The sequence below is a fragment of the Halorubrum sp. GN11_10-6_MGM genome (assembly GCF_005435165.1).
Taxonomy (GTDB): domain Archaea; phylum Halobacteriota; class Halobacteria; order Halobacteriales; family Haloferacaceae; genus Halorubrum.
In genome coordinates this window covers 1-109,212 of record NZ_SGUC01000005.1, presented here as the reverse complement: position 1 = coordinate 109,212, position 109,212 = coordinate 1, and the positions used below count along the sequence as shown (strand labels likewise).

Genomic DNA, 109,212 nt, shown 5'->3' with positions numbered 1-109,212 from the left:
GGCCTCCCCGTCGCCGCGCGCCGGCGGGCCGCCGACCCAGTCGGTGAGCTTCCCGCCGTCGCCCCCGCGGTCGGTTCGGCCCGAGCGTCGTTCCCCGTCCTCGCGGTCGTTCTCTCCGGCTTCGAACCCGCCGAGCGTCGCCTGGTCGGTCTCGGCGAAGTCGAGCTTGGAGACGCGCACGCCGAGCTTGCGGACGCGGGTCTCGTCGAACTCCCCGAGGAGATCCAGCGCGACCTCCTCGACGAGGTCGGGGTCGTCGACGGGGCCGGGCAGGCTCCGGGCGCGGGTGTTGACGTCGAACGGCGGCTCGACCGCCTTGATCCCGATGGTGCGGTAGAGGCAGCCGCGCTCGCGGGCGCGGCGGGCGACGTCCGCGGCGAGCGCCGAGACGGTCTCGCGCTTCGTCGCCTCGTCGGCGGTCGTCGGCAGCGCGGACTCCCGCGAGAGGCTCTTCGGGAGGCCGGTCGGCGTCACCTCGCGGTCGTCGTCGCCCGCGGCGCGCCGGGAGAGCTCCGGCCCCCGCTCGCCGAGCGCGTCGGCGAGGCGATCGCGGTCGGCCGCGGCGAGGTCGCCCGCGGTCTCGATCCCCATCTCGGCGAGCGTCCGCTCGGTCACCGGGCCGACGCCGTGGACGTCGGCGGTCGGCAGCGGCGCGAGGAACTCGGCGACCGACCCCGGCGGGACGACGACGAGGCCGTCCGGCTTGTCGGCGTCGCTGGCGACCTTCGCGGCCGACATGTTCGGCGCGACGCCGACGCTCGCCGGCACCCCGGCCTCCCGCTCGATCCGGTCTTTGACGTACCGAGCGTACCCCTCGGCGAGCGTCCGCACGTCGGCGGGGCCGGCGGCGCCGCTCGGCGGCGGGTCTGCGGGGTCGGAGTCTGTCCCGTCGCCTCCGCCGTCGTCGTCCCCGCCGCCCCCCGCCACCGCCCACGAGGTCCGATCGGTGACGTCGAGGTACGCCTCGTCGATGCTCACCTCGCGGCGGGTGTCGGCGCAGTCTCGGAGCACCGACTTCACCTCGTCCGCGACCTCCTCGTAGAAGTCGAGGTCGACGGAGAGGTACCGACCGGTCTCCCCGGGGTCGGGCGCGTCCGGGTCGTCCGGGTCCGCGGCCTCGCGGCGCGGGAGCAGCTCCAGCGCCTCCGAGATCGGCATGGCGCTGTCGACGCCGAACGCGCGGGCCTCGTAGCTCGCGGTCGCGACCGCGCCGATCGACTCCCCCGGCTCGTACCCCATCCCGACCACGACGGGCTCGCCGGCGAGGTCGGGGCGGCGCAGCCGCTCGCAGGAGGCGTAAAAGCAGTCCATGTCGACGTGACAGACCACGCGGTCGGGCGCGTCGTCCCCCTCGTCGTGAGCGAATGTGTCCAGCGCCATCGTTTCCCCCGCTCGTCGCGTTCGGCTCCGCGCTCCGCGGCCTTAAGAATCCGCCACGCGCGCCGGAAGTGAAACGAGTCGCCGAATTCTGGCTCCCGGCTCGCCGCCGCTCACTCTCTGCCGCCTCTCGCCCTCACCGTCGACGCCGCAGATCCAGATCCGATAGCCGGGTCGGTAGTCGTTTATTCCGCGCGCCCGTTCACGTGCCTATGCCCGCAGCGATCGACGTGCTACACGTCGACGACGACCCGTCCGTCCTCGACCTCGCCGAGGCGTACTTCGAGCGGGAGCTCGACGCGGTGGCGGTGACGAGCGTGACCGACCCGGAGACCGCGCTCGACCGGCTCGACGAGAGGCAGTTCGACTGTATCGTCAGCGACTACGACATGCCCCCGATGGACGGACTGGAGTTCTTCGAAGCGCTGCGCGAGCGCCACCAGAAGGTGCCGTTCGTGCTGTACACCGGGAAGGGATCGGAGGAGATCGCGAGTCAGGCGCTCAACGCCGGCGTCACCGGCTACTTCCAGAAGGGCGGTCCCGAGCAGCTCCGTCGGCTCGCGAACCGCGTCGATCAGGCGGTCGACGAGTACCGGACGAAGGAGATCGCCGAGCGCTACTCGACGGTCATCGAGGCGCTCGGCTACCCCGTCTACGTCGTCGACGGAACCGGCGTCTTCCGGTTCGTCAACGAGCCGTTCGCCGAACTCACCGGCTACGACCGCGAGGAGATAATCGGGAGCAAGCCGGAGCTGATCAAAGACGACGCGGCCGTCAAAGAGGCCGAGGACCGGCTCGGCACGATCCTCTCCGACGACGGGCCGGACGTCCAGCACTTCGGCGTCGACATCGTTCCGAAGGAGGGCGAGCCCGTGCCCTGTCGGGACCACATGGCGGCGCTGCCGTACGACGGGGAGTGTTTCGAGGGCAGCGTCGGTATCCTCCGCGACGTCTCCGACGAGCGCGAGCGCCGCGAGGAGCTGGAGACGAAGACCCGCGCGCTCGACGAGGCGCCGGTCGGGATCACCATCACGGACCCCGAACAGGAGGACAACCCGATGGTGTACGTCAACGATCGGTTCGTCGAGATGACCGGCTACGATCGCGAGGAGTCGATCGGCGTCAACTGCCGGTTCCTCCAGGGACCGGACACCGAGGAGGCGTCGGTCCAGCAGCTCCACGACGCGATCGACGCCGAAGAGCCGACGAGCGTCGAGCTGTTGAACTACCGGAAAGACGGGACCGAGTTCTGGAACCGGGTGAGCATCGCCCCGATCAGCGACGCCGACGGGACCGTCACGCACTGGGTCGGATTCCAAGAGGATATCACGGCGTTCAAGGACCGCGAGGCGGCCCTCGAACGCCAGAACGACCGGCTCGACTCCTTCGCGAGCATCGTCTCGCACGACCTGCGGAACCCCCTCAACGTCGCGCAGGGACGCGTCCAACTGGCGCGCGAGGCGTCGGGCGACGCGGAGAACCTCGACGCCGCGCTCGCCGCGCTCGACCGGATGGAGTCGATCGTCGAGCGCACGCTCGCGCTCGCCCGCGAGGGCGAGACGGTCGGCGACCCGAAACACGTCGACCTCGCCGACGTCGTCGTCGACAGCTGGTCGACCGTCGACACGGGGGAGGCGACGCTCTCGGTCGAGACCGACCGCGAGGTGCTCGCCGACCCGGACCGCCTCCGAAACCTCTTCGAGAACCTGATGCGTAACGCCGTCGACCACGTCGGCGAGGACGTCTCGATCCGCGTCGGCGACCTCCCGGACGGCTTCTTCGTCGAGGACGACGGACCGGGGATCGACCCCGAGATCGCCGGTTCGATCTTCGACCCCGGCGAGAGCGGCGCCGCGGGCAACACCGGGTTCGGCCTCGCGATCGTCAAAGAGATCGCCACCGCGCACGGGTGGACGGTCGAGGCGACGACGGCCGAGAACGGCGGTGCGCGGTTCGAGGTTCGCGGCGTCGACAAGCGGACGCCGGCGACCACCTGACCCCCCGACGCCGCCGGCGACCTCTCCCCCGCCCGGCTTAGTCTCGCCGGCGACCTCCCGACTCGGTCGGTCTCGCGGGCGACCCGGGATCCGTCCGGAACCGGATCGACTCCCGCCGTTCACAAGCGCCTTTATTCTCCGCTCCGAACCCGTAGTGAATGGGGTCGCTCACCGATATCGCCGAGACCGACCGGCGCGTGATCGTGCTGGCGCTCGCGCGGATGGTCGGCGCGGCCGGGAACTCCTTTCTCATCGTCGTCCTCCCGCTGTACATCACCAGCGACCTCGTCGATATCGAGTCGCTGCTCGGCGCCGAGGTCGGCGTCGGCGCGGCCGCGGTCACGCTGACCGAACCCCTGCTCATCGGGATCGTCCTCTCGCTGTTCGGCTTCCTCAACAGCCTCTCGCAGCCGTTCACCGGACGCCTCTCCGACCGCGTCGGCAGGAGACGACCCTTCGTCCTCGCCGGCATCCTCCTCCTCGGCACCGCGAGCGGCCTGTACACGGTCGCGACGAGCTACCCGGCGCTCGTCGCGCTGCGGGCGATACAGGGGCTCGGGGCGGCGCTCATCATCCCCGCGACGGTCGCGCTGGTGAACGAGTACGCCGCGGGCGACGCCGACCGCGGCGGGAACTTCGGCGTGTACAACACCTTCCGGCTCATCGGATTCGGCTTCGGTCCGGTCCTCGCGGGCGCCGTCGTCGAGGCCGGCCCGTACGACCTCTCGCCGGTCGGGCTCCCGGTCCTCGACGGTTTCGACGCCGCCTTCGTCGCAGCCTGCGCGGGGGCGTACCTCAGCTTCGCCCTCGTGTTCCTGCTCGTCCGCGACGCCGACGACACCGCCGAGGCGGGCGACGACGTCTCGATCCGGGTCCGCGGCGAGGACCGCCTGCTCGACCCCGTGTTCACGCTCGGGCTCGCCACCGTCGCGATGGGCGCGTGCATCGCGTTGTTCGCGACGCTCCAGAACCAGGTGAACGTCCGGCTGGACCAGCCGCCCGTGTGGTTCGGCGCGCAGTTCGCGGCCGTGACGATCGCCAACGTGATCTTCCAAGTCCCGGTGGGACGCGCCAGCGACCGGATCGGTCGCCGTCCGTTCCTCGTCGCCGGGTTCCTCCTGTTGATCCCGACGACGCTCTTTCAGGGGATCGTGACGGAGCCCGCGCTGATGATGCTCGTCCGGCTCGGGCAGGGGGTCGCGGTCGCGTGCGTGTTCGCCCCGTCGCTCGCGCTCGCCGGCGACCTCGCCCGCGAGGGCGAGTCCGGGACCACGCTCTCGGTGCTCACGATGGGGTTCGGCTTCGGGGTCGCCCTCGGCCCGCTGGCGTCCGGGTGGCTCTACGGCTTCGGCTTCGTCGTCCCCTTCGCGGTCGGCGCCGCGGCCGCCGCGCTCGCGCTGTTCGCGGTGGTCACGCAGGTGGAGGAGACGCTGGACGTGGAAGACGAGCCGGCCGCGGCGGCGGGCGCGGACTGAGCGAGGGAGACGGCGAAAATCCGCCCCCTGCGCTCGTTTCGCGAGCCGTCAGCACTCAATTTCAGCGTAGTACACGCCGACGCCGTTCTCGTCGACGGTACTGAATACAGAGACACACTCGTCGTCCTCACGGTCTTGCGCCAAACTCTCCGTGGACAGACTGGCTTCGTCGATCGAATCAGCAGCTATCGTGACTTCCAGGTCTCCCTCACCACTCATCCAATCCTCCTCTAAATGTACCCCATCGGTCGATCCGCCTTGCTTCGGGCTAAATTCGAACGTATCTTCGTATACCGTCTCGTCGACTCGCTCCGCAACCACCGTAACCTCCACACTTTCCTCCCGCAGATTCACCACGTCTATCTCGCGAATTTCCACCCGCGGTTCGTCGTCCGAAACACAGCCGGCAGTGAGGGCCACCGCGAGGGCTCCGAGGACCTCACGGCGTCTTCGTTTCGACATTTTAGTTTGTATTTTGCGATGGTCATATAAATATGCGGCCAGCCGAAAATCATCCGTTCCGGCGAGCACTGTATGACACACCAGTCCGATTAGCAGACACGTCCTACCGGCTCCCGCGCAGTCAACAGAGCCAAACCGGTCGCGGCCGAACCGCCCCACGTGTCCGGCGACCGCGTCCGCTGCGTCGACTGCCGCGAGCCGATCCCGACCGACGCGCGGATCTGTCCGCACTGCCGCGCGATCCAGCCGTCCCCGCTGCTGGATGTCGGCGTGGTCGTCGCCGGCGTCTTCGCGCTACTGTTCGGGGTCGTCCTCGCGGTGATGACCGTCGGGACGAGCCGCTTCCTCGGGTTCGTCCTGCTCGTCGTCGGCTTCGGCCTCGCCGTCGGCGGGTACACGCGCTACCTCGACCGGCAGGCGGCGAGCCGGGCGCGGTGAGGCGGTCGCCACGCGTCCGGGAGCCATCCCGTCGCCTCTCTCTCGACAATTTAAGTACCAGCGACCGCCACGGTAGCGTATGCTCACCCCACTCAACGGCGGTCTGGTCCTCGCGGGGCTCGCGCTCGCGTTCGTCGGCGCGGCGGTCTCCGTCTACGCGGTGACGCTGACGGGGCTGCTCGTCGGCGCCGGCGCCGGCTACCTCCTCGCGCCGAACGTCGTCGGCCTGATCGCGGTCGACGGCGCGGTCCTGACCGCCGGCGCGGTCGGCGTCGGCGGCCTCCTCGGCGGCTTCCTCGCGTACGCCGGGCTCTCGTTCGCGGTGCTGGGGATCGGCGCGGTCGTCGGCGGGTTCGCCGGGCGGTTCGCGGTCGGCCCCTTCTACGCGGCCGACGCGGCGGGGATCGAGGGGACCGCGCTGCTCGTCGGCGCGACGCTCGCGGGCGTCGCGGTCGGCGCGCTGTTCGGGTTCGTCCTCACGCGCACGACGCTCGTGGTCTCGACCGCGCTCATCGGCGCGGCGTTCGCCTCGCGGTCGCTCACGCCCGCGGCCTTCGAGACGGCCGCGGCGGAGACGACGGTGGAGCCCCTCCTCTTCGACCTCTCCGCGCCCGCGTTCCTCGCGGTGTTCGTCCTCGGGGCGCTCTCGCAGCTCGGCCTGTTCCGGTTCGGCTACGTGACGAAGCTGGTCGGACTGCTACCCGGCGCGCGTCGGTGGACCGCGGGCGACGACCGCGACGGCGACGCGAAGGGCGCGTGATCCCTTCGTAGGGCCGATTTCGGCTACTCGTACTCGTAGAACCCGCGCCCGGTCTTCTTCCCGAGGTCGCCGGCCTCGACCTTGCGCTTGAGGAGGTAGGCGGGCTTGTAGCGGTCGCCGAGCTCCTCGTGGAGCGTCTCGCTCGCGTCGAGCGCAACGTCGAGACCGATGTGGTCGGCGAGTTCGAGCGGCCCCATCGGAACGTTCGTACCGAGCTTCATTCCGCGGTCGATGTCGGCCTTCGAGGCGACGCCCTCGTCGTACGCGCGGACCCCCTCGTTTATCCACGGCATCAGGATCCGGTTGGTGACGAAGCCGGGCTTGTCGTCGGCCTCCCACGTCTCCTTGCCGAGGTCCTCGGCGAACGCGTGCGCGAAGTCGACGACCGCGGGGTCGGTGCGCTCGCCCACCACGACCTCGACGCCGTCCATGATCGGGACGGGGTTCATGAAGTGGAGGCCGACCACGTCGCTCGCGCGGTCGGTCGCGCTCGCGATCGTCGTGATAGAGAGCGTGGAGGTGTTCGTCGCGAGGACGACGTCGTCGTCGGTGACGCGGTCGAGGTCGGCGAACACGTCCCGCTTCACGTCGAGGTCCTCGATCACGGCCTCGACCGCGACGTCGACGTCCGCGAGGTCGTCGAGGGCGGTCGTCCCCGCGATCCGGTCGCGGATCGCCGCAGGCTCCTCGTCGAGCGCGTCCTTTCCGGCCAGCCGGTCGAGGCTGTCCTCGACGCTGTCGAGGCCGCGTTCGACGTACTCGCGCTCGACGTCGCGCATCACCACGTCGTAGCCCGCCGTCGCTGCGGCCTGTGCGATCCCGTTGCCCATCGTGCCGGCCCCGACGACGCCGACGACTTCGATCTCGGAGAGCGTTCGCATGAGGACCGGTGTCGCGTCGCGGGAAGTAAGTATTGCGCCTTCGAGAACGACGGCCTTGATTCGTTGCGGAATACTGATAATTAACTATCTGAGTAGTAATCATTGGGAGAAGTTATTTCACGCCTAACTCACTTCAACGGCGCTGAGACGCGCGAACGCGTTTCTTTACGGCCGCTAAAACGACCATAGTACTTTTTACCGATGTGATTGAACTACGAACTGATGCTTCCTCACGCCGCCGACTCCATCTCGCGCGACGGCAAGTCGCTCATCCTCGCGTACGACCACGGGATCGAACACGGCCCGGTCGACTTCGAGCCGAACCCCGACACCGCCGACCCCGAGCGGATCTTCGAGCTCGCCACCCACGAGGCGGTCACCTCGCTGGCCGTCCAGAAGGGGCTCGCCGAGGCGTACTACCCCGACTACGACGAGGAGGTGAACCTCCTGTTGAAGCTCAACGGGACCTCGAACCTCTGGCGGGGCGAGCCCGACAGCGCGGTCAACTGTACCCCCGAGTACGCGGCGGAGCTGGGCGCCGACGCGGTCGGGTTCACCGTCTACGGCGGGTCGAACCACGAGGTCGAGATGGCCGAGGAGTTCCGCGAGGCGCAGGAGGGCGCCCGCGAGCACGACATGGCGGTCGTCATGTGGTCGTACCCGCGCGGACAGGGGCTCCGCAACGACGGGAGCCCGGACGTGATCTCGTACGGCGCGCGGCTGGGCTTAGAGCTCGGCGCCGACGTGGTGAAAGTGAAGTACCCCGGCTCCGCCGAGGCGATGGGCCACGCCGTCGAGATGGCCGGCCCCGCCGACGTGGTGATGTCCGGCGGGACGATGCGCGACGACGAGGAGTTCCTCCGGAACGTCTCGAACGCCATCGACGCGGGGGCGACCGGCATCGCCGTCGGCCGAAACGTCTTCCAGCGCGACGACCCCGAGCGCATCCTCGACGCCCTCGAAGCCGTGATCTTCGAGGAGGCCGATCCCGGCGAGGCGCTCGCCGTCGCCGAGAGCGCCGACTGATGGCCGACCCGCACGCCCCCCGCGCCGACGGCGGCGACCCCGACGTCGACGCGACCGTCGAGGCGGTGTTCGACGCGGTGGCGGCGACGGCTCCCGAGATCCGCGCCGCGCTCCCCGGCCGCCGCGTGGAGGCCGGGACGGAGAACGCCTCCGGCGAGTCGGTGCTGGCGGGCGACCTGTACGCCGACGAGCTGCTCGGCGAGGCGATCACCGCGATCGACGGCGTCGGCTCGTTCGTCAGCGAGGAGCGCGAGGAGGCGGTCGACGCGGGCGGCGCGGTCGGGAGCGACGACGCGGGAGGCACCGACGCGGCCGACGGCGGCGCCTACGCGGTCGCGATCGACCCGCTCGACGGCTCCTCGAACCTCCGGTCGAACAACGCGATGGGGACCGTCGTCGGGATCTACGACGCCCCGCTGCCGGCGAGCGGCCGCGACCTCGTCGCCGCCGGATACGTCCTCTACGGCCCGATCACGACGATGATCGTCGCCGACGAGTCGGGCGTCCGCGAGGAGGTCGTCGAGCGCGACGGCGGCGACGAGGACGGGTCGGCGGTTTCGCGCTCGGTCGTCGAGGCCGACCTGACGCTTCCGGAGACGCCGACCGTCTACGGCTTCGGCGGGCGCGTCCCCGACTGGCCGAGCGACTTCCGCGCGTTCGCCCGCTCTATCGAGGACGACCTGAAGCTCCGGTACGGCGGGGCGATGGTCGGCGACGTGAACCAAGTGCTCACCTACGGCGGGGTGTTCGCGTACCCCGCGCTGCGCAGCGCGCCGGAAGGGAAGCTGCGGCTCCAGTTCGAGGCGAACCCGATCGCGTACATCGTCGAGCGCGCGGGCGGCGCTTCCTCCGACGGCGCCGGGTCGATCCTCGACGTCGAGCCTGAGGCGGTCCATCAGCGCGTCCCGCTGTACGTCGGCAACGAGGCGCTGATCGAGCGGTTGGAAGCGGCCGTCGGCGACGACTGAGCGCCGTCGCGGCCGGCGGGACGCGCCCGTCGGAGCGCGGTCGGTCGCCCGGTCCGGGCCGAATCCCGCATGGAAAACTGTTTAGGACTCTCCGCAAATCTTGCGTCCATGAAAGTCCACGTCGGCGCGTCGGCGACCCCCGAGGAGGCCGAGGCGATAGCGGTGTCGCTCGCGGAACACCTCGGCGTCGACGTCGACGTCCACGTCGGCGACGGCGAGACGCCGGTCGCCAGCGCCGAACCGCCCGAGACGAGCTATCCGCTCGACGACGACCTCGGCCCCACGGACCGCGAGCGCGACCTGCGCGACGAGATAGCCGACATCCGCGAGGGCGGCCCGGAGAAGTACCGCGACCGGCTCTCCGAGCAGGGGAAGCTGTTCGTCCGCGACCGCCTCGACCTCTGGTTCGGCGGCGAGGGCGGGACTCGGGGGACCGGCGACGCGGACGCGGCGGACGGCGACCCCGCGGGCGTGAAATTCGAGGACGGGAAGTTCGCCGCGTTCGACGACTGGCACCCGAGCGCGCCCGCCGGCGACGACGGGGAACGGAACGAGGCGGGCGGCGACCGACTGCCGGGCGACGGCCTCCTGACGGGCGCGGCGGAGTTCGAGGGGCGCGACGTCCACTTCATGGCCAACGACTTCACCGTGAAGGCGGGGTCGATGGCGTCGAAGGGCGTCGAGAAGTTCCTCCGGATGCAACAGCGCGCGCTGAAGACGGGGAACCCCGTCCTCTACCTGATGGACTCCTCCGGCGGCCGTATCGACCAGCAGACCGGTTTCTTCGCCAACCGCGAGGGGATCGGGAAGTACTACTACAACCACTCGATGCTCTCTGGCGCCGTGCCGCAGATCTGCGTCCTCTACGGCCCCTGTATCGCCGGCGCCGCCTACACGCCCGTCTTCGCCGACTTCACCGTCATGGTGGAGGAGATGTCCGCGATGGCGATCGCCTCGCCCCGGATGGTCGAGATGGTCACCGGCGAGGAGATCGACCTGGAGGAGCTGGGCGGCCCCCGCGTCCACGCCGAGGAGTCCGGCTCCGCGGACCTGATCGCGCGCGACGAGGAGCACGCCCGCGAGCTGGTCGCGGACCTGATCGGCTACCTCCCCGACCGGGCCGGCGAGAAGCCCCCGAAACGCGAGACGAAGCCGCCGAAGTTCTCGCCGGCGGGGATCGACGAGCTGATCCCCGAGGCGCCGAACCGGCCGTACGACGCCCACGACCTGCTCGACCGGATCGCGGACGCCGAGTCGGTGTTCGAGCTGAAGGAGGGGTACGGACCGGAGATCGTCACGGCGTTCTGTCGGATCGACGGGCGCCCGGTCGGCGTCGTCGCCAACCAGCCGACCGAGCGGTCGGGCGCGATCTTCCCGGACGCGGCGGAGAAGGCCGCGGAGTTCATCTGGACCTGCGACGCCTACGAGATCCCCCTCCTGTACCTCTGTGACACGCCCGGCTTCATGGCCGGCTCGCAGGTGGAGAAGGACGCCATCTTGGAGAAGGGGAAGAAGATGATCTACGCCACCTCCTCGGCGACGGTCCCGAAACAGACCGTCGTCGTCCGGAAGGCGTACGGCGCGGGCATCTACGCGATGGGCGGTCCCGCCTACGACCCCGAGAGCGTGATCGGGCTCCCCTCCGGCGAGATCGGGATCATGGGCCCGGAGGCCGCGATCAACGCCGTCTACGCCCGGAAGCTCGCCGAGATCGACGACCCTGAGGAGCGCGCCGCCGAGGAGGAGCGCCTGCGCGAGGAGTACCGCGAGGGGATCGACGTCCACCGGATGGCGAGCGAGGTCGTCATCGACGAGATCGTACCCCCCTCCGACCTCCGCGCCGAACTGGCCGCGCGGTTCGACTTCTACGAGGACGTTCGGAAGGACCTGCCGGACAAGAAACACGGGACGGTGCTGTGACGTGATCGACGCCGGGGTCAAGGCGCCCGACTTCATCGCGCCCGCCGTGGTCGGGGCCGAGGCGGCGGAGATCGCGCTGTTCGACCTAGTGGAGGCGCACGACGCGGTCGCGCTCTGTTTCGCGCCCGCGACGTTCGTGCCGACCTGTACCGCCGCGTTCGCCGCGGTCCGCGACGCCGGGTGGCACGGCCGCGACGACCTCGCCGTCGTCGCGCTCACGGGCGACTCGCTGTACGCGGCGTTCGCGTACGCCGACCGGTTCGCCCTCCCGTTCCCGGTCGTCGCGGACTTTCACGGCGGCGTCGCCGAGTCGTACGACCTCCTCGCTGACTCGTGGGAGGGTCACTCCGACATCCCGCGGCACGCGACGGTCGTGATCGACGGCGAGTGGACGGTCCGGTTCACCGCGGCGACCAAGGACGCCCTCGACCGCGCCGACCCCGCGCCCGTCGAGCGCGCGACCGAGACGCTCCGCGAGATCGGGATCGACGTCGAGCGACCCCGGGTGGAGTACGACGGGGAGTGGGCGCGGTGACGTCGTCGGGGGCGACGCTCAATTCCGGCCGTCCGCCCGGCCGCGTCGCCGTGGTTATTTGACGCCCGCCCGCCCAGACCCGGGCATGGACGCCGCCTTCGCGGAGTACCTCGACGAGTTCGCGCGCCGGGACTGGGAGACGCTCGACCCCGACGCGGTCACCGATCCCGTCCGAGTCGCGGTCGTCGGTCTCGGCTGGTTCGCCCGCGAGTGGGCGCTGCCCGGGATCGAGCGGTCGGCGTACACCGAGGCGACCGTCGTCACCGACGTCGACGCCGACGCGGTCGAGGCCGTCGCGGCCGAGCGCGGCCTGACCGGCGTCACGCCCGAGGCGTTCCGGTCCGGCGCGGCCGCCGACGAGTACGACGCCGTCTACGTCGCGACGCCGAACGCGACGCACTTGGAGTACGTCGAGGCCGCCGCGGAGCAGGGGAAGGCGGTCCTCTGTGAGAAACCCCTCGAAGCGACGCTCGACCGCGCGCGCCGGCTCGTGGCCGCGTGCCGCGACGCCGGCGTCCCGCTGATGGTCGGCTACCGGATGCAGACCGACCCGGCCGTCCGGCGGCTGCGCGACCTGCTCGACGCGGGCGTCGCCGGCGAGGTGATCCACGTCCACGCGACGATGTCGCAGACGATGCTCGGCGAGCTCGGCGGCGACGCCGACCAGTGGCGGCTCGACCCCGAGCTCTCCGGCGGCTGTGCCGTCATGGATCTGGGGGTGTACCCGCTCAACACGACGCGGTTCGTCCTCGGCGCGGACCCGGTACGGGTGTCCGGGCGGACCCGGTCGGAGCACGAGGCGTTCGCCGGCGTCGACGAACACGCCACGTTCCGGCTGGAGTTCCCGGGCGACGTCGACGCCCAGTGCTCGGTGAGCCAGAACGCTCAGCACGCGAGCCGGCTGGAGGTCACCGGCACGGAGGCGCGGCTGATCTTAGACCCGGCGTTCTACGAGCGCGAGGACCGCGGGTTCGCCGTCGTCCGCGACGGCACTCGGGTCGACCTCGACTTCGAGCAGGTCCACCAGATCGAAGCGGAGTTCGCATACTTCGGCCACCAGCTGCTTGCGGACGAGCCGTTCCACGCCGACGGCGAGCACGCGCTCACCGACGCCCGCGCGCTCGACGCCGTCTACGAGTCGGCCGAGACGGGAGCGCCGGTGGCGCTCGGCGACGAGGCGTAACCTCGCCTCGCTACTGCTCGATCCCGTACACGTCGCTCGTCCAGTCGCGGGCGGGCGTGTCGTACACCGGCGCGTCGCGGTCGCGCTCGTCGAGGCGTCGCCGGTCGGCCTCGTCCAACTCCCAGTCCGTCTCGGCGTTCGCCCGGACGTGGTCCGGCGTCGACGAGCGCGGGAGCGGGACCACGCCGCTGTCGATCGCCCACCGCACGACGACCTGCGCCGGGTGTACCTCGTACTTCTCCGCGAGCTCGGCGACGACCTCGTCGCCGAACACGTCCGTCCGCGCGAGCGGGGCCGCGGCCTCGATCACGGTGTCCGACTCGCGGCAGTAGTCGACCAGATCCGGTCGCTGGAACCACGGGTGGAACTCGATCTGGTTCACGGCGATCGGCACGTCCGAAATATGGTGCGCGCAGCTCAGCTGATACGCGCTGAAGTTCGAGACGCCGACGTCGCGGACGAGTCCCCGGTCGCGAAGCTCCGCCATCGCCCGGAGCGTCTCGCGCAGCGAGATCGCGGGGTTCGGCCAGTGGATCAGGTAGAGGTCGAGGTAGCCGGTGCCGAGGCGGTCGAGCGACGCCTCGCACGACTCGATCACCGACTCGTAGTTGAGGTTCTTCGCGAGCACCTTCGAGGTGAGAAACACGTCGTCGCGGTCGACGCCGCTCGCCGCGAGGGCGTCGCCGATCGCTCGCTCGTTGTGGTACCCCTCGGCCGTGTCGATGTGCGCGTAGCCCGCGTCGAGCGCCGCGCGGACGCTCGCCTTCGTCTCGTCGTCGTCGAGGTCGTACGTGCCCAGTCCGAGCGCCGGCATCTCGGCGCCGCTCGGGAGCGTCTTCGTTGGTACGGTCACGCGAACGCCTTCGCCGGATCGCCGATTGAAAGTACCGGTCGGGGAACGATTTCCCGACGAAAGGGGTGAAGCGGTGCGGTGGCGCGCGCCCGTGAGCGCCCGCCGGGCGCGAACGGCGATCGTGCGAGGGAGTCGGCCGACCGCAGGGAGGCCGACGAGGCTGGGGAGGCGTGAGGTGCTGTGCGGTGCCGCGAGAGGACCGATCCGTGCCGGCCGCGACCGACAAGAATCCCTCTCAGATTCGACTCAAGTAATTAGGAACGGCACCGGCCGAGACTCCCGCGAGCGCAGCGAGCGGGAGTCAGGCCGGGGCGCGACTGAAAGGAGTGCACCGGCCGAGATTTGAACTCAGAATCAGACGTGCTCGCTCGCGGCTCCGCCGCTCGCTGCGCGCGACTGATAGCGTTCAAATCTCTCTCGGTGATTTTGCTCACTTCGTTCGCAAAATGCACCGGCCGAGATTTGAACTCGGGTTGCAACCATGGCAAGGTTGCGTGATACCACTACACTACCGGTGCGTGCTTCGCATCCGATCGTAGCCCGGGTCGGAGATATAAGGGTTCCGAACGCCGGTCGGCGGAAGGGTCATCGGCGTCGCGCCCCGACCTCGATCCGAACCCGAACGATGGCCGACCCCTCCGACCGCATCGACAGACGCACCGCCCTCCGCGCGACCGGCGGCCTCGCCGGGGTCGCCGCGCTCCCGACGCTCTCCGGCTGTCTCGGCGGCGAGACCGGGAGCGACCCCGACGCCGGCGACGATCCCGACGGCGACGACCCCTCGCCGGACGACGGCGCTGAGGTGGAGTACGCCGTCGAGACCGTCGCGGACGGGTTCGAGAACCCGTGGGGGCTCGCCTTTTTGCCCGGCGACGGCCGCCTGCTGGTCACCGAGCGCCCGGGTCGGCTCTCGCTCGTCGACCCCGAGTCGGGAGAAACCGAACCGGTCGCGGGCGCGCCCGAGGTGGTCGCGGAGGGGCAGGGCGGCCTGCTCGACGTCGCGGTCCACCCCGACTACCCGGAGGACCCGCGCGTGTACCTCACGTATTCGGCGAGCGCCGCCGACAGCCCGGCGGGCGACGGGGCGGACGGCGCGACGACCCACGTCGGCGCCGGCCGGCTCTCGCTCGACGGCGACGGCGCGCCCGCGCTCGACGGATTCGAGGCGATCTTCGTCGCCGAGCCCTTCCGCGACACGGCCCTCCACTTCGGCTCGCGCGCGACGTTCGGCCCCGACGACGCGCTGTTCGTCACGGTCGGCGACCGGCGCGACACCGACTTCGGCCCCGACCACGTCTCGCAGGACCGGTCGAACGAGCTGGGGGCGACCCTGCGGCTGACGCCGGACGGCGACCCTCACCCCGAGAATCCGTTCGCGGACGAGTCGGCCGCGTCAGACGCCGTTTACAGCTACGGCCACCGGAACCCGCAGGCGATGACCGTGCGACCCGAGACCGGCGCGGTCTGGCAGTGCGAGCACGGCGAGCGCGACGGCGACGAGATCAACGTCGTCGACGCCGGCGGCAACTACGGTTGGCCGGTCGCGAGCGAGGCCTGCCGCTACGGGACCGACGAGCCCCTCGCTCCGGGCCACGACGAGCGCGACGGCGTGGTCGCGCCGGTCCACTACTGGCCCTGCGGCTCCGGCGGCTTCCCGCCGAGCGGCGCCGTCTTCTACGACGGCGACGCGTTCCCGGAGTGGCGCGGCGACCTCTTCGCGGGCACGCTCGCGGCGCGGTACCTCGGGCGGTTCACGGTCGACGGCGACGGTCAGGACGCGACCGTCACCGAGCGCGGCCCGCTGCTCGACGACCGGGAGTGGCGGATGCGCGCGGTCGCGGTCGAACCCGCCACCGGCCACCTCTTCGTCGCGGTCGACGCCGGCGACGCGCCGGTCGCACGGATCGTCCCGGTCTGAACGCCGCCACCGGTCCGGCGTGCCTCCGACCACCGCGGTGACGGTTGTCACGATCGAGCGGCCAGATCCCCCGTCACACCCCGTGTGAACGCGGCACAGCCCGAAATCGGGACCGCTATCCTTTTACGGTGCCGTCCGGAATCGAGGTGTACAGTCTCGCCACGATGCGTACCGAAGACGGGCTCACGATCTGTGTTCCGTCTTCGCTCGTCCGGGAGGCCGAGGACGACCGCGAGGCGACTCGCAAACTCGGCTACGTCGCCCGTGCGGCGGCGGTGTTCCGGGCGGATCGGCTCGTCGTCTTCCCCGACAGGGAAGGCGAGGGTCGACGGGGTGGGGAGTACGTCCGCACCGTGCTGGGGTACGCCGCGACGCCGCCGGAGCTCCGGAAGGACCTCTGGGGGCAGCGCGACGAACTCCGGTACGTCGGCGTCTTACCCCCGCTCCGCGTGCCGTGGCGGACCGGCTCGACCCCTAGCGGGGAAGAGTCGAAAACACAGGGACTCGTGACCGAGGTCGGACCTGAAGGCCGCGTCCGGGTCAATTCCCCGCTGCGGGAACACCCGATCTCCCTGCTCGTTCCCTCCGGAATGGAGGTCGAGCAGGGGGAGCGCGTCACCATCAGGGTCTCTTCGAGAGAACCGGTCCGCGCCCGCATCACCGGGAAGCCGGAGGTCGGCTTCCAGGTCGTGGCCGCGGACCTGTCGGAAGCGCTCGCCCGCGACGGCTTGGCCGTCGCGACGTCGCGACACGGGGAAGAACTCTCCGTCTCGCGGCTCGGCGACCTCGTCTCGGACGCGCGGACGGCCGGCGGCTACACCGTCGCCTTCGGCGCGCCCGAGCGGGGGCTTCCGGAGATGCTCGGGCTTTCGCCCGACCGCATTCGGGCGGCCGTCGCCGACGGCCGCTCGGTCGAACCCGATCCGGGGTTCGACCTCTGGCTGAACACGATCCCGGCACAGGCGAGCGAGGTCGTCCGGACGGAGGAGGCTCTGTTCGCGACCCTCGGCTCGCTCACACTCACGGAGTAAACACATGCCACAACCAAGCCGACCACGAAAAGGCTCGCTGGGCTACGGCCCACGCACCCGCGCAGACAGCGAGGTGCCGCGCATCCGTTCGTGGCCAGATGACGATGGGGCCCCTGCGCTGCAGGGATTCGCCGGCTACAAGGCCGGGATGACCCACGTCATGATGGTCAACGACGAGGCGAACTCGCCGCGTGAAGGGATGGAGGAGGCCGTCCCCGTCACCGTCGTCGAGACGCCGCCGATGTACGCCGTCGCCGTCCGAGCCTACGAGGACACGCCGTACGGACAGAAGCCGGTCGAAGAGGTCTGGGCGACCGAGTTCCACGAGGAGCTCGACCGCGCGCTCGACCTCCCGGCGGAGGACACCTTCGAGGAGGACGCCGACGAGCTCCGCGCGCTGCTCGACGACGACGTCGTCGACGACCTGCGCGTCATCACGCACACGGCGCCCTCGGACCTCTCGAACGTTCCCAAGAAGAAGCCCGACGTCATGGAGACGCGCGTCGGCGGCGGCTCCCTCGAGGAGCGCGCCGACTTCGCGCTGGACCTGGTCGCCGAGGGCGGCGCCCACGAGTTCGGCGACGTCTTCCGCGCCGGCCAGTACACCGACGTCTCCGGCATCACGAAGGGGAAGGGGACGCAGGGTCCCGTCAAGCGCTGGGGCGTCCAGAAGCGGAAGGGCAAACACGCCCGTCAGGGATGGCGGCGCCGGATCGGCAACCTCGGTCCGTGGAACCCCTCCCGCGTCCGCTCCACCGTGCCCCAGCAGGGCCAGACCGGGTACCACCAGCGCACCGAGCTCAACAAGCGCCTCATCGACTTCGGCGAGGGCGACGACGCCTCCGTCGACGGCGGCTTCGTCAACTACGGCGAGGTCGACGGCGAGTACGCGCTCATCAAGGGCTCGCTGCCCGGTCCGGACCAGCGTCTGCTACGACTCCGCCCGGCCATCCGGCCGAACGACCAGCCGCGCCTCGACCCCGAGGTCCGGTACGTTTCCACCGAATCCAACCAGGGATAACCAATGAACGCAACAGTACACGACCTGGACGGCGACGAGGCCGGCACGATCGATCTGCCGGCCGTCTTCGACACCGCGTTCCGACCGGACCTCATCGGTCGCGCGGTCGGCGCCGCTCAGGCAAACCGGAAGCAGGCCTACGGGGCCGACGAGTTCGCCGGGCTGCGGACGCCCGCCGAGTCGTTCGGCTCCGGCCGCGGGCTCGCGCACGTGCCGCGACAGGAGAACGTCGCTCGCCGCGTCCCGCACGCCGTGTCGGGGCGCGCCGCGCACCCGCCGAAGGCCGAGAAGGACCAGTCGAAACAGCTGAACGATAAGGAGCGACAGCTCGCGATCCGGTCGGCCATCGCGGCCACGACCGACGCCGAGCTCGTCGCCGAGCGCGGCCACGCGTTCGACGAGGACCTCGACCTCCCGCTCGTCGTGAGCGACGAGTTCGAGGACCTCACCAAGACCCAGGAGGCCCTGGGCGTGCTCGAAGCGGTCGGCGTCGACGCCGACATCGCTCGCGCCGAGGAGGGCCGCTCCGTCCGCGCCGGACAGGGGAAGGCCCGCGGCCGCAAGTACCGCCAGCCGAAGTCCGTCCTCGTCGTCACCAGCGAGGAGCCGTCCCGCGCCGCCCGCAACCTCGCGGGCGTCGACGTCGCGACCGCGCGCGAGGTCAACGCAGAAGACCTCGCGCCGGGCGCGCACCCGGGCCGACTCACGCTGTGGACCGAAAGCGCCGTCGCGGAGGTGGCCGACCGATGAACTCGATCATCGAGCATCCGATCGTCACCGAGCAGGCGATGAACGAGATGGACTTCAACAACAAGCTGCTGTTCCTCGTCGACGTGGACGCGACCAAACCGGAGATCAGCTCCGAGGTCGCCGAGCGCTACGACGTGGGCGTCGTCAACGTGAACACGCAGGTGACGCCGCAGGGCGAGAAGAAGGCGGTCGTCACCCTGTCCGCGGACGACGACGCGACCGAAATCGCCTCGCGCATCGGGGTGTTCTGAGATGGGACGACGAATCCAAGGACAACGGCGCGGACGCGGCGGCCCGACGTTCCGGGCCCCCTCCCACCGTTACAAGGCGGAACTGTCGCACAAGAAGCTCGAAGACGTGGACACGGTCACCGGCGAGATCGTCGGGATCGAACACGACCCGGCCCGCTCGGCCCCCCTCGCGGAGGTCGAGTTCGAGGACGACGACCGTCGGCTCGTGCTCGCGCCGGAAGGCGTGCGCGTGGGCGAGACGATCCAGGTCGGCGTCTCGGCGGAGATCAAGCCGGGCAACACGCTCCCGCTGGCGGAGATCCCGGAGGGCGTGCCCGTCTGTAACGTCGAGAGTAACCGCGGGGACGGCGGGAAGTTCGCGCGCGCCTCCGGCGTGTCGGCGACGCTTCTCACCCACGACCGCGACGTCGCGGTCGTCCAGCTTCCCAGCGGGGAAGTGAAGCGGCTCGACCCCCAGTGCCGCGCCACGATCGGCGTGGTCGCGGGCGGCGGCCGGACGGAGAAACCCTTCGTCAAGGCCGGCAACAAGCACCACAAGATGAAGGCGCGCGGCACCAAATACCCGCGCGTCCGCGGCGTCGCGATGAACGCCGTCGACCACCCCTTCGGTGGCGGTGGTCGCCAACACCCCGGTCAGCCGAAGTCCGTCTCGCGGAACGCTCCGCCCGGACGCAAGGTCGGTGACATCGCATCCAAGCGCACCGGACGAGGTGGCAACAAATGAGTTCAGACTACCGAACCGGCCGCGAGGGCAAGGAGTTCGCCTACCGCGGTCACTCGCTCGACGAGCTGCAGGAGATGGACGTAGACGAGGTCGCGGAACTGCTCCCCGCACGCCAGCGGCGAAGCATCGTTCGCGGTCTCAGCACCGAACAGCAGAAGCTGCTGGAGACGGTCCGAGGCCGCGACAAGGAGACGACGGCGGACGACCCGATCCGGACGCACCTGCGCGACATGCCGGTCCTGCCGGAGTTCGTCGGCGTCACCTTCGCCGTGTACAACGGACACAGCTTCGAGCGCGTGCAGGTCGAGCCCGAGATGATCGGGCACTACCTCGGTGAGTTCCACCTCACCCGAAGCACCGTCGAACACGGTCAGGCCGGCATCGGCGCGACCCGGTCCTCGAAGTTCGTGCCCCTCAAGTAACCCATGGGAATCAACTACAGCGTCGAGGCCGACCCGGAGACCACCGCCAAGGGGATGCTCCGCGACCGGCCCATCAGCGTGAAGGACAGCAAGGAGATCTCCCGAGAGATCAAAGGCGAGACGGTCGCCGACGCGGAACAGTTCCTCCGGGAGGTCATCGACGAGGAGTCGTCGGTCCCCATGCGCCAGCACAACGCCGGCGCCGGGCACCGCTCCGACATCGACGGCTGGGACGCGGGACGGTACCCCGAGAAGGCCGCCAAGGACTTTCTCAAGCTCTTGGAGAACGTCAAGAACAACGCCGATGAACAGGGGTTCGACGGCGAGGCGATGGTGATCAAACACGTCGCTCCTCACAAGGTCGGCGAGCGGCCCGGCCGGAACCCCCGCGCCGCGGGCGCGACGGAGTGGAACACCACGCTCGCGGACGTCGAACTGATCATCGAGGAGCCGGAGGCTGACAACTAATGGCTGACGAACACCAATTCATCGAGGACGGCCTTCGCCGTTCCCAGATCAACGAGTTCTTCGCGGACGAGCTCGGCCGCGCCGGCTACGGCGGGATGGACGTCGCCCAGACGCCGATGGGCACCCAGATCGTCCTGAAGGCCGAAAAGCCCGGCATGGTGATCGGGAAGGGCGGGAAGAACATCCGCAAGATCACCACCGAGCTGGAGGAGCGCTTCGACATGGACGACCCGCAGATCGACGTTCAGGAGGTCGACGAGCCCGACCTGAACGCGCAGATCGTCGCGGACCGTCTCGCGAACGCCCTCGAACGCGGCTGGTACTTCCGGAAGGCCGGTCACACGACGATCGACCGCATCATGGACGCGGGCGCGCTGGGCGCCGAGATCGTCCTGTCCGGGAAGGTCACCGGCGCGCGCTCGCGCGTCGAGAAGTTCAACCGCGGCTACATCAAGCACAACGGCGAGCCCGCCGAGGAGGTCGTCGACCACGGCCAGGGCGTCGCGGTGATGAAGCTCGGGACGATCGGCGTCAACGTGAAGATCATCCCGCCGGGCGCGACCCTTCCCGACGACTTCGACGTCCGCGAGGACGCCGAGGTCCCGGAGGTCGAGCAGGCGGCGGTCGACGCCGGCGACGAGGAGGGCGTCGAGGCGCTCCTCGAAGAGGAGCCCGAGGAGGTCCCCGACGTGGGTGCCGACGACGACGTCGACGTGCCCGACGAGGACCCGACGGAGGTCATCGACGAGGAGGTCGTCGAGGAAGTCGTCGAGGAGACCCAAGACACGGCCGCCGAGGCGACGGACGTCGCCGCGGAGGAGCCGGTCGGCGACGCGGAGGCCGACGAGCTCGACGAGCTCGACGAAGAGATCGAGTCCGAGGCGGCCGACCTCGTCGCGGAGATGGAGGCGGCCGACGAGGAAGACGAGGAGGACGAGTAAGATGGCGATCCTCTACACCGACGAGATCCGCGACATGACCGCGGCGGAGCGAGAGGTCGAACTGGAGGAGCTCGAGACCGAGCTGCTCAACTCGAAGGCGCAGCGGGCGGCCGGCGGCATGCCGGAGAGCCCGGGCCGCGTCAACGAGCTGAAAAAGACGATCGCGCGGATCAAGACGATCCAGGCGGAAGAAGGCGACTCCGACGAGGAACAGTAAGATGATCTCCCCCGACACCCTCGTTCGACACGAGCTCGTCGGCCTCCCGGTTCGGGTGGTCGACGCCGACAGCGACGCCCACGTGGGTATCGCCGGTCGCGTGCTCGACGAGACGTTCGGCACCCTCGTGGTCCGGACGGGGTCGGGGGACAAACGCGTGCCCAAGTCGGGCGCGACGTTCGAGTTCGGCGTCGTCGAGACGCCGACCGCTCGCACAGATGAAGCCGCCGGCGACGGACAGTCGCCGGGGTCCGCGTCCCAACTCGGGTCGGATACTACGGGGGTCCGCCCCCGTCAGTCTGGCCCGTCCGGGTCCACAAGCGTCGTCACCGGTGACGGCGCGGGTCCGGCGAGCCGACGAGGCGAGTGCAAAGACGCGGTCTACGCGACGGTGGATGGCGATCGGTTGCGATATCGACCCGCCGAACGCACCGAACGAGGTGCCACACAATGGCGATAGGAATCGACGTACCCACGCCTCCGGAGCCAGACAACCCGGAGGATTACGACTACGAGAAGTGCCCGTTCTACGGGCAGCTCTCCGTCCGCGGCCAGACTCGCGAGGGAACGGTCGTGTCGACGGATATGGAAAAGACCGTCATCGTCGAGCGAGAGTACGACGTGTTCGTACCGAAATACGACCGGTACATGAAGCGTCGCTCGCGCATCCCGGCCCACGTGCCGGGCGTGCTCGACTCGCTCGAAGTCGGTGACGAAGTGACGATCGCGGAGACGCGACCGCTCTCGAAGACGAAGTCCCACGTCGTCGTCGAGATCCTGGGTGATCAGTGATGGAGGCGCTCAAGGCCGACGTCACGCAGGGGCTCTCGAAGGGCTCGCTGATCACGTGCGCCGACAACACCGGCGCCCGTGAGCTGAAGGTGATCTCCGTGTCGGGCTACTCCGGCACGAAGAACCGCCACCCGAAGGCAGGAATCGGCGACAAGGTGACCGTCTCGGTCACGAAAGGGACCCCGGAGATGCGGCGGCAGGTGCTGGAGGCGGTCGTCGTCCGCCAGCGCAAGCCGATCCGCCGTCCGGACGGCACGCGCGTGAAGTTCGAGGACAACGCGGCCGTCATCATCGACGACCTCGAGGAGCCGCGGGGCACGGAGATCAAAGGCCCCGTCGCTCGCGAGGTCGCCGAACGATTCGGGAGCATCGCCTCGACCGCGACGATGATCGTCTAACTATGACGAAACAGCCACGCAAACAACGAAAACGGTCGGAGACCGCGCCGCTCCACGAGCGGCAGAATCAGGTCCGGGCCACCCTCACCGAGGATCTCCGCGCGGAGTACGGACAGCGGAACGTCCGCGTCAACGCCGGCGACACCGTCGAGGTGCTTCGCGGCGACGCGGCCGGGACGGAGGCGGAGGTCGTCTCCGTCGACCTGTCCGCCGAGCGGATCACGGTCGAGGACGTCACCGTCGAGAAGGCGGACGGGGAGGAGGTTCCCCGCCCCATCCCGGCGAGCAACGTCCGGGTGACGGAACTGGACCTCGAAGACGAGCGCCGCGAGGCGCGGCTCCAGGAGGACAACGAATGACGCGACACCAGAAGCGACTGTCGGTACCGAACTCCTGGCCGGTCGAGCGCAAGACGAACACGTTCACCGTGAAGGCGGGCGCGGGCCCGCACGGCGAGGCGGGCGTTCCGCTCGTCGTCCTGCTGCGGGACGTGCTCGGCTACGTCGACTCGACGAAGGAGGCGCGCTACGCGCTGAACAACGACTCCATCCTCGTCAACGGGGACGCGATCTCGGACGAGCAGCGTCCGATCGGGATGTTCGACATCCTGGCGTTCCCCGAGCGCGGGGAGTTCTTCCGCGTCTTCCCCGACGAGGGCGGTCGGCTCGCGCTGACCCCCGTCGACGAGGAGGCCGCGGGCAGCCGGCTCGGGAAGATCGCGAACAAGACCGTCGTCCCCGGCGGAGCCGTCCAGCTGACGCTCCACGACGGGACGAACGTTCGCGTCGACGACGACGCGGACTACGAGACGAACGACTCGATCGTCGTCGACAATGAGACGAAAGAGATCGTCGCCCACTTCGAGTACGAGGAGGGCGCCCTGGTCACCGCCGTCGCCGGCCAGCACGCCGGCCAGATCGGCGAGATCGACGACATCGACGTGACGCTCGGCTCCGGAGACAACACGGTCACCGTCGACAGCGACGACGGCGGCTACGAGACGGTCGAGGAGTACGTCGTCGTCATCGACGAGAACTTCACCGACGACGACGAGGCGGGTGATTCGGATGAGTGAAGCCGAGAGCGCCGACCACGAGATGCGCGAGCCGTCCCTCGAGAAGGTCGTCGTCCACATGGGCGTCGGGCAGGGCGGTGAACCCCTCGCCGACGCCGAGGAGATCATCGAGGAGGTCACGGGCCAGCAGTCGGTCCGGACCACCTCGAAGCGCACCATCGCCGAGTTCGGGATCCGCAAGGGCGACCCGATCGGCGTCAAGGTGACGCTGCGGGGCGAGGACGCACACGCGTTCCTCGAGACCGCGCTGGATCTGGTCGATATCGGCCGGAGCCAGTTCGACGACACGGGCAACCTCAGCTTCGGAGTCGAGGACCACACCGACTTCCCGAGCCAGGAGTACGACCCCAACACCGGTATCTACGGCCTCGACGTGACGACGACGATCGTCCGTCCCGGCTACCGCGTCTCGAAACGCGACAAGGCGACGGGGACCATCCCCGCTCGCCACCGGATGACAGCCGAGGACGCGGCCGCGTTCCTCGAAACGAACTTCGACGTCGAGGTATCCGAATGAGCGAAGCGAACAACGACACGGGCGAGCACGCCGCGAAGCGCACCGACTCCCGGCACACGTGCCGGCGGTGCGACCGCGAGCAGGGGCTCGTCGGCAAGTACGACATCAACCTCTGCCGGCAGTGCTTCCGCGAGGTCGCCCGAGACATGGGATTCGAGAAGTACAGCTGATCATGACGGGAAACGATCCATTCACCAACGCGCTCGCCGGCATGGACAACGCCGAGAGCGTTGGCCACCTGTCGTACACGGTAGAGCCCGCTTCGAACATCATCGGCTCCGTCCTCGAGGTCCTCTACGACCGCGGGTACGTCGACGGCTTCGAGTTCGTCGACGACGGGAAAGCCGGGAAGTTCGAGGTCGAACTGAAAGGCGCGATCAACGAGTGTGGCGCCGTCAAGCCCCGCTACTCCGCGGGCGCCGACGAGTTCGAGAAGTGGGAGAAGCGATACCTCCCCGCCCGTGACTACGGGACGCTCATCGTCACGACGAGCCACGGCGTCATGAGCCACTACGAGGCCCGCGAAGAGGGCATCGGCGGCCAAGTGATCGCATACGTCTACTAACAATGAACAGAGTCGAAATCGAGATTCCGGACGACGTCTCCGCCGAGACCGATCACCTCGAACTCACCGTCGAGGGGCCCAACGGGAGCGTCACGCGACGCCTCTGGTACCCCGACGTCGACGTTGCGGTCGAGGACGGCGCGGTGGTCATCACCTCCGAGAACGAGGACGCGAAGACCAACGCGACGGTCGGCACCTTCGAGAGCCACGTCGCCAACATGATCCACGGCGTCACCGAGGGCTGGGAGTACGCGATGGAAGTGTACTACGCCCACTTCCCGATGCAGGTGAACGTGGAGGGCGACGAGGTCGTCATCGAGAACTTCCTCGGAGAGAGCGCCGCGCGGCGCACCCCGATCCGCGGAGACACGGACGTACAGGTCGACGGCGAGACGGTCACGCTGACGGGCTCCGACAAGGAGGCCGTCGGGCAGACCGCCGCCGACATCGAACAGCTGACGAAGGTGACCGACAAGGACACGCGCGTCTTCCAGGACGGCGTGTACATCGTCGAGAAGCCCACCGGAGGTGCCTGATCAATGGCAGACGAACTGGAAGACATCAGCGGCGTCGGTCCCTCGAAGGCGGACGCCCTTCGCGAGGCCGGCTACGAGACGGTCGAGGACGTGAAGGCCGCCTCCCAGTCGGAACTCTCCGAGGTCGACGGCATCGGCAACGCGCTCGCCGCGCGTATCAAGGCCGACGTCGGCGGGCTGGAGGTCGACGAGGAGGCGGACGCGGAGATCGAAGACGAGACGGACGAGGAGGAGGCGGCCGACGAGGCCGACGCCGACGAGGACGTCGAGACGGAGCTTCGTCCCCGCGGACACGCCGACAAGACGCCGGAGCTGGACGACGAGACCGCTCGCGCGCTCGCACAGAAGCACCGCGAGGGGAAACCGCAGTTCAACCGGCAGGACTACCACAAGAAGAAGCGCATCCCGACGTCGTGGCGCAAGCCGCGCGGCGGGCTCTCCAAGCAGCGCCGTCGCATGAAGTCGAAGGGCCCGGTCGTCGAGGCCGGGTTCCGTTCGCCCAAGGCGTCGCGCGACCTCCACCCGAGCGGCTTCGAGGAGGTCCGCGTCCACAACACGGACGACCTCGAAGGCGTCGACGGCGACACGCAGGCGGTGCGTATCGCCTCGAAGGTCGGCGGTCGCAAGCGCGAACTGATCGAAGACGAGGCGGAGGAGCGCGACATTCGCGTGCTGAACCCGACCTACGTCGAAGTGGAGGTCGACGATGAGTGATCTGAAGGCGCAGAAACGGCTCGCAGCGGACGAGCTCGACGTCGGCAAGGGCCGCGTCTGGCTCGACCCCGAGGCACAGGAAGAGATCGCGGACGCGATCACCCGAGAGGACGTCCGCGAACTCATCGACCAAGGAACGATCCGCGCGAAGGACGCGAAGACGAACTCCCGCGGTCGAGCCCGCGAGCGCGCCGACAAGCGCTCGTACGGACACCAGTCGGGCGCCGGCTCCCGCAAGGGTCGCTCCGGTGCGCGACAGAACACGAAAGACGACTGGAAGGCGCGCATCCGCGCACAGCGGGCACGCCTGAAGGAGCTTCGCGACGAGGAAGACGTGCTCGACGCCTCCGAGTACCGCACGCTTTACAACAAAGCAAGCGGGGGAGACTTCGAGGACGTCGCCCGTCTCGAGGCGTACATTCGGACGCAGTACGGCTACGAGGTGACGGACTAATGGCGACAGGACCACGATACAAGGTGCCGATGCGGCGCCGCCGCGAGGTCCGGACGGATTACCATCAGAGGTTGCGCCTGCTGAAATCGGGCAAGCCTCGCCTGGTCGCCCGGGTGAGCAACGCTCACGTCAGGGCGCAGCTGGTGACCCCCGGACCGGACGGCGACGAGACCCACGCGGCCGCCTCCAGCGAGGAGCTCGGCGAGTACGGCTGGGACGCCCCCACGGGCAACCTCCCCAGCGCGTATCTCACCGGCTACCTCGCGGGCGCCCGCGCCGTCGACGCCGGCCTCGAAGAGGCCGTCCTCGACATCGGGCTCAACACGGCGACCCCCGGCAACAAGACGTTCGCGGTACAGGAAGGAGCGATCGACGCGGGCCTCGAGATCCCGCACAACGACGACGTGCTGGCCGACTGGTCGCGCACGCGCGGCGAGCACATCGCCGACTACGCCGAGCAGCTCGACGAGCCGCTGTACAGCGGAGCGTTCGACGCCAGCGAGCTACCCGAGCACTTCGACGACGTGCTCGCGACAATCCAGGAGGACCATGAGTAGACACAACGACGGCTGGGAACCGCGGACGCGACTCGGCCGCAAGGTACAGGACGGCGACATCACGTCGATGGAACAGGCGCTCGACTCCGGCCTCCCGCTGAAGGAGGCGGAGATCGTCGACCAGCTCCTCCCGGGGCTGGAAGACGAGGTGCTGGACATCAACATGGTCCAGCGCATGACCGACTCCGGCCGTCGCGTGAAGTTCCGCTGCGTGGTCGCCGTGGGTAACCGCGACGGCTACCTCGGCTACGCGCAGGCCCGCGACGATCAGGTCGGCGGCGCGATCCAGAAGGCGATCGACGTCGCGAAGCTGAACATCATCTCGGTCGACCGCGGCTCCGGGTCCTGGGAGGACCAGCCCGGCGGCACCAACTCCCTGACCCGAACGGCGAAAGGGAAGGCCGGTTCCGTCACCGTCGAGATCAAGCCCGCTCCGCAGGGGCTCGGCCTCGCGGCCGCGGAGACGGTCCGCAACATCTTGGAGCTCGCCGGCGTCGAGGACGCCTGGACGAACTCCGACGGCAACACGCGCACCACGGTGAACCTCGCGAAGGCGACGTTCAACGCGCTGGAGAACGCGGCGCAGTCTCGCACGCCCCAGCACGCCCGCGAAGTCCACTACGACGAGGTGAGCGAGTGATGCAGGCTATCGTCCAGCTCCGCGGCGACGTCAACCTCGACTACGGCGTCGAGGACACCCTCGACATGCTGAACGTCGGGCGCGTCAACCACGCGACGTTCGTCCCCGAGACGGACTCGTACCGCGGCATGATCACCAAGGTCAACGACGTCGTCGCGTTCGGGGAACCGAGCGTCGAGGCCGTCGCGCGAACGATCGCGCGGCGCGGCGAGCCCCTCGAGGGCTCGGCCGACGTCGACGACGAGTGGATCGACGACAACACCGAGTACGCCGACCTGGAGGCGCTGGCCGAGGCGCTCGTCGACGAGGAGACGACCCTGCGCGAGCAGGGCCTCTCGCCGACGCTACGGCTCCACGCCCCCCGCGGCGGTCACGAGGGCATCAAACACCCCGTGATCGAGGGCGGCGAGCTCGGGAAACACACCACCGAGGAGATCGACGGTCTCCTGGAGGCGATGCGATGACGAGTAAGAAACGACGACAGCGCGGCTCTCGCACGCACGGCGGCGGCACGCACAAGAACCGGCGCGGCGCCGGTCACCGCGGCGGCCGCGGCGCGGCCGGTCGCGCGAAACACGAGTACCACAACTACGGTCCGCTCGGTAAGCACGGCTTCAAGCGACCCGAGGACGCTCAGACGGAGGTCCTCGAAGTGAAGGTCCAGAAGCTCGACGAGGACGCGGCGCTGTACGCCGCGGACGGCCTCGCCGAGGAGGACGGCGACGCGTACGTCTTCGACGCGCGCGACGTCGTCGAGGACGGCCACGAGGCGGACGTTGTGAAGGTGCTCGGCGGCGGGCAGGTCCGCCGCGAGCTCCGCGTCACGGCGGACGCGTTCACGGCCGGCGCGGTCGAGCTCATCGAGGAGGCCGGCGGCGAGGCGACGCTCTCCGAGCGCGCCGAAGAGGCCGCTGACGAACCGGAAAACACTTCCGACGACGAGAACGACGAGGCGTAACATGAGCTGGAAGGAGGCCGCCGAACCGGTGCTCTCGCGGATGCCCGTCGTGGAGCGGCCCGCGGGACACGTCCCGTTCAAACGGAAGCTCACGTGGACGGCCGGGATCCTGATCGTCTACTTCTTCCTGACCAACATCAACCCGTTCGGGTTGGCGGTCGGGCAGGGGTCGGACTTCTTCGGGCAGTTCCGGTCCGTTCTCGCCGGCTCATCCGGGTCGCTGCTACAGGTCGGTATCGGACCGATCGTCACGGCGTCCATCGTCCTCCAGCTGTTGGGCGGTGCGAACCTCCTCGGACTCGACACGGAGAACGACCCGCGCGACCAGGTCCTCTATCAGGGCCTTCAGAAGCTGCTGGTGGTCATCGTCACCGCCCTCACGGCGGCGCCGATGGTGTTCACCGGCGGCTTCCTTCCGGCCGACGACGCGGTCGCGAGCGCGCTCGGTATCGGCACGTTCGGCGTCCAGGTGTTGATCTTCGCACAGATCTTCGTCGGCGGTATCCTCATCCTGTTCATGGACGAGATCGTGAGCAAATGGGGAGTCGGCTCCGGCGTCGGGCTGTTCATCATCGCGTCGGTGAGCCAGCAGATCGTCGGCGGCTTCTTCAGCTTCTCCGCGCTCGGCGCGTCCGGCTTCTTCGCGAGCTGGTACGGCGTCATCTTCGGTAACGTGCCGGTGTCGATGTCGCCGTTCACGGCCGAGGGGCTCCAGAACCTCCTCTTCGATCCGGGGAACATTCTGGCGCTTTTCACCACGGTGTTCATCTTCGGGATCGTCGTGTACGCGGAGTCCGTTCGCGTCGAGATCCCGCTGTCGCACGCCCGCGTGAAGGGCGCTCGCGGACGCTTCCCGGTGAAGCTCATCTACGCGTCCGTCCTGCCGATGATCCTCGTCCGTGCGCTGCAGGCGAACATCCAGTTCCTCGGGCAGATCCTCTCCTCACAGTGGGCGGGGATGCCCGCGGTGCTCGGCACCTACAGCGAACAGGGCCAGCCCATCGGCGGGCTGTTCTACTACCTGAACCCGATCCAGAGCCGCGGACAGTGGATGTGGTTCTTGGGTGAGATCCCGGCGTCCGTCGAGCCGTGGATGATCGCGATCCGGCTCGCCGTCGACCTCACGTTCATGATCGTCGGCGGCGCCATCTTCGCGATCTTCTGGGTCGAGACCACCGGCATGGGGCCGGAGGCGACCGCGAAACAGATCCAGAACTCCGGGATGCAGATCCCCGGATTCCGCCGGAACCCGCAGGTCGTCGAGAAGGTCATGGAGCGGTACATCCCGCAGGTGACCGTCATCGGCGGCGCCCTCGTCGGGCTGCTCGCCGTGATGGCGAACCTGCTCGGTACCATCGGACAGGTCTCCGGAACCGGGCTGCTGCTCGCGGTCTCTATCACGTACAAGCTGTACGAGGAGATCGCCGAGGAGCAGCTGATGGAGATGCATCCGATGATGCGCCAGATGTTCGGTTCGGACTAACCGTAATCTGCGAATCGGGGCCTCGACGGCCCCGAAAACATCTGTATTTTCTACATCTCACCGTTCCATGAGCGGCCGCGCCGGGGTGGTTCGCGGTGAGCGCGGCGTGTCAGCCGACCGGATTCGAGCGGGCCTCGCCTCGTTCGTGACGCGACGACCCGCGAGCGGACGCGGAAGACGCGCTCTTACACGCGGTCGACCACCGAGAGGGTAGCACGGTCACCACGGCGGCGAGTGACGTCCTCTAGACTGTGTGGCCGAGAGGTCACTCAATTAGATCCGCTACACTCACCTCTGACACCTGTCGTATCTGTGTGTACATTTTCAAACGCGTACTGGACGTGTGGTTCGTCGATGGAGGGGATATCGACGACTCTCACTTGCTCTTGTCGTCGCGGATCTCGTAGAAGGCGGTGTGGCTCCGCCCGGCGTGAAGACGGTACCTCTCCTCACCGTTGACGTTTAGCTTCTCACGATCGCCCGCTCCCGGTTTCGGATACGGCTCTGACTCCAGTTCTCGGAGGTCTCCTTTGACGATGCGCTGACTTTTGTCGTCGAGCGCCTAGTGGTACCCCTGAGCTTCTTCGGAAAGAGGGATGCCATAGCCTATCGAGCGACGTCAGCCGTCGCCTCGATCGATTGTTACACGAGTTCCCGGTCGTCGTCGAGATCAACTGCGCGCCCGAGCTCGTGTGAATGTAGCTCCACGTCGGCGGCATCGAGGGTCAGGAGGAGCCGGAGACGTTCCTTCCGATCGCCCGTGAGGGATTCGGCACGACGACCGCTGCGACGTCGCTGACCGCGGTCGCTCCGATTACGAGTCGTCGCGCCGCTCGGTCCCTTCGCCGTCTCCCTGTTCGTCCGTCTCGTCGCTCTCCTCTGTGTTCGCCTCGTTGCCCTCGACGGTCTCCTCCACCTTCTCGCCGACAGTCTCCTCGACGGTTTTCTCCACGGTTTCTTCGACCGTCTCCTCCACCTTCTCGCCGACGGTCTCCTCGACGGTTTTCTCCACGGTTTCTTCGACCTTCTCGCCGACCGTCTCTTCGACGGTTCGCTCTACGGTTTCTTCGACCTTCTCGCCGACGGTCTCCTCCACCTTCTCGCCGACCGTCTCTTCGACGGTTTCGCCAACCTTCTCTTCGACGGTTTTCTCGACCGTCTCGCCGACGGTCTCCTCGACTTTCCCCGTGACTTCCTCGCTGACAGTGTCGCTCACGTCGTCGGCGACCTCGCTGACCTCCTTGTTGACGGTCTCGCCGACGCTCTTTTCGACCTCCTTGCTCACCGTCTCCTCGACTTTCTCGCCGACAGTCTCCTCGACGGTCTTCTCGACCTCCTTGCTCACCGTCTCGCCGACGGTCTTTTCCACGGTCTCTCCCACCGTCTTCTCAACCTCCTTGTCGACGGTCTCGCCGACGGTCTTTTCCACGGTCTCTCCCACCGTCTTCTCAACCTCCTTGTCGACGGTCTCGCCGACGCTCTCTTCGACCTGTTTCCCGACCTGGTCCGCCACCTCGCGGGTCATCCAGTCCGGGTCGAACCGGGCCATCTTCCAGACGACGTGGACCACGTACGAGGCGAACACCCCGATCCCGAACGCGATCGCGATGTCGTTCTGCTGGGTGGTCGCGATGAGGACGATCGACAGTGCGATCAGCGCGCCGTACGCGATGTCGGTTATCGCGTCGACCCGCGCCGGACTTACCATCCTCGCCCTCCCGTGTCGCCGCCGCCTTCGCCCGAGCGTTCTCCCGTGACTCCGTTCATACGTTTCAGTTCCGCACCCACGGCGTAAAAGCCTCCCATTGTCGTTGCCGCCGACCGGCCCGCTCGCCGCCGAGGCGTTCCCGGCCCCGGAGCGCGGTCCTTTTAGTCCGGATGACCGAACCGGTCGTATGGACATCGAAGAGGGCGGACTCACCGTCTCCGTCCCGGAGGCCCGCGACGGCGCCAGCGAGGGCACCGGCGGCGGCGTCTTCTTCAACCCGACCCAAGAGCTGAACCGCGACGTGACGGTCGCGACGCTGCGCGCCTACCGCGACCGCGAACCCCGCGCGGCCTCGTACCTCGACGCGATGGCCGCCTCGGGGATCCGCGGCGTCCGCGCCGCGGCGGAGGGGTACGACGCCACCTGCGCCGACGTCGACGCGGACGCGGTCGACCTCGCCGCCGCGAACCTCGACGCGAACGGCCTCGACGGCGAGGCCGTACACCGCGACGTCAACGCCCTGCTGTACGACGAGGGCCCGTTCGACGTCGTCGACCTCGACCCGTACGGCACGCCGATCCCCTTCGCGGACGCGGCGTTCGCCAACGGCCGCAACCTCGTCTGCGTCACCGCCACCGACACCGCGCCGCTCTGTGGCGCCCACCTCAACAGCGGCATCCGCAAGTACGGGGCGGTGCCGCGAAACACCGACTACCACCCGGAGATGGGACTCCGGACGCTGATCTCCGCGCTGGTCCGGACCGCCGCGCGCTACGACAAGGCGGCGACGCCGATCCTCTCGCACGTCTCCCGGCACTACGCACGGACCTACCTCGAACTGGAGTCGGGCGCCCGCGCGGCCGACGACCGCCTCGAAGCCCTCGGCCACGTCGATCACTGCGAGGACTGCCTCTGGCGTGCCGCGACGCGCGGGCGCATCGCCGATCCGGTCGACGCCTGCCCGGAGTGCGGGAGCGACCGCGTCCTCACGGCCGGTCCGATCTGGCTCGGGCCGGTCGCGGACGCCGACTTCGCGCGCGCCGTCCGCCGCGAGGTGACCGACGACATGGGCGAGGCGAAACGCGCGCGGAAGCTGCTCGGGACCGTCTCGCGAGAGCTCGACACCCCCACGCACTACGACCAGCACCGGCTGTACAAGGAGTGGGGCGAGCCCGCGATCGGGATGGACGAGTTCGTCGAGCGCGTCCGCGGGGCCGGCCACGAGGCGAGCCGGGCGCACTACCGCGGCACGGCGGTGAAGAGCACGGCCTCGATCCCGGAGATGCGCGCGGCGGTGCTCGGCGAGGACGCGGACTGACGGGATCACACCCGCCTGTTTTTGTCGCCATCGACCGAAACGCGGCACGTGTCCAGACACTCGCGCACCGCGTTCGGCACGGCTCGGCGCGTCGCCGACCTCGCGGTCGACCGGCAGGTGACGTTCCTCGCCGCCGCGATCGCCTACTACGCGTTCGTCTCGCTCGTCCCCGCGCTCCTGCTCCTCGTCGTCGTCGCCACCGCCGTCTTCGGCGAGACCATCGCCGCGGAGCTGGTCGCGTCGACCGGCGACTTCCTCACCCCCGCCGGCGAGGAGGCGGTCGTCGCCGCCGTCTCCTCGGCCGGCGGGCGGACCGGCGCGGGCCTGCTGGGGCTCGGCGTGCTGCTCTGGTCGACGCTGAAGGTGTTCCGCGGGCTCGACACGGCGTTCGTCTCCCTGTACGGCGGCGACGAGACGCCGGGGTTCCTCAAGCAGGTCGTCGACGCCGCCTCGGTCGTCGCCGCCGTCGGCGTCGGCATCGGCGTGATGGTCGCCGTCGGCGCGTTCGTCGCGGCCGCGGACGCGGTCCCGCTGGTCGAGGCGGCGAGCGTCCTCGCGCTGCCGGTGTTCCTCGCGGTCGTCTTCCTCCCGATGTACTACCTCCTCCCGCAGCCGCGGATCGGCGTCCGCGAGGCGCTGCCGGGCGCGGCGTTCACGGCGGTCTGCTGGACGCTGCTCCAGGCCGGGTTTCAGGTGTACGCCGCGGGCGCCGCCCAGTATCAGGTGTACGGCGTGATAGGCGGAGTTCTCCTCCTCGTCACCTGGCTGTACCTCGCCGCCGCCGTCGTCGTCCTCGGCGGCGCGGTCAACGTGGTGCTCGCGGGCCGGAGCGCGGACGGCGAGACCCTCGGGAGCGAGCGCGACGCCGGACCCGTCGCCGCCGGGCCGGACCACGCCGCGGACCGGCAGTTACAACACGACCGCGGCCGACCCACGGGTATGAACGGCGAGTCGGATCCCGAGGGGGACGACGACGAGCGGCCGCGCGGCGCGCCGGACGTCGCCGCCCTCGAAGCGGAGGTCCGGGAGCTGCGGTCGCAGCTCGACGAGTTCGAAGACGACGTGGAACGCCGCACGGTCGACAAGCCCGAGGTCGAGTCGGAGCTGAAGCGGTACGTCCGCTCGCGGATGCGCCGCGGCCACGCGCGCGGCTGGGGTCCGTACCTCGTGTTGCTGTACGGGACGGTGCTCACCCTCGCCGCGCTGTCGAACCTCGACGGGCTGTACGCGGTCGGCGCCATCGTCGTCCTCGGGCTGTCGACGCTCGGCCTGTACACGATCTTCGTCGTCGTCGGCATCGGCCTCAACCTGATCGAGACGCCCGGGAAGGCGCTCGACTACGCCCGCCGTCGCGGCGATGACTGATCGAGTGATCGACGCGTGACCGGTCTCGTCCCGGCGGACCGAGCCGTCGGCGGCACCGCGCTCGCCGAGGAGCTTCCCGAGGCGGTCACCGTCCTCTTCGCGGCCGTCACCCACCTCGCGGACCCGTGGTTCCTCTTCGCGCTGCTCGCGGTCGGCTACTGGTTCGCGAGCGACGGCGTCGCGGGCTCCCCTCGCCGCGCCGGCGCGACCGCGATCGCGGCCGTCACCTGCGCGTACGCCGCGACGGCGCTCGGCAAGGCGTGGTTCGCGGTCCCCCGACCGCCCGGCGCGATGCCCCCCGCGGACGTCCCGACGTGGCTCCCCGCGCTGCTGTCGGGGTGGTACGAGGCGCAGGTGCTCTCGGACGGGTTCGGCTTCCCGAGCGGTCACGCCACCGGCGGCGCGGCCGCGTACCTCGCGATCGCGCTCCTGTACGACCGTCTCTGGACCGACCGCGCACGCTACCTCGCGGCCGTCGCGGTCGCCGTCGCGGTCGCGGCCTCCCGGGTCGTCATCGAGGTCCACTACCTCGTCGACGTGCTCGCCGGGCTGGTCGTCGGCGCGGGGACGGTCGCCCTCGCGCTGTGGCTCGCCGGCGACCCGCGGCTACGGCGCTCCGCGGGCACTGAGACGGCTGGCGCGGCGAGCGATCCGACCGCCGAACTCAACCCCGCCCCGGCGTTCCTGCTCGCGGCCGTCGTCTCGGCCGGCGCGCTGGCCGTCGCGGTCGCGGGCGGGTACCCCGGAGAGGTCGTCGAGGCCGGGATCGGGGTCGCCACCGGCGCCGGCGGCGCGATCGGCTGGCGGCTCGTCGACGGCGACGACCCGGCGGTTCCGGTCCGGATCGCGGTCCCCGCGCTCGCCGTCACCGGCGGGCTCTGGGTCGGCGCGTACTCGCTCGCCGGGACGCTTCCCGTGACGCTGGTCGCGACGACCGCCGCCGTGGTCGCCGTCGTCGCGCTCCCGGCGCTGCCCGACCGGATCGACGCGCTGTCCGCCGTCCGGAACTGAGCGCTCTCGCGGGCGTTCCCCGCGTCAGCGAGACGGTATCCAACTATCTGCGAGCGCGTGCGACGATCGGTTATAAAAAGCAGTGCGGTCGGCGCGTGCCCGCGAGCGGCCGGAGCTTCGACGGTTGACTCTCGGGCGCGCAACGAATACGCGAAAAGTGGAAATCGGCAGCGCCGACGAGCCGTGAAAGTTCGCCGCGCCGTCGCCTCAGAACGTCTCCAGGTAGCGGTCCTCCTCCCACTGCGACACCTGGGTGAGGTACTCGCTGAACTCCTGCGACTTCGCCTCGGCGAACTTCTCGGAGGTGTGGGGGCCGAGCGCCTCCTGAAGCACCTCGTCCGCTTCGAGCTCCTCGACGGCGGCGCCGAGGTTCGGCGGCAGCGTCTCGATGCCGTACTCCTCGCGCTTCTCGTCGTCGAACTCGTAGATGTCCTCGCGGACCGGGTCGCCCGGGTCGGCGCCGGTCTTGATCCCGTCGAGGCCGGCCGCGATGAGCGAGGCCATGCCGAGGTAGGGGTTACAGGACGGGTCGGGGCTGCGCACCTCGAAGCGCGCGGAGACGCCCGCGGCGTCCGGCACGCGGACGAGCGCCGAGCGGTTCGTGTCGGACCACGCGACGTAGATGGGCGCCTCGTAGCCGGGCACCAGCCGCTTGTAGGAGTTCACGGTCGGGTTCGTGACGGCCGTGAACGCGGGGGCGTGGTTCAGGATGCCGCCCATGAACTGGTAGGCCGTCTCGCTCAGGTTGAACTCGTCGTCGTCGTCGGCGAAGGCGTTGCCGTCCTCGTCGAACAGCGAGATGTGGCTGTGCATGCCCGAGCCGTTGATGTCGGCGATCGGCTTGGGCATGAACGTCGCGTGGAGGTCGTGCTGCTCGGCGACGGCGCGGACGACGGCGCGGAACGTCGCGATGTTGTCCGCGGTCGTGAGCGCGTCGTCGTACTTGAAGTTGATCTCGTGTTGGCCCTCGGCGACCTCGTGGTGCGAGGCCTCGATCTCGAAGCCCATATCTTCGAGGGTGAAGATGATCTCCTTGCGCACGTCGGACGCGAGGTCCTTCGGGGCCAGATCGAAGTAGCCGCCGTTGTCGTGCGGGATGGTGGTCGCGTTACCGTCCTCGTCCTTCTCGAACAGGAAGAACTCCGGCTCGGGGCCGATCGAGACGGAGTAGCCCATCTCCTCGGCCTCCGCGAGGACGCTCTTCAGGACCTGCCGCGGGCCGCCGGCGAACGGCTCGCCGTCGGTGTCGACGATGTCGCAGATGAGCCGCGCGGCACCGCTGTCGCCGTCGCCGTCGCTGCGCCACGGGAGGACCGCGAACGTGTCGGGGTCGGGAACGAGCCGCATGTCCGACTCCTGGATGCGCACGAACCCCTCGATGGAGGAGCCGTCGAAGTAGATGCCCTCGGTGAACGCCTTCTCCGCTTGGTGGGCGGGGACGGAGACGTTCTTCACGACGCCGAGGATGTCGGTGAACTGGAGCCGCAGGAAGTCGACGTTTTCCTCTTCGATCTCGTCGAGTACCGCCTGTTCCTCGGCCGTGAGGCCGCCGTCCGGTTTCGCGTGTTCGTCCGTCATGTTCTGGACGTTTCCTTCGTTATCTGCCAGTATAAAGGCCTTATCGCTTGGCGCATGAACCGCCGGACAGGCAAAACTGCTGGACGTTCGTAAAATTCTAAACCCCCGAAAGCGTGGTTGGGTGTGATGACGTACGAAAACCTCGACGCGAAGCTTATTAACTCGCTGCTCAGCAACGGCCGCGCGAGCCTCCGGAGCCTGGGCGACGAGCTCGACGTGTCTGTGACGACCGTTTCGAACCACCTCCGTGACCTCGAAGAAGAGGGCGTCATTCGAGGCTACACGCCCGTCGTCGACTACGACAAGCTCGGCTACGACGTGACGGCCGTCCTCCAGCTCAAAGTCGAGGGGAGCGCGCTGCCGGACGTGACGGAGAAGCTCCGGCAGGAGAAACAGATGGTGAGCGTCTACGAGGTCACCGGTGACTACGACGTGATCGCCATCGGGAAGTTCACCGACACGGACGGGATGAACGACCAGATCAAGTCGATCCTCACGGACGCGGACATCCGCGAGTCGAACACGAGCGTCGTCCTGAACGCGGTCACCGAAAACGAGCAGTTCGACCTCGACGTCGAGGAGTAGTTCGCTCGGGCGCCGTACTGTTCTCCCTCTCAGCTCTCCGCTCGCCGCCGCGCCGCCGCCTCCAAGACCTCCACCGCCGGGAGCGGCTCGCCCGTCAGGGCCCGAATGTACGCGCCCCCGGCGATTGAGACGTGCGAGAAGTCGTCTTCGTCCATGCCGTACATCTCGATGGCCCGCGAGGTGTCGCCGCCGCCGACGACCGAGAAGCAGTCCGTCTCCGCGATCGCTTCGAGGACGCCGACGGTGCCGTCGGCGAACCGCTCGTCTTCGAAGACGCCGAGTGCGCCCTTCACGAAGACGGCGTCGGACTCGCGGATCGCCGGCTCGTAGTCGGCGACCGTCGCCGCGCCCACGTCGAGGTACCCCGTCGTTTTCTCGTCGATGTCGTCGACGGCGACCTCGGCGCGGTCGCCGTCTTCTCCCTCGTACGCGAGGTCGCTCGCGAGCCGGATCGCGTCGCCGCGCTCGTCGAGGACCGACTCGATCAGCTCGCGGTTCCGATCCCACTGCTCGTCGAACAGGTCCATGTCGCCCACATCGTGACCGACCGGGTGGCCCGCGGCGCGTAAGAACAGCTCGCCAGCGACGCCACCGAGGAGGAAGCGATCGACGCGGTCGTCTAAGGCGTCCATCACGCCGATCACGTCGGTCGCCTTCGTCCCGCCGACGACCATCGTGACGGGGCCGTCGAACTCGCGGGTCGCGATCGCGGTGTTGGCCTCGTACTCCGTCTCCATCACGCGGCCCGCGTACGCGGGGAGGACGAGCGGGAATCCCACGAGCGAGGCGTGTTTCCGATGCGCCGCCGAGTACGCGTCGTTGACGTACGCGTCGAACCGCGGCGCGAGCGTTTCGACGAACTCCGTCTCGGCCTTCTCCTCGGGCGATTCCTCCGGCAGTTCGTCCTCGCACATCCGGGTGTTTTCGAGGAGGAGGACCTCGCCCGCCTCGAGCGCGTCGATGGCGTCGAGCGCGTCGTCGCCGTACGTGTCCGCCACGAACCCCACCTCGCGGCCGACGTGGTCGGCGAGGATCTCGGCGTGACCGGCGAGCGACGTGAAGTCGTCGCGGCCGGGCCGGCCCTGGTGGGCCATGAGGACCACGCGGTGGCCGGCGTCGGCCAGTTCGCGGACGGTCTCGGCGTGTCGCTCGAAGCGGCGGTTGTCCTGTGGTTCGCCGTCCTCGATAGGCGAGTTGAGGTCGAGTCGGACGAGGACGCGCGAGTCTGCCGGGAGGTCGTCGATGGTGTCGAAGGTGGCCATGGGTGAACGGTCGTCGATGAGATATTTAACAGGTGGTTCTCCGGGAGAACGTTGCCGCCCGGGCGTCGGGTCCCGCTCGCCGGCCGCGGCCGGGTGTTTAGGCTTCGTCCTGAACGTACGCGGCCATGTCGAGCATCCGGTTCGAGAAGCCGTACTCGTTGTCGTACCAGGTGAGGATCTTCAGCAGCTTCCCGCCGGCGATGACGTTCGTCGACCCGAGGTCGACGTAGCTGGAGAAGGGGAGCCCGACGATATCCGAGGAGACGACCTCGTCGTCGGTGTAGCCGAGCACGCCCGCGAGCGGCCCGGAGTCGGCGGCGTCGCGGAAGGCGGCGTTGACCTCCTCCGCGGTGACGGTCTCGTCGAGGCTGACGACGAACTCCGTGATCGAGCCGGTCGGGACGGGGACGCGCATCGCCATCCCGTCGATCTTCCCCTCCAGCTGCGGGAGGACCTCTTGGGCGGCGCCCGCGGCGCCCGTCGAGGTGGGAACGATGTTCTCGGCGGCCGCGCGGCCGCGGCGGCGCTTGCTCATCGGGCCGTCGATGAGCGCCTGCGAGCCGGTGTACGCGTGGACGGTGGTGAGGGTGCCGGCGTCGATCCCGAACTCCGCGTCGAGCACCTTCGCGACCGGCGTGATGGAGTTCGTGGTACAGGAGGCGTTCGAGACCACGTCGTCGCCGTCGTACTCGTCGTGGTTGACGCCGTAGACGAGCTGTTTGACCGGCTTCTCGCCTTTCGGCGGCGCGGAGATGATCACGGTGTCCGCGCCGCCGTCGAGGTGCGCGCTCGCGTCGTCGCGGGTGCGGAAGATGCCCGTACACTCCAAGGCGACGTCGACGTCGAGCTCGTCCCACGGGAGGTCCGCGGGGTCCTGAACGTTGAACAGCGGGACCGACGTGCCGCCGACCGTCAGCTCGTCGCCGTCGCGCTCGACGCCGTCGAGCCGGCCCATGACGGTGTCGTACTTCGCGAGGTACCCCATGTCGTCGAAGTCCATCACGTCGTTGACCCCGACGAGCTCGATCCGGGGGTGCTCCAACACCGCGCGGAACACGTTGCGCCCGATGCGACCGAAGCCGTTGAGTCCCACCCGCACGACCTCGTCGTCGCTCACGTCGTCGCCGGCAGACAGATACGATTTACTCATGTTCGAAAAAAGCGAGCCGCAACTACTTAAATCCGGCCCAGTCGCTCCGAGACCGTCATAATCGATAGAATTTGTTACGACCGGTACGGGCGTCGCGGCCGGCGGCGAGCGACCGCCGCGGTCCGTTCCCGCCCGGTTTCCTCCCGGTACCGGGCGGATACCGGCCGATACGGTGACCGACAGAAGGCTTATCGGGGTCACCGACCTCACGGGGGATATGGACAGAGACGACCGCGACGATCCGTTCGGAGACTTCTTCGAGGAGATCGAGCGGATGATGAACGAGATGGCCAATGCGGACGCCCCGTCGGCCGACGACGCGGGATTCGGATCCGACACCCACGTCGACGCGTACACGACGGAGGAGTCGGTGCGTCTCGTCGCCGACCTCCCCGCCGTCTCGAAAGAGGACCTCTCGCTGCGCTGCGACGGCGACGCGCTCACCATCTCCGCGGTCACCGACCGGCGCGAGTACGACGAGACGGTCGAGCTCCCCGCCCCCGTCGACGAGCACACCGCGGACGCGACGTTCAACAACGGCGTCCTCGAGGTCGCGTTCGACCGCGACGACGACAGCGCGTCGATCGACCTCGTCTGAGCCGCCGGCCGCTTCGGTTTTTCCAGCCGCCACTTTGCTTTTCCTCCGCCGGTTTTTCCTCCGCCGCTTTCATTCCGCGTTCGCCGTTCGTCGGATCAGCGTCGTGAGCCGGTCGTAGAAGTCGTCCTCGTACTTCGTCGCGGCGTCGACGGTCGGCCGCGCGTTCGTCTCGTTGACGACCAGCCGGTCGTCCGTCGCGAGCAGGTCGACGCCGAGGTAGTCGATCCCGAGCGCCGCGGCCGCGCGCTCGGCGAGGTCGCGGGCCTCGCTACCGAGGTCGACCCCGCGAGCGGTCGCGCCGCGGTGGACGTTGTGTTTCCACCGACCGGCCGCGAGCGCGTCGTCGTCGAGGACGCGCTCCACCGCACCGGCGTACGCGCCGTCGACGACCATCGCGCGGTAGTCGCGCGCGTCCGGGAGGAACTCCTGAATCAGGAACGACTTGTCGCCGGTGGCGCGGTAGTCGTGAACGAGGTTCAGATAGTCGACGACGCCGAGAAGCGAGTCGAGGTCGGTCGCGGTCGCGACGCCGACGCCCCGGGTCGCGGAGTTCGGCTTCACCACGACGGGGTAGGAAAACCCCTCGACGGCGTCGACGACGACGGACTCGTCGACGGGGTTCGAGACGAGCGTCGTCCTCGGCGTCGGGAGGCCGGCGTCGTCGAGCGCGGCGAGGACGCCCGCCTTGTTCCGCGAGGTCACGACCGCGTCGCGGCCGTTCACCCACGGGACGCCCAGCCGCTCGTCGACCACCGCGCCCTCCATCAGTCGGGTGGGGTAGACGAGGCCGACGTCGAAGCCGTCGAACTCGGCGGGATCGGCCGCGGGCGAGTCCTCTCCGCCCGACACCCGGAGCGACCGCTCTTTCGCCTGTACGTGCCCCACGTCGATGCCGCGGTCCGCGAGCGGCCCGCGCACGCGCTCGAACGTCTCCGCGTCGGTAGTCATCGCGAGCCGAAGCATAGCCGTGTTCCGGCTCGATCGGACTTAAAAACGGCGCGAGCGACCGAACCCCTCGGCGATGGCGCGTGCCGGCGAGCGGCCGACAGGCCGCGAGCCGCACGCGCGAGGGAGTCGCTGGCGGCCGGAGCGGAGCGATGGCCGCCAGCGACGAGGTTGGGGAGGCGTGAGGTGCGGTGCGGAGCCGGGCGGGACTCGAAGGGGCAGTCGCCGGCGCTACGCGCCGGCTGCCAGAGAATCTCCGATTCTCGCGACTGGGGCTTCGGCGGTGTTCGTGTTGACCTACTTCGGGTATTTATAAACGAGGGAGTGGAGATTTAGCGGCATTCTCCGCCGATCAAGGCGAAGCGACTTACTGTAGGTGGCCTTCCTCGCGGAGCTGTTCCGCCTCGCTCTTCTCGTAGCGCCACGAGATGTCGGCCTTCTCGTCCTGCCAGTCCCACGGCTCGACGAGGACGATGTCGTCTTCGCGGATCCACACGCGCTTTTGCATCCGGCCGGGGATGCGCGCGGTTCGCTCGTTTCCGTCCGCACAGCGAACCTTGACGCGGTTCGCGCCGAGCATCTCGACGACCTCCGCGAACACCTCGTCGTCGTCGGGCATCCGGAGGTCGTTCCGACCGTCGCCGTCTCCGTTGCTCATGCGTACGCGGCCATACGCGTTCGCGGAAATAAAAGGGCCGTTCTCCGTCGGGACCGAAACGGCCCTTTTACCTCCCGGGACCGCGGAGGCGACGGCATGCGCGACACGCTCGGACTCGAAGGCATCGCCGGCGTCCTCGTCGTCTTCGTCGGGGTCGGCATCATCACCGTTCGCGACCCCGTCATCGCCGGCGCCCTGATGGTCGTGCTCGCCGGTCTCGCGCTGATCGCGAAGGGGCTCGTCGACACGGCCATGCGGTCGTTCGGACTGAAGTAAGCCGAACGCCGTTTCACCGTCCTCCCGAAAGAGTCATAATCACCGGCCGTTCTCCTCCGGTATGGTCGAACTACCCGCCGTCGCGGTCGAGCTCGTCGAACTCCTCGCCGTCACCGTCGGTGCCGGCGCGGCCGCCGCGGTCGGCGTCGTCCTCGAACAGTTCGGACTCTCGGCGGTCTCGGGCGGCGAGCTCGTCCTCGGCGCTTGGGCCGTCGGCATGGGGCTGCTCGCGCTGTACGTGGGGCTCGTCGGACTCGGCTACGAGCAGGCGCTCCCGCGGCTGCGCCGGCTCGCGAGCGGCGAGTAGACACGCCCCTGTTGCGTCCGACAGCGACTCACAGCTCTCCGTCGGCCGCCAGCTCTCGGACCCGCGCCGCGCGCTCGCGGATCGACGCCCACTCCTCGTCACCCTTGTCGTCGACGTGCGAGTACATCAGCCCCATCCGGCCGGTGCCGCGCAGCGTCTCCTCGTTCTCCTTCAGGAAGTCCCAGTAGAGCGCGTTGAACGGACAGGCGCCCTCGCCCGTCGTCCGCGAGACGGCGTACCGGCAGTCGGCGCAGTGGTCGCTCATCCGGTTGACGTAGCTCCCCGAGGAGGCGTACGGCTTCGAGGAGAGCGCGTCGGTGCCGAACGACCCCATCGCGACGACGTTCGGCGTCGTTACCCAGTGGTAGGCGTCGACGAAGCCGAGGTGGAACCACTCGTTCAGCTCCACGGGGTCGGCGCCGTAGACGAGCGCGAAGTTCGACAGCACCATCAGCCGCTCGATGTGGTGAGCGTAGCCGAACTCGCGGACGTGACCGACCGCCTCCGAGAGACACCGCATGTCCGTCTCGCCGTCCCAGTACGCGGGCGGGAGCTCCCGCTCCTGTTCCAGTTGGTTCGCGTCGGCCAGCTCGGGCATCGCCTCGCGGTAGACGTGGCGCACGAACTCCCGCCAGCCGATCACCTGCCGGACGAACCCCTCCGCGGCGTTGAGCGGGACGGGAGCGAGCTCGTCGTCTCTCGCCGCCGCTCCCGGCGCCGCCCCGTCCGGGCTGTCTACGTCGGTTACGTCGCCGAAGTCGTCGAGAGACGTCGCCGTCTCTCCCTGCGACGCGCCGCGTTCGGCCGGGTCGTACCCGCCCGGCTCGACGCCCCGCGCCTCGTAGGCGCGCTCGACCGCCCGCACCGGCTCGCGCGGGTCGAGCAGTCCGAGGTTGATCGCGGGCGAGAGCAGCGAGTGCGAGAGGAACGGCTCGCCGCCGACCATCGCGTCCTCGTACCGGCCGAACGCGGGGAGCCCGTCGCGGACGAACCGGTCGAGCGCCTCCCGGGCTTCGTCGCGCGTGACCGGCCACGCGAACCCGTCCAGCGAGTCGTTCCCCCACGTGTCGAACCGCTGCCGGACCCACGCGTGGGTCTCGCGGGTCAGATCGTCCGGCTCGAACGCCGACCGCGCCGGCGGCTCCCAGTCGTCCGGCGGCGTCTCCTGATTCAAGTCATCGTAGTTCCACTCCCCGCCGACCGGGTCGCCGTCGTCCATCAGCACCCCCGTCTCCCGGCGGACGCGCCGGTACCAGTTCTCCTGTCGGAAGGTGCGCGCCGCGGTCCCGTCCTCGTCGAGGAGCGGCTCGCCGTCGCCGCCCCCCTCGTCCCCCGTCCACGCCCGCCAGTCGGCCGGGGTCGTCCAGAACAGCTCGTTGTCGACGAGTTCGAGGGTCCCCCCGCGCTCGGCCACCAGCTTACGGAGCCGCTCGCCCGCGCCGTGGCTCGCGGGACGCATGAGCCGCAGGGTCGGGGCATCGTCGCCGTCGCGGTCGACGCCGTCACGGTCGGCCCCGTCGCGGTCGCTCGCTTTCCCCCTTCTCGCGAGGAACTCGTCGAGTCCCTCGCCGAACGAGTCCGCCCGCACGTAGGTCACGTCGTGCCCGCGCTCGCGGAGCTCGTCGCGGAAGTGCCGCATCGCCGAGAACACGAGCGTTAGCTTGTGGGCGTGGTACGGCTTCCGGTCGGCGAACCCGTGGGCCTCGATCAGCAGGACGTCGTCGGCCGCGTCGAGGACGTCGAGGTCGTGGTTGAGCTGGTCGCCGAGCAGCCAGCACGTCGTCCGATCGCTCACGACGGAACCCACGGGCGCCAGCGTCATAGCTCCGCCGCCGCACGCGCCGGCCGCGGTCCCTCGACGGCGCGTCCCGCCGCCCCATCCGCGGCTTTTTGTCGTCCCGACGTGTCGGGCGACCCATGGACGACATCCTCACGAACTGGCTGCTCGGACTGATCGCCGCCCTCCTCGCCGTCCTCGTGCTCGACTCGACCGGCCAGTCCTTCCTCGATCCTCTCGCACCGATCGCGAACGTGCTCGCGCTCGTCACGTTCCTCGCGTTCGTCATCCTCACGGGCGCGTTCCTCGTGTACACCGCGTCGTTCCGCGACCTCTGATCGAGCTCGACGCCGAACCGTCCGTCCCGACCGCGCGCGTAGCTTTTTGTCCCGCCTCGGACTGATCGACCCATGGAGTACACGACGCTCGGGTCCACCGGCACCACCGTCTCGAAGATCTGTCTCGGCTGTATGAGCTTCGGCGACTCCGACTGGCGCGAGTGGGTCCTCGACGAGGAAGCGGGGAAAGAGCTGGTGGAGTGCGCGATCGACCTCGGGGTGAACTTCTTCGACACCGCCAACATGTACTCGGACGGAGAGAGCGAGCGCGTCCTCGGCGAGGCGCTCGACGGGTACGACCGCGACGAGTTCGTCGTGGCCACGAAGGGGTACTTCCAGATGGACGAGTCGAACCCGAACTCCGGCGGGCTCTCGCGGAAGGCGATCGAACAGGAACTTCAAAACTCCCTCGACCGCCTCGGTACCGACACGATCGACCTCTACCAGATCCACCGCTGGGATTACGACACGCCGATCGAGGAGACGCTCGCCGCGCTCGACGACGCGGTGCGGCGCGGCGACGTGCGGTACGTCGGCGCCTCGTCGATGTGGGCCCACCAGTTCGCGGAGTCGCTTCACACGAGCGATCGCGAGGGGTACGAGCGGTTCGCCACGATGCAGAACCACTACAACCTCGCGTACCGCGAGGAGGAACGCGAGACCCTCCCGCTGTGCGAGAAAGAGGGGATCGGCGTGATGCCGTGGAGCCCGCTCGCCCGCGGGTATCTGGCGCGCCCCCACGAGGAGGTCGACGCGACGCTCCGCGGCGAGACGGAAGAGCACCTCTACGCGCACCCGTACCGCGAGGGCGGCGGCCGGGCGGTCAACGAACGCGTCGAGGAGCTCGCCGCGGAGAAGGGCGTGAAGATGGCGCAGATCGCCCTGTCGTGGCTGTTCCACAAGGAGTGGGTCGACACCCCGATCGTCGGGACGACGAGTGTCGAACACCTCGAAGACGCGGTCGAAGCGCTCGACGTCGACCTCTCCGACTCGGACGTCGAGTGGCTCGAGGAGCCGTACGAGCCCGTCCGCGTCTCCGGCCACGAGTAGGGACGGTACCCGCTGACCGCCGGCGTTCGCGTCCTAAATCGTGTTTTAGGGATATGTCGGCAAGCTATTTGTGTGGTAGCTAATAACACACGCATATGAGCGACGACACCGATCGCTCCGCGGTCCGGTCGAGCACGGAGTACGCCCGCGCCCGGACGCGGTGTCCGAACTGCGGCGATCGCGTGCCCGCGGCCGGCCGGAACACGGAGGCGACGGAGTGTCCGAACTGCCACCGCATGGTTCGGACCTGACACCGGCGGGCGAAGACCGCACGCGGCCGCTCGCCGCCGACTTATAAAAACACCGTCGCGGACGCCACGACAACCCTTTTCGGCGGCGCCGCCGAACCGTGGCGCATGGCAGACGACGACGCCACCGACCCCGAGAACGGCGAGGCCGGCGAACAGGGCGACGGCGACGGCGAAGAGAAATCCTTCCGCGAGCGCGTCGAGGAGATCCGCGAGCGACGCGAGCAGGAGCGCGAGGAGGGCGACCGGCCCGAGCCCGAGGAGATGATGGGCGGCGGCGGCCCGCCGGGGATGGGCGGTGGCGGCGGCGGCAACCCCTTCGCGCAGATGATGTCCGGTATGATGGGCGGCGGCGGCCCCGGCGGCGCCGGCGGCCCGCCCGGCATGGGCGGCGGTCCCGGCGCGGGAGCCGAGCAGGGCGGCCGCGGCGACGACGCCGGCAACGAGGAACTCGTCCGCGAGGTGCGCCAGCTCCGCGACGAGGTCCGCGACGCCACCCGCCAGCTCCAGCGTATCGCGCAGGCGCTCGAAGACGACTGAAAAGCTGCCCGCTGCGTTTCTTTTAATCGGTACAGCCGTCGGCTCTCAGATTGTAAACTCTACGACACGATAGGGAACAAACTATTTATCTGAGGCGGCGTACGTCAGAATACGAGAGCTATGCCCGCCCACGAAACGAAATCCGCAGATTCCGTTCTCGCCGAAAAGACGGGTGAAACCGCTGAAAAATTCGCCGCGGATGAGAAGCCCATCCCGGAACTCGACGAACTCGAATCGGTCCCGGAAGAGGAGCGGTAGGCCGTTACTTGTTCTGCTGGCCGTACGTTTCGAGCAACTCCGAGGCGCGCTGTTTTAGAAACCGTTCGCAGTACGCTGGCGCATTTTCAACTGTTACTGCCGGGAAGCCGCGTTGAACATCCACTTTCTTTCCGTTCCGATACAGATCGAGGTGGAGCCGCTCAGACTCGATGTCGTGTCCCCACTCCGAGCCCGGATGGTGATCGAACCGCGCCACCTGACGCCAGTCGCGTTCCCCGTACCGATGCCCGACATTCTGCTCCAACTGAACGACGAACCAGCCGACGGTCCCGTCGGAAACACCTATTTCTAGATTGATCCGCGAGACGCCGTACTCAACGTGGACGACGTAGTCCACATCAGGATCGCTGTGACGGTGGTCCGGCGTCGAGTGTCCAGTCATAAAAGTCCGACAGCGCGCGCGTCCCTACGTCAACACTCCGACCAGCCGCACGACTCGCACGTCTTGCAGCCCTCGGAGTAGTAGAGGTTCATCCCGCCGCACTCGGGACACTCGGGCGACTCGCCCGCCGCGATGAGCTCCTGCATCGCGTCGTCCGCGCCCGTCGCGTCGGCTGCGCCGGCCGCCTCGGGCGCGTCGAGGGCGCCGTCGTCGGTCACCGTGCCGGCGTCGACCGCGCCGCCGTCGGTCTGGCTCGGGGGGCTCGCGCCCGAGGCGGCCTCCTCGACGTCGTCGAGGCTCTGCTGTTGGGGAATCCCCTTGTCGACGTCGTCGTCGAGGTAGCGCCGCAGCGCGGTGCCGATCGCGTCCGGGATCGACTGGATCTGCTCGCCTTTGTCCCACGCGACCTTCGGACTCCGGGTGCCCTGTAGCTCGTCGACGATCTCCTCGGGGTCGACGCCGGAGCGCAGCGCCGTCGAGATGACCTTCGCCAGCGCCTCCGTGAAGGAGTTGGTGTAGCCGCCGGAGTGGCCGATGTTCGCGAACAGCTCGAACGGCCGGCCGTTCTCGTCCTCGTTGATGGTGACGTACAGCTTCCCGTAGCCCGTCTCGACGCGCTGGGTGACGCCCGACAGCGAGTCGGGGCGCGGGCTGCGCTCGCTGTAGTCGATCCGCGGCTGCTCGGTCGCTTCCAGTAAGTCCGCGACCTCCGCGTCGATCGCCGCCCGAACGTCCTCGTTGTCGAGGAACGACTCGACGCCGCCGAACACCTCGTTGATCTGCTCGACGATCGTCTCCGCGGCCTCGCTCTCGTCGGCGAACTCCGCGTTCTGCGCGCGCGTCGTGAGTACCTGCTTCGAGCGGGTGCCGTCGCGGTAGTAGGTGACGCCCTTCCCGCCGTTCTCGTAGATGTACTCGAAGACCTCCTTGGCGTCGCCCAGCGTGGAGTCGTTGGGCGCGTTCACCGTCTTCGAGATGGCGGAGTCGACGCCCTTCTGACAGGCGACCTGAACGCCCGCGTGGTCCTTCGCCGAGAGGTCGCCGGTGACGACGAACAGCTCGCCGATCGCGTCCGGCACGGTGTCGAGTCCCTCGACGCCGTCGAACGCGTTCTCGGCCATCTGCGCCTGCGCCTCCTCCTTGACGGCGTCGACGTCGACGTCGTTGGCCTCCAGCGTGCGCAGGAAGTAGTCGTCGAACTCGACGAGCATCTCGTCGCCCTGGACGTCGTCGGAGACGTTCTTGTAGTAGGCGACGTTGTAGATGGGCTCGCAGCCCCCGGTCGTGTTGCCGATCATCGACGTCGTGCCGGTCGGGGCGATCGTCGTCGTGTTGTGGTTGCGAACCGGGAAACCGTCCTCCCACTCGTCGGCGTCGAGGCCGGTGTAGTGTTCGAACCAGTCGCGGTGTTCGGTCGGGTTCGCGTACTTCGAGTCCTCCCAGTCGTTGAACGTCCCGCGCTCCTCGGCGAGCTCGTGGGAGGCGAGCTTCGACTCGTGGTTGATGTGGGTCATCAGCTGCCGGGCGATCTCGTTGCCCGACTCGGAGCCGTAGCGGACGCCGAGCTGGATGTACAGCTGTGCGAGCCCCATGATCCCGAGCCCGATCTTCCGCATGTCGCGGACCTTCTGTTCGATCTCCGGCACCGGGAAGTCGGACATCGTGACGACGTTCTCGAGGAACCGCGTGCCGTACGCGATCCGCTCGTCGAACTCCTCGAAATCGATCGCCTCCTCGAGGAAGGCGTCGATCGCGGCCGCCTGGGAGTCGTACTCGTCGGCGTGCTCGTCGGACCAGACGCGCCAGTCCGGCGCGTCGAGGTCCGCGAGCGTCGAGAGATTGATGTGTCCGAGGTTACACGCCTCGTACTCCTCCAACGGCTGCTCACCGCAGGGATTTGTTGCGAGTATTCTATGGCTTGGATTTTTGTCTACGTCGAACGAATGTTCTTTGTTGATCCGTTCGAGGTAGACGACGCCCGGTTCCCCGTTCTCGTGGGCGCCCTCGATCATGTCGTCCCAGATCTCGGCGGCCGGGATCGAGAGCTCCTCGCCGACCTCGACGTGCTCGCCGAGCCCGAACATGTCGTAGAGCTCCTTCGTCTCCGGGGTCGCGACGTGCGGCTCCTCCGTTCGGGGGTTGGTGAAGGTGAACTCCTCGTCGTTCGCCAGCGCCTCCATGAAGTCGTCGGTGACGCCGACGCTGATGTTGAAGTTCGAGAGGTGTCCCTCGACCGCGTTCCGGAGGTGTTCGGGGACCTTCCCGTCCTCGTCGATGAGCTCGCGCGCCTCCTCTAAGGCGTCCGCGAAGGAGTTGTGCGTGAAGTCGTCGGGGTCGTTCAGGCGCAGCGAGTGGGCCAGCGAGACGTCCTTGTTCTTCGCGTGGATGAACTGGATGACGTCCGGGTGCGAGATCCGCATCACGCCCATCTGGGCGCCGCGGCGCGCGCCGCCCTGCGCGATCGTCTCGCACATCTGGTCGAACGTCCGCATGAACGTGATCGGCCCGGAGGCGATGCCGCCGGTGGAGCCGACCGCGTCGCCGTACGGGCGGAGCTTCCAGAACGCGTACCCCATGCCGCCGCCGGACTGGAACACCTCGGCCGCCTCCTTGGCGGTCTGGTGGATGTCGGTGATGTCGTCGCCCGGCGAGTCGACGAAGCAGGCGGAGAGCTGCTGGAGCTCGTCGCCCGCGTTCATCAGCGTCGGCGAGTTCGGCATGAAGGAGAGCTGCTCCATCCCGTCGCGGAACGTCTCGGCGGTCGCCTCGACGTGCTCGCGGACCTCGTCGGGCAGCTCGGGGACGACCGTCTCGTACGCGAACTTGTTGACGTTGTGGGCGGTCAGCGTCGCTTCCGCGTCGTCTTCGGCGGTCGTGCCCGCGCCGAACACGTCCTCGGCGAGCTCGTCGCGCCGCGGGTGGTCGGGCTTCAGCTGGTCGGGCGTGACGGTGACCTCGACGTCCTGCTTCTCGGCCTCGAAGACGGCCTCCGCGAGCGCGACGTTGCGCGCGACGCGGTCGAACAGCTCCTCCTGGTCTTCGATCGGTTCGCCGTCGGCGTTCTTGCGGAGGTAGCGCGCGGGCAGGATGTTCTGGTAGGCGTTGCCCGTGAGGCGCTCCTCCATGGTGTCGCCCGTGGTGCGTTTGATCGGCAGTTCGACTCCGTCGGCGGAGACGCCGTCGCTGCTCATTCGGCGGCCACCCCGCTGGCTTGGCGTGAGAGATGGGTCATTTGTAGTGTTGGTGTACTGGCGAGGCGGGCCCTTGTACGTTCGGATGTACGGACCCGACCGGCTCTACGTGTCCGATTCGATATGTAACGTCTGTCCGGCTCGTCTGACGCTAAATACGGTACGTCGGTTAGGCAGGGGCTCCGGACACATAAGCATAGGCAGACCGGAGTGAAACTGATCCGTAACCGAACGAACCGCCGTACCAGAGTGGGTTCCCACCGGAACAGAAGGGGGGTTCTCGGGCGTCGATCTCGACGATAAACTCGGATCTGACCGCCGCCGCGGCCGCCGTGCCGCCGCGGTCTCGGCCGCCCCCGGGGCGATCTTGCCGTGAAACTGTCACAATCGGATAACTACCCGCGGGGATCGGCCCACAAGCTTATGCCCGGCGTCGACGTGAGCCAGCACATGACCGCATCCGCACTCGCGCTCGCGGGGCTCGTCGCGCCGGCGCAGGCCGCGCTGCTCGGCAGCCAGGTCGGCCAGCTGCTCGCCGCCTTAGTCGCCGTCGCGCTGATCATCGTCGTCGGCAAGTTCGTGCTGAAGCTCGCGTGGCGGCTCGTCACCATCGGCATCGTCGTCGTCGCCGCGTTCTACGTCCTGTCGACGCTCGGTCTGGTCTAAAAGAATCGCGCGGGCGAAAACCCCCCGCCTACGGTGGGGGCCGCTCTACTGGAACGCGGCGCCCGGCTCGGCCTCGTCGCGCTCCACCTCGGACCGCCTGAACTGCCGTTCTATCTCCTCGTAGCGCTCCCGCGTCTCGGGAGTGACGCTCGGGTTCACCTCGCGCAGCGCGTCCTCGAAGTGGGCCATCGTCACGCGGACGTTGCCGACGGACTCGCCGACCTCCTCCGGGGTGACGCTGCCGATGAACTCCCGGGAGGCGTTCATCGACGCCTCGCGGGCGACCGCCTCGATGTCAGCGCCCACGTACCCCTCGGTCTTCCGGGCCAGCGCGTCGAGGTCGACGTCGTCGGCCAGCGGCTTGTTCCGCGTGTGGACCTCGAGGATCCGGCGCCGCGCCTCCTCGTCGGGGACGGGCACGTGGACGTGCCGGTCCAGGCGACCGGGGCGCAACAGCGCGGAGTCGATGAGGTCCGGCCGGTTCGTCGTCGCGATGACGACGACGTCCTCCAGTGATTCGAGCCCGTCGAGCTCCGTCAGCAGCTGGGAGACGACGCGCTCGCCGACGCCGGAGTCGCCGGAGTTCTTGCCGCGCTCGGTCGCGATCGAGTCGATCTCGTCGAAGAACACGATCGTCGGCGCGTTCTCGCGGGCCTTGCTGAACACCTCGCGGACGCCCTTCTCGGACTCGCCCACGTACTTGTTCAGCAGCTCGGGCCCCTTGATCGAGATGAAGTTCGACTCGCTCTCGTTGGCGACGGCCTTCGCGAGCAGGGTCTTCCCCGTGCCCGGCGGCCCGTACATCAGGACGCCCTTCGCGGCCTGCATGTCGAGCTCCTCGAACACCTCGGGGTACTCCAGCGGCCACTGGATCGTCTCGCGGAGCCGCTCTTTGGTGTCGTCGAGGCCGCCCACGTCGTCCCAGGTGACGTCGGGCACCTCCACGAACACCTCCCGGAGCGCGGAGGGTTCGATCCCCTTGATCGCCTCCTTGAAGTCCGACTCGGTCACCTGAATGTTGTTCAGCACGTCGGCGTCGATCTCGTCGCTTTCGAGGTCGATCTCGGGGCGGATGCGCCGCAGCGCGTGCATCGCCGACTCCTTCGCGAGCGATTCGAGGTCGGCGCCGACGAAGCCGTGGGTGTTCTCGGCGTACTCGTCCAAGTCGATCCCCTCGGCCAGCGGCATGTTCCGCGTGTGGACCTGAAGGATCTCCTTGCGACCGTCGCGGTCGGGAACGCCGACCTCGATCTCGCGGTCGAAGCGGCCGCCCCGGCGGAGCGCCTGGTCGATGGCGTCGACGCGGTTCGTCGCCCCGATGACGACGACCTCGCCGCGCTCTTCGAGCCCGTCCATCAGCGAGAGCAGCTGGGCCACGACGCGGCGCTCCACGTCGCCGCCGGCCTCCTCGCGCTTGGGCGCGATGGAGTCCAGCTCGTCCATGAAGATGATCGCGGGCGACTCCTCGGACGCCTCCTCGAACACCTCGCGGAGCTGCTCTTCGCTCTCGCCGTAGTACTTCGACATGATCTCCGGGCCGGAGATCGTGTGGAAGTTCGCGTCGATCTCGTTGGCGACCGCCTTCGCGATCAGCGTCTTCCCCGTGCCCGGCGGCCCGTGGAGTAGGACGCCTTTCGGCGGGTCGATGCCGAGGCGCTTGAACAGCTCCGGGTGCCGCATCGGCAGCTCGATCATCTCGCGGACCTGTTCGAGCTCGTCGTCGAGTCCGCCGATGTCCTCGTAGGTGACGTCCGGGCCCTCGCCGGTCCCGCCCGCGGTGTCGCCGCGGTCGGCGAGCTCCTCGGCGGAGATCTCGGAGATCGAGATGTCGGTCTCGTCGGTGATGACGACCGTGCCGCCGGGGCTCGTCTCGGCGATCTTCATCGGGACGGCCTGCGACTGGCCGCCCATCAGCCCGAAGCCGAGCGAGGTCCGGATCGTCTGGCCCTCCGTGACGGGCTGGCCGGAGAGCTTGTCGCGGATGAACGGGGCGATCTGGCCCCGCACCCGCAGCTGGCTCGGGAAGGCGATCGTCACCGCGTCCGCCCGCGAGACGTCGACGTCCTCGACGGTCACGCGGTCGTCGATCCCCACGTCGGCCTCCTGCCGGAGCCGGCCGTCGATACGGATCACGCCGGTCCCGTCGTCCTCGGGGTAGCCGGGCCAGACGCGGGCGATCGCGGCCCCGTCGGAGCCCTCAACGCGAACGATATCTCCGCCGGAGAGCCCGAGCTCCTCGGCCGCGACGCGGTCGATCGCCGCGAGGCGGCGCCCGGCGTCCTTCTGTTTCAGCGGCTTGACTGTGAGCTTCATCGCTCGCCCTCCACGGTGAGCACGCCGTTGTTCACGACCGCGTCGGCGGCCGTTCCGGGCAGCTCGAACTCCGATTCGACCGGTCCGTCCGGTCCCTCCACGACGACGATCGCCGTCCCGCCGACGGTGTCGACGCTGACGTCCGCGTCGTCGACGCCGAGATCGGCGGCGACGATCCACCCGTCGTCGTACTCGTACCGACGCAGCAGCGCGCCGTCGCCGGTCGATCGGGTCTGTCTGTGATTCATCCTAACCACGAGTTAGTCGCATAGCTATTTAAATCTGTCGCGTAGAATCGCATGACGTGAGTGTGATTTTCTCCTATCGGTAGTGTAGCGGTTCGGGGCAGATCACCACCCGATCGGTCGCCGTCCGGCGGTCGACCACGCGTCCCGCTCCCCCTCTCGACGACGCGTCCCGTTCGCCGTCTCGACCACGTGTCCCGTTCGCCGTCTCGACCACGTGTCCCGTTCGCCGTCTCGACCACGTGTCCCGTTCGCCGTCTCCACGACGTGCCGTGGGTTCCGACGACGTACCGTGGATCCCAACGGCGCGCCGCGGGTCGCGAATCGCCGTCCGCGGTCCGGCCCCGCCGGCGTTTATGCCGCTCGGCGTCGAACCGGCCCGACATGGAACGGATCACCCACGACGGTCGCGCGACGGCGTTCCGCCGCTTCGACCGCGGCGGCGACGGGCCGACGGTCTGTTTCGTCCACGGCAGCGGCGGTACGAAGGATGTCTGGAAGTCGCAGGCGCGGCTCGCCGACCGGTTCCCGGGCGTCGCCGTCGACCTCTCCGGACACGGGGACAGCGACGACGTCTCGACGCCCGCGGGGCCCGAGACGCTCGACGCGTACGCCGACGACGTCGTCGCCGTCGCCGAGGCGACGGGGGCGACCGTCCTCTGCGGAAACTCGCTCGGCGGCGCGGTCGCGCTGTGGATCGCCCTGGAGCGCGACCTCGCGCTCGACGGCCTCGTCCTCGCGGGCACGGGCGCGAAGCTCGCGGTGGCCGAGCCGCTCCGCGACGCGCTCGCGACCGACTTCGACCGAGCGGTCTCGCTGCTCCACGAGCCGGACCGACTGTTCCACGACGCGCCCGCCGAGTACGTCGAGCTCTCGGCGGCGTCCATGCGCGCGTGCGGGCGAGCGGTCACCGAGCGCGACTTCCTGACCTGCCACGATTTCGACGTTCGGGACCGACTCGACGAGATCGGCGTCCCCGCGCTCGCGCTCGTCGGCGCGCACGACGGACTCACCCCGCCCGCCTACCACGAGTACCTCGCGGATGAGCTCGCGGGAGGCGAGTGCGCCGAGCTCCCCGACGCCGCCCACCTCGCGATGCTCGAACGCCCGGCCGCGTTCAACGACGCGCTCTCGGCGTTCCTCGACGGTCTCTAGGACGCCTCTCGGCGGCTTCTAGGACGTCCCTCGACGATCGGTCGCGTCGAGCGCGCGGCAGGTCTCTTCCCGCCGCGTAGCCGCCTTTTTAGGTCGTTGCGCGTCCCGGGGACGTATGGTCGACAGCGACGAACGAGACGCCGAGACGGCCCGGCCGGACGGCTTGGGGGAGGAGGTCGACTCTGCGCCCGCCGACGCCGCTCCCGCTAACCCCGACATCGACGACCTGCTCGCGAAGCTCGACGCGCTCAGCGACACCGTCGACGAGGCTCACGAGCGAGAGAAAGTACGACAGACCATCTCCCTCGTCGAGCGCATGCCCGGCACCGGCGCGCTCGCCGAGCGGATCACCAAGTACACCTCCCGAGACCTCGCCGAGTCGTTCGTGGGGGCGGTGCTGTTCGCCCTCCCGCTGCTCGTCGAGGGCGGCGTCTTCGAGATCGCGGCCTGGTTCGCGGCGACGACCGTCGCCGGCGTCCCGGTCCTCCTGATCGGCCACGTCGGGTTCATCTTCCTCGCGACCGCCGGACTGCTCTACTTCGCGGACTTCCGGCAGATCGCGATCCGACACCCCATCTTCGGCGTCATCCCGCGTCGGTACGCCGGCGTCCTCCTCGTCTCGCTGGCCACGTCGGCGGCCATGCTGCTTTTCTGGGGTCGGCTCCACGAGGGCGATCCCACCGCGCTCGAACGCCTCGGCCGGATCGCGGTCGTCTGGGCCGCGGCCGCGTTCGGCGCGGGGCTCGGCGACATCCTCCCGGGCGAGTCACAGGGCGAGGACATCGGCCCGCTCGACCTCGACCCGTTCGACGACGACTCTGGCGACGCCGCCCGCGGTCGCGGTTCCGACGACCGCGACCGGACCGACTGATCCGGGACGGGACAGACGGATCCCCCGCCGACCCACCCCCCTTTCCACAGGTTTTTCGCCGCGGCGACCCTACGAGATCCCATGTCAGCGCTACGTGACGCGCTCCGGGACCTCCCGGACGCGGTGTTTGCGGACTTACTCGAGTCGGACGACGGGTACGTCCTCGTCGTCGACCTCCCGGGCGCGACCGCGGAGACCACCGAGGTCCTCGTCGAGGACGGGCGCATCGAGATCGAGGGGCGCCGCGACAAGGCCGTTCCCGACGGGTTCGAGTACGTTCGCGAGGACCGCCCGCTGTTCCTCGACGCGGAGCTCCCCCTCCCGAGCGACGCCGACGGCGCGGGCGCGGACGCCGAGATCGACCGCGGCGTCCTCGAAATCTCGCTCCCGAAGCGGGAGCGAGACGTCTCCCGGACCATCCCCGTCGACGACGCGGACGAGGCCCCCGACGACGACGGGGCCGGCGCCTGACGGGTGGTCACGCTGGTCAACCTTCGCGCCTACTGGCGGTTCGTCGTCGTCCTGCGGCGGTTCTCGCCGCTGATCCTCGCGTACTGGCGTGACCGGCGGCGGTACTTCCTGTTCGGCGGGAGCCGCGAGGTCGACGCCGAGACCCAACGCGAGCGCGCAGCGATCCTGCTCGACATCCTGCTCACGCTCGGGCCGACGTTCATCAAGCTCGGACAGATCCTCTCGACGCGCCCCGACATCCTGCCGCCGGCGTACATCGAGGTGTTGGAGGGGCTTCAGGACGACGTGCCCCCCGCGCCGTGGGCCGAGTCGAAGGTCGTCTTAGAAGACGAGTTCGGTCCCGTCGACGACGTCTTCGACGAGTTCGACCGCGACCCGATAAGCGGCGCCAGCCTCGGGCAGGTGTACACCGCGACGTACGAGGGCGACACGGTCGCCGTGAAGGTCCGTCGCCCCGGCATCGAGTCGCTCGTCGAGGCCGACCTCCGGACGATCCGCTGGTCGATCCCGCTCATCAAACGGTTCACCGGCGCCGGGCGGGCGTTCTCCTTGGAGAACCTCGCCGACGAGTTCGCGAAGACCATCCGCGAGGAGATGGACTACGCCCGCGAGCGGACGATGCTGGAAGAGATCCGCGGCAACTTCGCCGGCGAGGACCGGATCCGGATCCCCGAGACGTACGAGTCGATGTCCGGGCCGCGGGTGCTCACGATGGAGTACGTCCCGGGGACGAAGATCAGCGACATCGACGCGCTCGACGAGGCGGGCCACGACCGGACGGCGGTCGCGGAGACGCTTCAGGAGGTGTACCTCCAGATGATCATCGAAGACGGCGTGTTCCACGCCGACCCCCACCCGGGGAACCTCGCGGTCGCGGACGACGGCGCCGTGATCTTCTACGACTTCGGGATGGCCGGGCGCGTGGACCCGTTCGTTCAGGAGAAGATCGTCGAGTTCTACGTCGCGGTCGCGCGACAGGACATCGACGCCATCCTCGACACGCTCATCTCGATGGGGACGCTGTCGCCGGAGGCCGACCGCGAGGTGATGGGCAACGTGATGGAGCTGGCCATCGCCGACGCCAGCGGCGAGGACATCGAGCAGTACCAGGTGAACCAGATCATCGAGCAGGTGGAGTCGACCATCTACGAGTTCCCGCTGCGGCTCCCGCCGAACCTCGCCTTGGTCCTCCGGGTCGCCACCGTCGTCGAGGGGGTCTGCGTCACGCTCGACCCCGAGTTCGACTTCATCTCGACGGCGACGGAGTACCTCCGCGAGGAGGGGTACTACGAGCAGACCGCCCGCGACCTCGCCGAGGACGCCGGTCGCCAGGTCCAGAAGACGACCGAGGCGCTGTTCACCGTCCCGCCGAAGGCCGACGAGTTCCTCGACCGCGCCAACCGCGACGACCTGACGGTCAACGTCGTCTTGGAGGACGACACGAAGGTGTTAGAGAAGCTGGCGATGCGGATCGCCTACTCCGTGCTGCTCGCCGTCGGCGTCCTCTCGGCGACGATCCTCTACTCGTTCGCGAACAACTGGCGGCTCGCGGCGGTCGTCCTCGCGCTGGCCGCGCCGCTCGCGATCGCCTTGTACCGGTCGTTCCGAAAGAAGCGCGGGCTCCGCACGACGCCGCAGTTCACCCGGCAGGGGATGAAGAACCGCCGCAACGACTGAGTCACGGACGTTCGGTCGACTCTCCCGCCGGCCGACAGATCCACACGTCCTCCGCTTCTTCGACGACGTAGTCCCGCGCGTCCAGCCACTCGCGGAGGCCGGCGGAGCCGGCGTCCGCCGAACTTCCGCCCGTCGAGCCCCTATCGGCCGAGCCCTCGTCCCCTGAATCCCCGTCTACCGTTCCCGACTTGTGGACCTCCACGACCAGCAGCGGGCGGTGGGTCGCGAGCGTCTCCGCCGCGCCTCGGAGGACCGCCCCCTCGCGTCCCTCGACGTCGACCTTGATCGCGTCCGGCGGCGGGACGGGGTCGGCGTCCGCCGCCTCGCCGGCCGTCGAACTCCCCGCCCCGACCCCTTCGACGAGGTCGTCGAGGCGCCGGACCGGCACCGACTCCGCGGCCGCGACCGTCGCCCCCCACCGGGTCGCCGACTCGCGGTCGAACGCGGAGCACTTCGAGAACGTCGACCGGTAGAAGGTGAGCGTCGCGTTCGCGTCGCCGACGCCGGCCCGCCGGAGGTTGATCGGGTCTCCGGGTCCGTACCGACCACCGGGCCCGTCCCGCCCGCCGAGACCGTTCCGCTCGGCGTTGCGCGCCAGCCGGTCCGCGCTCTCCCCGTTGGGCTCGAACGCGACCACGCGCCGGTCGGTGTCGCGCGCCAGCGGGATCGCGTGTTCGCCGACGTGCGCGCCGACGTCGAGGACCACGGCGTCGTCGGGCAGCCGGTCGAGCGCGGCCAGCCCGGGGTCGTCGCCGTGCGGGTTCGTCGGCTCGTAGCTCCAGTAGGTCCCGGCGACCGTCCGCTTCGGCGTCGCGACGCCGAGCGCGTACGTCAGGTCGGCGATCCGGTAGAGGCTCCGGTAGCCGAGCCGTTCGACCCGCGTCCACAGCCGCGACACGAGCCCGGTCATCGCGGCCTCACCCGCCGACGACCTGGATCGGCACGAGGAGGAAACAGAGCGCACCGACGGCGAACGTCGCGGCGCCGACCGCGAGCCGCGAGGCTCCTATCCCCGCCTCGTCGGTCGGGTCCGCCGGGCCGTTGAACGCGATCACCGTCGCGAACACGCCCCAGAACGCCCACAGGCCGACCGACTCGTTCAGCCCGAGCCCACGCCAGAAGTAGAGATAGGCGGCGATCCCGAACAGCGCCCCGGGGACGAGCGCCGCCACCGTCTCCTGCCGCGACCCGATCATCGCCCGGACCATGTGGCCGCCGTCGAGCTGGCCCACCGGGAGGAGGTTCAGGAGGGTGAAGAACATCCCGACCCACCCGCCGATGACGACCGGGTGGGCGGTGAGCCGCGGGTCGCCGTAGCTCGTCGGCTGGCCGAGGGCGCCGGCGATGAACTCCAGCAGTGGCGGGTTGTTGAATCGGATCACCGCGCCCGAGGAGTTCGCGAGCTCCGCCGGCACCCGGATCGGGTCGAGCGACAGCCCGATCGCGGTCACGGCGACCGTCGCGACCAACCCCGCGATCGGTCCGGCCGCGCCGATGTCGAACAGCACCTTTCGCGAGGGCATCCGGCCGCGGATGCGGATCACCGCGCCGAGCGTGCCGAACGGGAAGATGAAGGGGATGACGTACGGCAGCGAGACGGGGACACCGTGGTACCGACCGGCGGCGTAGTGACCGAGCTCGTGGGTCATCAGCACGCCGAGGACGGCGGCCGTGAACGGCCACGCCTGAAGCAGCGTCAGGGGGTTCGACTGTATCTCCGCGAGCGGGACGTAGTACCACCCGTACGCGCCGACGAACAGCGTCGACAGTATCGTGGCGGCGAACATGGCGACGTTCACCCACGGAACGCCGTCGCGGCCGCGGTCGAAGGGCGTCGCGACGACGACGTGTCCTCCCTCGACGACCTCGACGTCGACCTCGTAGCCCGCCTCGCGGAAGTGCGGGGTCAGCTTCCGCAACAGCGTCCGCTCCGGAACGTACGACTCGCCGCGGTATCGCACTCGACCGTCCTCGCGGCGGACCTCGTCGATCCGAAAGAACGTCCGGAGGGGCTCCGGACGCGGCGCGCCGTCGCCGGCCGCCGCCGCGTCCTCGTGTTCTGGCATCGTCACGTCGTAACTGGTCGGCGAGTATAAACCCCGCGTCGGCGGGAACGGGAACCGGAAACGCGAACTGGTCGTCCGCTCGGTTCGAGCGGCGGACGCGCACGCGGTCGAAAGTCGTCGAGTCGGGGACCGAGCCGCCGGGTCCGATCCGGCGGCGGGTGTCGGGGTCGGTGCGGCGGCGGGTGTCGGGGTCGGTGCTGTGTGCGTCGGTCGGCGGCGCGAGTCCGTCAGGCGGGCTCGACGCGCCAGGTCGTCGCGCCCGTGTACGACCACTTCTCGACGGTGAGTTCCGTCGCGGAGTCGCGGAGCTTCACCATCAGGGCGCCAATCTCCTTCGGCGAGAGGTCGACGTCCTCGGAGATGAACTTCCCTTTGAAGTACATCTCACCGTCTTGGGCGCGGTCGAGCAGGTACTGCTTCAGCCGCTCTTCCTTGCTGTGGTCGTCGTTCGCGCTCGCGTTCGTGGAGGGGTTCGCAGTCGCGCTCATGGTACACCTCACGCTTACTGCCGAAGGGTGTTATAAAGGAGACACCGTTGGGCGGTGTTCAGGGGCTTTCAGAGCGTTTCACGGACCACCGACGCGCTAAAACGTGTCTGACAGACTCTTCATAACCGTTTCAGATCTCTTTAGACATTTTATAATCTGTTCTGAAGAAGTTTTTCGGATCGTGTACTCGGGCGACCGAGTAACCATTTTGCCGCCGGTTCGGCGGGCATGTAGCGGAAAACGTTGCTCTATTCGGACCGCCAGGCGCGGTCCGCGTGGTCCCGCGCGGTCATCTCGCGGGCGCCCGTCGGACAGTCTCGCTGGCGCCCGCCGCCTCCGATCGCCCGTCCGCCGCCTCCGATCGCCCGCCCGCCACGGCCGATCCGCGCCGCTCAGTCGCGCCGGTGGACCCAGAACGTCTCCGACTCCGTCGCTTCCTTTTTGAATATCGGCACCTCGTCTTTCAGCCGGTCGATCCCGTCCTCGACCGTTCGGAACGCATCGCGACGATGCCCGGCGAGGACGACGACGAACACGATGTCCTCGCCCGCCTCGATCACGCCGGTGCGGTGGTGCATCCGCACGTCGAAGACGCCCTCTCGGTCCGTCAGCTCGTCGGCGATGTCGTCCATCCGCGCTTCGGCGACCCCCTCGTACTTCTCGAACGCGAGGTGCGTCGTCCGGTCGTCGTCCGGGGTGTCGCGGGCGCGCACCCGACCGGTGAACGTGGCGATAGCCCCCGACCGATCCGCGTCTGCCGACGCCTCGACGCGGCGTACCAGCGTCTCGCGTGTGACCCACGGCTCCGCGTCGTCGAGGTCGGCGACGAGCCCGTCGAGGTCGACCTCGTCGGCTCCCGTCGCGGTCGCGAGGACGGTCCCCGGGACGCCCTCCGGGTCCGGGTCCGGACCGAGGAGGACCGCGGGCACGCGCAGCCGTGACTCGCGGACGGCCAGCAGGTAGTCGTGGTCCGGGGCGAGCCCGTCGAGGAGGTCGTTGAACCCCTCGACGCTCCCCCGGCCGGCCCAGTTCCCGTCGGCGTCGAAGGCGATATCCGTGTCCGCCTCGGGTCGCTGCGCCGGGTTCACGACACCGCCGTCGGCGGTCGGGCCGGTCCGATCCGGCTCGCTCCGTCTCGGTTCGCCGCGCCGCTCCCCGCTCGCATCGCCGCCTCGGTCGAGCGAGTCGCCGTCGCGCTCGACGACGGCGACTCGGCCGTCGAGTCGCGCCGCGAGCCGACGGGCCAGCTCAGTGGCCCCCTCGCCGACGATCGAAATCGGTCGCATACCCGAGAGCGGGTCGCGACCGGCTTAGGCGTTTCCCGGTCGCCCGACCGGTCGGGAGCTCCGGTGGGGACGGTTCCGCGCGCGTCCCCGCTTGACAATCCTTAAGCCCGCGACAGGGGTATTCGTCGCCAATGAGAGTCGTCGTTTCTGTCGGCGGAAGCGTACTCGCGCCGGACCTCGACCCCGCGCGCGTGGCCGCGTACGCCGAGGCGATCGAACGGCTGGCCGCCGACGGCTGCGAGGTCGGGGTCGTCGTCGGCGGCGGCGGCGTCGCCCGGGAGTACATCGAGACGGCCAGAGAGATCGGCGCCAACGAGGTCGAACTCGACCGGCTCGGCATCGGGACGACCCGGCTCAACGCCCGGCTGCTGATCGCCGCGCTCGGCGATCGCGCGAGCCTCGCGCCCGCTACCGACACCGAGGAGGCGGCGGCGGCGCTCCGCCGCGATGAGGTCGCGGTGATGGGCGGGGTGACGCCGGGACAGACGACCGACGCGGTCGCCGCCGCGTTCGCCGAGTCTGTCGACGCCGACCTGCTCGTGTACGCCACGAGCGCCGACGGCGTGTACGACGCCGACCCCAACGCCGACCCCGACGCGACCCAGTTCACGTCGCTGTCGCCGGCCGAACTCGTCGATATCGTCCTCCCGATGAGCCGCGACGCGGGCGCGTCCGCGCCCGTCGACCTGCTCGCCGCGAAGCTGATCGACCGTGCCGGTATCCGGTCGATCGTCCTCGACGGGACCGATCCGACCGCCGTCGTCGACGCCGTGTTGCGCGGCGACCACACGGGGACCGACGTCGTTCCCGTCGACGGCGAGGCGCCGAGCTACTGGACGGAGGAGCGATGAGCGCGGACGACGCTGCCGACGAGCCCGCGACCGGAGACGAGGCGGCCGACGCCGCGACCGCCGCACCCGACGACTCCCCGCACATCCTCTCCGAGCAGACCGCGCTCGGCGAGGGCGCGGCCGACGACGCCGGGGGCGACGACGTCGAGGGCGCGGCGGAGGGGCCCGCCGAGACGTTCCGCGCCTTCTGGGCCGACGTCGTCGCCGACGAGATCGAGGCGCGCGACCCCGACGAGCCGATCGTGATCAAGGGCGGCGTCTCGCCGTCCGGCGTCGCGCACCTCGGGAACTTCAACGAGATCATGCGCGGCTACTTCGTCGCCGAGGTGTTACGCGACCGCGGCCACGAGGTCCGGCAGGTGTTCACCTCCGACGACAAGGACCCGCTGCGGAAGGTCCCGCGCAAGCTGGCGAACGCGGACGGCGAGATCGTCGGCCTCGGCGAGGTCGACGCCGGCGCGCTCGGCCGCAACCTCGGGAAGCCGTACACCGCGATCCCCGACCCGTTCGGCGAGGCCGAGTCGTACGCCGCCCACTTCGCGGGGCTGCTGAAGGCCGACGCCGACCGGCTGGACGTCCCCGTCGAGATGCTGTCGAACACCGAGCTGTACGCCGACGGCGCCTTCGACGACGCGCTCCGAACGGTCCTCGGCGACGTCGAGCGCGTCCGCGAGGTGCTCTCGCCGTATCAGGACAAAATTGACGACGAGTACGTCCCCTTCAACCCCGTCTGCGAGGCGTGCGGGAAGGTGACGGAGACGGTGACGGCGATCGACCTCGATCGCGAGACCGTCGACTACGTCTGTACCGACATGGACGCCGGCGGCAACACCATCGAGGGGTGCGGTCACGAGGGCACCGCGACGTTCCGCGAGGGGAAGCTCCCGTGGCGGCTGGAGTGGCCGGCCCAGTGGGGCGTCCTCGGCGTCGACTTCGAGCCGTTCGGGAAGGACCACGCCGAGGGGTCGTGGCCCTCGGGCGTCGACGTCGCCCGGAACGTCTTCGGCGAGGAGCCGCCCGTCCCGATGGTGTACGAGTGGTTCACGCTCAACGGCGAGGCGTTCTCCTCCTCCGAAGGGAACGTCGTCACCGTCCAGGAGCTGTTGGAGCTGCTCGAACCCGAGGTGTTGCGCTACTTCTTCGCGCTCCACCCGAAGAAGGCCCGCGACCTCGACGTCGAGCGGCTCGACCAGCTCGTCGACCGCTTCGACCGGTTCGAGCGCGCGTACTTCGGCGAGGTCGACGACCCGGACCTGACCGCCTTCGCCGAGCGCGCCTACCCGTTCGTCGTCGGCCGCGCGGACGACCCGCCGACGGAGAAACCGATCCGACTGCCGTACACGTTCGCGGCGGTCCTCGGCATGGTCGACGACCCCGAGCTCCGCGAGCGCCTCGCCCGCGACGAGGGACACATCCCCGACGACGCCGACCCCGACGCGGTCGACGCCGCGCTCGCCCGCGTGGAGCAGGCGCGGAACTGGGCCGAGCGGACCGGCAACGAGTACGATTACCGCCTTCAGACCGACCTCCCGGACGTCGAGTTCGACGACGACGTCGCGACCGCGCTCGACGACCTCGCCGACTTCGTCGCCGACGGCCACGACGGCGAGGAGATTCAGGGGGCGATGTACGAGACCGCCCGCGACCACGACGTCGAGGTGAGCGACTTCTTCGCGGCGGGCTACCGCCTCTTCTTTGACGACACGCAGGGGCCGCGCCTCGGGGAGTTCCTCGGAGAACTGGAGCGCGACTACGTCGTCAATCGGCTCCGCCGGGAGGCGTAGATGCCCGAGGACCGCTCACTCGACGACTTCGCCGAGGCCGCCCCCGCGGGCGGTGAGACCGCGGAGGCCGGCGGGGACGACGCGGAAAGCGACCCAGCTGAATCGGAACGGGACGCCGCTGACGCGAACGCCCTCACCGACGCGGACGACGTCACCCCCGCGGTCGCCACCTCGACGTGGCACACGGACGGCGCCGACTGCGACCGCTGCGGCGAGCGAGTCCAGCGTCGGTGGCGCGAGGAGGACGTCTTCGTCTGTGCCGACTGCGCCTCGTGGTAACCGTCCCGATGCGCCCGTCCCGGCCCTCGGCGGTCAAAGCTTAAGCCGTCGGCCGTCGAGGTGTTCCGTGCGGAGAAAATTCGTTTGGTGTTAACTCAATATAAATGAAATCTTTCTCGGAACTACTCTACGGACGGTCGGCGGCCGCTATTACGGTGACGTACCTGCTTCTCGGAGCCGTGTCCGCGGTCGCTATCGACCTCGCGGCCGCGTCGGCGAACGGGACCGCGGCCGGATGGACGCCGTGGCGCCTCGCCGGGGACTGGCTGTTGGTCGCCGGCTCCGGCGGGATCCTCTACGGTGCGGTCACTCACCACCGCAGCCGGGCGGAGGCCGCCCGGCGGGACCTCGAAACGTCCAATCAGCAGCTACAGGTTTTGAGCCGCGTATTCCGTCACAACGTGCGAAACGACCTCAACGTGATCCAGGGGTACACCGACCTCTTGGCCGACCGGATCGACGACGAGCGGAGCCGGGAGTGCCTGGAGACGATCCGACAGACGACCGACGACGTCGTCGAGATCAGCGAGAAGCTCAGGGTGATCGAGGACGCGTCGCCCGAGCCGCCGGACGGCCGCGTGGACCTCGTCGACGCGGTTCACCAGGCCGTCGACGGCGTCGACGCCGACGGCACCGCGGTCACCGTCGAGGCCCCCGCCGAGGCGTGGATCCGTGCCGACGACTCGGTCGCGTTCCCGATCCGCGAGGTGTTCGAGAACGCGGTCACCCACAACGACGGGGAGACTCGGCGCGTGGCGGCGACGATCCGCGAGAACGGAACGACCACCGCTCTGGAGGTCACCGACAACGGCCCCGGCATTCCGCCCGACGAACGCGCGGTGTTACAGGCCGAAGAGGAGACGCCCCTCTCGCACGCGAGCAGCATCGGGCTGTGGCTCGTCAAGTGGATGTGCGAGACGCAGGGAGGGACCGTCCAGTTCGACGCGACCGACGACGGCACCACGGTCCGGATTCGGTTCGAGTCGGCGTCGCGGCCGGCTACTCCAGTTCGGTGATCGTCACGGCGTACACCGCGCCGCAGTTCCCGCATTCGACGTGGACCCCGCGGCTCGCCTCGCCGCGGGTGAACTCGGAGATCTCCTCCGAACACGAGCACTCGAACTGTACCTTCATTATTCTCTCTTCTCGCTCCTCATATTTAAAAGAACCCGACACGGAATCAGCGACGAAAATTGGCGCGTGCGACGCCGTGACCCACGGTCGGTTCGTCGAACGCTCGCCGCCGCGGTCGCCGTCAGTTCTCGTCAGTCGTCGTCGACGATCACTTCGACGGGGCCGTCGTCTTCGGCGGCGTCCTCGTCAGAACCGCCGGACGGAGCGCTTCCGGCGGACTGCTGTTGCTGGTAGTAGAGCCCGCCGGCGACCGCGAGGACGATCCACGACCGCCAGTTGGCGAGGTTCAGCGTGTACCCGATGCCGAACGGCTTCTCGACGAGCATCCCCTTCCCGGGCTGCCAGTACGACGAAAGCAGCCGCCCGAGGCTCGGACGTTCGAAGTTGTACGGGATTCCGAGAATCTCTCCCGACGACGGTTTGTCTGCCATGTCGTCTACTCTATCGGCCGGGACCATAAATCGTTGCGACGTCGCTCGTCGGCTACGTGTCGAGCCCGGCCGCGAGCCGCGGGACCGGCCCGGCTACCGATAGCGGCCGCGGCCCGCCACGTCCCGAAGCCGGTCGAGGACCTCGTCGTCCCCGACTGCCTCGTATCCGGCCTCGAACGCCGCGATCAGCGGGTCGGGGTCGGTCGCGGTCGCCCGGATCGACCCCTCGAACACGTGGAGGTCCATCGCGTGGTCCTCGACGTGACCGGTGTGGTAGCCGAGCCCGAAGTCGATGAGGTACGTCTCGGGGCCCGGGTCGGACTCCCCGCTCTCCGATCGAGCCGCGACACCGCCGCCCGACACCCGCACGTTCCGCGTCGTCGGGTCGCCGTGGACCATCCCGGCGCCGTGAAGCCGGGCGAGGTCGCGACCGACCGCCTCGGTCGCCCGCTCGTCGAGGGCGGCCGCGAGGTCGCACTCGCCGACGTGTTGGAGGGTCAGCGTCGCGGCCGCGAGGTCGACGTCGTACACGAGCGGCGTCGGGACCCCCGCGCGCCGCGCCTCGCTCGTCAGGCGCGCCTCCGCGACCGTCCGGTCGCGCCGGAGCGCCTCGTCCAACTCCGGGTGGCGGTACGACTTCTCGACGCGCCGCTTGACCACGCGGCGGTCCCCCTCGGCCCCGACGACCGTGACGGTCGCCTCCGCGCCGCGGCGGGCCGCGTCCGGGTCGCGTCCGGTCGTTCCGTCCGCGGCCGTCCCTCCCTCGGTCGGCCGCGCGACCGACTCGCCGCCTCGCCACGTCACCGGCACTTGGTCCGGACGGAAGTTCGGGTCGACCGCGGACTCCGGGATCGCGACGGTGTCTCCCGCCGCGGCCATCTTCGCGCCCAGCACGGCGATCATCCCGGCGTTGTCGCGGAGGAACCGCGGCTCCGAGGCGTGGAAGTCGGCGCCGCGGGCCTCGCACATCGCCGCCAGCATCTCGCGGAGTCGGTCGTTCTGCGCGACGCCGCCGCCCAACACGAGCTCGTCGGCCCCCGTCAGCGACAGCGCGCGCTCCGACACCTCCGTCAGCATCGCGAACACGTGCTCCTGAAGCGAAAAGCAGATCTCCTCGACCGGAACGCCGTCGTCCGCGGCGTCGTTGGCGGCCGAGCTGATCCCGGAAAACGAGAAGTCCATCCCCTTGACCACGTACGGGAGATCCAAGAGTTCGGCGTCGGCGAGCGGTCTCGTCTCCGCGCCGCCCTCGGGCTCCCCCGTCTCAGATCCGCTCGCGGTGGCTGCGAACTCCGCGGCCGCCGCCTCCACCTTCGGCCCGCCGGGGTGGCTCCACCCGACGTGGCGCGTGAACTTGTCGATTGCGTTGCCGACGCCGGCGTCCATCGTCTCCCCGAGGACCCGGTACCGTCCATCGTGGTAGCCGAGCAGGTGGGCGTTCGCCCCCGAGGCGTTCAAACAGACGGGGTTGTCGAACCCGGAGCGGTGGCGACCGATCTCTAGGTGCGCCACCATGTGGTTGACGCCGACGAGGGGGACGCCGAGGGTCCCGGCGAGCGACCGCGCCGCGGTCCCGACGATCCGGAGGCAGGGACCGAGCCCCGGGCCGCGAGAGAAGGCGACGGCGTCTATCGCGTCCGGGCCGTACTCCGCTTCGGCCGCGGTCAACACTTCGTCGACGACCGTCGGGACCGCCTCGGACATGTGTTCGGCGGCCTCGCGCGGGTGAATGCCGCCGCTGTCCGGCTCGTAGGGGTCGGATTCGATGAGAACTGAGTCGGTCTCGGCGTCGTACAGCGCGGCGCTGGCGCACCACGCGGTACCCTCGATGCCGAGAACTCGCATCCGGCGGGGTTACGCTTCCTCGGCGTCCGCCTCTTCGCCGCCGATCTTGTTGCGTTCGAGCATGTGGTCCTGCTCGACCTCCAGCGCGTCGGCCGCGGAGTCGTACACCTTCGCGTAGCCGACCGTCTTGCGCATGCCGAACTTCGTGTCGAGTTCGTGAACGACGACCTCCTCGGAGTCCTTATCGAGCTTGGCCGCGAGCGAGTCGCGGACCGACAGTCGCGAGGGGGTGGCCTCTTCGTGAGTCGTCTCGAAACGGATGTCCGTGCGGTGCAGCATCGGGTTCTCCTCCTCGGAGATGATATCGACGTCCATGGTTCAGTTGGGCGTATATCCCCTCGAAAGCTGTAAAAGGATTTCGAAGCGGGGGTGTCGCCGCCGAACCGCCCACCGACCGTCGACCGAGCGCCCCGCTCGGCGTCAGGGTTTCAGTTCTCCGGTGCGTGAGTCTTGTTACCACGCGGATGTCCGACGACCGCCGATCCGACCCGACCGACCGCTCGCGGTACGAGCTCGTCCGAGCGGCGAACGTCGTCGTCCCGCTGTCGCCGATACGGAAGGCGCGCATCTGCGGCGCGCTGGCACTCTCTGGGTCGCTCACGGCCCCGATCGTCGCGACGCTGCCGCCCGCCGTCCGAGAGGAGAGCTTCTCCGGCCCGCCGCTCGCGACTCCGCTCGGCGTCGCGGCGGTGGTGCTGGTCGGCACGCTCGCGGCCGGCGGGGCCGGACTCGGCCTCGTCGAGCTCCGGCGCCGCCTCGCACGGCGCCCCGAACCGAGCGGGGACAGCGTCTGGACGTTCCTTGCGGTCGAGGACGCGCTCACGGGCGTCGGATTCGTCACCGGCGGCCTCGGCGTCGGTGTCGGCCTCGCGCTGCTCGCGAGCGGACACTGGGGAGTGGAGGCGGTCGAGCGCCTCCACCGGAACGGCATCGAGCCGTACCTCCCGCTGTCGGGGCTCCCCGTCACTCCAGTTTCGGTGACCGCGGTCGCGCTGCCGGTCGGCGTCGCCGTCCTCGCGGCGACGGTCGTCGTCGACCGCGAGTAGGCGTCCGCCGGTCAACCGACCGTCAGTTCGACTCGCGTCCGCCGATCCCGTCCGGGTCGACGCCGAGAACGTCGTACGCGGCCGCGGTGTCGCCGGTCAGCCCCTCGAACAGCTCGCGCGCCCGCCGCCGGCTCTCCGGCGTGATGGCGACGCCCACCATCCCCTCGCCGGGCTGGCCGTAGACGACGGTCGACCCGAGCGGCGCCGCGAGCATCGCCGGCAGCGCCGCGAGGTCCTCCTCGCCGGTCACCTCGATCGTCACCGGCTCGTCGGCCGCGAGCGCCACGGCCAGGGCGTCGAGCAGCGCCGCCGACAGCGCCGCAGCGGGGTTTTCAACCGTCATGCGTCGCTCTTCGGTGGCCGCGAGCACCGCCTCGATCTCGTCGCGGACCGCCTCCCGCTCCGTCTTCCCGTCGACGAGCGCCACGTCCGGCGCGCGACCGGCCTCGCGGAGGTGGTAGGTGACCACGTCGCCGACCGCGATCAGTCGCGCCGGGCCCTCGTCCGGCGAGCCGTGTCGCTCGCGAGTCTCGTCGACGTCAGCGAGCAGCGCTTCGGCGTCGGTCGTCACCGGACCCAGCGGCTCTTTGAACGCGTCGCGGAGCGACTCCGGCAGCGTGAGAAGCGGATCGGATTGGTCTGTCATGCGTCGCGTCGGGCGTCTCCGGGCGGCGTTACCGCACCTTGAGCGCGTACGCGCCCGCCTCGGTGACGTTCATCTCCTCGGCGATCTGGCTGTTCTCGGGCTTGGTGATGACGACGTAGCCCGCCCAGTCCTCCGTCAGCGACGACGACCCGCAGAGCGCGCAGGTCTGTGCGTCCGGGTCGTTGACGTGGTGGCACTCCCGACACGCCAGGCGGTCCTCGGCCATCAGTCCGCCTCCTCACCGGTCTGTTCGCGGTGTTTCCGCTGCCCTTCGAGCCACTCGTGTTTACCGAGCCCGGGCTGTTTCGCCGTGAGCCCGATCTTCGAGTCGCGGGGGTTGCGCTCGTCGATGCTCTTCGTGACGACGCGGACGCGCACCGCGTCGTCGACGCCGAGCGTCTTGTCGGAGTCCGACGAGGCGAGCTGCTGGTTCGCGCCGTCGAACGTGAGGTACTCGTCGGTGATCTGCGAGACGTGGAGCAGCCCGTCCACCGGACCGATCCCGACGAAGGCGCCGAACTCCACCGTCTCGACGACGGTGCCGTCGGCGACCTCCTGCATGTCGGGGTCGTAGGTGAGCGCGTCGAACTCCGCCTCGTAGTAGACGCCGGGGCGGTTGTGTAACACCGCGCCCTCGCCGATGTCGTGAACCTCGATGACGCTCACGACGCTGCCGACTTCCTCGTCCATCCGTCCTTCCAGCTTGTCTTGAAGCAGGGCTTTCACCCGCTCGTCGGTGACGTCCGCCAGGTGCTTCGGCGGGACCTCGACCGTGTCCTTGAGTCGAACTCGTTTGTACATGTTGTTGGTTGTCCGCGGCCGCTAGGGTTCCGTTATCGCCAGTGTGTTCCGACCCCTTAAACCGATTACTGGTGCGTCCGCGGCCAGCACCCGGTTCGCGAGGGGTCCGTCGACCGTGACGACGGCGTCGACCCGGCCGGCCGCGGCCAGGGCGACGAGCGCGTCGTCGGCGTACGATTCGTCCGTCTCGACCGTTTCCGCCCGCTCCGCGAGGTCCGCGCCGACGCTCGCGGCGGTCGCCTCCGCGCCGTTGCCGCCTTGGAGGGCTTCGAGCTCCGCGATCACCGTCGCCGGAACCACGGTCTCGTAGCCGCCGAGAAGGCGGTCCAATTCCTCGAACAGCCGAAGATCGGCCTCGACCGGCGCCATCAGCGCGCTCGCGTCGAGCGCGACGACCGGCGGACCGGCGCGGTCCTCGCCCGCGAAGCCCTCGGTTCGGGCGTCGCCCGCGGGCGCCGACTCCGGGCCGTCCGCGCGGGCGTCGTCGGACACGCTAGGCGAGCGTCCCGACGCCGATGAGCCGCCACCGCGCGCCGACGCGCCGGTTGATCGCGATCTGGGAGCCCTCTTCGGCGCAGACGGGGCGCTTGAGGCTCACCTCGCACTCGCCGTCGCGCGCGCTCGTCACGGCGCCGACGGTCGTGGCGGTCCCGACGGTGAGCATCAGCGGCTCGCCGGTGCTGATCTCCTCGATGTCGCTCTCGCCGCTCTCGTCGTCCTCCTTGCCGACGACGCGGTCGAGGAGGTCGACGGTCATCTCGAACTCCTCGCGGGTCGGGGGGAGCGTCCCCGGCTCGCCCGCGACCTGCCCGGCGAGCGCGTCGCCCTTCGTCAGGCTCGGGTCGAGGCCCGTCCCGACGCCGAGGAGGCCGCCCGGTCGGGCGGTCTCGACGTCGCGGTTCCCGGCCTGAAGCGACCGGACGGTCGTTTCGAGGGGGCGCCACTCGGTCTGGCCCTCCTCGTCGACCTCGCGACCCGGCCGGATCTCCAAGCCGTCGCCGACCGACAGCTCGCCGCTGACGAGCGAGCCGCCGACGACGCCGCCCTTGAGTTCCTCGGCGGTCGCGCCCGGGCGGTTGATGTCGAACGAGCGGGCCGCGTACATCCGGGCGTGCTCGCTCGGGTCGCGCTCCGGGGTCGGGATCTCGGACTCGATCGCGTCGATGAGGAGGTCGAGGTTGACCTCCTGTTGGGCCGAGACGGGGACGATCGGCGCGTCCTCCGCGACGGTGCCCGCGACGAACTCCTGGATCTGCTCGTAGTTGTCGACGGCGCGGTCGCGGCTCACGAGGTCGACCTTGTTCTGCGCGATGACGATGTTCTCGATCCCGATGAGATCGAGCGCCATCAGGTGCTCTTCCGTCTGGGCCTGCGGGACGTCCTCGGTCGCGCTCACGACCAGCACCGCGCCGTCCATGATCGAGGCGCCCGAGAGCATCGTCGCCATCAGCGTCTCGTGGCCGGGCGCGTCGACGAACGACACGGTCCGGATCGGCTCGCTCTCGGAGCCGTCCTCGCACTCCTCGTCGACGGTGTAACACTCGGGCTCGTCGACGCCGGGACAGCGACGGAACGTCGCGTCCGCGTACCCCAGCCGTATCGAGATGCCGCGTTTCATCTCCTCGCTGTGCTGGTCGGTCCACGAGCCGGACAACGCCTGTACCAGCGTCGTCTTCCCGTGGTCGACGTGACCGACGAGACCGATGTTCACCTCCGGTTGTGTGTTGGCTTCAGTCACTGTTGGACCTCCTAACGGAGTAGTCTTACCCGAATTTCGCCCCGTGCGAGTGATAAAGTTGCTGTTATAGTGGCGTCAGAACCGCCGACGACCCCGACCGGCGAAGCGTATCGGCGGCGAAGTAGTATTTAAACGGAAGAAGTGACCGCGGCGGCGTCTTATAAATACCTCCCGCGGTTGCGGTGGCGCGTGCCTGTGAGCGGTCGCCCCCGGCGACCGCGAGACAGCACGCGCGAGGGAGTCGGTGGTCCGGAGCGAAGCGACGGACCACCGACGAGGCTGGGGAGGCGTGAGGTTGCGGTTGCGGTGTAGTAGGGGGCTTCGGGGGTGTTCGTGGCCGCTCAGGGAGTCGTTCCCTGATAAACACCACCCGTCCCCGACTGGTTCACCTTCGACGCGACTTTACAGCCGACCCGCGTATCTACGCCCGACATGGGATACGCGTGCCCCGTCTGTGACACCCCGCAGCGCGACGGCGAACACCTCGCGCACCACCTCGCGTTCACGGCGATGCTCCACGGCGGCGACCACGAGGCGTGGCTCGACGAGCGCGTCGCCGACTGGAGCGACCGGGAGCCCGCCGACCTCGCGGCCGAGGTGACTCCGCACGCCGACGAAGCGGAGTACGAGGAGGTGTTCGAGGACACCGTCCCCCGCGGCCGCCCCGACGTCGGAATGGGGTCCGGCGGGCACGCGGCCTCCTCGACTCCCGATCACGGCGGCCACGACCACGCCGGTCACGATCACGACTCTCCCGCGGACGCCGGGATGCCGACTCCCGAACAGGTCGACGACCCCGCGGTCGCCGAGGCCCTCCGCGAGGCGCGCGAGATGACCCGAGAAGCGACGGACGAGGCGACCGACGCCGACGCCGCGGACGCTGCGGACGAAGTCCCCGCCGACGCCGACTCCCCGGACGACAGCGACGCGGCGGACGCCGACGCTGACCTCGCCGACGAAGCCGCCGACCGCGACGCGTAACGGAACGCCCTTTTCCGCCCCCGCTCAACTCCGTGTATGGAGACAAGAGGCACGTTCGCTCCCGAGACGCGGGCCGACGCGCTCGAACGCTACGAAGAGGTCGGGCCGGTCGCGCAGGTCGTCGTCCGCGAGGCGACGAAGGCGATGTCGTTCGATAGCGACGAGTACGACGAGCGCGTCACGCCCGAAGTCGTTCAGACCGCGCGCGACGCGACGTTCGCCGAGCTGCTCGCTGTCCACGTCGGCGAGGGCGGCGAGTTCGACGCGTGGCTCGCGGACAGCGAGTTCGACGACGAGGACGTGACCCGGATCGGCTCCGAGAACGTCGACAACGTCGTCTGGCACCCGATCCCCTTCGCGGACACCGTGATCGCGGCGACGTATCAGGACGAGCCGGACGCGGCGGCCAGCACCCTCCGGCGCAACGCCTTCGGGCGCGTCTACCGCGAGGAGTTCTACGAATCCGGCCGATAGGCCGACCGCGCCGACCGTTCGACGCCGCGTCGACCGAATTTCGAAGCGACGGCTTTCCGGAGTGACTGATTTCCGGAGCGACCGCTCACCGAGACGAACGAAACCGCAGAACCGGACCGGTGCGTCGCCGGCGGCGACGCGGGGTCGACGCCTTACAGGCGACCGACGTTCTCGACCGTGACGGACTCGACGTCGTCGACCTCGGAGAACGCCTCCTCGACGGCCTCGGTGCCGCCCGCGCCGTCGGGGACGATGACGGTCGGCAGGAGCGCGACCAGCCCGAACGCGACGTCGTCGCGTTCGAAGCCGCGGATCTTGGCGCCCTCGGGGAGCGCCTCTTCGAGGCGGTCCTGGAGCTCGTCGAGGTCGATCTCGGGGCTGTTCGGCATGACCTTGATCTTGGCGGCGACGTCGCCCATCTCAGGGCCCCCGGAAGCCGCAGTCGTGGCACTCGTAGAGGTTGCTCTGCTTCCGGCACTTCGCGCACCGGTAGATCGTGGCGCCGCAGTCCGGACAGGAGAACTGCGCGGCGTTCATGCCGGACACCTGAATCCCACAGGAGACGCACTGCGGGGTGGCTTGGGAGTCGCTCTGGCTCATACACGTACTCACCGGCGGCGACTTTTAACCGTTGTTCTTTGCCCCGGAACGGGTCGTGCGCCCCGGTACCGTCCCGCTCGAATGAAGTCGGGCCGGCCGCGGGCGGTCAGTTATCCCCTTCGACGACCCGTCAGCCGACGATCAGCGGCCCGATCAACACGCCCATCAGGTGGACGCGCCGCGCGCCGACCCGCGGCGGGACGAGGCCCAACGCGCCGGCGACGAGGAGGACCCCGACGCCGAACGCCCCGGCGAACGCGTACGACACCACGGCGAGCAGCCCCAGCACGCCGACCGAGAGCCGGGTGTAGTCGGCGTTGCCGACGGTCCGGAGGTACGGGTCGCCGACCAGCACGACCAAGGCGAACCCGAAGCACGCCGCAATCGCGGCCGCGACGAGGAGCATCGGCAGCGCGAACGGCACGCCGGCCCGGTCGACCGCGACGGTCACGCCCGTCCGCGGGGTTCCGAGCGCCACCAGCGCGAACAGCGCGAAGATCGTGTTCGCCGTGTTCGCGCCGCTCGTCGCCACGACGAACCCGCGGTCGGCCGACTCGCGCGGCACCGCGGGCATCGCGGCGACGGCGGCGATGGCGGCCGAGACGCCCGGCACGTAGCCGACCACCGCGCCGGCGAGCGAGCCGGCGCCGGCGCTCGTCCCGAGGTCGCGCGCGTCCATCGCGATCCGGGGGTCGGCCTGCGGCGGGACGCCGTCGCCGCCGAGCGCGTCGACGAGGACGGGAACGCCGAACAGCCCGGCGAACAGCGGCGCGAGGACGCCCCCGGTCGACAGCGGCGCGGCGGGGTCGGCGTCGAGCGTCGCGAGTCCGAGCGCGGCGCTCGCGAGGAACGCCAACAGCCCGCCGACCGCGGCTCGCCGCGACGACTCCGTGAGCACGAGCAGGGCGACGACGCCGCCGAGCAGCAGCGGGAGGTGCGCGCGCAGCACCGGGTACCACCGCACCATGAGCCACGTGATCGGGACCGCCAGCGGCACGGCGAGCGCCACCGCCAGCCCGGAACCGAGCGCGGAGAGCCGGACCGCCTCGCGGCCGCGCCCCGCGATCACCAACCTGTGTCCGGGGAGCGCGGCGACCGCGGTGGCCGCGTCGGGCACGCCGAGCGCGAGCGCGGGGACGATGTCGAGGAAGGAGTGGACGACGCCCGCGCCGAGCATCGCGACGCCGACGAACAGCGGGTCGGCCGGCACCGACGGCGCGAACCCGGCGAGCAGCAGCGCGAAGTTGTTGGCGTGAAGCCCCGGGACCAGCCCGCTCGCGGTCCCGAGCGCGACCCCGCCGAGCAGGAACGCGAGCGCGCCGGCCGCGAACGCCGGGTCGACCACCGGCCGCACGAGCGCGTCCATCGAGGCGGGATGGCCGCGGCTCCGGACTTAAACCGTCGGGGCGGACGCGGTCGAATCAACTCCCGACCGCCGCCGGAGTTCACTCGTCGCGCGCGCTCACCAGCAGCGCAACACCGGTTATCGATATCGTCGCGCCGAAGACGATGAGGCCGAGGTACGCGACGGCTATCGTGCCCATGTCCTGAATGGCAGCGTGGTATCGATCGGTCGCGTGCGCGAACAGCAGCAGGGTGCCGAGTGCGCTCGTCGCCAGCCCGAGCGCGCTTACCGTCAGTCCGGTCTTCCTCATGTCACCGACTCACCCGTGGCGCCGCGAGTTCGCACCCCAGTCCGGCGACGAGGCTGACTCCGGCGAGGACCCCGAACGCCCGCGAGGGGGAGGCGTTCGTCCGCGGCGGTTTGAACAACGGCGCCAACGGCAGCGACTGGACGCCCGTCGCGAACAGGAGGGATATCGCTCGCTTCATTCCCGTCTGTCTGCCGCCGGAGAGAACGTAAAACCGGCGGACAAGCTCGACGGGTTCGCGCTCCGGTCCCGAGAATACGCGTCGTTCGAACCGAGCGGTTACGCCGTCTGCGCGTCGTTCGACTTCTTGCGCGTGACGTAGCCGGCGATCCGGTTGCGGACTCCCTTCGACTCGACGGTCGTCAGGGCCGTGACGCTCTCCTTGTTCGTCTCGAAGTCGGTGTTGAACGAGTCGGGATACCGCTCCAGCAGGACGTTCCCGAGCTGCTTGATGTACTTGGGTTTGATGGCCATACCGAGCGATACCGGAGGGCCGAACTAAAAGGGTTCGTTCCGCCGCGAGCGGCCGCGAGCCGGAGTTGCGGCGGGTTCCTACGGCTCGTCCGAGCGCTCCCGCCACCCGGTCGCCTCGTCGATCCGCGCGAACGCCTCGCGCTCGGCCGGCCCGCCGCAGCGCTCGACCACGTCGGCGAAGTAGCGCAGCCGGTCGAGCAGCTCGGCGGCGTCGAACCTCGGCACGTCGAGCCGCGAGGCCGCCACCGTGGCGTCGACGACCGCGCCGAACCCGCGATTCACCGTCGGCACGCGCTCGCTCAGGATCTCGGACTCGACCGGCGTCAGCTCCCACGTCCGAATCGTGGTGTCCCCCTCGGTCTCGGCCGCGACCTCCTCGGCACGCACCTCCACCCACGCGTCCGCGCTCGGCAGCACCGCCTCGTCGACCTCGCGGACCGTCAGCGCCGCGTCGACGAACGTCCGCGGGTCGACGGTGAACTGGACCACGCCGCCGCCGCGTTCGGCGAAGTTCCGCCACGTCCGGGTCCGGCCGTAGGTTCGCGCGGTGACGGGACCGGCGGGCTCGCCGTCCGCGTCGGTCTCCGGCGCGTGGAGCCCGAGCGCCGCGACGTTCCACCGGTCGTTCGGACCCAGCGTCGTCACCACTGACTCCGTGACGCCGCGGAGCGGGACCGGCCAGCCCTCGGGAGCGGCGCGTTCAGGGACGGCATCTCCGTGGTCCGCCGTCCCGTCGCTCACGGCGGCACCTCCGCGCCGCGCCGGAGCGCGACGAACAGCGCCGCGCAGGTGAGGTCGGCGGTCGTGCCGGGGTTGATCCCCTCCGCGACGAACTCCTCGGCGAGCGACTCCGCGGCGTCGAGGTCGGCGCTGTGAACGGCGTCGACATCAACCGCGGTCACGTCGCCGAGCGGGCCGCTCGGATCGCCCTCACCGGTCTCGTCCGGCCGCAGGATCGCCCTCGCTCGCCCGCTCGCCTCGCGGGCCGTCTCCGCCCCGCGCGTCGACGCGACTAGGGTGTCGGGTTCGGCGGCGAGCAGTCCGAGGAACGCCCGAGCCGCCCGGTCCGCGAGCGGCCCCTCGTCGGTCAGGATCCACTCCGCCGCGCGGAACGTCCGCGGGAACCCCTCGACCCACTCCGCCGCGTTGCGGTCGGGGACGCGGTCCGGGTCGGTCGAGTCGGTCGTCGCTCCCGAGTCGACCGACTCCGCGGACAGCGCCAGCACGTCGCGGAGGGTCGCGTCGCGCTCGCGGAGCGCGGGTTCGGCGTCGCTCCCGCGGCGCACGTCGAGGTCGGCCGCGCCTTCGGGCGGGTCGTCGACGGCGACGTCGACGGCCTCGAACGCGCGGTAGAACGCGACCGCGTCGTCGACGGTCGTCGCGCGACAGACCGCGTCGAGGTCGGCCGGGGCGAGCTCCCGGCCGGGATCTGCGGCCGCCCGGACCAGCGGGACGAGCAGGAGCAGGCAGCCGAACTGCGTGTTCGTCCCGGCGCGCGCGGCCATGCCCGACACGGCCCGCTCGAAGGCCTCGCCGATCGGGGGCGGCGCCCGGCCCTCGCTCTCGGGGACCGTCGCCGCCAGTTCGAGCCCACGTCGGGCGCCGACGGCGCCGCCGAGGAACGCCTCGAACCGCAGGTCGTCGAGGTCGCGCCGCCGGTCGACGTTCCCGGGCTTCGGCGTTCCGGCGACCTCGACGAGGAGCGCGAGCGTCGCGTCGTCGACCGGATCGGTCGCTCCGGCCGACGGCGCCGTCGCGTCCCGTTCCGGCGACGAGCCGCCGGTCACGGCCGGGCCCCCGGTTCGGGACTCGACTCGTCGGTTTGCTTCCGCAGTCCTCCCGCCCGCCACTCCGCCACCGCGTCCGCGACGCGCGCGAGGACCGGTGGGTCCTCCGTCGGGCGTCCCACGCTCACCGCGTCGGCGCCGTACGCGGCGTACTCGGCCACCGTCTCGCGCCCGCGGATGCCGTTGTTGGCGACGAGCGTCAGGTCGGCGAGGCCGTTCGCGTCGTCGTCGGGCGCCGCGGCGACCGCGGCCGCGAGGTCCGCGAGCACCGCCTCCGAGTCCATCGCGTCGACGTGGAGCCAGTCCGCGCCGGCCGCGGCGACCCGCTCCGCGACGGCGACGAGGTCGACGCCGGGCACCTCGGCGCGGACCTTCACGCTCGTCGTCGCGCCCGTCTCGGCCGCGGCGGCGACGTGCTCGGCGAGGCGGTCGGGATCGCCCAGCAGCGACTCGCCGCAGCCGACCGCGCGCAGCTCGGGCTGCCGGCAGTGGGCGTTGACCTCGCAGACGGCGCCGCGGTCGGCGCAGATCCGGGCGACCGCTCTGACCGGCTCCGGGGTCGCGCTCCGGACGTTGATCCCGGGCCGAACCGGCGCGTCCGCGACCGCGTCGAGCTGGTCGGCGACGAACGCGAGCGGGTCGGCGGGGAGGAACTCGTCGCGGCCGCGCGCGACGAGGTCGCGGGCGGCCGCCCGGCTGGGGGAGTCGAGCGCGACCCCGCCGAGGAGCGCGACGTCGACCTGCCCGGCCGCGGCGCAGGCCCACTCGGCGTCCGCGGCGCCGCTGAGGCTCGCGGCGACGAGGAACGGGTCGCCGCCGCGGGCGGGCACCTCGCTCTCGGCGGCACGCTGGGTCACTCCGCGCCCTCCCGCGGCTGCGACGCGTCCGCCGCGTCGCCGCCGGCCGCGTCGTCGCCGGCCGCGTCGTCGCCGACCTCGCGAAGCGCGCGCTCGCAGGCACGGGCGACGCGCTCGGCGTCGTCCGCGTCGTCGATCCGCGTGTCCGTGCGCTCGACGCGCCGGTCGAGTTCGGTCGGGTCCGCCTCGTCGAGGACGAACGCGTCCGCGAACGGGTACGCGTCGGCCACGCCCGCCGTCGAGGGCTCGCGCCCGACGCCCGCCATCAGCTCCGCGGCCGGGCCGGAGAACACCTCGTCGCCGACGAACGGCGAGACGGCGACGACGGGCGTCTCCCGGAGCGCGCGCTCGAAGCCGGGAAACGCCAGCATCGGCCCGAGGCTCGTCACGGGGTTCGACGGGCCGATGACGACCGGATCCGCGAGGGCCTCCAGCACCGCGTCGGTCGGCTCGGCGTCCTCGGCGCCCCGGAACTCGACGTCCGCGACCGCGGGCTCGCCGCGGTGCGCGACCCAGTACTCCTGGAAGTGGAGCGTCTCGCCGGCCTCGGTGTGGATCAGCGTCGCGACCGGGTCGTCGGACATCGGGAGGAGGTCGACGTCGAGGTCGAACGCGTCCGCGAGCGTCCCCACCGCCTCGGTGAGCGACTTTCCCTCGTCCAGCAGGCTCGTGCGCGTGAGGTGGACCGCCCGGTCGCGGTCGCCGATCTCCATGAACTCGCCGACCGCGGAGAACCGCCGCCAGCGGGCGATATCGCGGCCCGCGGTCTGGGCGTCGTCGTCGAGGTATCGGGGCGCGCCCGGCTCGCCGTCGATCGCGTCGCCCGCGGCCGCGGCGAGCCGGGACAGCTCCTCGTGGGTCGCGGTCGTGTCGCCGTCGATCCCCCACCACGTCTCGCGGTCGAGGACGCCGCCGCCCGCGAACAGCACGGTGTCGACGTCCGGGCAGACGAGGTGGCCGCCGAGCTCGACGTCGTCGCCGGTGTTGGCGACGACCGCGGTCTCGGCCGACTCGAACACCCGGGCCGCGCCGTCGAGGAGCTTCGGCGTGCCCGTCCCCCCGGCGAGGAAGGTTACCATACCGGCGCAAGGCGACCCCCGGATTTGTATCCTCGCCTCCGCGGGCGACGACCCGACGGCCCGCCGCGTGCGGCCCCGTCGCCATCCGGTCCGACGGTCTCCGGCCAAACAACTATTCGCGTGGGAACGGTTGGGTACCACGATGAGTGCCGGAGATCGCGCCCCGGCGGCCGAGCTCGGACTGCTGGACGCGACGATGATCGGAATGGGGGCGATGATCGGCGCCGGGATCTTCGTGCTGACGGGGCTCGCGGCGGAGATCGCGGGGCCGGCGGCGATCCTCGTGTTCGTGTTCAACGGGATCGTCACGGCGTTCACCGGACTCTCGTACGCCGAGCTCGCGGCGTCGATCCCGAAGTCTGGCGGCGGGTACGCCTTCGTCCGCGAGACGTTCGACGACCTCCCCTCGTTCCTGATGGGGTGGATGCTCTGGTTCGCCTACATGATCGCCGGCGGCCTCTACGCGCTCGGGTTCGCGCCGAACTTCCTGGAGCTGCTCCACGTCTACGGGATCACCGCGGCGCCCGGCGAGGTCGGCGCCCTCGCGGTGCCGCTGCTCCCGGTGTCGGTCCCGGCGGCCGTGGGGCTCGCGCTCGTCGCGGTCGCGCTCCTCGTGACGGTCAACGCCCTCTCGACGGCCGCCAGCGGCAGCGCGGAGACGATCTTCACGGCGGTCAAGGTCGCCATCCTCGTCGTCTTCGTCGCCTTCGGGTTCCTCTCGGCCGGCGGCGGCGGGGAGACGAGCTTCACCTTCCAGCAGTTCGACCCGCTGTTTCCGGCGGGGAACTCGGCGTTCTCGATCCTCCCGGCGATGGGACTGACGTTCATCGCCTTCGAGGGGTACGACCTCATCACGACCGTCACCGAGGAGGTCGAGAACCCGCGCGAGAATATCCCGCGGGCGATCTTCTACAGCCTCGGCGCCACCGTGATTGTCTACGCCCTGGTGGTCGTCGTCGCCATCGGCACCCTCGGCGCCGAGGGGCTCGCGGAGGCCGGCGAGGCGGGGATCGCGGCGGCCGCGACCTCGTTCATGCCCACGGGCCTCCCGATCATCCAGAACGGGGGCGCGCTGATCGTGTTCGGCGCGGTCTTCTCGACGCTGACGGCGCTGAACGCGGTCGTCATCGCCTCCTCGCGGGTCGCATTCTCCATGGGCCGGGAGGGCCAGCTGCTCCCCCGGATCGGCCGCATCCACCACCGGTACGGCACGCCGTTCCTCGCCATCCTCGTCAGCGCGGTCGTGATGCTCGGATCGGTCGCCCTGCCGACCGAGAGCGCCGGTAACGTCTCCAGCCTCTTCTTCCTGCTCTCGTTCATCGTCGTCAACGGGGCCGTGATCAAGCTCCGCCGCGAGCGACCGGACATGCGCCGCCCGTACGAGATGCCGTACTACCCCATCCCGGCCGTGCTCGGGATCGCCCTGAACCTCCTCCTCACCGGCGTCCTCGTGGTGTACCTCGTCCGGACCGACCCGCTCGCGCTCGCGTTGAGCGTCGGCTGGATCCTCGCCGGCGTCCTCGCGTACTACGCCCTGCGGGGTCGCGGCGAGGGACCCGCCGCCGATCCGACGGACAGTTCTAATGCGGAGGCCGGTGACGGCTGATCCATGGACGGGAACTTCCGGATCGTCATCGCCGGCGGCGGTCGCGTCGGGAACCGGGCCGCCCACATCCTCGACGACAGGGGCCACGACGTGACCGTCATCGAGCGGGACTCCGAGCGGGCCGCGGCGCTCAGCGACGACTACGTCGCCACGGTGATCGAGGGCGACGCCACGCGGCCGGGGGTCCTCGAACAGGCGGGGTTAGAGCGCGCCGACGTGGTCGCCGCGCTGACGAGCCAGTCGGGGACGAACCTCGCGGTCTGCCTGCTGACCCGCGAGCTCGCCCCGGACACGCAGACCGTCGTCCGCACCGAGAGCGAGCCGGGCACCGAGTTCGACCGCTTCGTCGACGAGGTGATCTACCCGGAGCGCGCCGGTGCGCGCGCGGCCGTCAACGCCATCGAGCCCGACGTGAGCGCCCTCGAAGACGTCACCGGCTCCCTCGACATCCTCGAACTCCACGTCGCCGAGGGGGCGCCGGTCGCCGGGCGCTCGCTCGACGAGGTGGCGCTGCCCCGCGGCAGTCTCGTCGTCTCCGACGCCGCCGGCGACACGCTCGCCGGTCCCGAGACGGTGCTTTACCCCGAGGAATCGTACCTCGTCGCCGTCGAGCCGTCGGTCGTCGACGAGGTGCTGAACCTCTTCCGCGGGTAGGCGCCGACGGGACGCGCCGACCCGCGGACGGGGCGACGCGCCGACCGGCGGAGGGAGCAACGCGCCGACCAACAGACCGGGCGACCCGGCGCCCTGTCGCTCGCCTCACTCGTCGAGCGCGACGCTCGTCTGCATCCCCTCGGTGTTGAACGCGCTCCCCGCGGCGTCCGCGCCGGTCGCGTCCGGGTCGAGGACGATGACGCCCGCGCCCGATCCGGTGATCGACTCGAACTCGTCGATCGCCCGGTCCGCTGCGGCCTGCGCGCCGAGCCCGTCGTCGAGGTGGTCGACGGCGCGCCGCGAGAGGGTGACGCGCGCGATGTCCTCGCCCGCGCCGGTGGCGCTCGCGCCGCCCGCCTCGGTACAGAAGAACCCCGAGCCGACCTGCGGCACGTCGCCGACGCGCCCCGCCAGCGCGAACGACCGCCCGCCGGTCGAGGTGACGGCGGCGACCCGGTCGCCGTCGGTCGCGACGGCGCCGACGGTGTCGTGGTCCGGGGCGCGGCCCGACTCGCCGCTCGTCGCTCCGTCGCCGTCCGACCGCTCGCCCGCCTGATCGTCGCCGGAGCCGAAGCGCGAGGCGAGCCAGTCGAGGTGCTCGCGGGGATCGCCTCGGGGCGGGTCCTCGGCCTCGTACCGCTCGCGTTTCTCGTCCGTGAGCAGGTCGACGCCGGTCTCGACGCCGAACTCGTCGGCGAGCTCGACCGCGTGCTCGCCGGAGACGAAGACGTGCGGCGTCTCCGAGCGGACGACGCGGGCGACGCTCGCCGCGTGTTCGACGCCGGGCATCGAGCAGGCCGCGCCGATCTCGCGGTCCGAGGTCATCACGCCGGCGTCGGTGCGGACGACGCCGTCCGACTGGACCGCGCCGCCGACGCCCGCGTTGAAGCGGGGGTCCGATTCGAGGACGCTGACCGCCGACTCGACCGCGTCGAGCGGCGTCCCGCTCTTGGCGCCGCGCGTGGCCGCCTCGTCGAGGACCGCCTGTCTGGGCTCCGGCTCGTCCGGGGCGCCGCCGGCCCCGCCGTGAACGATGACTCGCATACCGGTGGCACCCGCGGCGGCCACATAAGCGCCCGGAAGCCGGCGACCGCGGGGGTCGCGACGCGACCGCGACGGCCCGACGGCGGTCGCCTCGCGGCCGCCCGGGACCCCGGACGCACGCCGGCGCCGCAAGACCTATTCCCGCCGCTCGGCGATCCGAGGGCATCGTGACGACAGCCGACGCCGGTGACGCCGACTCCGGAGCGGGCGCGGTCCCCCGGCTCCGCGCCGCGCTCCGACGCCGGTTCGGGGTCGACGCGCGCGCCTTCGCCGCGTTCCGGATCGCGCTGGGGGCCGTCCTCCTCGTCGACCTCGCGCTCCGTGCGCGAAACCTCGGGGCCTTCTACACCGACGCCGGCGTCCTCCCCCGCGCGGCGCTCGCGGGCGCGTACCCCCTCGGCGCCCGCCTCTCGATCCACGCCGTCTCCGGCGAGGCGTGGGCGGTCTCGCTGCTGTTCCTCGTCGCCGCGGCCGCGGCCGCCGCGCTCGCGGTCGGCCACCGGACCCGCGCCGCGACCGCGGTCTCGCTGGTCCTGCTCGCGTCGCTTCAGGCCCGGAATCCCTTCGTCCTCAACGCGGGTGACACCCTCTTGCTCCAGCTGCTGGGCGCCGGACTCCTCTGCCCGCTCGGCGCTCGGTGGTCGCTCGACGCGGTGCGGCGCCGGGAGACCGAGGCCCCGGAACCGACCGCGGTGGGAGCGAGCGGCCGCGTCGCCGGTCCCGCCGCGGCGCTCCCCCTGGCCCTCGTCGTCGTCGTGTACGTCTCCAACGCGGTCGTGAAGCTCCGCGGGACCGCGTGGCCCGCGGGAGAGGCCGTCGAGCGCGTCTTCCGGCTCACGTACCTCCACGGCCCGTTCGGCGGCGTCGTGCCCGAGTGGTCCCCGCTGCTCGCGGCGGCCACCTACGGCTGGCTCGCGCTCGTCGTCGCCTCGCCGCTGCTCGTCGCGGCCGCCGGTCGGCTCCGGGCCGCGCTCGCAGGGACGCTCCTCGCGGCGCACCTCTCGATGGCCGTCACGCTCCAGATCGGCGTCTTCCCGCTGGTCTCGGCGGCCGCGCTGCTCCCCTTCTTCCCGCCGTCCGTCTGGGACCGCGTCGAGCGCGCGGTCGCCCCGACCGCCGACCGGCTCCGTCGCGGCGCGGCGGACCGGCTCCGGTCGCCGGGGCCGACTCCGGAGGGCGGGCCGGTTCGCGCCGTCCGCGAGCGGGCCGCGGCCGCGGTGCCCGTCCTCGCCGCGGCCCTCCTCGTCGCGCTCGTCGCGTGGAACGCGATGGGGCTCGGGCTCGTCGAGACCCCGGACCCCGTCGCGTCGGTCGCCGACCCGACGGAGGGGGGCTGGGACATGTTCGCGCCGAACCCGCCCGCGACCGACGCGCTCGTGCTGGCGACCGCGACGACCGACGACGGCGAGCGGCTCGACGCCCTCTACGGTGACCGCGTCGCGCGCGACCGACCGCCCTCCGACGCCCGGGCGTACCCCACCGCGCGCTGGCGGAAGCTCCTCACGCTGCTCGCGGACGACCCCGAGCCCGACCGCGTCGAGCCGCTGCTCGCACATCTCTGCGACCGCGCCGCAGGGCTCGCCGACGCCGAAAGCGGTCCGATCCGGTCGGTCACCGTCTCGGCGGTCGACGTGGACGTCACCGACGGGGAGACGCGGGTCGACGAACTGGGGACGCGCTCGTGTCCGGGGTCGTGAGCCGCGGCTCGACCGCCGTTGTTTATACGTGAACCGCACGAAGCGGGGGGCGTGACAGCTTCGGAACCGACCGACCCCGCGCCGGTCTCGGTCCTACTCCCGACCGTCCGCTGGACCGACGCGTGCGACGAAGTGGCCGAGCAACTGCGCGGTCCGGGGGCGTTCGACGGCGAGAACGGAGGCGACACCGGCGGCGATGGCGGCGGTGGCGGCGACCGCGCCGCCGACGAGCTCCTCGTGATCTGCGACTCGCCGGACGACCCGGTCGCGGCGCGCCGCGGCGACCTCCCCGACCGCGTCCGCCTCCTCGTCGCGGGCGAGCCGGAGGGGTGTTCCGGGAAGGCGAACGCGATCGCGGCCGGGATGGAGGCCGCGGCGAACGACCGGATCGCGTGGACCGACGACGACTTTCATCATCCGCCGGAGTGGCTGGCGACGCTCGACGCCGACTACGACCGACGGGGGCCGACCACGGAGGTCCCGGTGTTCGTCGGCGAGGACCCGCTCGCTCGGCTGTTCGAGCCGGCGTACGTCATCGGCGGGACGCTCGCGGTGTTCGCGGCCGGCGTCGCGTGGGGCGGCGCGGTGATATTCGAGCGCGACGACCTCCGCGACGGGGAGGCGGCGTTCCTGCGCGACCTCCGGCGGACCGTCAGCGACGACGGGACGCTCACGGAACACGTCGACGTCTCGGCGGTCGACCGGACGCGCCACGTCCCCGCCGGCGGCTCGCTCCGGGGGTCGCTGGAGCGGTTCGTCCGCTTCCTGACGATCACTCGGTACCACGCCCCGGCCGCGACCGCGTTCAACGCCGTCTTCGGCGTCGTCATGGCCGCGCTCTGTCTGCTCGCGCCGTTCGCGGGGGTGTCGCTCGTCACGGCGCTCGCGGGGGCCGCGTACGCCCGGTTCGGGATCCGCCGCGCGACGTTCCTGCTCGCGGCGCCCGGCGTGCTGATCGCCCCGCCGCTGATGGCGTACGCATTCGCCCGCCGAACGTTCGTCTGGGGCGGGCGGCGCTACCGCTGGCGGTCGCTGTTCGACGTCGCGGTCGAACCGGTCTGAGCCTCGGTCGGCGGGGTCCCCTCGGCGAGGCATCGCGGGACGCGTCCGCGGGGCGTCACGGGACGAGTCGGCGAGGCATCGCGGGACGCGTCCGCGAAGCGTTTCGCGGGCCGGCCGGCGAGAACCGGCAAGCCCTGCGAGCGCGACGCTCACGCCGAAAACGGCAGGCACTTTAGGGGGCCACATGAATCCACGAACGTTCATGAGCTACGACAAGGTCGACGTCCCCGACGACGGCGAAGCCATCACGCTCGCCGACGAGGAGACCGGCGAGCTGAACGTTCCCTCGAACCCGATCATCCCGATCATCCACGGCGACGGGATCGGCACCGACGTCGGGCCGGCCGCACAGCAGGTACTCGACGCCGCCGCCGAGGAGACGGGCCGCTCCATCGAGTGGATGCGCGTCTACGCCGGCTCGTCCGCCCGCGAGAAGTACGACGAGAACCTCCCCGAGGACACCGTCTCGGCCATCCGCGACCACCGCGTCGCGATCAAGGGCCCGCTGACGACGCCGGTCGGCGCCGGGTTCCGCTCGCTGAACGTCGCGCTCCGGCAGACGCTCGACCTGTACGCGAACGTCCGTCCCACCTACCACCTCGAAGGCGTCCCGTCGCCCGTCAAGAGCCCCGAGGAGATGGACATGGTCACCTTCCGGGAGAACACCGAGGACGTCTACGCCGGCGTCGAGTGGGAGGCCGGCACCGACGAGGTCGAGCAGGTACGCGACTTCCTCGAAGACGACATGGGCATCGCGGACGTCATCCACGACGGCCCGGTCGGCATCGGCGTCAAGCCCATCTCCGAGTTCGGCTCGAAGCGCCTCGTCCGCGAGGCGATCGACTACGCGGTCGCCAACGACCGCGACTCGGTCACCCTCGTCCACAAGGGGAACATCATGAAGTTCACCGAGGGCGCCTTCCGCGACTGGGGCTACGAGGTCGCCGAGGAGGAGTACGGCGAGGACGTCATCACCGAGGACCAGCTCTGGGAGGAGCACGACGGCGAGCGGCCCGAGGGCACCGTCGTCGTCAAGGACCGCATCGCCGACAACATGCTCCAGCAGCTGTTGACCCGCACGGACGAGTACTCCGTCATCGCGACGATGAACCTCAACGGCGACTACATGTCCGACGCCGCCGGCGCGCAGATCGGCGGCCTCGGCATCGCGCCGGGCGCCAACTTCGGCCACGGTCGCTGTCTCGCCGAGCCGGTTCACGGCTCCGCGCCCAAGTACGCCGGCGAGGACAAGGTGAACCCCACCGCGATGATCCTCTCGGGCCGCGAGATGCTCGACTACCTCGGCTGGAAGGACGCCGCTGACCTCGTGCGCGACGCCGTCGAGGAGACCATCGCGTCCGGGAAGGTCACCTACGACCTCCACCGCCAGATCGAGGGCGGCGAGAAGCTCGCGACCAGCGAGTTCGCCGACGCCGTCGTCGAGAACATCGAAAAGCTGTCGTAAACGGTTCCCTACGCCGGAAATAACGGATCTCCGGGAAGATCGGATCTCCGGGACGATCGACGAGCTGGCGGAAGCCAGCCGACTCGCGATCGAGTGGCACCCTCGTTTTTCCCTCTCGGCGACCGTGTGAGCCACTCGAAGGCACGGGCCACCCCGGGACGGTCGAAATGGGTCGCCGCTCGCTTAGCCCAGCCGCTCGTCGAGGATGAGCCGCGTCTTCGTCGATTTGACCTCGTCCATCTCCCTCGCTTGCGTGATCAGTTCGTTGACGGCGCGCGTGTCGACCGCGTCGACGACGAGGACGATGTCCTCCTCGCCGGACACCTGCCAGACGAAGTCGACCTCCTCCCACTCCACCATCCGCTGGCCGACCGCGTCGGTGTTGACGTTCATCTCCACCGAGATCTCGATCATCGCCTTCACGTTGCCGGTGCGGGTCGTGACCGTGAACCGCTCGATCACGCCCTCGTCGGTCATCCGGTCGACGCGGTTGCGCACGGTCCCCTCGGAGGTCCCCACCCGGTCCGCGATCTCCGTGTACGGGGTCCGCGCGTCCCGCCGCAGGATCGAGAGAATCCGTCGGTCGAGGTCGTCCATACTCCCCGTCTCTCTCCCGCCGCCTTACTCGTTACGAATATCGTAACGAACCTTCGAACGACGCATTTATTAGCCACTGCGCGTACGTTTCTCGTAATGTCGGACGCCTACATCGCGCTGGCCGACGGCCGCGTGCTCGAAGCGCGCGCCCGTGCGCCGGGGCGGACCCGCGGCGAACTGGTGTTCACGACCGCGTACACCGGCTACGAGGAGTCGCTCACCGACCCCTCCTACGCCGAGCAGGTACTCACCTTCTCGTACCCCCTCATCGGGAACTACGGCGTCCGAACCGAGCGGTTCGAGTCCGAGTCGGTCCAGCCGCGCGCGGCCATCGCCCGCGAGCTGACCGACGACGTCGCCGACTGGCTCGCCGGGGAGGACGTCCCGGCCGTCGACCACGTCGACACCCGCGAGATCGTCACCACCGTCCGCGAGGAGGGCACGATGGCCTGCGGGATCGCCGCCGGTCCGGATGCGACCCCCGAGGACGCGGTCGACGAGATGGAGGCGTGTAAGCCGATGAGCGACCACGTCGACATCGGCGCGCAGGTGTCGGTGACGGAGCCGACCGTCCACGAGGGCGGCGGCGACGTCGACGTGGCCCTGCTCGACTGCGGCGCGAAGGGCTCGATCATCTCCTCGCTCACCGAGCGCGGCGCGGACGTCCACGTCCTCCCGTACGACGCGACCGCCGAGGACGTGGCCGCCGTCGACCCCGACGTGCTCTTCGTCTCGAACGGCCCGGGCGACCCGGAGAACTTCGTCGCGGCCCAGGAGGTCGTCGACGACTTCGCGGGCGAGCTCCCCCTCGCGGGGATCTGTCTCGGCCAGCAGGTGATCACGAGCGCGCTCGGCGGCTCGACCGAGAAGATGGCGTTCGGCCACCGCGGCGTCAACCAGCCCGTCAAGGACCTCCGCACCGACAAGGTCGTGATGACCACGCAGAACCACGGCTACACGGTCGACGACACCGGCCCGCTGGAGGTGACGCAGGTGAACGTCAACGACGACACCGTCGAGGGGCTCGACAGCGAGGAACTCGACGTGATCACCCGCCAGTACCACCCCGAGGCGAACCCCGGCCCGCACGACTCGCTCGGCTTCTTCGACGAGGTGCTCGACCTAGCGACCTCGTCGCGCCGCGTCACAGCCGACTGAGCCGGCGGTCCCCCGTCCTGTCGCTGCCGCGCCCTTCCGACTGACCGTTCGGAGTACCACCCGGCCGACGCCCGCGACGCGCGCCGACCCTCGCCGACGCTTTCTCTCACGGTCTCTACACGCGCCCGGACCGGCGACGTTTTCTCCCGTCCCCGCGCACGGTGTCGTATGCCAACCGAGATCCTGCTCACCAACGACGACGGGATCGACGCCGTCGGGCTCCGGGCGCTCGCGGACGCGCTCTCCCGCGACTACGACGTGACGGTGGTCGCGCCCGCGACCAACCAGTCCGGCGTCGGCGGTGCGCGCTCATGGTGGGAGACGACGGTCGACTACACCGAGACGGACCGCGGCTACGCGGTCGAGGGCACCCCCGCGGACTGCGTCGCGGTCGCGGACGTGGCGCTCGAACTCGACCCCGACGTCGTCGTCTCCGGCTGTAACCACGGGCCGAACATCGGCGCGCACATCCTCGGGCAGTCAGGGACCGTCGGCGCCGCGATGGAGGCGTCGTTCCTCGGCACGCCCGCGGTCGCGGTGTCGCTGTACGACCGCGGCAACCTCCCCGTGCCGCCGACGCTCGACAACGGCGACTTCGCGCTCGCCGGCGAGGTCGTCGCCGACCTGATCGACCGCGCCGAGGCCGGGAGCGGCGGCGACGGGGAGGGCGCCCTCGAACTCCCGTTCGGCGCCGACGTGCTGAACGTCAACGTCCCGGCCGCGGACGACGAGGCGGCGGCGAACCCCACCTATCGGCTGACCGAGCCCGCACGCGGTTTCGACGTGATCGAGTTCCGCCCGGGCGAGGAGGGACCGGACGAGGAGAACGTCCCCGAGGGGTGGGAGTTCGGCGAGCGGCGCGGCGAGATGGGGATGGAGCTCCGCGACCGCTTCTGGCGGGAGTTCCTGCGCGGCGACGTCCCGGACGACCCCGGGTCGGACCGCCGCGCGGCCGTCGAGGGCGAGGTGAGCATCTCGCCGCTGTCGAGCTCCCGGTCCGTCGCGGGTGAGAAGGCGGGCGAGCTCGTCGAGTCGGCTCGGGGCGCGGAGACGGGCGCCGATTAGCTCGACGCCGGGTCGCCGGCAGCGGGGGACGACAAGACTCAGCGGCGTCGGGGAGGTCGTCGGCCGCTGCCGGCGAACTCCGCGGCGAGGCGCCCGAGGTACCACACGACCACGAGGCCGAGGCCGAATCCGGCTCCGGCCGCGGCCAGGAGCTGGACCGGCGACGGGTCTAACTGGAGGGCGATAAGCGGCGGGGAGACCGTGACGATTCCGAGCAGGACGAGCCTGATCTTCCGGTTCCCGGCGTCTCGCTCCGCCTTGGAGATGGGTCCTACCACCGCGATCCCCTCCGCGTTCCGACGACCGCCGACGCGACGCTCATGCCCCGACCACGGCCCCGGCGACCATCAAGGCGACGAACCGGCTCGTCCGGCTCCGACGCCTCGTCCTCGCGACGACCGATCGCTCCGGTGGGCTCCGCTCGCAGAAAAGCCTCTCGACCGTTCACGCCGGTAGCGGGCCGTTTCCGGCGTGAACGGTCTGGGCCGTTTAAGCCCATCCGGCCGCTCGTCTCTGGTGCCCCTACCCGCCGTCCCGGGTCGACGGGAGCTGCGGCCGCCGCCGTCGCGGACCGCTCCCGTCTCGGACCCGTCGGCGCGCACTCGCTTCGACGACGCCCGGGACCCGCCCCTCCCCGCCGTTTCGCGGCGTTTTTGACCCGACCCCGAGAAGTCACGATCATGGACGACGAACTCCGCGAGCGCGTCGCGGCGGCCGGCGAGGCCGCGGCGCTCTTCAACGCGCTCAAGCACGGCAGCGACCCGGACGTGGGCGCGATCATGGGTCCGATCATGGGCGAGAACCCCGAGTTCCGCCCGCACGGCGACGAGATCCCGGGCGTCCTCGCGCCGGTCGTGAACGAGGTCGGCGAAATGGACGAGGCGGCCCGCCGGGAGCGACTCGGCGAGCTCGCGCCCGAGAAGCTCGCGGAGCTTGAGGCGGATGACGAAGCGGACGAACACGTCCTTCCCGACCTCCCGAACGCCGAGGAGGGAGAAGTCGTGATGCGCGCCGCACCGAACCCGAACGGCCCGTGGCACGTCGGCCACGCGCGCATGCCCGCCGTCATCGGGACGTACAAGGAGCGCTACGACGGCGAGTTCATCTGCCGGTTCGACGACACCGACCCGGAGACGAAGCGGCCCGATCTGCACGCGTACGACGCCATCCTCGACGACATCGAGTACCTCGGCTTCGAGCCCGACCGCGTGCTGAAAGCGTCCGACCGGCTGGAGACGTACTACGACCACGCCCGCGAGCTGATCGACCGCGGGGGCGCGTACACCTGCTCGTGTTCCGGCGACGAGTTCTCCGAGCTGAAGAACGCGGGCGAGGCGTGCCCGCACCGCGAGAAGGACGCCGAGACGGTTCGCGAGGAGTTCGCGGCGATGGTCGACGGCGAGTACGGCGCCGGCGAGATGGTCCTCCGCGTGAAGACCGACATCGACCACAAGAACCCCGCGCTGCGCGACTGGGTCGCCTTCCGGATGATCGACACGCCGCACCCGCGCGAGGAAGCGGCCGACTACCGCTGCTGGCCCATGCTCGACTTCCAGTCCGGCGTCGACGACCACCTCACGGGCGTCACGCACATCATCCGCGGCATCGACCTTCAGGACTCCGCGAAGCGCCAGCGGTTCGTCTACGACTACTTCGGCTGGGAGTACCCCGAAGTCCTCCACTGGGGCCACGTTCAGGTCGACGAGTACGACGTGAAACTCTCCACGTCGACGATCAAACAACTGATCGCCGACGGGGAGCTGACGGGGTGGGACGACCCGCGCGCGCCGACGATCCGGTCCATGCGCCGCCGCGGGATTCAGGGGCAGGCCTTGGTCGACTCGATGACCGAGCTCGGGATGTCCACCTCCGACGTCGACCTCGCGATGTCGTCCGTCTACGCGAACAACCGCGACCTGGTCGACGACGGGGCGAACCGCTACTTCCTCGTCCGCGACCGCGAGGACGCCCCCGCGGTCGAACTCCCGATCGTCGACGGCGACGCGCCCGCGCCCGACGCCGGGCACCCGCCGCTCCACCCCGATCACCCGGACCGCGGCGACCGCGAGGTGCCGGCCGGGCGGATCGCGATCGAATCGCCGGACCTCCCGCCCGAGGGCGAGCGCGTCTGGCTCAAGGGGTACGGCTGCGTCCGCTACGAGGGCGACGAGCTGGCGTTCCTCGACGCCGACATCGACGTGGTCCGCGAGGGCGACGTGGACGTGGTCCACTGGGCGCCGGTCGAGGAGGGGCTCGACACGCTCCTCCGAACCGTCTCCGCCGACGTCCGCGGGGTCGCCGAGCCCGCGCTCGCCGACGTCGACCCCGACGCGGTCGTCCAGTTCGTGCGCGTCGGCTTCGCCCGGATCGACGCGTTCGACCCCGAGGCGACCGACGAGGAGGACGGCCCGAACGGCTCCGAGGATCTCGTGGCGTACTACGCGCACCCGTAGTCGGCGTTCCGCTACCCGACCGACGGAGGGGTTCCCGTCCGTCCGACCGAATCTTCTCGTCGCGGAGTTTAAACCCGCGACCGTCGAACCACGGGTAAGATGGCCATCGATCCGAACTTCGAAACGAACCGCGAGCGGGTCGGCGAGGAGGACGGCGTCGCCGTCTGGGGCCCCGTCGAACCCCCCGAGAAGCAGGGGATTCGGGGCACCCACGTCGCGGTCGACTTCGACATCTGTCTCGCCGACGGCGCCTGTCTGGAGGACTGCCCGGTCGACGTGTTCGAGTGGGTCGACACGCCCGGCCACCCCGAGTCCGAGCGGAAGGCGAACCCCGCCGACGAGGACCAGTGTATCGACTGTATGCTCTGCGTGGACGTCTGCCCCGTGGACGCGATCGACGTCGATCCCGGGCGCGAGAACCGGATTTAGATATTCGCGTGCGCTGACGCGGCGTCAGCAGTCTGGATTTCCGCCGTTCGGTACGATGTAGTTGCTGCTAAGAACGCGACTGTCGAAGCCCCAGTCGCTCGCTACGACGCAGTCTCCACTAGGAACACGACCGCCGAAGCCCCAGTCGGGAGGCAGACAGACGCTCGTTGCGCTCCTCGTCGCTCGCTTCGCTCGCTCCTGCGGTGCTTACGTCGCCTCTGTCTGCCTCCCGACTGCCCCTTCGAGTCCCGCCCATCCGCGACCGCACAGCACCTCACGCCTCCCCAGCCTCGTCGGCGGCTCCCGATGGTCGCCGCCGACTCCCTCGCGCGTGCGATTCGCGCCCTTCGGGCGCTCGTCGGCACGCGCCACTGCGTCGATCACTCGCGGGTCGCGTGCCTGTGGTCAGTCGTCGACGAATCGCTCCCGCTCTTCAAGCGCGAACTCGGTGCCGTAGCGCTCGACGAGGGGGACGGCGGCGTCGCCGAGCGCGCGCATACACGCGCTCGTCGAGACGTAGTCGAGCTCGTCGGCGACCGCTTCCCACGGCCGGCCCTGAAGCACCTTCCGGACGAGCAGCCGCTCTTCGCGCCCGTTGAGGTCGGTCCCCTCGATCAGCGCCGCGATAGCGAGGTCGCGGAACGCGCCGGGCGCGCTGTCGTACATCCCCGGGCCGACCGAGGCCCCGACGACGGAGCGCCACTCGGTCTCGGTGAGGTCGACCGAGACCGGTGCGGAACACGCCCGCAGCGCCCCGCGGACCACGTCCGGGTCGACGTCGCGGTGCGCGTCCGAGAGCCCGTCGCGCTCGCGGTCGCGGAAGGCGACCGCGTGGCGGTCCAGCAGGTCGCGCCCGGCCGCCGTCTCCGGCCGGAGCATGACCGCGGAGTACTCGCCGGAGGCGTCGTTGCGAGTCGTCGAGAGATGGACGGTCCGGTAGCTCGCCCGCCGCCAGAAGCGGAGCAGGCGCGGCGTCGCGCCGTAGCCGACCGAGAAGTAGTCGACGGAGCCGTCCTCGCCTTCCGGGCCGTCGCCGCCGAACTCCGCGTGGACCTCGTCGAGGAGCCGCGAGCCGAACCCCGCGTCCCGGAGCGCGTGGTGGGTCGCGATCCGGACCGTCCGCAGCCCGCGCGGCTCGGCCGCGGCCTCGTCGCGCAGCTGGCTCGTGAGCACGTCCGGCACCATGTTGCCCCGGACGCGCTCGCCCTCGTACATCCCGCGCCGGGTCTCGGCGTCGAGCCCGCCCTCGCGCGCGAGCAGCGCGACCGCGACGACCCGGCCGTCCGCGACGAGCGCGCGCGCGGCGAGGTTCGGCGCGTCGAGCAGCCGCGCGAGGTCGTTCGGCTCGGTCCGGTAGTGCGCGGCGACGAGCAGCCCGAACGCCTCGCCGAGCAGCGTCTCGTCCGCGAGCAGGTCGTCCGGGTCGAGCGCGCGGTAGCTCGCGTCGCCGACGGACGCGCCCGAGACGGCGGCGTCGACCGCGGGCCGCGCGTCGAGCAGGAGCGCGCGCGACGCCCACGCCTCCACGGGGTCGTCTCGCGCGTACCGGATCGGCTCGTCGAGGCGCACGTCCCGCACCGCGAACCGCGAGTCGAGCAGTCGCTCGCGGAAGCGCACCGCGAACCCGCGACCGGCCCCCTCGTAGCCGTGGACCGTCGTACAGAACGCGACCGCGGGCGCGTCGAGGAACCCCTCCAGCAGCCGCACCGGGAGCGCCGCCGCCTCGTCGACGATCGCCGCGTCCGCCTCGCCCGCCTCCGCCGCGGCGGCCGCGGGCGGCAGGAAGCGCACGCGACCTCCGGCGGGCGTTCGGAGGTCGCGCTCGCCTCCCTCGCCGTCGAGGTCGATATCTGCCGCCTCTGTCGCGATCAGTTCTCGCGCCCGAGCGAACACCTCCGCGGCGTTCCGGAACGCGGGCGCGGTGACGAGCACGTCGCGGCCGGCGAGCGCGAGCGCGCCCGCCGCCAGCCCGGCCGCGCTCGACTTCCCGCGTCCCCGGTCCGACTCGACCACGACGGCGGAGCCCGGTTCGGTCAGCGCCTCGAACGCGCGCAGCGCCCGCGCCTGGTCGGCCGTGCGGCACGCGCGGTACGCCCCCGCGGCGAACGTCGCGCCCGGGGGCACGCCCCGCGCATCGCTGGGGTCGACCGCATCGTCGCCGTCTTCCGCGTCTGCCGCCTCCTCAGCGGCCTGCTCCCCGGTCAGTCCGTCGCGTTCGACGACGTCGCCCTCCGGGTCGTCCCCGAGCGCGACGAGCGCGATCCCGGGGTGCGTTCGGAGCGTCGAGACGAGGCGCTGGCGGAAGCGCCCGGTCACGTCCTCGACGCGGTACGGGGGCACCGCCAGCGAGTCGTCGAACCGGTCGCGAACCCCGGGCCACTCGTCGAGCGGGGGCGTCAGGAGGACGAGGAGGCCGCCGCCGTCGACCGCGCCGACGGCCCGGCCGAGCGCGTTTGGAGCGAACCGCTCGTGGCAGTCCACGACGACCGCCTCGCGGGTGCGACCCAGCAGCTCGTCGGCCCCTCGGGGACGGTGTTCCTCGAACCGGAACCCCTCCCGCGTCGAGACGATCGAGACCGTCCCGTCGTCGAGACCGAGCGATTCGATCGCGTCGTAGGCGCCGTCGATCGCGCGGTCGCGGTCGCCCGCGAGCACGAGGACGCGCCGCTCGTTCGTCCGCTCGGCCTCGGCGCGCAGTTCGCGCGCGACTCCCGCGATCATCTCCGCTCGTCGTTGCCGAGGCGCGCGGATGTGTCTTGCCCTCCGCGCCGCTGGACCCGCGTGCGAATCGGCTCTGCCCGCGAAGGCGGGAGGCTTACGGACGCTCGGCGCGTCGCTCCGGGCATGACCACGGTCACGCTCATCGGGACGCGGCTCGCGGACGTGGGCCGCGAGTTCGTCTACGAGGGGGAATCGACCGACTGCGAGGGGTGTCCCTACCGCGGCCAGTGTCTCAACCTCTCCGAGGGAACCCGGTACCGAGTGACCGGGATCCGCGAGAACGCGCAGACGCTCGACTGCGCCGTCCACGACGCGGGCGTCCGCGCGGTCGAGGTCGAGCCCGCGTCGGTCCCCGCGAACGTCCCCTCGAAGCGCGCGTACGCCGGGAGCAAGGCGTCGCTCGCGGGGCCGTGCCCGCACACCGACTGTCCGAGCCACGGCTACTGCGTCCCCGACGGCGCCGACTTCGACGAGGAGCGCGTCATCGATCAGGTGCTCGGCGAGCCGCCCCATGAGACGTGCGCGCTCGACCGCGACCTGACGCTCGTGGAGTTCCGCGCCGAGGAGTGAAAGAACGGTCCGCCGCTCTACCGCTGTCCGCCGCTACAGCGACGTGATCGCGTTCAGCGTGATCCGGATCGCGCGCTCGACGTTGTCTTTCGCCTTCTCCGGCAGTTCGTCGTCCGAGTCCGCGCCCTTCTGCGTCCCCGCGACGAGGTTGCCGTCGACGGTGCAGATGGCGCCCGCCGCGAGCCCCTTGCGCCGCGCGAGCGAGAAGACGGTCGCCGCCTCCATCTCGATCGCGAGCAGGTTCGCGTCGTTCCAGTCCGCGACGTACTCGTCGTCCTCGTTGTAGAACGCGTCGTCCGAGACGATCGGCCCGACGTGGATCTCCTCGTCGTTGTCCTCGGCCGCCCCGACGAGCCCGGTGAGCACGTCGTAGTCGGGAACTGCGGGGTAGTTCGCCGACTCGTAGCGCTTGCTCGTCCCTTCCTCTTTGGCCGCGCCGGTCGCGACCACCATGTCGCCGACCTCCATGTCGGGCTGGAGCGCGCCACAGGTGCCACAGCGGACGAACGTCTCGACGCCGACGCGCGAGAGCTCCTCGACCGCGATCGCCGCCGAGGGGCAGCCGATCCCCGTCGAGCAGATCGTGAGGTCGACGCCCTCGTAGCTCGCGTTGACGACCTTGTACTCGCGGTTCTGCGCGACGACCTCGCTGTCGTCACACAGATCCGCGATCCGGTCGACGCGCCCGGGGTCGCCCGGGATGACCGCGATCTCGTGGACGTCGCCCTCCTCGACCAGCAGGTGCGGCTGTTTCGCCATACGCGCGGCAACAGCCGCCGCGCGCAAAAACGGACCGGTCGGCGGGCGGGTGAGACGCCGCCATCGATATTTGATATCGCGAAATGTAGTTTACGAGTGGTCGAGACGCCGCCGCTCGCGTCTCGATCCGTCGAGTTCCTCGGCGGGTCGATCGCGAACTCCGCGACCAGTCGGCCGGCCGGATCGGTCGGACGAACCGGCCGGTTTTATCGCCCGAACGCGCGATCGCAGACCCATGACCGACGCGGACGCTTCTGCCGACCTCGGCTCGACGCTCGGTGCCCTCACAGTCGCCTTCGTTCTCGTCACGCTCGTCGCGGGGACGCTGCTCGACTTCAACTGGACGCAGGCGGTGCTGCTCGGCGGGTTCGCGGGCGTCATGGCCGTCGCGTCGGCGTGGCTGACGGAGCGGCGGGCGGGCGACGACTGAACGCGTTCGTTTCCGGACACCCGGCCGCACCGCCCCGAGTATCGCGACTGAGAGGTCGACGGAGGCTTTTATACCCGCTCGGCGACGACACCGGACAATGCGATTCAGTCGCGACCGTCGGGGCCAGTCGGTCGTGGTCGGGACGGTGATCCTGTTCGGGTTCCTGATCGTCGCTCTTGCCAGCTATCAGGCCCTCGCCGTGCCTGCACAGAACAATCAAGCCGAGTTCGATCACAGTCAGGATCTACAGTCGGACATGCAGGACCTACGGGCGTCGCTTCTCGACATCCGCGCGGCAAGTCGGAATCCGTATCAGCGCCCTGTTCGCGTTTCTCTCGGATTTCGATACGACTCGCGTCTGTTCGCGGTCAATCCGCCCTCACCGAGGGGAACGCTGGCGACGCAGGATCGAGGGCCGATCGACATTCAAGACGCGAGGGTCGTTCCGAGCGACGCGGACCGCTACGAGAACACGACTCCCCTGTTCGAGCAGGAACACGACACTCGACTGCTCACGTACCGTCCGGGATACAACGAGTATCAGAACCCCCCGAGAACGACGTTCGAACACTCGCTCCTGTACAATCGATTCGAGGGGGCCAACCGAACGGTGACCGGACAGCGGACGGTGGACGGCGACGATCGGCAGCTGCTGCTCGTCGCGTACAGCGGCGACCTCGACAGGCAGAGATTTTCGACGACTATCGACCCCGAAACGCTGGACGGGAGAACTCCGACGATCCCGATCGAGGGTGAGACCAGCGACGATTTCACGGTCACTCTCCCGACCCATTCGCCGACCGTATGGACCGACCTGATCGGCGAGACGACGGACGAGGGCGAGGCCGATGCCAGAGTCGTCGGCAGCACGGCTCAGTCCGTCACTATCGAACTCACCGGCACGTGGGACCTCCAGATGGCTCGCGTCGGCTACAACGTCAATTCCGTCGACGAAACGCCGTTCTCGAACGTCACACATGTCGACACGGCCTCGGATGTCGCCGGGAACCTCTCTAGGACGTTCGACGTCGAGTGGGGCGGTTCTGGAACCGCGCTGTCGAACGACGGCGTGTCGTACGACGCGAGCCGAGACAGACTCTCGGTCAACCGCAGTCAGGCCGGCTCCGTGATCGCCGTGAACGGGAGCGTCCGAGCCGACGACGAACCAGTCACCGGCAGCCTCGTGGATCTCTCGACGACGGACCCGTCGATCGCGGGGTTCTCGGACGATTCGGTCACGAGCAACGCCGGCGCATTCGATTCGTCTCTCGATATTTCGTCGAACGGGACGGCTCGACTGTTCGCCGCGTCGGGCGATGACGTCGACGGCGTCACGCTCGATGTCTCCGGTAATCCGAACGAAGCGAGCACGTCGATCGACGTCCGTATCGACGACCTCTCGCACGTGAACGAGAACAACGGGCGGTTCATCACCTCGTTCGAGGTCGTGAATCCCGGTAACGACTTCGAGCGCGTCGAGGTCGAATACGACTACCTGAGCGGCGGTGGGCAAGACCAGACCGACTCGATTACTGCCCCGCGTGGCCGCTCCGAGTACACCGCCGGCGGCACCGCGAACGGGGAGTTCGAGATCACGCTCACCGCGTTCGGAGTGGACTCCAGCGGTAACGAGTTCGCACTCGCCAGCCGCACGATCACGGCCACGGCCGACGCTACCAATCCCGTGGAAGACGACCTGGGAACCGGCAGTTCCACGTTCGATTCAACGACTATTACCGACCGCTCGAACCCGGGCCGGGGCCCCCGATATCGGATCGAATACACGGTCAACGATGCCGGTGAATACACCCGTACCGACGCGTACGTGGTAAGCGTTAGTCCCAACACCGGGGGACGCGACGAGGGACAGAACACTGCGGTCAGCGGACAGATTGACCTAGATCCGTACGGCAACAACTCCGAATTCAAAGTCGTCGCGCTCGTGGTAGACGACGACGGAGTGGTCGTTGACGCGGTAGTCGTGGAGGACACGGCCGACGGGAACGATCCGAATTGACGGCTTCGGCCGTTGCTGCCGTTGGGTTCCACGATCGACGTACTCGGCATCGACAAAGCCATATGCCGGCCGCATGAACGACCGTGTATGACCGCAGTCGGGATCGATGGCGTCGAGATCTGGACCGGAAAGCTCAAGCTCGACCTGCCGGGCACGTTCGCGCCCGAGAAGGGTGACGATCCGGAGAAGTACACGAAGGGGCTCGGGCTGACGAACTCCTCGTTCCCCGACGTGTACGAGGACATCGTCACGATGGGCGCGAACGCCGCGAAGGGGCTGATGGACCGGAAGGGGCTCGAACCCGAGGACGTCGGCCGGATCGACGTCGCCACGGAGTCGGCGTTCGACCACTCGAAGCCGGTGTCGACGTACATCGCGGGCTGTCTCGAACAGGTGTACGACGGCGACTTCACCCACGCCAACAAGGGCGAGCGGAAGTTCGCCTGCCTCGCCGGCACGCAGGCCATCGACGACGCGTACAACTGGATCCGCGCCGGCCGCAACCGCGGCCGACCGGCGATCGTCATCACGACCGACACGGCGCTGTACGCCCGCGGCGACCCCGGCGAGGCGACGCAGGGCGCGGGCGCCGTCGCGATGCTCATCGACGAGGACCCCTCGATCGTCGAGCTGTCGACGGAACAGGGATACGGCTCGAAAGACGAGACGGACTTCCTCAAGCCGAACCAGCAGTTCCCGAGCGTCGACGGGAAACGCTCCGTTCAGGTGTATCTCTCCCGGATGCGTGAGGCCTTAGAGGACTACGAGTCCGTCACCGACGATATCGAGCTGGAGGACTTCGCGTACGCGCCGTTCCACACGCCGTTCCCCGGCATGGTCCGGAAGGCGGCGCTGTTGGCCTACCGGCACGTCATCCGCGGCACGCCCCACGAGGACGCGCTCGCCGACGAGATCGGCCGCCAGCCCCGCGAGGACGACTACGACGACCGCGAGGCCTACGAGGAAGCGATCCGCGGCTACATGGACGACCTCAAGACCACCGAGCAGTACCAGTCGTGGTACGACGCCGCCGTCGAGCCGACGCTCGGCCTCTCGCGCGAGGTCGGCAACTGGTACACCAGCTCCGTCCACATCGCCCGCGTGAGCGCCCTTCGCGACGCCTTAGCCCGCGACCGCGACTTCGTCGGCGAGACGCTGCTCGTCGCCTCCTACGGCTCCGGTGCGCAGGCAGAGATCCACGCCGAAACGGTCCGTGAGGGGTGGCGCGCGGAGATCGAGGGGCTCGACGTCGACGCCCAGCTCGACGCCCGCTACGACCTCACGTGGGACGAGTACGAGGACGTCCACGACGTCCACGAGTACGACGCCGACCTCGGCCGCGAGGTCGAGGAGTTCACCCAGCCCGACGGCGAGTTCGTCTTCACCGGCTGGGGCCGGATGAACGAGCGGCAGTACGAGTACGTCGAGTAGGGCCGCGGTCGCCCCCGACCGACTTTTCGACGATCCGCGAGTCGCCCGCAGCGGCCCGCAACCCCGTGAAAACGGCTCACACGGGCCGTACGCGATACGATGGTTTTAAACGACGCTGGCGTGAATCGACACCCAATGGTAACCATCTACGACGTGCCGGCCGACGCCCTCATCGAGGCGGTCGCCGCGCGACTCGAGGACCGGATCGACGAGCCCAACTGGGTCGAGTTCACCAAGAGCGGCGCCGGCAAGGAGCTCCCGCCGGAACAGGACGACTTCTGGTACGTCCGCTCCGCGAGCCTCCTTCGTAAGGTCGCCCAAAACGAGCCGATCGGCATCGAGCGGCTCGCGACCGAGTACGGCTCGAAGAAGCGCGGTTCGAACCGCTACGTCGTCCGTCCCGGCGAGCACGAGGGCGGCTCGCGTAAGCTCATCCGCTCGGCGCTTCAGGCGCTCGAAGAGGACGGGCTCGTCACGACCGCCTCCGGCGAGGGTCGCCGCCTCTCGGACGAGGGCGAGGCGTTCCTCTCGGAGGTCGCGACCGAGGTCTTCGAGGATCTCGACCGGCCGGAACTCGAACGCTACGCGTAGATCGTTTCTGCCGCTCGTTTTCGCCGAAACTCGTTAGCGACGCCCGCGCTCAGCGCCGCTGCGACGCCTGTTTCGCGGCTTTTCCTCTCCCTCCCCGTTGCTCGGTAGCATCGGGCGATCGATAGCCGATGTATTTCATAACGCTATATCGAATTTGTTCGACACCGACGACCCCCTTCCGTGCGAACGTGGTTCCGACTCTCGCGCGGTCGAGCGGGGAAGCGAGAGCGCTCCTCGGGAATCGGCGACGGAGAAAGGGTGGGCCGCGGGCGTCGTCCGAGCGATTGGTCGCGCTATCCGGTGTTCTTCATCCCGGCGGCGATGCCGTTGACGGTAAGCCGCAGGGTGCGTTCCTCCTCGTCGGTGCGGTGGGTGCGCCCGAGCAGGTTCGCCTGGAGGAGGTTGAGGGGGTCGACGTAGGGATTCCGTCGGTCGAGGCTCTCTTCGAGCCACTCGCGGCGGAGGAGTCGGTCGCGGCCGCTGATCTCCAAGACCAGCTCGCGCCCGCGCTCGTACTCGTCGACGAGGTCGGGGAAGAAGCGCTCGCGGAGGTCGTCGTCCGCGAGGTCGGCGTACTCGGCGGCGATCTCGGGCTCGGTGCGCGCGAGCGCCAGCGAGGCGTTGTCGAGCGTGGTCCGGAAGAACGGCCACTCGTCGAACATCTCGCGGAGCGTCTCCATCCCCGCCTCCTCGCCGACCTCGTCGAGATAGGCGTCGATCCCGGAGGCGATCGCGTACCAGCCGGGGAGGATGAGCCGGGTCTGCGTCCACGAGAACACCCACGGGATGGCGCGTAGGTCCTCGACGCTGCGCTCGCCCGAGCGCGAGGCGGGCCGCGATCCGAGGTTGAGGTCCTCGACGACGCTGATCGGCGTCGCCTGCTCGAAGTAGGAGACGAACCCGTCGGCGTTCAGCAGCTCGCGGTACGTCTCGCGGGCCGCGGGCGCCATGATCTCCATCGCCTCGACCCAGCGGTCGGGCACGTCCTCGACCGGCTCCTCGTTCGCCTCCTTCCGGGCGCGGATCTGCGCGTCGAGCATCTGTTCGAGCTCGCGCTCGGCGATCCGCGGGTTGGCGTACTTCTCGGCGATCGCCTCGCCCTGCTCGGTGAACTTCACCTGTCCGGTGACCGTCTCGTTCGGGAGCGCGGTCAGCGCCTCGTTCATCGGGCCGCCGCCGCGCGAGATGGAGCCGCCGCGGCCGTGGAACAGCCGGAGGGTGACGTCCTCCTCGCGACAGAACCGGGCGATCCGGCGCTGGTTCTCGTAGAGGTCCCAGTTCGCGGCGAGGAACCCGTTCTCCTTGTTGGAGTCGGAGTAGCCGAGCATCACCTCTTGGACCTCGCCGCGCGCCTCCAGCGCGGTCGCGTACGCCTCGTTCTCGAAGAGCGTGCCGAGGATGCGCTCGGCGCCGTTGAGCGCCGACTCGGTCTCCAGGAGGGGGACGACGTCGACCGCGCAGTGGTCGGGGAGGGAGACGACGCCGACTTGGTCGGCCAAGAAGAGCACTTCGAGGACGTGGCTCGGCTCCTCCGTCATCGAGATGCAGTAGGTGTCGATCGCCTGCTGGCCGTACTCCTCCTGCCACTCCGCGAACGACTGGAACCGTTCGAGGACGCGCTCGGTCGTCTCCGAGACCTCGCCCGGTTCGTCGACGTCGACGACCGGCTCGTCTTGGAGGATCGCCTCGGTGAGGAAGTCGACGCGTTCGGATTCGTCCATCCCGTCGTAGTCGACGCCCTCGACCGCGACCGCCTCGGCGACGGCCTCGGTGTGGTTCTCGCGGTGGTCGCGCAGGTCGAGCGACGCCAGCGTGAGCCCGAACGTGTCCACCTGCCGGCGGAACGGCTCGACGAAGGACTCCAGCACCGACTCTTGGCCGTCCTCGCGCAGCGACTCGGCGATGACGTCGAGATCGTCGAGGAAGGCGTCACCGTCGGGGTACTCGCCCGGGCGGACGTCGTTGACGCGGTCGAGGCGCTCGCGCATCAGCCGGAGCTTCTGCCGGTACGGCTCGTCGGGGTAGCGCTCGCGGGCCTCCTCGACGACGGTCGGGAACCGCTCGGCGTCGGCCGCGAGCGACCGCGCCAGCGCGTCGCCGTCGGCGTACCGGTCGCCGTCCTGGCTCAGCACGGCCGAGAGCCGCTTACAGCGGTCGCGGTACTTCTCGACGGCGACTTCGCGCTGGCGTTCGAGCGTCTCATCGGTCACCTCGGGGGTGACGAACGGGTTGCCGTCGCGGTCGGAGCCCGCCCACGAGCGGAACTCGAAGAGCTTCGGGCAGTCGACGTCGTCGTACTCCTTCGAGATGGTCTCCTCGAACTCCTCGTAGGCGTCGCCGACGACGTCGAAGAGGGTGTTCTCGAGGTACCACTGGACGTTCCGCGCCTCGTCTTCCGGCTCGGGCGCCCGCTGGCGGACCTGCCTGGTCCCCCACAGGCTGGTCACCTCGGCGGTGACGTCGCGCCAGACGGCCCGGCGCTCGCGGTCGGTGAGGTTGCGCTCGTCGAGCTCCCCGAGGTGGTTCGCGATCGAGCGGAGCTTGGACTTCACCGTCGACCGCCGGGCCTCCGTGGGGTGGGCGGTGAACGTCGGCTCGATGAGCACGTCGGCGAGCAGCGCCTCCAACTCGTCGGCGTCGACGCCGGCCTCCGCGAACTCGGCTATCGTCGCGTCGAAGGAGTCGTGGAGGGCGGTCCCGTCGTCGGCGTTTCGCACCGCGCGGACCCGCTCGCGCTCCTCGGCGAGGTTGATCAGCTCGAAGTAGGTGGTGAACGCGCGGGCGACGACCTCCTCGCGAGTCGACGAGAGGTCGTCGACCGCCTCGTGGAGGGCGTCGCGGTTCGCGGCGTCACCCCGTCGGTAGCCGATCGCGGCGTTCCGCAGCGTCTCGACCGTCTCGTACGCCTCGGTGGAGGCCTGCGCCGCGAGGACGTCCCCCACCAGCGCCCCGAGTTCTCGAACGTCCGTCCGCACGTCCCGATTGTGCAACTCCATACCACGCACACTGCGGTCGCGGTCGGTTAAAACCGCGGTCTAGACGAATGTTTGCCTCGTTTCCGAGTTAATTCATTCACGAACGTTCCTGTTCGTTCGTTGACTGAGTCCCGCGGTCGGCGGCGGCTCCGACCGGCGGCTCGGCCCCGCCGTCGCAGAGCGCTCGATTCTCACGCCGGTGGAGGGTTCGTCACCCTTTTTACCGATCCAACCGCAGGTGCGTGTATGAGTGCGTCCGACAAGTATCCGTCTGAGTCCGGGCGGCGACGCTTCGTGAAGGGCGTCGTCGGCGGTGCGGCCCTCGCGGGGGTCGGCGCGATGGGGTCGGCGACCGTGAACACGCTGACGACCGCCGGTGGGGTCGGCGGCGGGTCGACGGTCGCGACGACCATCGCGCACACCGGTGGCCCTGCGCCGCGCGGTCTGCCGCAGATCCCGGTCCGAGTCACGGACGAGGGGTACATCGAGGGTATCTGGCCCGAGACGACGACCGTCACGCAAGAGGGACAGGAGATCGAGGTCGCCCAGCAGGACCTCGGCGGGAAGACCTACGCCGGCGCGTGGTTCCAGTACTGCGGCGTCGAGTCGCAGGAGAACGTCCAGCCGAACTTCGAGTCCGACAACCTGTTCCGCTCCGCCAGCGGCCCGCCGTACGACTGGCAGTCGAACACGTACTCCGGCGGCGACCGGATCCACGTCGACGACTTCTCGGACTACGAGGAGTGGGGCAACGGGATCGGCAGCGAGGGCGTCGGCAAGCCCGCGTCGGTCACGTGGCGCTCGGAGGACGCCGACACCAACCTCAACGCGATCGTGATCCGCTCCCCGGAGATCGAGGAGGCGGCCCAGAACGACGAGTGGCTTCAGGCCTCGACCGATCAGGGGTTCATGGCGTACCTCAACGTCTGTACCCACTTCTGCTGTATCCCGGGGTACAAGGTGTTAGAGGAGTCGGCCCGCTACGACGCCGCCGACGGGACGTACTGCGTCTGCCACCAGTCGACGTACGACCCGTTCACCCTCGAAGAGGCGCTGTTCATCGCTCGGCCGCGGCCCGAAGAGTAACTCGCGACTCTTCCGTTCTCTCGACCTCTTCCGACTTCTTCGGACCTCTCCCAACCTCCCGACCGTCCTTGGGGCCGCCGCGCTTTTCACTTCGCTCGCCCGAGAGGGCGACATGAGCGACGACCCCGCTTCCGACGAGTCCGCCGCCGCCAGCGCCGAAGCCGCCGACGCCGCGGGCGACGATTTCGAGGCGGAGCTCACGCGCGCCCGAGAGCTCCTCGACGGCGACGACATCGACGCGGTCCACGTCGGCGTCGTCCGCGACGGCGAGGTCGACACCACGTTCGCCCAGCGCACCGACGACGACCCCGAGGGGGCCGGTCTCCGGGCGCTCGCGCTGCTGGCCGCGCACGTCAGGCTGGTCGCGGGCGAGGCGGGCGTCGAGCCCTCCACCGTCGCCGGCGACGCCGCGACGCTCGCGGGGCAGGTGGAACAGCTCCCGACGGACACGGACCAGATCCCGGACGAGTAGCGGCGCGGTTCCGGCCGGGTCAGGATTCGCTCGCGCGAATCCGGCGGAGCTGGTGAGCCACGCCGGCGAGCGCGACGAGGAGGACCGCGAGGTTGAAGAGGGCGAGCGCCACGGACTGGTAGGCCGGATCGAACCACGTCCGGATCGCGTTCCCGGTCTGGCTGTAGAAGCCCCACCCGGCGATCACCGCCAACAGCGACAGCGCGGCCAGCCCGACGCGGTCGAGCAGCCCGCGGAGGCCGTCCGTCGAGAGGCCGCCGAACCCCGAGGAGTCGGCCGGCTCCGTCCGGTTGCTCGCGTCGGCTCGGTCGGCGTCCGTCCCCGTGCGGTCGGTCGTGTCGGTGTCGTCTGTCATTGGCTGTGGTGAGTCGCGGTCGCCGTCGTCGGTCGTTCGGTCGTTCGGCCGTTCGGTCGCTGGGTCGTCGGTCGCTCGGTGATCTGTCGGTCGGTCGTCGGCCGCGTCGTCGCGCGGCGGTCCGTCCGTCATCGTCGCCTCCGCGCGGTCAGGGCCGCGACGACGAGCGCGACGAGCGCGACGAGCGGGCCGAACCCGGGCGTCGAGCCGTCGGTCGAACCGTCGGGGCGCGAGGCGCCGTCGGACCCGTCGCCGCCCGCGGTGTCCTCGCGCTCGAAGTCCTCGACCGAGAACGCGACGTCGCGGACCGTCTCGTTCGCGGTGATCGTCTCCCGCGGGTTCAGGTTCGCGACGCCCCGCGTCTCGTCGACGAGCACGTCGTCGTCGAACAGCGCGGCGTCGACGTAGTAGTTGTACCCCTCGGGGACCTCGACGGTCGTCGTCACGGTAGCGGTGCGGCCGGGGCGGACGGCCCCGACCGTCTCCGTTGCCTCGGCGGCGATCACGTTGGACTCCGCCTGTCGGAGGAGGAGGCGGAGGTCGACGTCGTCGGAGGCCTCGTCGCCGCGGTTCGTCACCGACACCGACGTCGACAGCGTCGCCGTCTCGCCGTCGACCTCGACGACGCTCACCGCGACGGTCGGCCAGACGGCGCCCTCGGTGAAGCCGACCTGCGTGTCGGCGTAGTCGGGCGTGAGCGCCGCGACGCCGGCGACGCGGGTGGTCTGCTGCTCGCGACGCTGGCCATCCGCGAAGACGACGGTCTCGACTCGGTAGCCTCCCTCGCGCTCGACGGTGACGGTGCCGTTGACGGTGCGTTCGCCCTCGAAGTCGACGTCGCCGACGTCGACGGTGGTCTCGTCGACGAGGAGGCCGGACTCGGCGCCGATCGCGCGGTGGCGGACGGTGACGTTCGCGACCGTCCCGCCGCGGTGGCGGAGGTCGGTTCCGAGGCGGAGCTCGGCGGTCTCGCCGCGGACCTCGCCGGGCGCGACGGTCGCGCCCGCGATGTCGACCCGGCCGGGCGGCTCGTCCGTCGCTCCGGGATCGGTGAGGGCGCCGGGCGCGGCGACGGCGCCGACCGCGCCCGCGACGAGGAGCGCGGCGGCCGCCGTCAGGAGGGCCGTGCGGGTGTCCATATGCGACCAGTTACGAGCGTGATATAAGTGCTTTGTCCAGCCGTCGGCTCGAACGGCGGAAAATCAGCCTCAGAGGACGCGATACCGTCCGTTCGACTCGGTGACCTCGCCCCGGCGCGCGAGTCGGGCCAGGATCTCGCGGGCCGCCTCGGCGGGCACGCCGTGGGTCGCGGCGCGCTCCACGACCGCCGACTCGGTAGGCTCGTCGACGGCGTCGACCGCGTCGCGGACGACCTCGGTGCGGCTCCGCGAGCCGCTCCCGCCGCCCTCGGCGCGCTCGCCGGCAGCGTCGACCGCGTCGGCGTCGAGGCCGGACGCTTCGAGATACTCGCGGTCGTCGAGCCCGGCGTCCTCGACGGCGGCTTCGAGGTCGGAGACGTGGTCGACCTCGGCGAACGCGGCGCTGTCGCCGCGCTTCTTCGCGAGCAGCGCCGAGCGAGCCTGCCGGGCCGCCGCGCGGTCCTCCGACTCGAAGAAACGCTTGAGCTTGGCGGTGCGGTGAGTTTTCCCGCACCGCGAGCAGCTCGCCGTCTCGCTCGTCTCCGGGTCCGTGACCAGCCACATGTTGGCGCACTCGTTGCAGCCGACGACCGCGTACATGCGCCCCGATTCGACGGCCCCGAATTTGAACCCTCGGCTGTACGTCGTCGTACTCTTTTATACGTCCCGGATTGACACAAACACCACCGAAGCCCCGGTCGCGAGGCGGTCAGACGCTCGTTGTCGTTCGAGACGCCTTTAGTGATAGCCGAAAAATTTGTAATATTAGAGTGTAAGTACGAACTATGCCTGGACCGTCGAAAGATCACCTCGAACATCTGAGTGAAGAGGAACTCGATGAGGCGATCGATCAAGCTCAATCTGAC

General features: G+C 69.9%; 122 protein-coding genes and 1 tRNA gene (1 of these 123 only partly in view). 75 read left to right on the top strand and 48 right to left on the bottom strand.

The features are described 5' to 3' along the window. Positions 1-1,380 carry the 5' portion of a helix-hairpin-helix domain-containing protein gene (locus EXE46_RS04385; RefSeq protein ID WP_137687276.1) on the bottom strand. The gene continues 69 nt to the left of window position 1, outside the view, so only the first 1,380 of its 1,449 coding nucleotides appear in the window; the start codon lies at positions 1,378-1,380; its stop codon lies off the left edge, out of view. Positions 1,381-1,589: 209 nt separating this feature from the next. Between EXE46_RS04385 and EXE46_RS04380 the strand changes: the two genes are divergently transcribed. Both EXE46_RS04380 and EXE46_RS04375 read left to right on the top strand, forming a co-directional pair. Then, a complete protein-coding gene (locus EXE46_RS04380; RefSeq protein WP_137687275.1) occupies positions 1,590-3,374 on the top strand; it encodes a PAS domain S-box protein in 1,785 nt (594 codons plus the stop codon). Positions 3,375-3,532: 158 nt separating this feature from the next. Beyond that, positions 3,533-4,849: an MFS transporter gene (locus EXE46_RS04375; protein ID WP_137687274.1), complete on the top strand. Its 1,317-nt coding sequence runs from the start codon at positions 3,533-3,535 to the stop codon at positions 4,847-4,849. Positions 4,850-4,897: 48 nt separating this feature from the next. On the opposite strand, the gene EXE46_RS04370 is transcribed toward EXE46_RS04375, so the two are convergent. Further along, complete coding sequence (locus EXE46_RS04370; protein WP_241981491.1) at positions 4,898-5,311, bottom strand: hypothetical protein; 414 nt, start codon at positions 5,309-5,311, stop codon at positions 4,898-4,900. Between the two features lie 159 nt (positions 5,312-5,470). Between EXE46_RS04370 and EXE46_RS04365 the strand changes: the two genes are divergently transcribed. Continuing rightward, positions 5,471-5,749: a zinc ribbon domain-containing protein gene (locus EXE46_RS04365; protein WP_137687273.1), complete on the top strand. Its 279-nt coding sequence runs from the start codon at positions 5,471-5,473 to the stop codon at positions 5,747-5,749. A 79-nt stretch (positions 5,750-5,828) separates the two neighbouring features. Further along, complete coding sequence (locus EXE46_RS04360; protein ID WP_137687272.1) at positions 5,829-6,509, top strand: phosphate ABC transporter permease; 681 nt, start codon at positions 5,829-5,831, stop codon at positions 6,507-6,509. Positions 6,510-6,532: 23 nt separating this feature from the next. On the opposite strand, the gene EXE46_RS04355 is transcribed toward EXE46_RS04360, so the two are convergent. After that, positions 6,533-7,390: a 3-hydroxyacyl-CoA dehydrogenase family protein gene (locus tag EXE46_RS04355; RefSeq protein WP_137687271.1), complete on the bottom strand. Its 858-nt coding sequence runs from the start codon at positions 7,388-7,390 to the stop codon at positions 6,533-6,535. A 222-nt stretch (positions 7,391-7,612) separates the two neighbouring features. Between EXE46_RS04355 and EXE46_RS04350 the strand changes: the two genes are divergently transcribed. The 5 genes from EXE46_RS04350 (at position 7,613) to gfo6 (ending at position 13,022) form a co-directional block, all read left to right on the top strand. Then, positions 7,613-8,416: a class I fructose-bisphosphate aldolase gene (locus tag EXE46_RS04350; RefSeq protein WP_137687270.1), complete on the top strand. Its 804-nt coding sequence runs from the start codon at positions 7,613-7,615 to the stop codon at positions 8,414-8,416. Further along, a complete protein-coding gene (locus EXE46_RS04345; RefSeq protein WP_137687269.1) occupies positions 8,416-9,384 on the top strand; it encodes a class 1 fructose-bisphosphatase in 969 nt (322 codons plus the stop codon). The genes EXE46_RS04350 and EXE46_RS04345 overlap by 1 nt, the downstream gene beginning before the upstream one ends. 108 nt (positions 9,385-9,492) lie before the next feature. Then, complete coding sequence (locus tag EXE46_RS04340) at positions 9,493-11,304, top strand: acyl-CoA carboxylase subunit beta (protein WP_137687268.1); 1,812 nt, start codon at positions 9,493-9,495, stop codon at positions 11,302-11,304. 1 nt (position 11,305) lies between these two features. Then, positions 11,306-11,839, top strand: coding sequence for a redoxin domain-containing protein (locus EXE46_RS04335; protein WP_137687267.1), 534 nt, complete (start codon positions 11,306-11,308; stop codon positions 11,837-11,839). A gap of 85 nt (positions 11,840-11,924) precedes the next feature. Continuing rightward, a complete protein-coding gene (gene gfo6, locus EXE46_RS04330; RefSeq protein WP_137687266.1) occupies positions 11,925-13,022 on the top strand; it encodes a D-xylose 1-dehydrogenase Gfo6 in 1,098 nt (365 codons plus the stop codon). Between the two features lie 10 nt (positions 13,023-13,032). Here the strand turns inward: gfo6 and EXE46_RS04325 are convergent, their stop codons facing one another. Then, the gene (locus tag EXE46_RS04325) at positions 13,033-13,875 is read right to left on the bottom strand and encodes an aldo/keto reductase (protein ID WP_137687265.1); all 843 of its coding nucleotides are present in this window, start codon (positions 13,873-13,875) and stop codon (positions 13,033-13,035) included. Positions 13,876-14,322: 447 nt separating this feature from the next. Beyond that, a tRNA-Gly gene (locus tag EXE46_RS04320) sits at positions 14,323-14,393 on the bottom strand. A gap of 107 nt (positions 14,394-14,500) precedes the next feature. Here EXE46_RS04320 and EXE46_RS04315 point away from each other — a divergent pair. The 26 genes from EXE46_RS04315 to secY all read left to right on the top strand — a co-directional run bounded on the left by EXE46_RS04315 (position 14,501) and on the right by secY (position 30,307). Further along, positions 14,501-15,793 carry a PQQ-dependent sugar dehydrogenase gene (locus EXE46_RS04315; protein ID WP_137687264.1) on the top strand — a complete coding sequence of 431 codons (1,293 nt, stop codon included), beginning with the start codon at positions 14,501-14,503 and terminating at the stop codon, positions 15,791-15,793. Positions 15,794-15,957: 164 nt separating this feature from the next. Further along, positions 15,958-16,824: a putative RNA uridine N3 methyltransferase gene (locus tag EXE46_RS04310; RefSeq protein WP_137687263.1), complete on the top strand. Its 867-nt coding sequence runs from the start codon at positions 15,958-15,960 to the stop codon at positions 16,822-16,824. A 4-nt stretch (positions 16,825-16,828) separates the two neighbouring features. Then, positions 16,829-17,845 carry a 50S ribosomal protein L3 gene (locus EXE46_RS04305; protein WP_137687262.1) on the top strand — a complete coding sequence of 339 codons (1,017 nt, stop codon included), beginning with the start codon at positions 16,829-16,831 and terminating at the stop codon, positions 17,843-17,845. 3 nt (positions 17,846-17,848) lie between these two features. Beyond that, a complete protein-coding gene (gene rpl4p / locus EXE46_RS04300) occupies positions 17,849-18,595 on the top strand; it encodes a 50S ribosomal protein L4 (RefSeq protein WP_137687261.1) in 747 nt (248 codons plus the stop codon). Beyond that, complete coding sequence (locus EXE46_RS04295) at positions 18,592-18,846, top strand: 50S ribosomal protein L23 (protein WP_137687260.1); 255 nt, start codon at positions 18,592-18,594, stop codon at positions 18,844-18,846. Before rpl4p ends, EXE46_RS04295 begins: the two co-directional genes overlap by 4 nt. 1 nt (position 18,847) lies before the next feature. After that, positions 18,848-19,570 carry a 50S ribosomal protein L2 gene (locus tag EXE46_RS04290; protein WP_137687259.1) on the top strand — a complete coding sequence of 241 codons (723 nt, stop codon included), beginning with the start codon at positions 18,848-18,850 and terminating at the stop codon, positions 19,568-19,570. Further along, entirely contained in the window at positions 19,567-19,992 is a 426-nt protein-coding gene (locus EXE46_RS04285) for a 30S ribosomal protein S19 (protein ID WP_137687258.1), read from the top strand. The genes EXE46_RS04290 and EXE46_RS04285 overlap by 4 nt, the downstream gene beginning before the upstream one ends. Before the next feature lie 3 nt (positions 19,993-19,995). After that, on the top strand, positions 19,996-20,460 hold the full coding sequence (locus EXE46_RS04280) for a 50S ribosomal protein L22 (protein ID WP_137687257.1): 465 nt from the start codon (positions 19,996-19,998) through the stop codon (positions 20,458-20,460). After that, entirely contained in the window at positions 20,460-21,401 is a 942-nt protein-coding gene (locus EXE46_RS04275) for a 30S ribosomal protein S3 (RefSeq protein ID WP_137687256.1), read from the top strand. Before EXE46_RS04280 ends, EXE46_RS04275 begins: the two co-directional genes overlap by 1 nt. Before the next feature lies 1 nt (position 21,402). Beyond that, positions 21,403-21,618: a 50S ribosomal protein L29 gene (gene rpmC, locus EXE46_RS04270; RefSeq protein ID WP_137687255.1), complete on the top strand. Its 216-nt coding sequence runs from the start codon at positions 21,403-21,405 to the stop codon at positions 21,616-21,618. 1 nt (position 21,619) lies between these two features. Then, complete coding sequence (locus tag EXE46_RS04265; RefSeq protein ID WP_137687254.1) at positions 21,620-22,078, top strand: ribonuclease P protein component 1; 459 nt, start codon at positions 21,620-21,622, stop codon at positions 22,076-22,078. Next, complete coding sequence (locus EXE46_RS04260) at positions 22,069-22,410, top strand: 30S ribosomal protein S17 (protein ID WP_137687253.1); 342 nt, start codon at positions 22,069-22,071, stop codon at positions 22,408-22,410. The genes EXE46_RS04265 and EXE46_RS04260 overlap by 10 nt, the downstream gene beginning before the upstream one ends. After that, entirely contained in the window at positions 22,410-22,808 is a 399-nt protein-coding gene (locus tag EXE46_RS04255) for a 50S ribosomal protein L14 (protein ID WP_004597429.1), read from the top strand. Before EXE46_RS04260 ends, EXE46_RS04255 begins: the two co-directional genes overlap by 1 nt. Positions 22,809-22,810: 2 nt before the next feature. Continuing rightward, positions 22,811-23,167 (top strand): 50S ribosomal protein L24, encoded by a 357-nt coding sequence (gene rplX, locus EXE46_RS04250; protein ID WP_006630134.1) that lies wholly within the window; start codon positions 22,811-22,813, stop codon positions 23,165-23,167. Further along, positions 23,164-23,883, top strand: coding sequence for a 30S ribosomal protein S4e (locus EXE46_RS04245; RefSeq protein ID WP_137687252.1), 720 nt, complete (start codon positions 23,164-23,166; stop codon positions 23,881-23,883). The genes rplX and EXE46_RS04245 overlap by 4 nt, the downstream gene beginning before the upstream one ends. Beyond that, positions 23,876-24,400: a 50S ribosomal protein L5 gene (locus tag EXE46_RS04240; protein ID WP_137687251.1), complete on the top strand. Its 525-nt coding sequence runs from the start codon at positions 23,876-23,878 to the stop codon at positions 24,398-24,400. Before EXE46_RS04245 ends, EXE46_RS04240 begins: the two co-directional genes overlap by 8 nt. After that, positions 24,397-24,570: a 30S ribosomal protein S14 gene (locus tag EXE46_RS04235; protein ID WP_004597423.1), complete on the top strand. Its 174-nt coding sequence runs from the start codon at positions 24,397-24,399 to the stop codon at positions 24,568-24,570. Before EXE46_RS04240 ends, EXE46_RS04235 begins: the two co-directional genes overlap by 4 nt. 2 nt (positions 24,571-24,572) lie before the next feature. Then, complete coding sequence (locus tag EXE46_RS04230) at positions 24,573-24,965, top strand: 30S ribosomal protein S8 (RefSeq protein WP_137687250.1); 393 nt, start codon at positions 24,573-24,575, stop codon at positions 24,963-24,965. 2 nt (positions 24,966-24,967) lie between these two features. Then, positions 24,968-25,501 carry a 50S ribosomal protein L6 gene (locus EXE46_RS04225; protein WP_137687249.1) on the top strand — a complete coding sequence of 178 codons (534 nt, stop codon included), beginning with the start codon at positions 24,968-24,970 and terminating at the stop codon, positions 25,499-25,501. A gap of 3 nt (positions 25,502-25,504) precedes the next feature. Then, a complete protein-coding gene (locus tag EXE46_RS04220) occupies positions 25,505-26,215 on the top strand; it encodes a 50S ribosomal protein L32e (protein WP_137687248.1) in 711 nt (236 codons plus the stop codon). Then, positions 26,208-26,669, top strand: coding sequence for a 50S ribosomal protein L19e (locus EXE46_RS04215; protein WP_137687247.1), 462 nt, complete (start codon positions 26,208-26,210; stop codon positions 26,667-26,669). Before EXE46_RS04220 ends, EXE46_RS04215 begins: the two co-directional genes overlap by 8 nt. After that, positions 26,669-27,226 carry a 50S ribosomal protein L18 gene (locus tag EXE46_RS04210; RefSeq protein WP_137687246.1) on the top strand — a complete coding sequence of 186 codons (558 nt, stop codon included), beginning with the start codon at positions 26,669-26,671 and terminating at the stop codon, positions 27,224-27,226. Before EXE46_RS04215 ends, EXE46_RS04210 begins: the two co-directional genes overlap by 1 nt. Further along, positions 27,219-27,866: a 30S ribosomal protein S5 gene (locus tag EXE46_RS04205; RefSeq protein ID WP_121563055.1), complete on the top strand. Its 648-nt coding sequence runs from the start codon at positions 27,219-27,221 to the stop codon at positions 27,864-27,866. The genes EXE46_RS04210 and EXE46_RS04205 overlap by 8 nt, the downstream gene beginning before the upstream one ends. Next, on the top strand, positions 27,866-28,330 hold the full coding sequence (locus tag EXE46_RS04200; RefSeq protein ID WP_137687245.1) for a 50S ribosomal protein L30: 465 nt from the start codon (positions 27,866-27,868) through the stop codon (positions 28,328-28,330). Before EXE46_RS04205 ends, EXE46_RS04200 begins: the two co-directional genes overlap by 1 nt. Then, positions 28,327-28,824, top strand: coding sequence for an uL15m family ribosomal protein (locus EXE46_RS04195; protein WP_137687244.1), 498 nt, complete (start codon positions 28,327-28,329; stop codon positions 28,822-28,824). Before EXE46_RS04200 ends, EXE46_RS04195 begins: the two co-directional genes overlap by 4 nt. Position 28,825: 1 nt before the next feature. Continuing rightward, complete coding sequence (secY, locus tag EXE46_RS04190) at positions 28,826-30,307, top strand: preprotein translocase subunit SecY (RefSeq protein WP_137687243.1); 1,482 nt, start codon at positions 28,826-28,828, stop codon at positions 30,305-30,307. Positions 30,308-31,121: 814 nt separating this feature from the next. Here secY and EXE46_RS04175 read toward each other — a convergent pair. Beyond that, positions 31,122-32,015: a hypothetical protein gene (locus EXE46_RS04175; RefSeq protein ID WP_137687314.1), complete on the bottom strand. Its 894-nt coding sequence runs from the start codon at positions 32,013-32,015 to the stop codon at positions 31,122-31,124. A gap of 187 nt (positions 32,016-32,202) precedes the next feature. Here EXE46_RS04175 and EXE46_RS04170 point away from each other — a divergent pair, with 187 nt between their 5' ends. From EXE46_RS04170 to EXE46_RS04160, 3 genes are read left to right on the top strand one after another with little or no spacing between them, the layout of a single operon-like run. Then, on the top strand, positions 32,203-33,333 hold the full coding sequence (locus EXE46_RS04170) for a tRNA (guanine(26)-N(2))-dimethyltransferase (protein WP_137687242.1): 1,131 nt from the start codon (positions 32,203-32,205) through the stop codon (positions 33,331-33,333). Between the two features lie 48 nt (positions 33,334-33,381). Then, the gene (locus EXE46_RS04165) at positions 33,382-34,698 is read left to right on the top strand and encodes a YihY/virulence factor BrkB family protein (RefSeq protein ID WP_137687241.1); all 1,317 of its coding nucleotides are present in this window, start codon (positions 33,382-33,384) and stop codon (positions 34,696-34,698) included. A gap of 15 nt (positions 34,699-34,713) precedes the next feature. Continuing rightward, entirely contained in the window at positions 34,714-35,709 is a 996-nt protein-coding gene (locus tag EXE46_RS04160) for a phosphatase PAP2 family protein (RefSeq protein WP_137687240.1), read from the top strand. A gap of 207 nt (positions 35,710-35,916) precedes the next feature. Here the strand turns inward: EXE46_RS04160 and glnA are convergent, their stop codons facing one another. Then, on the bottom strand, positions 35,917-37,287 hold the full coding sequence (glnA, locus tag EXE46_RS04155) for a type I glutamate--ammonia ligase (RefSeq protein WP_137687239.1): 1,371 nt from the start codon (positions 37,285-37,287) through the stop codon (positions 35,917-35,919). Positions 37,288-37,413: 126 nt separating this feature from the next. Here glnA and lrp point away from each other — a divergent pair, with 126 nt between their 5' ends. Beyond that, a complete protein-coding gene (gene lrp / locus EXE46_RS04150; RefSeq protein WP_004597351.1) occupies positions 37,414-37,872 on the top strand; it encodes an HTH-type transcriptional regulator Lrp in 459 nt (152 codons plus the stop codon). 29 nt (positions 37,873-37,901) lie between these two features. On the opposite strand, the gene EXE46_RS04145 is transcribed toward lrp, so the two are convergent. Continuing rightward, a complete protein-coding gene (locus tag EXE46_RS04145; RefSeq protein WP_137687238.1) occupies positions 37,902-39,134 on the bottom strand; it encodes a phosphoglycerate kinase in 1,233 nt (410 codons plus the stop codon). A gap of 97 nt (positions 39,135-39,231) precedes the next feature. Then, positions 39,232-40,284 (bottom strand): type I glyceraldehyde-3-phosphate dehydrogenase, encoded by a 1,053-nt coding sequence (gap, locus tag EXE46_RS04140; protein ID WP_137687237.1) that lies wholly within the window; start codon positions 40,282-40,284, stop codon positions 39,232-39,234. A 217-nt stretch (positions 40,285-40,501) separates the two neighbouring features. Here gap and EXE46_RS04135 point away from each other — a divergent pair, with 217 nt between their 5' ends. After that, positions 40,502-40,882, top strand: a complete 381-nt coding sequence (locus EXE46_RS04135; protein ID WP_137687236.1) for an Hsp20/alpha crystallin family protein — start codon at positions 40,502-40,504, stop codon at positions 40,880-40,882. Between the two features lie 69 nt (positions 40,883-40,951). On the opposite strand, the gene EXE46_RS04130 is transcribed toward EXE46_RS04135, so the two are convergent. Next, the gene (locus EXE46_RS04130; protein ID WP_137687235.1) at positions 40,952-41,845 is read right to left on the bottom strand and encodes a RimK family alpha-L-glutamate ligase; all 894 of its coding nucleotides are present in this window, start codon (positions 41,843-41,845) and stop codon (positions 40,952-40,954) included. A gap of 349 nt (positions 41,846-42,194) precedes the next feature. After that, positions 42,195-42,485, bottom strand: coding sequence for a translation initiation factor eIF-1A (eif1A, locus tag EXE46_RS04125; protein ID WP_137687234.1), 291 nt, complete (start codon positions 42,483-42,485; stop codon positions 42,195-42,197). A gap of 96 nt (positions 42,486-42,581) precedes the next feature. Between eif1A and EXE46_RS04120 the strand changes: the two genes are divergently transcribed. Together EXE46_RS04120 and EXE46_RS04115 are read left to right on the top strand one after the other, a co-directional pair. Beyond that, positions 42,582-42,761, top strand: coding sequence for a hypothetical protein (locus EXE46_RS04120; protein WP_137687233.1), 180 nt, complete (start codon positions 42,582-42,584; stop codon positions 42,759-42,761). A 61-nt stretch (positions 42,762-42,822) separates the two neighbouring features. Then, positions 42,823-43,068 (top strand): hypothetical protein, encoded by a 246-nt coding sequence (locus EXE46_RS04115; protein WP_137687232.1) that lies wholly within the window; start codon positions 42,823-42,825, stop codon positions 43,066-43,068. 28 nt (positions 43,069-43,096) lie between these two features. Here EXE46_RS04115 and EXE46_RS04110 read toward each other — a convergent pair whose 3' ends face one another. Next, entirely contained in the window at positions 43,097-44,863 is a 1,767-nt protein-coding gene (locus tag EXE46_RS04110; RefSeq protein ID WP_137687231.1) for a cryptochrome/photolyase family protein, read from the bottom strand. A gap of 122 nt (positions 44,864-44,985) precedes the next feature. Here EXE46_RS04110 and EXE46_RS04105 point away from each other — a divergent pair, with 122 nt between their 5' ends. The 5 genes from EXE46_RS04105 (at position 44,986) to EXE46_RS17015 (ending at position 47,279) form a co-directional block, all read left to right on the top strand. Beyond that, positions 44,986-45,183 carry a hypothetical protein gene (locus EXE46_RS04105; RefSeq protein ID WP_137687230.1) on the top strand — a complete coding sequence of 66 codons (198 nt, stop codon included), beginning with the start codon at positions 44,986-44,988 and terminating at the stop codon, positions 45,181-45,183. A gap of 72 nt (positions 45,184-45,255) precedes the next feature. Then, the gene (locus EXE46_RS04100; protein ID WP_137687229.1) at positions 45,256-46,233 is read left to right on the top strand and encodes an aldo/keto reductase; all 978 of its coding nucleotides are present in this window, start codon (positions 45,256-45,258) and stop codon (positions 46,231-46,233) included. Positions 46,234-46,328: 95 nt separating this feature from the next. Further along, complete coding sequence (locus EXE46_RS17020) at positions 46,329-46,484, top strand: hypothetical protein (protein WP_199234105.1); 156 nt, start codon at positions 46,329-46,331, stop codon at positions 46,482-46,484. 105 nt (positions 46,485-46,589) lie between these two features. Continuing rightward, positions 46,590-47,021: a hypothetical protein gene (locus EXE46_RS04095; protein ID WP_137687228.1), complete on the top strand. Its 432-nt coding sequence runs from the start codon at positions 46,590-46,592 to the stop codon at positions 47,019-47,021. A gap of 120 nt (positions 47,022-47,141) precedes the next feature. Then, positions 47,142-47,279: a hypothetical protein gene (locus EXE46_RS17015; protein ID WP_199234104.1), complete on the top strand. Its 138-nt coding sequence runs from the start codon at positions 47,142-47,144 to the stop codon at positions 47,277-47,279. Between the two features lie 4 nt (positions 47,280-47,283). On the opposite strand, the gene EXE46_RS04090 is transcribed toward EXE46_RS17015, so the two are convergent. Together EXE46_RS04090 and EXE46_RS04085 are read right to left on the bottom strand one after the other, a co-directional pair. Continuing rightward, positions 47,284-47,682: a hypothetical protein gene (locus EXE46_RS04090; protein WP_158413924.1), complete on the bottom strand. Its 399-nt coding sequence runs from the start codon at positions 47,680-47,682 to the stop codon at positions 47,284-47,286. A 29-nt stretch (positions 47,683-47,711) separates the two neighbouring features. Continuing rightward, positions 47,712-50,873 (bottom strand): adenosylcobalamin-dependent ribonucleoside-diphosphate reductase, encoded by a 3,162-nt coding sequence (locus tag EXE46_RS04085; RefSeq protein WP_137687226.1) that lies wholly within the window; start codon positions 50,871-50,873, stop codon positions 47,712-47,714. 423 nt (positions 50,874-51,296) lie between these two features. Here EXE46_RS04085 and EXE46_RS04080 point away from each other — a divergent pair, with 423 nt between their 5' ends. After that, a complete protein-coding gene (locus EXE46_RS04080) occupies positions 51,297-51,539 on the top strand; it encodes a hypothetical protein (RefSeq protein WP_137687313.1) in 243 nt (80 codons plus the stop codon). A gap of 45 nt (positions 51,540-51,584) precedes the next feature. On the opposite strand, the gene EXE46_RS04075 is transcribed toward EXE46_RS04080, so the two are convergent. Together EXE46_RS04075 and EXE46_RS04070 are read right to left on the bottom strand one after the other, a co-directional pair. After that, positions 51,585-53,852, bottom strand: a complete 2,268-nt coding sequence (locus EXE46_RS04075; protein WP_137687225.1) for a CDC48 family AAA ATPase — start codon at positions 53,850-53,852, stop codon at positions 51,585-51,587. Continuing rightward, a complete protein-coding gene (locus EXE46_RS04070; protein ID WP_137687224.1) occupies positions 53,849-54,100 on the bottom strand; it encodes an Hsp20/alpha crystallin family protein in 252 nt (83 codons plus the stop codon). Before EXE46_RS04070 ends, EXE46_RS04075 begins: the two co-directional genes overlap by 4 nt. A gap of 381 nt (positions 54,101-54,481) precedes the next feature. Between EXE46_RS04070 and EXE46_RS04065 the strand changes: the two genes are divergently transcribed. The 4 genes from EXE46_RS04065 to EXE46_RS04050 all read left to right on the top strand — a co-directional run bounded on the left by EXE46_RS04065 (position 54,482) and on the right by EXE46_RS04050 (position 58,271). Further along, a complete protein-coding gene (locus tag EXE46_RS04065; RefSeq protein WP_137687223.1) occupies positions 54,482-55,252 on the top strand; it encodes an alpha/beta fold hydrolase in 771 nt (256 codons plus the stop codon). A gap of 115 nt (positions 55,253-55,367) precedes the next feature. Next, positions 55,368-56,123, top strand: a complete 756-nt coding sequence (locus EXE46_RS04060; protein ID WP_137687222.1) for a DUF2391 domain-containing protein — start codon at positions 55,368-55,370, stop codon at positions 56,121-56,123. An 81-nt stretch (positions 56,124-56,204) separates the two neighbouring features. Further along, positions 56,205-56,594, top strand: a complete 390-nt coding sequence (locus EXE46_RS04055) for an Hsp20/alpha crystallin family protein (RefSeq protein WP_137687221.1) — start codon at positions 56,205-56,207, stop codon at positions 56,592-56,594. 3 nt (positions 56,595-56,597) lie between these two features. After that, a complete protein-coding gene (locus EXE46_RS04050; protein WP_137687220.1) occupies positions 56,598-58,271 on the top strand; it encodes an AarF/ABC1/UbiB kinase family protein in 1,674 nt (557 codons plus the stop codon). A gap of 1 nt (position 58,272) precedes the next feature. Here EXE46_RS04050 and EXE46_RS04045 read toward each other — a convergent pair whose 3' ends face one another. From EXE46_RS04045 to EXE46_RS04030, 4 genes are all read right to left on the bottom strand, one after another. Further along, entirely contained in the window at positions 58,273-59,181 is a 909-nt protein-coding gene (locus EXE46_RS04045; RefSeq protein ID WP_137687219.1) for an FkbM family methyltransferase, read from the bottom strand. A gap of 7 nt (positions 59,182-59,188) precedes the next feature. Beyond that, positions 59,189-60,337 carry a site-2 protease family protein gene (locus EXE46_RS04040; protein ID WP_137687218.1) on the bottom strand — a complete coding sequence of 383 codons (1,149 nt, stop codon included), beginning with the start codon at positions 60,335-60,337 and terminating at the stop codon, positions 59,189-59,191. Between the two features lie 227 nt (positions 60,338-60,564). After that, positions 60,565-60,825 (bottom strand): hypothetical protein, encoded by a 261-nt coding sequence (locus tag EXE46_RS04035; protein ID WP_137687217.1) that lies wholly within the window; start codon positions 60,823-60,825, stop codon positions 60,565-60,567. 392 nt (positions 60,826-61,217) lie between these two features. Continuing rightward, a complete protein-coding gene (locus EXE46_RS04030) occupies positions 61,218-62,111 on the bottom strand; it encodes a molybdopterin synthase (protein ID WP_137687216.1) in 894 nt (297 codons plus the stop codon). Between the two features lie 131 nt (positions 62,112-62,242). Between EXE46_RS04030 and pyrH the strand changes: the two genes are divergently transcribed. The 4 genes from pyrH (at position 62,243) to EXE46_RS04010 (ending at position 66,041) form a co-directional block, all read left to right on the top strand. Further along, complete coding sequence (gene pyrH / locus EXE46_RS04025; protein ID WP_137687215.1) at positions 62,243-62,962, top strand: UMP kinase; 720 nt, start codon at positions 62,243-62,245, stop codon at positions 62,960-62,962. Beyond that, positions 62,959-64,746 carry a lysine--tRNA ligase gene (gene lysS, locus EXE46_RS04020; protein WP_137687214.1) on the top strand — a complete coding sequence of 596 codons (1,788 nt, stop codon included), beginning with the start codon at positions 62,959-62,961 and terminating at the stop codon, positions 64,744-64,746. Before pyrH ends, lysS begins: the two co-directional genes overlap by 4 nt. Continuing rightward, positions 64,747-65,025, top strand: coding sequence for a hypothetical protein (locus EXE46_RS04015; protein WP_137687213.1), 279 nt, complete (start codon positions 64,747-64,749; stop codon positions 65,023-65,025). A 104-nt stretch (positions 65,026-65,129) separates the two neighbouring features. Further along, positions 65,130-66,041 carry a sensor histidine kinase KdpD gene (locus EXE46_RS04010; protein WP_137687212.1) on the top strand — a complete coding sequence of 304 codons (912 nt, stop codon included), beginning with the start codon at positions 65,130-65,132 and terminating at the stop codon, positions 66,039-66,041. Here EXE46_RS04010 and EXE46_RS17585 read toward each other — a convergent pair. From EXE46_RS17585 to EXE46_RS03995, 4 genes are all read right to left on the bottom strand, one after another. After that, entirely contained in the window at positions 66,025-66,159 is a 135-nt protein-coding gene (locus EXE46_RS17585) for a hypothetical protein (protein WP_017343858.1), read from the bottom strand. The genes EXE46_RS04010 and EXE46_RS17585 overlap by 17 nt on opposite strands. A 131-nt stretch (positions 66,160-66,290) precedes the next feature. Then, positions 66,291-66,590, bottom strand: a complete 300-nt coding sequence (locus tag EXE46_RS04005; protein WP_137687211.1) for a DUF5808 domain-containing protein — start codon at positions 66,588-66,590, stop codon at positions 66,291-66,293. A 93-nt stretch (positions 66,591-66,683) separates the two neighbouring features. Then, complete coding sequence (locus EXE46_RS04000) at positions 66,684-68,435, bottom strand: bifunctional N(6)-L-threonylcarbamoyladenine synthase/serine/threonine protein kinase (protein WP_137687210.1); 1,752 nt, start codon at positions 68,433-68,435, stop codon at positions 66,684-66,686. 9 nt (positions 68,436-68,444) lie between these two features. Continuing rightward, positions 68,445-68,750, bottom strand: coding sequence for a 30S ribosomal protein S24e (locus tag EXE46_RS03995; RefSeq protein ID WP_137687209.1), 306 nt, complete (start codon positions 68,748-68,750; stop codon positions 68,445-68,447). Positions 68,751-68,899: 149 nt separating this feature from the next. Here EXE46_RS03995 and EXE46_RS03990 point away from each other — a divergent pair, with 149 nt between their 5' ends. Next, complete coding sequence (locus tag EXE46_RS03990; RefSeq protein WP_137687208.1) at positions 68,900-69,481, top strand: hypothetical protein; 582 nt, start codon at positions 68,900-68,902, stop codon at positions 69,479-69,481. A gap of 22 nt (positions 69,482-69,503) precedes the next feature. On the opposite strand, the gene EXE46_RS03985 is transcribed toward EXE46_RS03990, so the two are convergent. Genes EXE46_RS03985 through EXE46_RS03965 form a run of 5 tightly spaced genes read right to left on the bottom strand, consistent with a single transcriptional unit; the run spans position 69,504 to position 72,666 of the window. Next, positions 69,504-70,127 carry a GTP-dependent dephospho-CoA kinase family protein gene (locus EXE46_RS03985; protein ID WP_137687207.1) on the bottom strand — a complete coding sequence of 208 codons (624 nt, stop codon included), beginning with the start codon at positions 70,125-70,127 and terminating at the stop codon, positions 69,504-69,506. A gap of 28 nt (positions 70,128-70,155) precedes the next feature. Beyond that, positions 70,156-70,353: a transcription elongation factor subunit Spt4 gene (gene spt4 / locus EXE46_RS03980; protein ID WP_137687206.1), complete on the bottom strand. Its 198-nt coding sequence runs from the start codon at positions 70,351-70,353 to the stop codon at positions 70,156-70,158. Beyond that, positions 70,353-70,928: a DNA-directed RNA polymerase gene (locus EXE46_RS03975; protein WP_017343865.1), complete on the bottom strand. Its 576-nt coding sequence runs from the start codon at positions 70,926-70,928 to the stop codon at positions 70,353-70,355. Before EXE46_RS03975 ends, spt4 begins: the two co-directional genes overlap by 1 nt. Positions 70,929-70,949: 21 nt before the next feature. Next, complete coding sequence (locus EXE46_RS03970) at positions 70,950-71,420, bottom strand: PIN domain-containing protein (protein WP_137687205.1); 471 nt, start codon at positions 71,418-71,420, stop codon at positions 70,950-70,952. A 1-nt stretch (position 71,421) separates the two neighbouring features. Continuing rightward, entirely contained in the window at positions 71,422-72,666 is a 1,245-nt protein-coding gene (locus tag EXE46_RS03965; protein WP_137687204.1) for a translation initiation factor IF-2 subunit gamma, read from the bottom strand. 432 nt (positions 72,667-73,098) lie between these two features. Between EXE46_RS03965 and EXE46_RS03960 the strand changes: the two genes are divergently transcribed. Both EXE46_RS03960 and EXE46_RS03955 read left to right on the top strand, forming a co-directional pair. Further along, entirely contained in the window at positions 73,099-73,647 is a 549-nt protein-coding gene (locus tag EXE46_RS03960) for a DUF5810 domain-containing protein (RefSeq protein ID WP_137687203.1), read from the top strand. 36 nt (positions 73,648-73,683) lie between these two features. Continuing rightward, positions 73,684-74,121, top strand: coding sequence for a DUF5809 family protein (locus tag EXE46_RS03955; protein WP_137687202.1), 438 nt, complete (start codon positions 73,684-73,686; stop codon positions 74,119-74,121). Between the two features lie 152 nt (positions 74,122-74,273). Here EXE46_RS03955 and EXE46_RS03950 read toward each other — a convergent pair whose 3' ends face one another. The 10 genes from EXE46_RS03950 to cofD all read right to left on the bottom strand — a co-directional run bounded on the left by EXE46_RS03950 (position 74,274) and on the right by cofD (position 80,570). Further along, positions 74,274-74,540, bottom strand: a complete 267-nt coding sequence (locus EXE46_RS03950; protein WP_137687201.1) for an elongation factor 1-beta — start codon at positions 74,538-74,540, stop codon at positions 74,274-74,276. Position 74,541: 1 nt separating this feature from the next. After that, positions 74,542-74,721, bottom strand: coding sequence for an HVO_2753 family zinc finger protein (locus EXE46_RS03945; RefSeq protein ID WP_049930276.1), 180 nt, complete (start codon positions 74,719-74,721; stop codon positions 74,542-74,544). A 130-nt stretch (positions 74,722-74,851) separates the two neighbouring features. After that, the gene (locus EXE46_RS03940; protein WP_137687200.1) at positions 74,852-76,087 is read right to left on the bottom strand and encodes a tripartite tricarboxylate transporter permease; all 1,236 of its coding nucleotides are present in this window, start codon (positions 76,085-76,087) and stop codon (positions 74,852-74,854) included. A gap of 79 nt (positions 76,088-76,166) precedes the next feature. Further along, a complete protein-coding gene (locus EXE46_RS03935) occupies positions 76,167-76,376 on the bottom strand; it encodes a hypothetical protein (RefSeq protein WP_137687199.1) in 210 nt (69 codons plus the stop codon). 1 nt (position 76,377) lies between these two features. Then, entirely contained in the window at positions 76,378-76,554 is a 177-nt protein-coding gene (locus EXE46_RS16765; RefSeq protein WP_158413923.1) for a hypothetical protein, read from the bottom strand. Between the two features lie 98 nt (positions 76,555-76,652). Then, entirely contained in the window at positions 76,653-76,847 is a 195-nt protein-coding gene (locus EXE46_RS03930) for a 30S ribosomal protein S17e (protein WP_137687198.1), read from the bottom strand. 78 nt (positions 76,848-76,925) lie between these two features. Then, positions 76,926-77,588 carry a DUF447 domain-containing protein gene (locus EXE46_RS03925; RefSeq protein ID WP_137687197.1) on the bottom strand — a complete coding sequence of 221 codons (663 nt, stop codon included), beginning with the start codon at positions 77,586-77,588 and terminating at the stop codon, positions 76,926-76,928. Then, a complete protein-coding gene (locus EXE46_RS03920) occupies positions 77,585-78,634 on the bottom strand; it encodes a triphosphoribosyl-dephospho-CoA synthase (protein WP_137687196.1) in 1,050 nt (349 codons plus the stop codon). Before EXE46_RS03920 ends, EXE46_RS03925 begins: the two co-directional genes overlap by 4 nt. Next, positions 78,631-79,491 carry a tRNA-dihydrouridine synthase gene (locus EXE46_RS03915; RefSeq protein ID WP_137687195.1) on the bottom strand — a complete coding sequence of 287 codons (861 nt, stop codon included), beginning with the start codon at positions 79,489-79,491 and terminating at the stop codon, positions 78,631-78,633. The genes EXE46_RS03920 and EXE46_RS03915 overlap by 4 nt, the downstream gene beginning before the upstream one ends. After that, positions 79,488-80,570: a 2-phospho-L-lactate transferase gene (gene cofD, locus EXE46_RS03910; RefSeq protein ID WP_137687194.1), complete on the bottom strand. Its 1,083-nt coding sequence runs from the start codon at positions 80,568-80,570 to the stop codon at positions 79,488-79,490. The genes EXE46_RS03915 and cofD overlap by 4 nt, the downstream gene beginning before the upstream one ends. Positions 80,571-80,712: 142 nt before the next feature. Between cofD and EXE46_RS03905 the strand changes: the two genes are divergently transcribed. Together EXE46_RS03905 and EXE46_RS03900 are read left to right on the top strand one after the other, a co-directional pair. Further along, positions 80,713-82,176, top strand: coding sequence for an APC family permease (locus EXE46_RS03905; RefSeq protein WP_137687193.1), 1,464 nt, complete (start codon positions 80,713-80,715; stop codon positions 82,174-82,176). A gap of 3 nt (positions 82,177-82,179) precedes the next feature. Next, complete coding sequence (locus tag EXE46_RS03900) at positions 82,180-82,830, top strand: TrkA family potassium uptake protein (RefSeq protein ID WP_137687192.1); 651 nt, start codon at positions 82,180-82,182, stop codon at positions 82,828-82,830. A gap of 105 nt (positions 82,831-82,935) precedes the next feature. On the opposite strand, the gene EXE46_RS03895 is transcribed toward EXE46_RS03900, so the two are convergent. Then, complete coding sequence (locus EXE46_RS03895; RefSeq protein ID WP_137687191.1) at positions 82,936-83,874, bottom strand: isoaspartyl peptidase/L-asparaginase; 939 nt, start codon at positions 83,872-83,874, stop codon at positions 82,936-82,938. A 167-nt stretch (positions 83,875-84,041) separates the two neighbouring features. On the opposite strand from EXE46_RS03895, the gene EXE46_RS03890 reads away from it, so the two are divergent. The 3 genes from EXE46_RS03890 (at position 84,042) to icd (ending at position 88,098) form a co-directional block, all read left to right on the top strand. Further along, positions 84,042-85,571: an HTTM domain-containing protein gene (locus EXE46_RS03890; protein WP_137687190.1), complete on the top strand. Its 1,530-nt coding sequence runs from the start codon at positions 84,042-84,044 to the stop codon at positions 85,569-85,571. 51 nt (positions 85,572-85,622) lie between these two features. Further along, the gene (locus EXE46_RS03885; protein ID WP_137687189.1) at positions 85,623-86,633 is read left to right on the top strand and encodes a glycosyltransferase; all 1,011 of its coding nucleotides are present in this window, start codon (positions 85,623-85,625) and stop codon (positions 86,631-86,633) included. 202 nt (positions 86,634-86,835) lie between these two features. Then, on the top strand, positions 86,836-88,098 hold the full coding sequence (icd, locus tag EXE46_RS03880) for an isocitrate dehydrogenase (NADP(+)) (protein ID WP_137687188.1): 1,263 nt from the start codon (positions 86,836-86,838) through the stop codon (positions 88,096-88,098). 183 nt (positions 88,099-88,281) lie between these two features. On the opposite strand, the gene EXE46_RS03875 is transcribed toward icd, so the two are convergent. Then, the gene (locus EXE46_RS03875) at positions 88,282-88,695 is read right to left on the bottom strand and encodes an Lrp/AsnC family transcriptional regulator (RefSeq protein WP_137687187.1); all 414 of its coding nucleotides are present in this window, start codon (positions 88,693-88,695) and stop codon (positions 88,282-88,284) included. A gap of 96 nt (positions 88,696-88,791) precedes the next feature. Here EXE46_RS03875 and carA point away from each other — a divergent pair, with 96 nt between their 5' ends. Next, entirely contained in the window at positions 88,792-89,853 is a 1,062-nt protein-coding gene (carA, locus tag EXE46_RS03870) for a glutamine-hydrolyzing carbamoyl-phosphate synthase small subunit (RefSeq protein WP_137687186.1), read from the top strand. Positions 89,854-90,021: 168 nt separating this feature from the next. Further along, a complete protein-coding gene (gene surE / locus EXE46_RS03865; RefSeq protein ID WP_137687185.1) occupies positions 90,022-90,918 on the top strand; it encodes a 5'/3'-nucleotidase SurE in 897 nt (298 codons plus the stop codon). 38 nt (positions 90,919-90,956) lie between these two features. Here surE and EXE46_RS03860 read toward each other — a convergent pair whose 3' ends face one another. Continuing rightward, positions 90,957-91,196, bottom strand: a complete 240-nt coding sequence (locus EXE46_RS03860) for a hypothetical protein (protein WP_137687184.1) — start codon at positions 91,194-91,196, stop codon at positions 90,957-90,959. A gap of 402 nt (positions 91,197-91,598) precedes the next feature. On the opposite strand from EXE46_RS03860, the gene EXE46_RS03855 reads away from it, so the two are divergent. Together EXE46_RS03855 and EXE46_RS03850 are read left to right on the top strand one after the other, a co-directional pair. Continuing rightward, positions 91,599-93,371: a glutamate--tRNA ligase gene (locus EXE46_RS03855; RefSeq protein WP_137687183.1), complete on the top strand. Its 1,773-nt coding sequence runs from the start codon at positions 91,599-91,601 to the stop codon at positions 93,369-93,371. 99 nt (positions 93,372-93,470) lie between these two features. Then, positions 93,471-93,800, top strand: coding sequence for a ferredoxin family protein (locus EXE46_RS03850; protein ID WP_137687182.1), 330 nt, complete (start codon positions 93,471-93,473; stop codon positions 93,798-93,800). A 405-nt stretch (positions 93,801-94,205) separates the two neighbouring features. On the opposite strand, the gene tmcA is transcribed toward EXE46_RS03850, so the two are convergent. After that, positions 94,206-96,521 carry a tRNA(Met) cytidine acetyltransferase TmcA gene (gene tmcA, locus EXE46_RS03845; protein ID WP_137687181.1) on the bottom strand — a complete coding sequence of 772 codons (2,316 nt, stop codon included), beginning with the start codon at positions 96,519-96,521 and terminating at the stop codon, positions 94,206-94,208. A gap of 123 nt (positions 96,522-96,644) precedes the next feature. On the opposite strand from tmcA, the gene EXE46_RS03840 reads away from it, so the two are divergent. Further along, positions 96,645-97,091, top strand: coding sequence for a UPF0179 family protein (locus EXE46_RS03840; protein WP_137687180.1), 447 nt, complete (start codon positions 96,645-96,647; stop codon positions 97,089-97,091). A gap of 33 nt (positions 97,092-97,124) precedes the next feature. Here EXE46_RS03840 and EXE46_RS03835 read toward each other — a convergent pair whose 3' ends face one another. After that, entirely contained in the window at positions 97,125-97,850 is a 726-nt protein-coding gene (locus EXE46_RS03835; protein ID WP_137687179.1) for a nucleoside phosphorylase, read from the bottom strand. 235 nt (positions 97,851-98,085) lie between these two features. On the opposite strand from EXE46_RS03835, the gene EXE46_RS03830 reads away from it, so the two are divergent. The 4 genes from EXE46_RS03830 to EXE46_RS03815 all read left to right on the top strand — a co-directional run bounded on the left by EXE46_RS03830 (position 98,086) and on the right by EXE46_RS03815 (position 102,319). Next, positions 98,086-98,280 (top strand): hypothetical protein, encoded by a 195-nt coding sequence (locus EXE46_RS03830; protein ID WP_137687178.1) that lies wholly within the window; start codon positions 98,086-98,088, stop codon positions 98,278-98,280. Between the two features lie 97 nt (positions 98,281-98,377). After that, complete coding sequence (locus tag EXE46_RS03825; RefSeq protein WP_137687177.1) at positions 98,378-100,297, top strand: hypothetical protein; 1,920 nt, start codon at positions 98,378-98,380, stop codon at positions 100,295-100,297. Positions 100,298-100,384: 87 nt separating this feature from the next. Continuing rightward, positions 100,385-101,728 carry a hydroxymethylglutaryl-CoA synthase gene (gene hmgB, locus EXE46_RS03820; protein ID WP_137687176.1) on the top strand — a complete coding sequence of 448 codons (1,344 nt, stop codon included), beginning with the start codon at positions 100,385-100,387 and terminating at the stop codon, positions 101,726-101,728. A gap of 135 nt (positions 101,729-101,863) precedes the next feature. Continuing rightward, positions 101,864-102,319, top strand: coding sequence for a 30S ribosomal protein S19e (locus tag EXE46_RS03815; protein ID WP_137687175.1), 456 nt, complete (start codon positions 101,864-101,866; stop codon positions 102,317-102,319). Between the two features lie 293 nt (positions 102,320-102,612). Here the strand turns inward: EXE46_RS03815 and ppc are convergent, their stop codons facing one another. After that, positions 102,613-105,315 (bottom strand): phosphoenolpyruvate carboxylase, encoded by a 2,703-nt coding sequence (gene ppc, locus EXE46_RS03810; protein WP_137687174.1) that lies wholly within the window; start codon positions 105,313-105,315, stop codon positions 102,613-102,615. 225 nt (positions 105,316-105,540) lie between these two features. Between ppc and EXE46_RS03805 the strand changes: the two genes are divergently transcribed. Next, entirely contained in the window at positions 105,541-106,380 is an 840-nt protein-coding gene (locus tag EXE46_RS03805) for a ubiquinol-cytochrome c reductase iron-sulfur subunit (RefSeq protein ID WP_137687173.1), read from the top strand. A 112-nt stretch (positions 106,381-106,492) separates the two neighbouring features. Continuing rightward, a complete protein-coding gene (locus EXE46_RS03800; RefSeq protein ID WP_137687172.1) occupies positions 106,493-106,852 on the top strand; it encodes a hypothetical protein in 360 nt (119 codons plus the stop codon). 19 nt (positions 106,853-106,871) lie between these two features. Here EXE46_RS03800 and EXE46_RS03795 read toward each other — a convergent pair whose 3' ends face one another. The 3 genes from EXE46_RS03795 to EXE46_RS03785 all read right to left on the bottom strand — a co-directional run bounded on the left by EXE46_RS03795 (position 106,872) and on the right by EXE46_RS03785 (position 108,946). Continuing rightward, on the bottom strand, positions 106,872-107,339 hold the full coding sequence (locus tag EXE46_RS03795) for a hypothetical protein (RefSeq protein ID WP_137687171.1): 468 nt from the start codon (positions 107,337-107,339) through the stop codon (positions 106,872-106,874). Further along, a complete protein-coding gene (locus tag EXE46_RS03790) occupies positions 107,336-108,346 on the bottom strand; it encodes a PGF-CTERM sorting domain-containing protein (protein WP_137687170.1) in 1,011 nt (336 codons plus the stop codon). Before EXE46_RS03790 ends, EXE46_RS03795 begins: the two co-directional genes overlap by 4 nt. A 69-nt stretch (positions 108,347-108,415) precedes the next feature. Beyond that, complete coding sequence (locus EXE46_RS03785) at positions 108,416-108,946, bottom strand: DUF5817 domain-containing protein (RefSeq protein ID WP_137687169.1); 531 nt, start codon at positions 108,944-108,946, stop codon at positions 108,416-108,418. Positions 108,947-109,212: the final 266 nt, after the last annotated feature.

Bases quoted from the DNA above. Each gene is read 5' to 3' on its own strand.
- EXE46_RS04350 (WP_137687270.1), top strand. From the start codon at position 7,613: ATGCTTCCTCACGCCGCCGACTCCATCTCGCGCGACGGCAAGTCGCTC.
- EXE46_RS04240 (WP_137687251.1), top strand. From the start codon at position 23,876: ATGAGTGAAGCCGAGAGCGCCGACCACGAGATGCGCGAGCCGTCCCTC.
- EXE46_RS04345 (WP_137687269.1), top strand. From the start codon at position 8,416: ATGGCCGACCCGCACGCCCCCCGCGCCGACGGCGGCGACCCCGACGTC.
- EXE46_RS04085 (WP_137687226.1), bottom strand. From the start codon at position 50,873: ATGAGCAGCGACGGCGTCTCCGCCGACGGAGTCGAACTGCCGATCAAA.
- EXE46_RS04095 (WP_137687228.1), top strand. From the start codon at position 46,590: ATGGCAGACGACGACGCCACCGACCCCGAGAACGGCGAGGCCGGCGAA.
- EXE46_RS04230 (WP_137687250.1), top strand. From the start codon at position 24,573: ATGACGGGAAACGATCCATTCACCAACGCGCTCGCCGGCATGGACAAC.
- EXE46_RS03975 (WP_017343865.1), bottom strand. From the start codon at position 70,928: ATGTACAAACGAGTTCGACTCAAGGACACGGTCGAGGTCCCGCCGAAG.
- EXE46_RS03990 (WP_137687208.1), top strand. From the start codon at position 68,900: ATGTCCGACGACCGCCGATCCGACCCGACCGACCGCTCGCGGTACGAG.
- EXE46_RS04370 (WP_241981491.1), bottom strand. From the start codon at position 5,311: ATGTCGAAACGAAGACGCCGTGAGGTCCTCGGAGCCCTCGCGGTGGCC.
- tmcA (WP_137687181.1), bottom strand. From the start codon at position 96,521: ATGATCGCGGGAGTCGCGCGCGAACTGCGCGCCGAGGCCGAGCGGACG.
- EXE46_RS03850 (WP_137687182.1), top strand. From the start codon at position 93,471: ATGGCCATCGATCCGAACTTCGAAACGAACCGCGAGCGGGTCGGCGAG.
- EXE46_RS03805 (WP_137687173.1), top strand. From the start codon at position 105,541: ATGAGTGCGTCCGACAAGTATCCGTCTGAGTCCGGGCGGCGACGCTTC.
- icd (WP_137687188.1), top strand. From the start codon at position 86,836: ATGAGCTACGACAAGGTCGACGTCCCCGACGACGGCGAAGCCATCACG.
- EXE46_RS04305 (WP_137687262.1), top strand. From the start codon at position 16,829: ATGCCACAACCAAGCCGACCACGAAAAGGCTCGCTGGGCTACGGCCCA.
- EXE46_RS04070 (WP_137687224.1), bottom strand. From the start codon at position 54,100: ATGAATCACAGACAGACCCGATCGACCGGCGACGGCGCGCTGCTGCGT.
- EXE46_RS04055 (WP_137687221.1), top strand. From the start codon at position 56,205: ATGTCAGCGCTACGTGACGCGCTCCGGGACCTCCCGGACGCGGTGTTT.
- lrp (WP_004597351.1), top strand. From the start codon at position 37,414: ATGACGTACGAAAACCTCGACGCGAAGCTTATTAACTCGCTGCTCAGC.
- EXE46_RS04275 (WP_137687256.1), top strand. From the start codon at position 20,460: ATGGCTGACGAACACCAATTCATCGAGGACGGCCTTCGCCGTTCCCAG.
- EXE46_RS03940 (WP_137687200.1), bottom strand. From the start codon at position 76,087: ATGGACGCGCTCGTGCGGCCGGTGGTCGACCCGGCGTTCGCGGCCGGC.
- EXE46_RS04340 (WP_137687268.1), top strand. From the start codon at position 9,493: ATGAAAGTCCACGTCGGCGCGTCGGCGACCCCCGAGGAGGCCGAGGCG.
- gap (WP_137687237.1), bottom strand. From the start codon at position 40,284: ATGAGTAAATCGTATCTGTCTGCCGGCGACGACGTGAGCGACGACGAG.
- EXE46_RS16765 (WP_158413923.1), bottom strand. From the start codon at position 76,554: ATGAAGCGAGCGATATCCCTCCTGTTCGCGACGGGCGTCCAGTCGCTG.
- EXE46_RS04255 (WP_004597429.1), top strand. From the start codon at position 22,410: ATGGAGGCGCTCAAGGCCGACGTCACGCAGGGGCTCTCGAAGGGCTCG.
- EXE46_RS04105 (WP_137687230.1), top strand. From the start codon at position 44,986: ATGGACGACATCCTCACGAACTGGCTGCTCGGACTGATCGCCGCCCTC.
- EXE46_RS03960 (WP_137687203.1), top strand. From the start codon at position 73,099: ATGGGATACGCGTGCCCCGTCTGTGACACCCCGCAGCGCGACGGCGAA.
- EXE46_RS04015 (WP_137687213.1), top strand. From the start codon at position 64,747: ATGCCCGAGGACCGCTCACTCGACGACTTCGCCGAGGCCGCCCCCGCG.
- EXE46_RS04200 (WP_137687245.1), top strand. From the start codon at position 27,866: ATGCAGGCTATCGTCCAGCTCCGCGGCGACGTCAACCTCGACTACGGC.
- EXE46_RS03875 (WP_137687187.1), bottom strand. From the start codon at position 88,695: ATGGACGACCTCGACCGACGGATTCTCTCGATCCTGCGGCGGGACGCG.
- EXE46_RS04175 (WP_137687314.1), bottom strand. From the start codon at position 32,015: ATGGTAAGTCCGGCGCGGGTCGACGCGATAACCGACATCGCGTACGGC.
- EXE46_RS04280 (WP_137687257.1), top strand. From the start codon at position 19,996: ATGGGAATCAACTACAGCGTCGAGGCCGACCCGGAGACCACCGCCAAG.
- eif1A (WP_137687234.1), bottom strand. From the start codon at position 42,485: ATGAGCAACGGAGACGGCGACGGTCGGAACGACCTCCGGATGCCCGAC.
- EXE46_RS04360 (WP_137687272.1), top strand. From the start codon at position 5,829: ATGCTCACCCCACTCAACGGCGGTCTGGTCCTCGCGGGGCTCGCGCTC.
- EXE46_RS04080 (WP_137687313.1), top strand. From the start codon at position 51,297: ATGCCCGGCGTCGACGTGAGCCAGCACATGACCGCATCCGCACTCGCG.
- spt4 (WP_137687206.1), bottom strand. From the start codon at position 70,353: ATGGCCGAGGACCGCCTGGCGTGTCGGGAGTGCCACCACGTCAACGAC.
- EXE46_RS03840 (WP_137687180.1), top strand. From the start codon at position 96,645: ATGACCACGGTCACGCTCATCGGGACGCGGCTCGCGGACGTGGGCCGC.
- EXE46_RS04030 (WP_137687216.1), bottom strand. From the start codon at position 62,111: ATGCGACCGATTTCGATCGTCGGCGAGGGGGCCACTGAGCTGGCCCGT.
- EXE46_RS04135 (WP_137687236.1), top strand. From the start codon at position 40,502: ATGGACAGAGACGACCGCGACGATCCGTTCGGAGACTTCTTCGAGGAG.
- ppc (WP_137687174.1), bottom strand. From the start codon at position 105,315: ATGGAGTTGCACAATCGGGACGTGCGGACGGACGTTCGAGAACTCGGG.
- EXE46_RS04310 (WP_137687263.1), top strand. From the start codon at position 15,958: ATGCGTACCGAAGACGGGCTCACGATCTGTGTTCCGTCTTCGCTCGTC.
- EXE46_RS04225 (WP_137687249.1), top strand. From the start codon at position 24,968: ATGAACAGAGTCGAAATCGAGATTCCGGACGACGTCTCCGCCGAGACC.
- EXE46_RS04090 (WP_158413924.1), bottom strand. From the start codon at position 47,682: ATGACTGGACACTCGACGCCGGACCACCGTCACAGCGATCCTGATGTG.
- EXE46_RS03900 (WP_137687192.1), top strand. From the start codon at position 82,180: ATGGACGGGAACTTCCGGATCGTCATCGCCGGCGGCGGTCGCGTCGGG.
- EXE46_RS03785 (WP_137687169.1), bottom strand. From the start codon at position 108,946: ATGTACGCGGTCGTCGGCTGCAACGAGTGCGCCAACATGTGGCTGGTC.
- hmgB (WP_137687176.1), top strand. From the start codon at position 100,385: ATGACCGCAGTCGGGATCGATGGCGTCGAGATCTGGACCGGAAAGCTC.
- EXE46_RS04220 (WP_137687248.1), top strand. From the start codon at position 25,505: ATGGCAGACGAACTGGAAGACATCAGCGGCGTCGGTCCCTCGAAGGCG.
- EXE46_RS04205 (WP_121563055.1), top strand. From the start codon at position 27,219: ATGAGTAGACACAACGACGGCTGGGAACCGCGGACGCGACTCGGCCGC.
- EXE46_RS04010 (WP_137687212.1), top strand. From the start codon at position 65,130: ATGAAATCTTTCTCGGAACTACTCTACGGACGGTCGGCGGCCGCTATT.
- EXE46_RS04380 (WP_137687275.1), top strand. From the start codon at position 1,590: ATGCCCGCAGCGATCGACGTGCTACACGTCGACGACGACCCGTCCGTC.
- gfo6 (WP_137687266.1), top strand. From the start codon at position 11,925: ATGGACGCCGCCTTCGCGGAGTACCTCGACGAGTTCGCGCGCCGGGAC.
- EXE46_RS17020 (WP_199234105.1), top strand. From the start codon at position 46,329: ATGAGCGACGACACCGATCGCTCCGCGGTCCGGTCGAGCACGGAGTAC.
- EXE46_RS03985 (WP_137687207.1), bottom strand. From the start codon at position 70,127: ATGACAGACCAATCCGATCCGCTTCTCACGCTGCCGGAGTCGCTCCGC.
- EXE46_RS03905 (WP_137687193.1), top strand. From the start codon at position 80,713: ATGAGTGCCGGAGATCGCGCCCCGGCGGCCGAGCTCGGACTGCTGGAC.
- EXE46_RS04075 (WP_137687225.1), bottom strand. From the start codon at position 53,852: ATGAAGCTCACAGTCAAGCCGCTGAAACAGAAGGACGCCGGGCGCCGC.
- EXE46_RS04115 (WP_137687232.1), top strand. From the start codon at position 42,823: ATGGTCGAACTACCCGCCGTCGCGGTCGAGCTCGTCGAACTCCTCGCC.
- carA (WP_137687186.1), top strand. From the start codon at position 88,792: ATGTCGGACGCCTACATCGCGCTGGCCGACGGCCGCGTGCTCGAAGCG.
- EXE46_RS04100 (WP_137687229.1), top strand. From the start codon at position 45,256: ATGGAGTACACGACGCTCGGGTCCACCGGCACCACCGTCTCGAAGATC.
- EXE46_RS04235 (WP_004597423.1), top strand. From the start codon at position 24,397: ATGAGCGAAGCGAACAACGACACGGGCGAGCACGCCGCGAAGCGCACC.
- EXE46_RS04120 (WP_137687233.1), top strand. From the start codon at position 42,582: ATGCGCGACACGCTCGGACTCGAAGGCATCGCCGGCGTCCTCGTCGTC.
- surE (WP_137687185.1), top strand. From the start codon at position 90,022: ATGCCAACCGAGATCCTGCTCACCAACGACGACGGGATCGACGCCGTC.
- EXE46_RS03825 (WP_137687177.1), top strand. From the start codon at position 98,378: ATGCGATTCAGTCGCGACCGTCGGGGCCAGTCGGTCGTGGTCGGGACG.
- EXE46_RS04210 (WP_137687246.1), top strand. From the start codon at position 26,669: ATGGCGACAGGACCACGATACAAGGTGCCGATGCGGCGCCGCCGCGAG.
- EXE46_RS04195 (WP_137687244.1), top strand. From the start codon at position 28,327: ATGACGAGTAAGAAACGACGACAGCGCGGCTCTCGCACGCACGGCGGC.
- EXE46_RS04215 (WP_137687247.1), top strand. From the start codon at position 26,208: ATGAGTGATCTGAAGGCGCAGAAACGGCTCGCAGCGGACGAGCTCGAC.
- EXE46_RS04355 (WP_137687271.1), bottom strand. From the start codon at position 7,390: ATGCGAACGCTCTCCGAGATCGAAGTCGTCGGCGTCGTCGGGGCCGGC.
- EXE46_RS17015 (WP_199234104.1), top strand. From the start codon at position 47,142: ATGCCCGCCCACGAAACGAAATCCGCAGATTCCGTTCTCGCCGAAAAG.
- EXE46_RS04265 (WP_137687254.1), top strand. From the start codon at position 21,620: ATGATCTCCCCCGACACCCTCGTTCGACACGAGCTCGTCGGCCTCCCG.
- EXE46_RS04065 (WP_137687223.1), top strand. From the start codon at position 54,482: ATGGAACGGATCACCCACGACGGTCGCGCGACGGCGTTCCGCCGCTTC.
- EXE46_RS03800 (WP_137687172.1), top strand. From the start codon at position 106,493: ATGAGCGACGACCCCGCTTCCGACGAGTCCGCCGCCGCCAGCGCCGAA.
- EXE46_RS04145 (WP_137687238.1), bottom strand. From the start codon at position 39,134: ATGGCCACCTTCGACACCATCGACGACCTCCCGGCAGACTCGCGCGTC.
- EXE46_RS03815 (WP_137687175.1), top strand. From the start codon at position 101,864: ATGGTAACCATCTACGACGTGCCGGCCGACGCCCTCATCGAGGCGGTC.
- EXE46_RS04245 (WP_137687252.1), top strand. From the start codon at position 23,164: ATGACGCGACACCAGAAGCGACTGTCGGTACCGAACTCCTGGCCGGTC.
- EXE46_RS17585 (WP_017343858.1), bottom strand. From the start codon at position 66,159: ATGAAGGTACAGTTCGAGTGCTCGTGTTCGGAGGAGATCTCCGAGTTC.
- rplX (WP_006630134.1), top strand. From the start codon at position 22,811: ATGACGAAACAGCCACGCAAACAACGAAAACGGTCGGAGACCGCGCCG.
- EXE46_RS04130 (WP_137687235.1), bottom strand. From the start codon at position 41,845: ATGCTTCGGCTCGCGATGACTACCGACGCGGAGACGTTCGAGCGCGTG.
- cofD (WP_137687194.1), bottom strand. From the start codon at position 80,570: ATGGTAACCTTCCTCGCCGGGGGGACGGGCACGCCGAAGCTCCTCGAC.
- EXE46_RS04285 (WP_137687258.1), top strand. From the start codon at position 19,567: ATGAGTTCAGACTACCGAACCGGCCGCGAGGGCAAGGAGTTCGCCTAC.
- EXE46_RS03855 (WP_137687183.1), top strand. From the start codon at position 91,599: ATGGACGACGAACTCCGCGAGCGCGTCGCGGCGGCCGGCGAGGCCGCG.
- EXE46_RS03935 (WP_137687199.1), bottom strand. From the start codon at position 76,376: ATGAGGAAGACCGGACTGACGGTAAGCGCGCTCGGGCTGGCGACGAGC.
- EXE46_RS04000 (WP_137687210.1), bottom strand. From the start codon at position 68,435: ATGCGAGTTCTCGGCATCGAGGGTACCGCGTGGTGCGCCAGCGCCGCG.
- EXE46_RS04290 (WP_137687259.1), top strand. From the start codon at position 18,848: ATGGGACGACGAATCCAAGGACAACGGCGCGGACGCGGCGGCCCGACG.
- EXE46_RS04260 (WP_137687253.1), top strand. From the start codon at position 22,069: ATGGCGATAGGAATCGACGTACCCACGCCTCCGGAGCCAGACAACCCG.
- EXE46_RS03830 (WP_137687178.1), top strand. From the start codon at position 98,086: ATGACCGACGCGGACGCTTCTGCCGACCTCGGCTCGACGCTCGGTGCC.
- EXE46_RS04375 (WP_137687274.1), top strand. From the start codon at position 3,533: ATGGGGTCGCTCACCGATATCGCCGAGACCGACCGGCGCGTGATCGTG.
- EXE46_RS04040 (WP_137687218.1), bottom strand. From the start codon at position 60,337: ATGCCAGAACACGAGGACGCGGCGGCGGCCGGCGACGGCGCGCCGCGT.
- rpmC (WP_137687255.1), top strand. From the start codon at position 21,403: ATGGCGATCCTCTACACCGACGAGATCCGCGACATGACCGCGGCGGAG.
- rpl4p (WP_137687261.1), top strand. From the start codon at position 17,849: ATGAACGCAACAGTACACGACCTGGACGGCGACGAGGCCGGCACGATC.
- EXE46_RS03835 (WP_137687179.1), bottom strand. From the start codon at position 97,850: ATGGCGAAACAGCCGCACCTGCTGGTCGAGGAGGGCGACGTCCACGAG.
- EXE46_RS04315 (WP_137687264.1), top strand. From the start codon at position 14,501: ATGGCCGACCCCTCCGACCGCATCGACAGACGCACCGCCCTCCGCGCG.
- pyrH (WP_137687215.1), top strand. From the start codon at position 62,243: ATGAGAGTCGTCGTTTCTGTCGGCGGAAGCGTACTCGCGCCGGACCTC.
- EXE46_RS03995 (WP_137687209.1), bottom strand. From the start codon at position 68,750: ATGGACGTCGATATCATCTCCGAGGAGGAGAACCCGATGCTGCACCGC.
- EXE46_RS03930 (WP_137687198.1), bottom strand. From the start codon at position 76,847: ATGGCCATCAAACCCAAGTACATCAAGCAGCTCGGGAACGTCCTGCTG.
- EXE46_RS03955 (WP_137687202.1), top strand. From the start codon at position 73,684: ATGGAGACAAGAGGCACGTTCGCTCCCGAGACGCGGGCCGACGCGCTC.
- EXE46_RS04170 (WP_137687242.1), top strand. From the start codon at position 32,203: ATGGACATCGAAGAGGGCGGACTCACCGTCTCCGTCCCGGAGGCCCGC.
- lysS (WP_137687214.1), top strand. From the start codon at position 62,959: ATGAGCGCGGACGACGCTGCCGACGAGCCCGCGACCGGAGACGAGGCG.
- EXE46_RS03895 (WP_137687191.1), bottom strand. From the start codon at position 83,874: ATGCGAGTCATCGTTCACGGCGGGGCCGGCGGCGCCCCGGACGAGCCG.
- glnA (WP_137687239.1), bottom strand. From the start codon at position 37,287: ATGACGGACGAACACGCGAAACCGGACGGCGGCCTCACGGCCGAGGAA.
- EXE46_RS04035 (WP_137687217.1), bottom strand. From the start codon at position 60,825: ATGAGCGCGACTGCGAACCCCTCCACGAACGCGAGCGCGAACGACGAC.
- secY (WP_137687243.1), top strand. From the start codon at position 28,826: ATGAGCTGGAAGGAGGCCGCCGAACCGGTGCTCTCGCGGATGCCCGTC.
- EXE46_RS03795 (WP_137687171.1), bottom strand. From the start codon at position 107,339: ATGACGGACGGACCGCCGCGCGACGACGCGGCCGACGACCGACCGACA.
- EXE46_RS03950 (WP_137687201.1), bottom strand. From the start codon at position 74,540: ATGGGCGACGTCGCCGCCAAGATCAAGGTCATGCCGAACAGCCCCGAG.
- EXE46_RS03790 (WP_137687170.1), bottom strand. From the start codon at position 108,346: ATGGACACCCGCACGGCCCTCCTGACGGCGGCCGCCGCGCTCCTCGTC.
- EXE46_RS03945 (WP_049930276.1), bottom strand. From the start codon at position 74,721: ATGAGCCAGAGCGACTCCCAAGCCACCCCGCAGTGCGTCTCCTGTGGG.
- EXE46_RS04295 (WP_137687260.1), top strand. From the start codon at position 18,592: ATGAACTCGATCATCGAGCATCCGATCGTCACCGAGCAGGCGATGAAC.
- EXE46_RS04005 (WP_137687211.1), bottom strand. From the start codon at position 66,590: ATGGCAGACAAACCGTCGTCGGGAGAGATTCTCGGAATCCCGTACAAC.
- EXE46_RS04060 (WP_137687222.1), top strand. From the start codon at position 55,368: ATGGTCGACAGCGACGAACGAGACGCCGAGACGGCCCGGCCGGACGGC.
- EXE46_RS04045 (WP_137687219.1), bottom strand. From the start codon at position 59,181: ATGACCGGGCTCGTGTCGCGGCTGTGGACGCGGGTCGAACGGCTCGGC.